Annotated in this window: 115 protein-coding genes and 1 tRNA gene (2 of these 116 running past the window's edge); 49 read left to right on the top strand and 67 right to left on the bottom strand. The window is 69.9% G+C overall.

Annotation, left to right across the window (positions count from 1 at the left end; genetic code table 11):
* Positions 1-61: the 3' portion of a polysaccharide deacetylase family protein gene (locus BAY60_RS16805; protein ID WP_112281852.1), read on the top strand. Its footprint begins 611 nt before the window's first position; only the last 61 of its 672 coding nucleotides appear in the window; the start codon falls outside the window, past its left edge; the stop codon is at positions 59-61.
* Between the two features lie 38 nt (positions 62-99).
* Complete coding sequence (locus BAY60_RS16800; protein WP_211330346.1) at positions 100-627, top strand: GNAT family N-acetyltransferase; 528 nt, start codon at positions 100-102, stop codon at positions 625-627.
* A 62-nt stretch (positions 628-689) separates the two neighbouring features.
* Here the strand turns inward: BAY60_RS16800 and BAY60_RS16795 are convergent, their stop codons facing one another.
* From BAY60_RS16795 to BAY60_RS16785, 3 genes are all read right to left on the bottom strand, one after another.
* Complete coding sequence (locus BAY60_RS16795; protein WP_112282430.1) at positions 690-1,268, bottom strand: dihydrofolate reductase family protein; 579 nt, start codon at positions 1,266-1,268, stop codon at positions 690-692.
* A gap of 35 nt (positions 1,269-1,303) precedes the next feature.
* Positions 1,304-1,825, bottom strand: a complete 522-nt coding sequence (locus BAY60_RS16790) for an SRPBCC family protein (protein WP_112281851.1) — start codon at positions 1,823-1,825, stop codon at positions 1,304-1,306.
* A gap of 141 nt (positions 1,826-1,966) precedes the next feature.
* Positions 1,967-2,281 (bottom strand): hypothetical protein, encoded by a 315-nt coding sequence (locus BAY60_RS16785; RefSeq protein ID WP_112281850.1) that lies wholly within the window; start codon positions 2,279-2,281, stop codon positions 1,967-1,969.
* Positions 2,282-2,423: 142 nt separating this feature from the next.
* On the opposite strand from BAY60_RS16785, the gene BAY60_RS16780 reads away from it, so the two are divergent.
* Together BAY60_RS16780 and BAY60_RS16775 are read left to right on the top strand one after the other, a co-directional pair.
* On the top strand, positions 2,424-3,665 hold the full coding sequence (locus BAY60_RS16780; protein WP_245992548.1) for a lipase family protein: 1,242 nt from the start codon (positions 2,424-2,426) through the stop codon (positions 3,663-3,665).
* A gap of 44 nt (positions 3,666-3,709) precedes the next feature.
* Positions 3,710-4,270: a TetR/AcrR family transcriptional regulator gene (locus BAY60_RS16775; protein ID WP_245992546.1), complete on the top strand. Its 561-nt coding sequence runs from the start codon at positions 3,710-3,712 to the stop codon at positions 4,268-4,270.
* A 19-nt stretch (positions 4,271-4,289) separates the two neighbouring features.
* Here BAY60_RS16775 and BAY60_RS16770 read toward each other — a convergent pair whose 3' ends face one another.
* The 4 genes from BAY60_RS16770 to BAY60_RS16755 are packed head-to-tail and all read right to left on the bottom strand — an operon-like array spanning position 4,290 to position 8,665.
* Positions 4,290-5,663: an Nramp family divalent metal transporter gene (locus BAY60_RS16770; RefSeq protein WP_112281848.1), complete on the bottom strand. Its 1,374-nt coding sequence runs from the start codon at positions 5,661-5,663 to the stop codon at positions 4,290-4,292.
* 58 nt (positions 5,664-5,721) lie between these two features.
* Positions 5,722-6,867, bottom strand: a complete 1,146-nt coding sequence (locus tag BAY60_RS16765; RefSeq protein ID WP_112281847.1) for a sialidase family protein — start codon at positions 6,865-6,867, stop codon at positions 5,722-5,724.
* The gene (locus tag BAY60_RS16760; protein WP_112281846.1) at positions 6,864-7,631 is read right to left on the bottom strand and encodes an HpcH/HpaI aldolase family protein; all 768 of its coding nucleotides are present in this window, start codon (positions 7,629-7,631) and stop codon (positions 6,864-6,866) included. Before BAY60_RS16760 ends, BAY60_RS16765 begins: the two co-directional genes overlap by 4 nt.
* Positions 7,632-7,657: 26 nt before the next feature.
* A complete protein-coding gene (locus BAY60_RS16755) occupies positions 7,658-8,665 on the bottom strand; it encodes an aldo/keto reductase (RefSeq protein ID WP_245992544.1) in 1,008 nt (335 codons plus the stop codon).
* A 217-nt stretch (positions 8,666-8,882) separates the two neighbouring features.
* Between BAY60_RS16755 and BAY60_RS16750 the strand changes: the two genes are divergently transcribed.
* From BAY60_RS16750 to BAY60_RS16735, 4 genes are read left to right on the top strand one after another with little or no spacing between them, the layout of a single operon-like run.
* On the top strand, positions 8,883-10,154 hold the full coding sequence (locus tag BAY60_RS16750) for a four-carbon acid sugar kinase family protein (RefSeq protein ID WP_112281844.1): 1,272 nt from the start codon (positions 8,883-8,885) through the stop codon (positions 10,152-10,154).
* Entirely contained in the window at positions 10,151-11,224 is a 1,074-nt protein-coding gene (gene pdxA, locus BAY60_RS16745) for a 4-hydroxythreonine-4-phosphate dehydrogenase PdxA (protein ID WP_112281843.1), read from the top strand. The genes BAY60_RS16750 and pdxA overlap by 4 nt, the downstream gene beginning before the upstream one ends.
* Complete coding sequence (locus BAY60_RS16740) at positions 11,214-12,002, top strand: DeoR/GlpR family DNA-binding transcription regulator (RefSeq protein WP_112281842.1); 789 nt, start codon at positions 11,214-11,216, stop codon at positions 12,000-12,002. Before pdxA ends, BAY60_RS16740 begins: the two co-directional genes overlap by 11 nt.
* Positions 12,003-12,060: 58 nt before the next feature.
* Positions 12,061-12,459 (top strand): nitroreductase family deazaflavin-dependent oxidoreductase, encoded by a 399-nt coding sequence (locus BAY60_RS16735; RefSeq protein WP_112281841.1) that lies wholly within the window; start codon positions 12,061-12,063, stop codon positions 12,457-12,459.
* A gap of 60 nt (positions 12,460-12,519) precedes the next feature.
* Here BAY60_RS16735 and BAY60_RS16730 read toward each other — a convergent pair whose 3' ends face one another.
* Positions 12,520-13,380 carry an SDR family oxidoreductase gene (locus tag BAY60_RS16730; protein WP_112282428.1) on the bottom strand — a complete coding sequence of 287 codons (861 nt, stop codon included), beginning with the start codon at positions 13,378-13,380 and terminating at the stop codon, positions 12,520-12,522.
* A 193-nt stretch (positions 13,381-13,573) separates the two neighbouring features.
* Here BAY60_RS16730 and BAY60_RS16725 point away from each other — a divergent pair, with 193 nt between their 5' ends.
* On the top strand, positions 13,574-14,446 hold the full coding sequence (locus tag BAY60_RS16725; protein ID WP_112281840.1) for a helix-turn-helix transcriptional regulator: 873 nt from the start codon (positions 13,574-13,576) through the stop codon (positions 14,444-14,446).
* Between the two features lie 15 nt (positions 14,447-14,461).
* Here the strand turns inward: BAY60_RS16725 and BAY60_RS16720 are convergent, their stop codons facing one another.
* Positions 14,462-15,670 carry an MFS transporter gene (locus tag BAY60_RS16720; protein WP_170160431.1) on the bottom strand — a complete coding sequence of 403 codons (1,209 nt, stop codon included), beginning with the start codon at positions 15,668-15,670 and terminating at the stop codon, positions 14,462-14,464.
* A 103-nt stretch (positions 15,671-15,773) separates the two neighbouring features.
* Between BAY60_RS16720 and BAY60_RS16715 the strand changes: the two genes are divergently transcribed.
* Complete coding sequence (locus BAY60_RS16715; protein ID WP_112281838.1) at positions 15,774-16,358, top strand: TetR/AcrR family transcriptional regulator; 585 nt, start codon at positions 15,774-15,776, stop codon at positions 16,356-16,358.
* A 61-nt stretch (positions 16,359-16,419) separates the two neighbouring features.
* Here the strand turns inward: BAY60_RS16715 and BAY60_RS16710 are convergent, their stop codons facing one another.
* Entirely contained in the window at positions 16,420-16,998 is a 579-nt protein-coding gene (locus BAY60_RS16710; protein ID WP_112281837.1) for a TetR family transcriptional regulator, read from the bottom strand.
* Between the two features lie 104 nt (positions 16,999-17,102).
* Here BAY60_RS16710 and BAY60_RS16705 point away from each other — a divergent pair, with 104 nt between their 5' ends.
* Positions 17,103-17,996 carry an SDR family oxidoreductase gene (locus BAY60_RS16705; RefSeq protein WP_112281836.1) on the top strand — a complete coding sequence of 298 codons (894 nt, stop codon included), beginning with the start codon at positions 17,103-17,105 and terminating at the stop codon, positions 17,994-17,996.
* 30 nt (positions 17,997-18,026) lie between these two features.
* On the opposite strand, the gene BAY60_RS16700 is transcribed toward BAY60_RS16705, so the two are convergent.
* On the bottom strand, positions 18,027-18,881 hold the full coding sequence (locus tag BAY60_RS16700) for a helix-turn-helix transcriptional regulator (RefSeq protein WP_112281835.1): 855 nt from the start codon (positions 18,879-18,881) through the stop codon (positions 18,027-18,029).
* Positions 18,882-18,981: 100 nt separating this feature from the next.
* Here BAY60_RS16700 and BAY60_RS16695 point away from each other — a divergent pair, with 100 nt between their 5' ends.
* Both BAY60_RS16695 and BAY60_RS16690 read left to right on the top strand, forming a co-directional pair.
* Complete coding sequence (locus tag BAY60_RS16695) at positions 18,982-19,740, top strand: SDR family oxidoreductase (RefSeq protein WP_112281834.1); 759 nt, start codon at positions 18,982-18,984, stop codon at positions 19,738-19,740.
* A 32-nt stretch (positions 19,741-19,772) separates the two neighbouring features.
* Entirely contained in the window at positions 19,773-19,979 is a 207-nt protein-coding gene (locus BAY60_RS16690) for a tautomerase family protein (protein WP_112281833.1), read from the top strand.
* A gap of 88 nt (positions 19,980-20,067) precedes the next feature.
* Here BAY60_RS16690 and BAY60_RS16685 read toward each other — a convergent pair whose 3' ends face one another.
* From BAY60_RS16685 to BAY60_RS16595, 19 genes are all read right to left on the bottom strand, one after another.
* Positions 20,068-20,550: an SRPBCC family protein gene (locus tag BAY60_RS16685; protein ID WP_112281832.1), complete on the bottom strand. Its 483-nt coding sequence runs from the start codon at positions 20,548-20,550 to the stop codon at positions 20,068-20,070.
* A gap of 5 nt (positions 20,551-20,555) precedes the next feature.
* Entirely contained in the window at positions 20,556-20,867 is a 312-nt protein-coding gene (locus BAY60_RS16680) for an ArsR/SmtB family transcription factor (protein ID WP_112281831.1), read from the bottom strand.
* A gap of 72 nt (positions 20,868-20,939) precedes the next feature.
* Positions 20,940-21,323, bottom strand: coding sequence for a PPOX class F420-dependent oxidoreductase (locus BAY60_RS16675; protein ID WP_112281830.1), 384 nt, complete (start codon positions 21,321-21,323; stop codon positions 20,940-20,942).
* 13 nt (positions 21,324-21,336) lie between these two features.
* Complete coding sequence (locus BAY60_RS16670; RefSeq protein ID WP_112281829.1) at positions 21,337-22,257, bottom strand: NAD-dependent epimerase/dehydratase family protein; 921 nt, start codon at positions 22,255-22,257, stop codon at positions 21,337-21,339.
* A complete protein-coding gene (locus BAY60_RS16665) occupies positions 22,254-22,859 on the bottom strand; it encodes a dihydrofolate reductase family protein (protein WP_112281828.1) in 606 nt (201 codons plus the stop codon). Before BAY60_RS16665 ends, BAY60_RS16670 begins: the two co-directional genes overlap by 4 nt.
* 15 nt (positions 22,860-22,874) lie before the next feature.
* Positions 22,875-24,197, bottom strand: coding sequence for an FAD-binding oxidoreductase (locus BAY60_RS16660; RefSeq protein WP_112282427.1), 1,323 nt, complete (start codon positions 24,195-24,197; stop codon positions 22,875-22,877).
* 10 nt (positions 24,198-24,207) lie between these two features.
* Complete coding sequence (locus tag BAY60_RS16655; protein WP_112281827.1) at positions 24,208-25,095, bottom strand: helix-turn-helix domain-containing protein; 888 nt, start codon at positions 25,093-25,095, stop codon at positions 24,208-24,210.
* 67 nt (positions 25,096-25,162) lie between these two features.
* Positions 25,163-26,017 (bottom strand): HAD-IIA family hydrolase, encoded by an 855-nt coding sequence (locus BAY60_RS16650; protein WP_112281826.1) that lies wholly within the window; start codon positions 26,015-26,017, stop codon positions 25,163-25,165.
* A complete protein-coding gene (locus tag BAY60_RS16645) occupies positions 26,010-27,491 on the bottom strand; it encodes a biotin carboxyl carrier protein (protein ID WP_112281825.1) in 1,482 nt (493 codons plus the stop codon). The genes BAY60_RS16650 and BAY60_RS16645 overlap by 8 nt, the downstream gene beginning before the upstream one ends.
* Positions 27,491-28,852 (bottom strand): acetyl-CoA carboxylase biotin carboxylase subunit, encoded by a 1,362-nt coding sequence (locus BAY60_RS16640; protein WP_112281824.1) that lies wholly within the window; start codon positions 28,850-28,852, stop codon positions 27,491-27,493. Before BAY60_RS16640 ends, BAY60_RS16645 begins: the two co-directional genes overlap by 1 nt.
* Positions 28,849-29,373 carry an acetyl-CoA carboxylase biotin carboxyl carrier protein gene (locus tag BAY60_RS16635; RefSeq protein WP_112281823.1) on the bottom strand — a complete coding sequence of 175 codons (525 nt, stop codon included), beginning with the start codon at positions 29,371-29,373 and terminating at the stop codon, positions 28,849-28,851. The genes BAY60_RS16640 and BAY60_RS16635 overlap by 4 nt, the downstream gene beginning before the upstream one ends.
* Entirely contained in the window at positions 29,370-30,458 is a 1,089-nt protein-coding gene (locus tag BAY60_RS16630) for a PEP/pyruvate-binding domain-containing protein (protein ID WP_112281822.1), read from the bottom strand. Before BAY60_RS16630 ends, BAY60_RS16635 begins: the two co-directional genes overlap by 4 nt.
* An 11-nt stretch (positions 30,459-30,469) precedes the next feature.
* A complete protein-coding gene (locus BAY60_RS16625; protein ID WP_112281821.1) occupies positions 30,470-32,290 on the bottom strand; it encodes a PEP-utilizing enzyme in 1,821 nt (606 codons plus the stop codon).
* A gap of 26 nt (positions 32,291-32,316) precedes the next feature.
* Positions 32,317-34,332: an acetoacetate--CoA ligase gene (locus BAY60_RS16620; protein WP_112282426.1), complete on the bottom strand. Its 2,016-nt coding sequence runs from the start codon at positions 34,330-34,332 to the stop codon at positions 32,317-32,319.
* Positions 34,333-34,381: 49 nt separating this feature from the next.
* Positions 34,382-35,191, bottom strand: a complete 810-nt coding sequence (locus BAY60_RS16615; RefSeq protein WP_146771026.1) for an IclR family transcriptional regulator — start codon at positions 35,189-35,191, stop codon at positions 34,382-34,384.
* A 171-nt stretch (positions 35,192-35,362) separates the two neighbouring features.
* Positions 35,363-36,400, bottom strand: coding sequence for a LysR family transcriptional regulator (locus BAY60_RS16610; RefSeq protein ID WP_112281819.1), 1,038 nt, complete (start codon positions 36,398-36,400; stop codon positions 35,363-35,365).
* Positions 36,401-36,432: 32 nt separating this feature from the next.
* Positions 36,433-37,563: a CaiB/BaiF CoA transferase family protein gene (locus BAY60_RS16605; RefSeq protein ID WP_112281818.1), complete on the bottom strand. Its 1,131-nt coding sequence runs from the start codon at positions 37,561-37,563 to the stop codon at positions 36,433-36,435.
* Positions 37,564-37,571: 8 nt separating this feature from the next.
* A complete protein-coding gene (locus BAY60_RS16600; RefSeq protein ID WP_112281817.1) occupies positions 37,572-38,399 on the bottom strand; it encodes an enoyl-CoA hydratase/isomerase family protein in 828 nt (275 codons plus the stop codon).
* Complete coding sequence (locus BAY60_RS16595) at positions 38,396-39,598, bottom strand: acyl-CoA dehydrogenase family protein (RefSeq protein WP_170160430.1); 1,203 nt, start codon at positions 39,596-39,598, stop codon at positions 38,396-38,398. The genes BAY60_RS16600 and BAY60_RS16595 overlap by 4 nt, the downstream gene beginning before the upstream one ends.
* A 229-nt stretch (positions 39,599-39,827) precedes the next feature.
* Here BAY60_RS16595 and BAY60_RS16590 point away from each other — a divergent pair, with 229 nt between their 5' ends.
* From BAY60_RS16590 to BAY60_RS16565, 6 genes are all read left to right on the top strand, one after another.
* Entirely contained in the window at positions 39,828-40,952 is a 1,125-nt protein-coding gene (locus BAY60_RS16590) for an acyl-CoA dehydrogenase family protein (RefSeq protein WP_112281815.1), read from the top strand.
* The gene (locus tag BAY60_RS16585) at positions 40,949-41,932 is read left to right on the top strand and encodes a tripartite tricarboxylate transporter substrate binding protein (RefSeq protein WP_112281814.1); all 984 of its coding nucleotides are present in this window, start codon (positions 40,949-40,951) and stop codon (positions 41,930-41,932) included. Before BAY60_RS16590 ends, BAY60_RS16585 begins: the two co-directional genes overlap by 4 nt.
* Positions 41,933-41,937: 5 nt before the next feature.
* On the top strand, positions 41,938-42,432 hold the full coding sequence (locus BAY60_RS16580) for a tripartite tricarboxylate transporter TctB family protein (protein WP_112281813.1): 495 nt from the start codon (positions 41,938-41,940) through the stop codon (positions 42,430-42,432).
* 37 nt (positions 42,433-42,469) lie between these two features.
* On the top strand, positions 42,470-43,996 hold the full coding sequence (locus BAY60_RS16575) for a tripartite tricarboxylate transporter permease (protein WP_112281812.1): 1,527 nt from the start codon (positions 42,470-42,472) through the stop codon (positions 43,994-43,996).
* A 129-nt stretch (positions 43,997-44,125) separates the two neighbouring features.
* Positions 44,126-45,784: a carboxylesterase/lipase family protein gene (locus BAY60_RS16570; protein WP_112281811.1), complete on the top strand. Its 1,659-nt coding sequence runs from the start codon at positions 44,126-44,128 to the stop codon at positions 45,782-45,784.
* 53 nt (positions 45,785-45,837) lie between these two features.
* Positions 45,838-46,515 carry a TetR/AcrR family transcriptional regulator gene (locus tag BAY60_RS16565; protein WP_112281810.1) on the top strand — a complete coding sequence of 226 codons (678 nt, stop codon included), beginning with the start codon at positions 45,838-45,840 and terminating at the stop codon, positions 46,513-46,515.
* Between the two features lie 22 nt (positions 46,516-46,537).
* On the opposite strand, the gene BAY60_RS16560 is transcribed toward BAY60_RS16565, so the two are convergent.
* Genes BAY60_RS16560 through BAY60_RS16550 form a run of 3 tightly spaced genes read right to left on the bottom strand, consistent with a single transcriptional unit; the run spans position 46,538 to position 50,151 of the window.
* A complete protein-coding gene (locus tag BAY60_RS16560; RefSeq protein WP_112281809.1) occupies positions 46,538-48,184 on the bottom strand; it encodes a long-chain fatty acid--CoA ligase in 1,647 nt (548 codons plus the stop codon).
* Positions 48,185-48,227: 43 nt separating this feature from the next.
* Positions 48,228-49,121 (bottom strand): SMP-30/gluconolactonase/LRE family protein, encoded by an 894-nt coding sequence (locus BAY60_RS16555; protein WP_112281808.1) that lies wholly within the window; start codon positions 49,119-49,121, stop codon positions 48,228-48,230.
* Positions 49,122-49,164: 43 nt separating this feature from the next.
* Positions 49,165-50,151 carry an LLM class flavin-dependent oxidoreductase gene (locus tag BAY60_RS16550; protein WP_112281807.1) on the bottom strand — a complete coding sequence of 329 codons (987 nt, stop codon included), beginning with the start codon at positions 50,149-50,151 and terminating at the stop codon, positions 49,165-49,167.
* A 186-nt stretch (positions 50,152-50,337) separates the two neighbouring features.
* Between BAY60_RS16550 and BAY60_RS16545 the strand changes: the two genes are divergently transcribed.
* A complete protein-coding gene (locus tag BAY60_RS16545; protein WP_112281806.1) occupies positions 50,338-51,015 on the top strand; it encodes a TetR/AcrR family transcriptional regulator in 678 nt (225 codons plus the stop codon).
* A gap of 14 nt (positions 51,016-51,029) precedes the next feature.
* Here the strand turns inward: BAY60_RS16545 and BAY60_RS16540 are convergent, their stop codons facing one another.
* Positions 51,030-51,434 (bottom strand): hypothetical protein, encoded by a 405-nt coding sequence (locus BAY60_RS16540; protein ID WP_112281805.1) that lies wholly within the window; start codon positions 51,432-51,434, stop codon positions 51,030-51,032.
* Positions 51,435-51,488: 54 nt separating this feature from the next.
* On the bottom strand, positions 51,489-52,973 hold the full coding sequence (locus tag BAY60_RS16535; RefSeq protein WP_112281804.1) for a sodium:solute symporter family protein: 1,485 nt from the start codon (positions 52,971-52,973) through the stop codon (positions 51,489-51,491).
* Between the two features lie 286 nt (positions 52,974-53,259).
* On the opposite strand from BAY60_RS16535, the gene BAY60_RS16530 reads away from it, so the two are divergent.
* Positions 53,260-53,913 (top strand): TetR/AcrR family transcriptional regulator, encoded by a 654-nt coding sequence (locus BAY60_RS16530; protein ID WP_245992542.1) that lies wholly within the window; start codon positions 53,260-53,262, stop codon positions 53,911-53,913.
* Here the strand turns inward: BAY60_RS16530 and BAY60_RS16525 are convergent, their stop codons facing one another.
* Entirely contained in the window at positions 53,914-55,242 is a 1,329-nt protein-coding gene (locus tag BAY60_RS16525) for an SLC13 family permease (RefSeq protein WP_112281802.1), read from the bottom strand.
* Between the two features lie 17 nt (positions 55,243-55,259).
* On the bottom strand, positions 55,260-56,447 hold the full coding sequence (locus tag BAY60_RS16520; protein WP_170160429.1) for a CaiB/BaiF CoA transferase family protein: 1,188 nt from the start codon (positions 56,445-56,447) through the stop codon (positions 55,260-55,262).
* A gap of 134 nt (positions 56,448-56,581) precedes the next feature.
* Here BAY60_RS16520 and BAY60_RS16515 point away from each other — a divergent pair, with 134 nt between their 5' ends.
* Positions 56,582-57,517, top strand: coding sequence for a LysR family transcriptional regulator (locus BAY60_RS16515; RefSeq protein ID WP_170160428.1), 936 nt, complete (start codon positions 56,582-56,584; stop codon positions 57,515-57,517).
* On the opposite strand, the gene BAY60_RS16510 is transcribed toward BAY60_RS16515, so the two are convergent.
* Entirely contained in the window at positions 57,478-58,356 is an 879-nt protein-coding gene (locus tag BAY60_RS16510) for a proline dehydrogenase family protein (protein WP_112282425.1), read from the bottom strand. The genes BAY60_RS16515 and BAY60_RS16510 overlap by 40 nt on opposite strands.
* Positions 58,357-58,502: 146 nt before the next feature.
* Between BAY60_RS16510 and BAY60_RS16505 the strand changes: the two genes are divergently transcribed.
* The 3 genes from BAY60_RS16505 (at position 58,503) to BAY60_RS16495 (ending at position 60,751) form a co-directional block, all read left to right on the top strand.
* Positions 58,503-59,462 (top strand): AraC-like ligand-binding domain-containing protein, encoded by a 960-nt coding sequence (locus tag BAY60_RS16505; RefSeq protein WP_170160427.1) that lies wholly within the window; start codon positions 58,503-58,505, stop codon positions 59,460-59,462.
* 105 nt (positions 59,463-59,567) lie between these two features.
* Positions 59,568-59,960 (top strand): VOC family protein, encoded by a 393-nt coding sequence (locus tag BAY60_RS16500; RefSeq protein WP_112281798.1) that lies wholly within the window; start codon positions 59,568-59,570, stop codon positions 59,958-59,960.
* Positions 59,957-60,751: an alpha/beta fold hydrolase gene (locus BAY60_RS16495; RefSeq protein ID WP_211330344.1), complete on the top strand. Its 795-nt coding sequence runs from the start codon at positions 59,957-59,959 to the stop codon at positions 60,749-60,751. The genes BAY60_RS16500 and BAY60_RS16495 overlap by 4 nt, the downstream gene beginning before the upstream one ends.
* Positions 60,752-60,796: 45 nt before the next feature.
* Here the strand turns inward: BAY60_RS16495 and BAY60_RS16490 are convergent, their stop codons facing one another.
* The 5 genes from BAY60_RS16490 to BAY60_RS16470 form a co-directional block, all read right to left on the bottom strand.
* Positions 60,797-62,236 (bottom strand): FAD-binding oxidoreductase, encoded by a 1,440-nt coding sequence (locus BAY60_RS16490; RefSeq protein ID WP_112282424.1) that lies wholly within the window; start codon positions 62,234-62,236, stop codon positions 60,797-60,799.
* Positions 62,237-62,280: 44 nt separating this feature from the next.
* Positions 62,281-62,976 carry a Crp/Fnr family transcriptional regulator gene (locus BAY60_RS16485; protein ID WP_170160426.1) on the bottom strand — a complete coding sequence of 232 codons (696 nt, stop codon included), beginning with the start codon at positions 62,974-62,976 and terminating at the stop codon, positions 62,281-62,283.
* A gap of 70 nt (positions 62,977-63,046) precedes the next feature.
* Positions 63,047-63,820: a cyclase family protein gene (locus BAY60_RS16480; protein ID WP_112281795.1), complete on the bottom strand. Its 774-nt coding sequence runs from the start codon at positions 63,818-63,820 to the stop codon at positions 63,047-63,049.
* 21 nt (positions 63,821-63,841) lie between these two features.
* A complete protein-coding gene (locus tag BAY60_RS16475) occupies positions 63,842-64,783 on the bottom strand; it encodes a fumarylacetoacetate hydrolase family protein (RefSeq protein WP_112281794.1) in 942 nt (313 codons plus the stop codon).
* Positions 64,780-66,243: an amidohydrolase family protein gene (locus BAY60_RS16470; RefSeq protein ID WP_112282423.1), complete on the bottom strand. Its 1,464-nt coding sequence runs from the start codon at positions 66,241-66,243 to the stop codon at positions 64,780-64,782. Before BAY60_RS16470 ends, BAY60_RS16475 begins: the two co-directional genes overlap by 4 nt.
* Before the next feature lie 134 nt (positions 66,244-66,377).
* Here BAY60_RS16470 and BAY60_RS16465 point away from each other — a divergent pair, with 134 nt between their 5' ends.
* The gene (locus BAY60_RS16465) at positions 66,378-67,256 is read left to right on the top strand and encodes a LysR family transcriptional regulator (protein ID WP_112281793.1); all 879 of its coding nucleotides are present in this window, start codon (positions 66,378-66,380) and stop codon (positions 67,254-67,256) included.
* Positions 67,257-67,318: 62 nt separating this feature from the next.
* Positions 67,319-68,065 (top strand): DUF429 domain-containing protein, encoded by a 747-nt coding sequence (locus tag BAY60_RS16460; protein ID WP_112281792.1) that lies wholly within the window; start codon positions 67,319-67,321, stop codon positions 68,063-68,065.
* A 37-nt stretch (positions 68,066-68,102) separates the two neighbouring features.
* Here the strand turns inward: BAY60_RS16460 and BAY60_RS16455 are convergent, their stop codons facing one another.
* The 3 genes from BAY60_RS16455 to BAY60_RS16445 all read right to left on the bottom strand — a co-directional run bounded on the left by BAY60_RS16455 (position 68,103) and on the right by BAY60_RS16445 (position 70,112).
* Positions 68,103-68,495 carry a type II toxin-antitoxin system VapC family toxin gene (locus BAY60_RS16455; protein WP_245992540.1) on the bottom strand — a complete coding sequence of 131 codons (393 nt, stop codon included), beginning with the start codon at positions 68,493-68,495 and terminating at the stop codon, positions 68,103-68,105.
* Positions 68,492-68,728, bottom strand: coding sequence for a FitA-like ribbon-helix-helix domain-containing protein (locus tag BAY60_RS16450; RefSeq protein WP_112281791.1), 237 nt, complete (start codon positions 68,726-68,728; stop codon positions 68,492-68,494). The genes BAY60_RS16455 and BAY60_RS16450 overlap by 4 nt, the downstream gene beginning before the upstream one ends.
* Positions 68,729-68,936: 208 nt before the next feature.
* The gene (locus tag BAY60_RS16445) at positions 68,937-70,112 is read right to left on the bottom strand and encodes an epoxide hydrolase family protein (protein WP_112281790.1); all 1,176 of its coding nucleotides are present in this window, start codon (positions 70,110-70,112) and stop codon (positions 68,937-68,939) included.
* A 100-nt stretch (positions 70,113-70,212) separates the two neighbouring features.
* On the opposite strand from BAY60_RS16445, the gene BAY60_RS16440 reads away from it, so the two are divergent.
* Positions 70,213-70,788: a CGNR zinc finger domain-containing protein gene (locus BAY60_RS16440; RefSeq protein WP_112281789.1), complete on the top strand. Its 576-nt coding sequence runs from the start codon at positions 70,213-70,215 to the stop codon at positions 70,786-70,788.
* 64 nt (positions 70,789-70,852) lie between these two features.
* Here BAY60_RS16440 and BAY60_RS16435 read toward each other — a convergent pair whose 3' ends face one another.
* The gene (locus BAY60_RS16435) at positions 70,853-71,812 is read right to left on the bottom strand and encodes a quinone oxidoreductase family protein (protein WP_112281788.1); all 960 of its coding nucleotides are present in this window, start codon (positions 71,810-71,812) and stop codon (positions 70,853-70,855) included.
* A gap of 132 nt (positions 71,813-71,944) precedes the next feature.
* On the opposite strand from BAY60_RS16435, the gene BAY60_RS16430 reads away from it, so the two are divergent.
* On the top strand, positions 71,945-72,565 hold the full coding sequence (locus tag BAY60_RS16430) for a TetR/AcrR family transcriptional regulator (RefSeq protein ID WP_112281787.1): 621 nt from the start codon (positions 71,945-71,947) through the stop codon (positions 72,563-72,565).
* Positions 72,566-72,652: 87 nt separating this feature from the next.
* Here BAY60_RS16430 and BAY60_RS16425 read toward each other — a convergent pair whose 3' ends face one another.
* From BAY60_RS16425 to BAY60_RS38505, 3 genes are all read right to left on the bottom strand, one after another.
* Positions 72,653-73,279 carry an IMPACT family protein gene (locus BAY60_RS16425; protein WP_112281786.1) on the bottom strand — a complete coding sequence of 209 codons (627 nt, stop codon included), beginning with the start codon at positions 73,277-73,279 and terminating at the stop codon, positions 72,653-72,655.
* A gap of 192 nt (positions 73,280-73,471) precedes the next feature.
* The gene (locus BAY60_RS16420; RefSeq protein ID WP_245992537.1) at positions 73,472-73,606 is read right to left on the bottom strand and encodes an SDR family oxidoreductase; all 135 of its coding nucleotides are present in this window, start codon (positions 73,604-73,606) and stop codon (positions 73,472-73,474) included.
* A 63-nt stretch (positions 73,607-73,669) separates the two neighbouring features.
* Positions 73,670-74,017: an NAD(P)-binding domain-containing protein gene (locus BAY60_RS38505; protein WP_342769772.1), complete on the bottom strand. Its 348-nt coding sequence runs from the start codon at positions 74,015-74,017 to the stop codon at positions 73,670-73,672.
* 257 nt (positions 74,018-74,274) lie between these two features.
* Between BAY60_RS38505 and BAY60_RS37920 the strand changes: the two genes are divergently transcribed.
* The 6 genes from BAY60_RS37920 to BAY60_RS36775 all read left to right on the top strand — a co-directional run bounded on the left by BAY60_RS37920 (position 74,275) and on the right by BAY60_RS36775 (position 81,920).
* Positions 74,275-74,610, top strand: coding sequence for a hypothetical protein (locus BAY60_RS37920; RefSeq protein WP_245992534.1), 336 nt, complete (start codon positions 74,275-74,277; stop codon positions 74,608-74,610).
* A 252-nt stretch (positions 74,611-74,862) separates the two neighbouring features.
* Positions 74,863-75,117, top strand: coding sequence for a type II toxin-antitoxin system Phd/YefM family antitoxin (locus tag BAY60_RS16405; RefSeq protein ID WP_112281785.1), 255 nt, complete (start codon positions 74,863-74,865; stop codon positions 75,115-75,117).
* A complete protein-coding gene (locus BAY60_RS16400) occupies positions 75,114-75,539 on the top strand; it encodes a type II toxin-antitoxin system VapC family toxin (protein ID WP_112281784.1) in 426 nt (141 codons plus the stop codon). The genes BAY60_RS16405 and BAY60_RS16400 overlap by 4 nt, the downstream gene beginning before the upstream one ends.
* Positions 75,540-75,544: 5 nt before the next feature.
* Positions 75,545-76,051: a hypothetical protein gene (locus BAY60_RS16395; protein WP_146771025.1), complete on the top strand. Its 507-nt coding sequence runs from the start codon at positions 75,545-75,547 to the stop codon at positions 76,049-76,051.
* Positions 76,052-77,094: 1,043 nt separating this feature from the next.
* Positions 77,095-80,781: an NACHT domain-containing protein gene (locus BAY60_RS16390; RefSeq protein WP_146771024.1), complete on the top strand. Its 3,687-nt coding sequence runs from the start codon at positions 77,095-77,097 to the stop codon at positions 80,779-80,781.
* Positions 80,778-81,920, top strand: coding sequence for a hypothetical protein (locus tag BAY60_RS36775; protein ID WP_146771023.1), 1,143 nt, complete (start codon positions 80,778-80,780; stop codon positions 81,918-81,920). The genes BAY60_RS16390 and BAY60_RS36775 overlap by 4 nt, the downstream gene beginning before the upstream one ends.
* A 223-nt stretch (positions 81,921-82,143) precedes the next feature.
* Here BAY60_RS36775 and BAY60_RS16375 read toward each other — a convergent pair whose 3' ends face one another.
* Complete coding sequence (locus BAY60_RS16375) at positions 82,144-83,298, bottom strand: NsdA family TPR-like regulatory protein (RefSeq protein ID WP_112281779.1); 1,155 nt, start codon at positions 83,296-83,298, stop codon at positions 82,144-82,146.
* Between the two features lie 707 nt (positions 83,299-84,005).
* Here BAY60_RS16375 and BAY60_RS36770 point away from each other — a divergent pair.
* The 3 genes from BAY60_RS36770 to BAY60_RS37910 are packed head-to-tail and all read left to right on the top strand — an operon-like array spanning position 84,006 to position 84,918.
* The gene (locus tag BAY60_RS36770; protein ID WP_146771022.1) at positions 84,006-84,242 is read left to right on the top strand and encodes a hypothetical protein; all 237 of its coding nucleotides are present in this window, start codon (positions 84,006-84,008) and stop codon (positions 84,240-84,242) included.
* Complete coding sequence (locus BAY60_RS16365) at positions 84,239-84,655, top strand: hypothetical protein (protein ID WP_146771021.1); 417 nt, start codon at positions 84,239-84,241, stop codon at positions 84,653-84,655. Before BAY60_RS36770 ends, BAY60_RS16365 begins: the two co-directional genes overlap by 4 nt.
* A complete protein-coding gene (locus BAY60_RS37910) occupies positions 84,652-84,918 on the top strand; it encodes a winged helix-turn-helix domain-containing protein (protein WP_112281777.1) in 267 nt (88 codons plus the stop codon). The genes BAY60_RS16365 and BAY60_RS37910 overlap by 4 nt, the downstream gene beginning before the upstream one ends.
* 205 nt (positions 84,919-85,123) lie before the next feature.
* On the opposite strand, the gene BAY60_RS16355 is transcribed toward BAY60_RS37910, so the two are convergent.
* Genes BAY60_RS16355 through BAY60_RS16335 form a run of 5 tightly spaced genes read right to left on the bottom strand, consistent with a single transcriptional unit; the run spans position 85,124 to position 89,043 of the window.
* Entirely contained in the window at positions 85,124-87,298 is a 2,175-nt protein-coding gene (locus BAY60_RS16355; protein ID WP_112281776.1) for a cell division protein FtsK, read from the bottom strand.
* Entirely contained in the window at positions 87,295-88,092 is a 798-nt protein-coding gene (locus tag BAY60_RS16350) for a hypothetical protein (RefSeq protein ID WP_112281775.1), read from the bottom strand. The genes BAY60_RS16355 and BAY60_RS16350 overlap by 4 nt, the downstream gene beginning before the upstream one ends.
* Complete coding sequence (locus tag BAY60_RS16345) at positions 88,089-88,418, bottom strand: hypothetical protein (protein WP_112267873.1); 330 nt, start codon at positions 88,416-88,418, stop codon at positions 88,089-88,091. The genes BAY60_RS16350 and BAY60_RS16345 overlap by 4 nt, the downstream gene beginning before the upstream one ends.
* The gene (locus BAY60_RS16340) at positions 88,415-88,765 is read right to left on the bottom strand and encodes a WhiB family transcriptional regulator (RefSeq protein WP_112281774.1); all 351 of its coding nucleotides are present in this window, start codon (positions 88,763-88,765) and stop codon (positions 88,415-88,417) included. The genes BAY60_RS16345 and BAY60_RS16340 overlap by 4 nt, the downstream gene beginning before the upstream one ends.
* On the bottom strand, positions 88,762-89,043 hold the full coding sequence (locus BAY60_RS16335; RefSeq protein WP_112281773.1) for a helix-turn-helix domain-containing protein: 282 nt from the start codon (positions 89,041-89,043) through the stop codon (positions 88,762-88,764). Before BAY60_RS16335 ends, BAY60_RS16340 begins: the two co-directional genes overlap by 4 nt.
* 147 nt (positions 89,044-89,190) lie before the next feature.
* Between BAY60_RS16335 and BAY60_RS16330 the strand changes: the two genes are divergently transcribed.
* Positions 89,191-89,580 carry an XRE family transcriptional regulator gene (locus BAY60_RS16330; RefSeq protein ID WP_112281772.1) on the top strand — a complete coding sequence of 130 codons (390 nt, stop codon included), beginning with the start codon at positions 89,191-89,193 and terminating at the stop codon, positions 89,578-89,580.
* A 144-nt stretch (positions 89,581-89,724) separates the two neighbouring features.
* A complete protein-coding gene (locus BAY60_RS16325) occupies positions 89,725-90,861 on the top strand; it encodes an NsdA family TPR-like regulatory protein (protein ID WP_112281771.1) in 1,137 nt (378 codons plus the stop codon).
* On the opposite strand, the gene BAY60_RS16320 is transcribed toward BAY60_RS16325, so the two are convergent.
* The gene (locus BAY60_RS16320) at positions 90,847-91,395 is read right to left on the bottom strand and encodes an NUDIX domain-containing protein (protein ID WP_112282420.1); all 549 of its coding nucleotides are present in this window, start codon (positions 91,393-91,395) and stop codon (positions 90,847-90,849) included. The two genes, BAY60_RS16325 and BAY60_RS16320, sit on opposite strands and share 15 nt — an antisense overlap.
* 1,302 nt (positions 91,396-92,697) lie before the next feature.
* Between BAY60_RS16320 and BAY60_RS36765 the strand changes: the two genes are divergently transcribed.
* Positions 92,698-94,266 carry a hypothetical protein gene (locus tag BAY60_RS36765; protein ID WP_146771020.1) on the top strand — a complete coding sequence of 523 codons (1,569 nt, stop codon included), beginning with the start codon at positions 92,698-92,700 and terminating at the stop codon, positions 94,264-94,266.
* Between the two features lie 110 nt (positions 94,267-94,376).
* The gene (locus BAY60_RS36760; RefSeq protein ID WP_146771019.1) at positions 94,377-95,204 is read left to right on the top strand and encodes a hypothetical protein; all 828 of its coding nucleotides are present in this window, start codon (positions 94,377-94,379) and stop codon (positions 95,202-95,204) included.
* Positions 95,205-95,243: 39 nt separating this feature from the next.
* Here the strand turns inward: BAY60_RS36760 and BAY60_RS16310 are convergent, their stop codons facing one another.
* The 4 genes from BAY60_RS16310 to BAY60_RS16295 form a co-directional block, all read right to left on the bottom strand.
* Positions 95,244-96,515: a site-specific integrase gene (locus BAY60_RS16310; RefSeq protein WP_112281769.1), complete on the bottom strand. Its 1,272-nt coding sequence runs from the start codon at positions 96,513-96,515 to the stop codon at positions 95,244-95,246.
* 114 nt (positions 96,516-96,629) lie between these two features.
* A tRNA-Ile gene (locus tag BAY60_RS16305) sits at positions 96,630-96,703 on the bottom strand.
* A gap of 174 nt (positions 96,704-96,877) precedes the next feature.
* Positions 96,878-98,218: an MFS transporter gene (locus BAY60_RS16300; protein WP_112281768.1), complete on the bottom strand. Its 1,341-nt coding sequence runs from the start codon at positions 98,216-98,218 to the stop codon at positions 96,878-96,880.
* A gap of 18 nt (positions 98,219-98,236) precedes the next feature.
* Positions 98,237-99,247: an MBL fold metallo-hydrolase gene (locus BAY60_RS16295; RefSeq protein ID WP_112281767.1), complete on the bottom strand. Its 1,011-nt coding sequence runs from the start codon at positions 99,245-99,247 to the stop codon at positions 98,237-98,239.
* A 121-nt stretch (positions 99,248-99,368) separates the two neighbouring features.
* Here BAY60_RS16295 and BAY60_RS16290 point away from each other — a divergent pair, with 121 nt between their 5' ends.
* The 7 genes from BAY60_RS16290 (at position 99,369) to BAY60_RS16260 (ending at position 106,292) form a co-directional block, all read left to right on the top strand.
* Positions 99,369-100,259: a LysR family transcriptional regulator gene (locus BAY60_RS16290; protein ID WP_170160425.1), complete on the top strand. Its 891-nt coding sequence runs from the start codon at positions 99,369-99,371 to the stop codon at positions 100,257-100,259.
* A 30-nt stretch (positions 100,260-100,289) separates the two neighbouring features.
* Positions 100,290-101,153 (top strand): hypothetical protein, encoded by an 864-nt coding sequence (locus BAY60_RS16285; RefSeq protein ID WP_112281765.1) that lies wholly within the window; start codon positions 100,290-100,292, stop codon positions 101,151-101,153.
* A 150-nt stretch (positions 101,154-101,303) separates the two neighbouring features.
* Positions 101,304-102,263 (top strand): bile acid:sodium symporter family protein, encoded by a 960-nt coding sequence (locus BAY60_RS16280; RefSeq protein ID WP_112281764.1) that lies wholly within the window; start codon positions 101,304-101,306, stop codon positions 102,261-102,263.
* A complete protein-coding gene (locus BAY60_RS16275; protein ID WP_112281763.1) occupies positions 102,260-103,045 on the top strand; it encodes a sulfite exporter TauE/SafE family protein in 786 nt (261 codons plus the stop codon). The genes BAY60_RS16280 and BAY60_RS16275 overlap by 4 nt, the downstream gene beginning before the upstream one ends.
* Before the next feature lie 76 nt (positions 103,046-103,121).
* On the top strand, positions 103,122-103,724 hold the full coding sequence (locus BAY60_RS16270) for a LemA family protein (RefSeq protein ID WP_245992533.1): 603 nt from the start codon (positions 103,122-103,124) through the stop codon (positions 103,722-103,724).
* 6 nt (positions 103,725-103,730) lie between these two features.
* The gene (locus BAY60_RS16265; protein ID WP_112281762.1) at positions 103,731-105,656 is read left to right on the top strand and encodes a M48 family metallopeptidase; all 1,926 of its coding nucleotides are present in this window, start codon (positions 103,731-103,733) and stop codon (positions 105,654-105,656) included.
* Between the two features lie 66 nt (positions 105,657-105,722).
* Positions 105,723-106,292, top strand: a complete 570-nt coding sequence (locus BAY60_RS16260) for a hemerythrin domain-containing protein (protein WP_112281761.1) — start codon at positions 105,723-105,725, stop codon at positions 106,290-106,292.
* Positions 106,293-106,401: 109 nt separating this feature from the next.
* On the opposite strand, the gene BAY60_RS16255 is transcribed toward BAY60_RS16260, so the two are convergent.
* The 6 genes from BAY60_RS16255 to BAY60_RS16230 form a co-directional block, all read right to left on the bottom strand.
* The gene (locus tag BAY60_RS16255) at positions 106,402-107,817 is read right to left on the bottom strand and encodes an MFS transporter (RefSeq protein WP_245992532.1); all 1,416 of its coding nucleotides are present in this window, start codon (positions 107,815-107,817) and stop codon (positions 106,402-106,404) included.
* A 26-nt stretch (positions 107,818-107,843) separates the two neighbouring features.
* Positions 107,844-108,338: an SRPBCC family protein gene (locus BAY60_RS16250; protein ID WP_112281759.1), complete on the bottom strand. Its 495-nt coding sequence runs from the start codon at positions 108,336-108,338 to the stop codon at positions 107,844-107,846.
* A 113-nt stretch (positions 108,339-108,451) separates the two neighbouring features.
* Positions 108,452-109,672, bottom strand: a complete 1,221-nt coding sequence (locus BAY60_RS16245) for an RNA polymerase sigma factor (protein ID WP_112281758.1) — start codon at positions 109,670-109,672, stop codon at positions 108,452-108,454.
* A complete protein-coding gene (locus BAY60_RS16240) occupies positions 109,669-110,004 on the bottom strand; it encodes a YciI family protein (protein ID WP_112281757.1) in 336 nt (111 codons plus the stop codon). The genes BAY60_RS16245 and BAY60_RS16240 overlap by 4 nt, the downstream gene beginning before the upstream one ends.
* A gap of 86 nt (positions 110,005-110,090) precedes the next feature.
* A complete protein-coding gene (locus tag BAY60_RS16235) occupies positions 110,091-110,300 on the bottom strand; it encodes a hypothetical protein (protein ID WP_146771018.1) in 210 nt (69 codons plus the stop codon).
* A 39-nt stretch (positions 110,301-110,339) separates the two neighbouring features.
* Positions 110,340-111,502 carry the 3' portion of an IS110 family RNA-guided transposase gene (locus tag BAY60_RS16230; RefSeq protein WP_112281755.1) on the bottom strand. It continues 64 nt past the right edge of the window, so the window shows 1,163 of its 1,227 coding nt (coding positions 65-1,227); the start codon falls outside the window, past its right edge; its stop codon occupies positions 110,340-110,342.

Here is a 111,502-nt window from a genome sequence, read left to right as displayed (position 1 = left end):
CATCGCGCTGCCCGAGCTGCGCACCGAGGGCTACCGGCTCCGGCCGGTCCCCGGCTGCTGACCGCGGGCTCGCGGCGAACTCCGTTGCCGGTGTGCCCGATGACGGGACATCCTTCCTGGCAGAGGGAGGTGCTGCCGGTGGCGGAGATCGTCGTGGACGTGTCGGTGCGAGATCTGACGCGGGAGGATCTGCGGTGGTGCTCGTGGGCCGGTTCGGAGCTGCATCTGCGGCAGGTCGCCCGCGAGGTCGAGCGCGCGCGGACGGAAGCCGTGGACTACCTGGCCGTCTGCCCGCCTTCGGACCTTCCCGTGGGCATCGTCGGGATCGACTACGAGGCGAACCCCGGCGCGGGGACGCTGTGGCAGCTGGCGGTGCATCCGGTGCTGCAGTCGTGCGGCATCGGCACGCTGCTGATCCATGCGGCCGAGCAGCGCATCCTCGGCAGGGGGCTGCGCCGGGCCGAGCTGAGCGTCGAGGAGAGCAACCCTCGCGCCCGCGCCCTGTACGAGCGGCTCGGCTACGTCGGCTACGAGCGCAGGCCGGAGGCGTGGGACGTGGCGGGACCGGACGGGACCGTCGAACGCTACGAGACGCTCTGCACGGTCATGCGGAAGCCGTTGGCGTGACGGCCCTTCCGGTTCCGCGAGGCGCCCGCCCGTCACCGGCGGTCACCGTGACTGCGCCCGGCTCAGCGATGCAGGGTGGGCCGGTAGACGAGCTCCTGGGTGTGGCCGTCGAGCGTCCGGCTCTCGATCAGTTCCAGGTCGACGTCGGGCGCGCCGCCGAAGACCGGGTCCGTTCCGGTCTGACCGGTGATCACGGGGAAGAGGGTCACCTGCACGAGGTCGACCAGACCGGCGGCCAGCAGTGCCCGGTTCAGCGACAGGCTTCCGTGGGAGCGCAGCGGCACCTCGGACTCCTCCTTGAGCCGGGCGACGATGTCCACGGCATCGCCGCTCACGACCGTCGCGTCCGGCCAGTCGAGCGGCCCGCGCAGCGTGGCCGACACGACCGTTGCCGGCAGGTTCCTCATCCGGGTCACCCAGGCGTCCCGCACCTCGGACTCCTCCGTGCTCGAGGCCAGCATCCGCGCGTGGGCGCGGTACGTGTTGGCCCCGAAGACCATCCGCTGGTCCGTGGCGTACACCGCGAGGCGGTGCTCCAGCAGCTCCGGGCCCTGCTTGCCCCAGTAACCGCCCCAGTCGCCGCGGTGGGCACCGAAGCCGTCGAGGCTGGCAAAGACATCGAAAGTGTAGGTGGCGGCCATCATGCTCCTCCTCGGCTACGCGCAGGTCGGCGCGGTCAGCGTGCGGCCAGCTGGGCCAGGTGGCGCAGCGAGTTGGGCAGGTGCTCAGGGCCGAACGGCGGGAACTGGCCGACGCGCTCGCGCACGGACGGCGGCACGGCCGACCAGTCGTAGCTGAGCGTGACCCTGGTCGCCGACGGGCCGAGCGGTACCAGGTCGTAACGCCAGATCCAGCCGCCGAACTCCAGGTCGCCGTCGTCCTTCTGGTATCCCGTCAGCCAGCCGATGGTGTGCGGCGCGTCGAACACCGCGACCTTGTTGACCACCTGGTAGTCGCCGTTCGGATGGCGGGAGTGGTGCATGTCCATCCGGAAGAGCTGTCCCGCCTCGGTCAGCGGTGCCTGGTCGGCGGGTTCCTGCACCCAGCCGGTGCCGTCGATCGCGGCGTGGGTCGTCGGATCCGCCAGCACGGCGAACACCGTCGCCACGGGCGCGGCGATCGTGCGGGTGGTGCTGACGGTCTCGGGGTCCGCCACGGACCGGCTGGTCGCGTTCGCGGAATCGGTGGTGCTGGGCATCGTGGCCTCCGGTGGTGACGACCGGCCCGGTGCCGGTCTCTCACCCTGGCTACGAACGGGCCCGGCGCCGTCCGACACCCAGCGCGAGAAAAATCGGACCGGTGCCGGGCGGCCGAGCGCAGGCGCGCGGCGCACCCTTCGTCAGCGACGAGCGGCCCCGGCTGCGTCGCGGCCGGCGAGGCGGTGGCGGACGCGCCGCCCGGTGACCACGGCGAGCGCGACCACGGCACCGGCGCCGAGTGTCCCGGCGACGAGCGCCGCCGTCTCGTCCTGGCCCGCCATCACCGACAGGGCCAGCAGGACCACCGTGCCGTAGCCCACGACCAGGACACCACCCAGGGCTACTGCCGTTCCGGCCAGCACGCCGCCGACGGCCGGGGACGGCCGGGCGACCACCGGTGCCAGCGCGAAACCGATCGCCACGCAGGCCACGACACACGACAGGATCGGAATCATGCGCCCAGCATGATCGGCACGCCGTGGCCGGACGAGCGGGAAACTACTCAACTCCAGGCCACACCCGCGCCGCTTGACGTGACGGCCGCCACACTCGATACTCTCCGGTATTCAATACCGGCCGGTATCGAAGGAGCTGCCGATGTCGAAGCCGCGCAGGATGTTGGTCGTGCTCGTCGCCGCGCTCGCGTCGCTGGCCGTGGCGGCGCCACCCGCCGCCGCCGCACCACGCGCGGCCGGCGCCGCGCCGCAGGCCGTCCCGCCACAGGACGACGCGTTCTACACGCCACCGGACCCGATCCCCGACGTGCCGGCGGGGACGGTGCTGCGCTCGCGGCCGGTGAGCGTGACGGCCTACGGGTTGCCGGTGCCCGTCCGGGCCTGGCAGGTCCTCTACCGCTCGACGTCGGCGACGGGCGAGCCCAACGCCGTCTCCGGCACGGTGCTGGTGCCCGACACCCCGTGGCCCGGCACCGGCACGCGGCCGCTCGTGTCGTACGCCGTCGGCACCCACGGCCTCGGCCCCGAATGCGCACCGTCGTACAAGCTCGCCCGTGGCACTGAGCAGGAACTCCCCCTGATCGGCCAGGCCCTGCGGCGGGGCTGGGCGGTCGCGGTGACCGACTACGAGGGGCTCGGCACGCCCGGCCCGCACACCTACGTCGCGGGTCCCTCGCTCGGGCACGCGATGCTCGACGCGGCGCGCGCCGCGCAGCACCTGCCCGGCAGCGGCCTGTCGCCGTCGTCGCCGGTCGGACTGTGGGGCTACTCCGAGGGCGGGTTCGCCTCCGGCTGGGCCGCGCAGCTCGAGGCGTCCTACGCGCCCGAACTCGACATCAGGGGCGCGGCCGTCGGGGCGCCGCCCACCGACCCGGAGTCCCTGGCCGAGGTCCACGACGGCGGCCCGTTCAGCGGTCTCGTCATCGCGGCGGCACTGGGACTGGCCACGGCCTACCCCGACGCCCCGTTCGAGGAGATCCTCACCGCCGAGGGCAGGCGCGCGATGGCCGCGCTCGCCACCATGTGCGTCGAGGAGTTCAGCACGCGCTTCGCCTTGCGGACCGTCGGCAGCTACACCACCGTGGACGATCCCATGGCCCTGCCGCGATGGCAGGACGTGCTCGACGCCGTGCGGCTCGGCGGCACCGCTCCGTCGTCGCCCACCATGATCTACCACTCGCCCACCGACGAGCTGGTGCTGTTCGACCAGGGCGTCCAGCTCCACAGCGCGTGGTGTCGCGGTGGTGCGACCGTGCGGTTCCAGCCCGCCGTCGCGGGCGAGCACGTCCTCGGAGCCGTCACGGGCGCACCGCTGGCCGTCGACTACCTCGCGGGCCGCTTCGCCGGGCGGCCGGCACCCGACACGTGCCGGGTCACCGGTTGACGCCGGCGCGACGGCGGCCCACGAGACCCGAGACGCGGAGCAAGGTGCTGGCCGCCGCACAGCGGGTGTTCGCCGAACGGGGCATCGACGCCGCGTCGGTGGACGAGGTCGCGGCGGCCGCCGGGCTCACCAAGGGCGCGGTGTACTCCAGCTTCCGCAGCAAGAACGAGCTCGTCCTCGCGCTCATGGAGGAGTACGTCGCCGACCGGCTGCAGGAGAGCGTCGACGCGCTCGACGCCCGCCACGACGCGGGCGAAGGACTGCTGGCCGTCGGCGCCCGGCTCGTCGCGGCCATGCGCACCGACCCCACCTGGCAGCGGCTGCTCATCGCCTACGCCGTGCGCGCCGACCGCGACCCGGAGCTGCGCGCGGCCCTGCGGGACCGGCGCAGGCGGCTGCGCGCGGCGCTGGCCTCCGCGATCGACCGCGTGGCGCGGCACCACGCGCTGGAACTGCCGTTCGGTCCCGACGAGGCCGCGATGGTGGTGCTGGCGCTGTCCAACGGATTCGCCGTCGAGGACGCCCTCGACCCCGGCGCCGTCCCGCCCGACCTCTTCGGCCGGGTCCTCGCCGCACTCGCCACCAGGCCGGACCCGCCGGGCTGACTCGCCCCGGTCACGCCGGTCAGATCTGGGCCACCAGCTGGACCACGGCGATCACCAGCTCGTACGTGGCCCACAGTCCGACCGCGCCGATCGCGGCCAGCACCACGCTCTCCCACCACCGGTTGGCGTAGCCGGGCAGCATCAGGTCCTTGCGCATCGTGATGACCAGCAGCCCGGCGATCAGGGCCGGGACGGTCAGGACACTGAGCCCGTTGCCGAGCAACGTGAGCACGATCAGGTCCGGCGCGAAGGGGAACGAGAACACGATGGGCACGACCATGATGAACAGCAGCACCGACTTGAACAGGATGTCGGTGTGGTGCAGCTGGTCGGGAGCCGTCGACGGCGACGCCGCCTGCAGCCGGTCGAGCCGGGCGGGCCGCGACTTGTACACCGATTCCGCCAGCATCTGCACGAAGACGCGCGGCTGGGTCACGATGTTGTCGAAGACGACGAAGAAGATGGCCAGCCACATCAGTGTCGGGCCCGCCGGGCCGACGGCGCGCTCCATCATGAGCACCAGACCCTGCTCGGAGTCCACACTCGCGCCCGTTCCGTGCAGCGTCTCGGCGGCGACCACCCACACGGCGAGCACCAGGCCGAACATCACCAGCGTTCCGGTGAGCAGGTCGTACTTCTGGAGCCGGCGGAACTCCACGCCGCGCCAGCCCTTCTCGTGCATGAGGTAGGGATACAGCAGGTTCGCGGCCGACCCGCCGACCGCGCCGATGAGCGCCACCGCCGTGGTGACGGCCGTGATGTACCCGCTCTCCCCCGGCGGAAGGTCGAACGCCAGGCCCCGGACGAGCGCGGGCACGTCGATCCCGGTACCGATGAGCGCGATGAGGAAGCACACCACGAGCGCAGCCATGGTCACCTGCGCCAGGATCTCCAGCCCGCGGTAGTGCTTGCGCTTGAGAAACGCCAGCCAGGTCGCCGCGCCGCCCGCGACGGCCGCCCAGACCGGCGTGCCCCAGGCGCCGAGCGGCACCAGCCCGCCGACGAGGTTGTTCAGCGCCGTGCCGGCCGCGACGAGCAGGAAGGAGACGTAGACGAAGCCGAGGATGGTGGTGGTGATGCCGAGGTAGAGGGGAAAGCCCCGCCACAGCCTGCGGTAGCCGTCGAGGATGGTTCCGTCCCCCACGGCGTTGCACAGCTGGTACTTCGACATGGCCGACACGATGAAGTACCGCGATCCCACGGCCAGGATCAGCGTCCAGATCAGCGCGTAGCCGTACGTCGAGCCGGACACGGCCGAGCTGATGAAGTCGCCGGTGCCCAGCCAGGAGAGCACGACCACGATGCCGGGGCCCATGCCCTTGAGGAAGCCCAGGAACGTGGTCGGCGGAACGGGTGTGCGGGAGACGTGCTGTCCCGAGGTTTCTTGGCGCATCGTTGCGTCACTTTCGACGGTGAGGGGCGGGGACGGTGTGGGTCGAGGCGAAGCGGGGCTAGGCGTCGAGCCACGCGGGGTGCAGGCGCACGTGCGCGATCGCCTGCCGGAAGCGGGTGTAGGCGAGGTGCAGCAGGCCGTCCGGGGTCTGCACCAGCGAGGGGTAGGACAGTTCGCGGTTGAGTCCCTCGCGGGAGTTGTTGGTGAGGCAGTAGCCGTCGCCCTCCTCGACGTTCCTGCGCACCGGCCAGGTGCGGCCGCCGTCGGACGACACGGCCAGCGTGAGCGGCGCGCGCGGCGCGCCCCAGAAGGCGAGCCCCGGCCTCGCCGCCGTGTCCTCATCGGACAGATCGGGCTGGCCGGGGTCCTCGATCTCGTCGTAGAGCGAGGACCGACGTTCGACCGCGTCCGCGGCGCTGCTGTGGTTGTAGGCGACGACGACGCGGCCGTCGTGGACCACGATCGCCTGGATCGACGAGTTGTTGTTGGGCAGTTCGGTGGGCACCGGCGCGCTCCAGGTGACGCCGTCGGGCGAGTGGCTGCGGTGGATGGCGTCGGCCTGCCTGCGGCGGAAGAGGGCCAGGAACGAGCCGCCGGGAAGCCGCAGCACGTTCATGTGCACGCAGCCCGTGCTCGCGGGGACGTCCCGTGCCGTCCACGTCGAGCCGCCGTCGGACGAGACGAGCACGCCGCTGTAGTCGTCGTCGCCGACCCAGCGGCCGCTGTCCGGCCGGGGGCAGAAGAACGCCGGCAGGACCAGCCTGCCGTCGTCGAGCGCCACCGGGGGCTGCCGGATGAAGACGCCCACCCCGGGCCTGGCGGGCACGTCCGTCCGCCCCGGCTCCCACGACCGGCCGCCGTCGTGCGAGACCGCCAGCCGTACCTCTGCCGTGTCCTGCCGTCCTGCGCTCTGCGCGGTGTAGAACAGGCGCAGCTCGCCCGGTCCGGCGACGAAGAGCACCGGGTTCTGCTCCGAACGCGCCGGGTCGTCGCTGACCTGCACGGGCGGCGTCCAGGACCCGTCCGGCGCGAGGCGGGAGAACCAGATCGCGATGTCGGAAAGGCCCTCCTGCGTACCGCCGAACCACGCGCAGCCGAGCGCGCCGTCCGGCAGCAGCACGAGGTTCGCGGCGTGACACTGCACCGTCGGCGCGGGCAGGACGTCGTGGGACGGCGCCGCCGGCGTGCCCGGCAGGCTGTTCATGCGTTCCTCCGCGCCGTCTCGAGGTGGCTCAGGGCCGCCTGTTGCAGGTGGACCAGATCGGAGGCGACGGTCGCGAACGTGTAGCCCTGCGCCAGGCGCCGGGCCGCGGTGGCACCGTCCGGCGTGTGGATGCCCGCCGCGACACCGCCGGCACGGGCGACCTCGGCGATGTGGCGGACGGCGTCTTCGAAGACCTCGTCGACGGCGGGGTCGGTCGAGGTGCTGCCGCCGACGGCCAGCCGCAGGTCCGATGGCCCGACGTAGACGCCGTCGAGGCCGTCGACCGCGCAGATCCGTTCGACGTTGCGCAGGCCTTCGGGTGTCTCGATCATCGCAAGGCACACCACGGCCTCATCCGCCTCCGCGGGGGCCGGGCCGACGCGCAACTGTGCCCTCATCGGCCCGTACGAGCGCCTGCCGCGGGGTGGGTAGCGCGTGGCGGCGACGGCTCGCTCGGCTCCCTCCACGTCGTCGACGAGCGGCACGATCACGCCGGTGGCGCCCGCGTCGAGAACCCGGCCGATGGCGAACGGGTCGTTCTGCTCGACGCGGACGACCGCGGCGGCCTGGTTTCCCGCGTCGATGGCGAGGATGCCGTTGCGGACCCCCTCGTAGCCGAGCAGGCCGTGCTGGGCGTCGATGGCGACGTAGTCGTAGCCGAGGCGGGCCAGCCGCTCCGTGGCGACCGGGTCGTCCAGCACGACCCAGTAGCCGATGGTCCGCTGCCTGCCGCGCAGACGCCGGGCGAACTCGAGTGCAGTCATGGGAAGCTCCGGAAAAGGGTCGCCGGTCAGCGGTGGTAGGCGGGCATGGGTCCGCGCAACCGGGCGCCGACCTGGTCGCAGGCCTCGACCACGTCGGCCGCCAGCGGGCCGCGCGCCAGGCACGCGATGTTGGACTCCAGGTGGGCGGGGCGCGAGCCACCCAGCAGGACGGCGTCGGTGGTCGGCCGGGACAGCAGCCACCTCAGCGCCAGCTCGACGAGCGGCATCCCCGCCTGTCCGGCGATCCGTGTCAGCTCGGCGACGGCGTCGAAGAGCTGCTCGTTCCAGTACCGGCGCCGGTACATCTCGGCCAGCCGGGAGTCGCCGAAGCGGCCTTCGCGCGGGTGCTCGTCGAACCGGTGCCCGCCGGCGAGCAGCCCTCCGCCCAGGGGGTTGTAGACCATGGTCCGCAGGCCGCTGGACAGGGCCATCTCGGCGTACTCCTCCTCGAGCCTGCGCGCGAGCAGGTTATGCAGCTGCTGCGCCACGGCGGGCCGGGGAGCGCCGACCTCGTCGGCGACCGTGCCGAGCCGCACGATCTGCCAGGCCGCGTAGTTGGAAACGCCGAGTGCGCCGACCTTGCCCTCCGCGACGAGCGCCGCCACCTCGGTCAAGGTCTCGTGCAGCGTCGCCGCGCGGTCGGGCTGATGCAGGTACAGCAGGTCCAGGTGGTCGACACCGAGGCGGCGCAGGCTGCCCTCGACCGCCGCGCGCAGCCCCGCGGCCGACAGCGGCGACGCCTCACCCGCGTCCGGGTGCGGCATTCCCGCCTTGCTCGCGAGCACGATGCGGTCGCGCCTGCCCGCGAGCAGCGGGCGCAGGATCTCCTCGGTCCGCCCGCCTGCGTAGCCGTTGGCGGTGTCGACCGCGGTGATGCCCGCATCCAGTGCCACGTCGAGCATGCGCTGCGCGCCGTCGGCGTCCACGGTGTCGCCGAACGTCATCGTGCCGAGCACCAGGCCCGAGACCGGCACGTCGACGCCCGGAACCCGGAAGCCCGGCAACGGGGCGGTGCTCGTACTGGTAGCGCTCATCGGGGTCCCTTCGGTGTCCGGGCCGTGTGGCAACGGTCACGCACTCTCTCATCAATGCGTGAATCGCGCAAGACGTCTCGCGTGTTTTGCGCATAGGAGCTAGGGTGAGGGACACGTGGCTCGCGACGCGTGACGCGCCAGGAGGACCCGGAGGGAGTGAGCCGAGATCGCGACTACCCAGCTGGGCGCCACGCCCGCAGGCGAACGCGCCCTGATCGTGGTCGGGGACGACCTGAGCGGTACCAGCGAGGCGCTGGCCGCCGCGCTGAGCGGGCACACGGAGGCGTGGGTTCATCTCACCGTCGACAGCTTCCGTGCGCGTTTCGCGCAACACGAGGCGTCCCCCGCGGCCCGGCGCTGGGACACTCTCGATCTCGACGTCCGCCACCTCCCGCGGGACACCGCACGCGCCCGCTACGAGGCGGCTGCCGGGCGCGCGCTGCGCGACGGCCACCCCGGCGTCCTGCTGCTCAAGATCGACTCGCTGTTGCGCGGCAACGTCGCCGCCGCCCTCGCGGCCGTCTCCCCCGCGCCCGGACGGCCGGTCGTCCTCGCGCCCGCGCTGCCCGCGCAGGGGCGGCACACCGTCGGGGGCAGGGTGCGGCTCGCCGAGGCGACGGGGCCGCTGCCCGGTTCGCTGGAGGGGGCACGCACCGACGTCGCCGCCGCGGCGGAGCGCCCGGCCGCGCTGGTCGGCCTGGGCGTCGTGCGCGCGGGCCCGCACGCGCTCGGCACCCGCCTCGCGCGGCTGGCCCGCGACGGCATGGTCGCGGTGTGCGACGCCGAGACCGACGAGGACCTCGACGCGATCGCGGCCGCGGCGGTGCGACACCGGCATCCGGTCGTGGTGGGCGCGGGCGGCATCGCCGCCGCGCTGGGCCGCGTGCTCCGCGGTGAGCGCACCGGCCCGGACGGGCCGTCCCCCGCCTGCTGTTCCGGACCGGACACCCCCGACGGCCCCGTGCTCGTCGTCGCGGGCACCGCCGAACCCTCCTCGCACGCGCAGATCGCGCGGCTGGAGCGGGCCGGGGCCCGCGTCGAGACCCTGGATCCCGCACAGCGCCGGGCCGCGGCGGAGGCCGCCCACGGAGTCGAAACGGCGCTGCGCGACGGGTGCGCCGTGCTGCGGGTGGCGCCCTGCCCGATGGAGCCCAGCCGGTCCGGGCAGGTGCTCGCGAGCCTGGCGAGCGCGGCGGCCACCGTGCTCGAACGGGATCCGCGCATCCGCGCGGTGCTCACCGGTGGTGCCACGGCACGCGCCGTGCTCACCCGGCTGGGAGCCGGCGCACTGCGCCTGCGGTGCCAGGTGCACCCCGGCGCCGTGCACCTCGGCACCGGCGACGGCCGCGAGATCGTGACCCGGCCCGGCAGCCACGGAGGGCCCGACAGCCTCACCCTGCTCGCCCGCCACCTCGGCGCGGCGCTCGCCCCGCCACCACGAACCCCAGCCCCGACAGCCGCGCACCACTCGACGGAAGGTCAGTCATGAACAGTCTCCACGCTCCCGCGACGCGTCCGGCCGGGGAGCACGCGCCCATCGTGGCCGTCACCATGGGGGACGGAGCCGGTGTCGGACCCGAGGTGGTGGTCGGCGCCCTCGCCGACGCCGCCACCACGCGCCGGTGCCGGCCGGTGGTCATCGGCGACGCGGCCCGGTTGCGCCTCGCGGCGTCGATCCTGCACCTGGACACGGAGATCCACCCGGTGACCTCGATCGGCGAGGCGCGTTTCGCACCCGGCGTCGTCGACGTGATCGATCTGGCGCTGCTGCCGCCCGACCTGCCGTGGGGCACGGTGTCGGCGGTCGCGGGCGACGCCGCCTACCACTACGTTCGCGTGGCGTGTGAGCTCGCGGTGCGCGGTGACGTCCAGGCGATCTGCACGGCACCGCTCAACAAGGAGGCGCTGCACGCCGGCGGGCACGCCTTTCCCGGCCACACCGAACTGCTCGCACACCTCACCGGCACCGAAGAGGTGTCGATGATGCTGTCGTCGTCCCGGCTCAAGGTCATTCACGTGACCACCCACATCGGGCTCATCGACGCCGTGCGCCGGATCGAGCCCGGCCTGGTCGAACGCACCGTGCGGCGGGGCCACGCCGCGGTCGTCGCCTCCGGGGTGGCCGAGCCCGTCATCGGCGTCCTCGGCATCAACCCGCACGCGGGCGAGAACGGCCTCTTCGGCTATGGCGAGGAAGAGGAGAAGATCGTTCCCGCGCTGCAGCGGCTGCGCGCCGACGGCATCGACGCGCGTGGCCCACTGCCCGCCGACACGGCGTTCTTCCTGGCGGGCCGCGGCGACTACGACCTGATCGTGGCGATGTACCACGACCAGGGCCACGGCCCGGTCAAGGTCCTCGGCATCGACGCGGGGGTGAACATCACCGTGGGGCTGCCCGTCATCCGCACCTCGGTGGACCACGGAACCGCGTTCGACATCGCCGGAACGGGCAAGGCCGAGGCCGGTAGCATGATCGAGGCCCTGCGGCAGGCGGCCGAGCTGGCGCCCGTCCCGGGTGCGCGCCGACCCGGTCTCGAGGAGGTTCCCGGTGCGTCGTGACAACCACGCGCGACGTCAGGCCATTGTGGAGCTCGCCTCGACCAGCGGACTGGCCAGTGTGGACGAGCTCTCCCAGCGGTTCGGGGTCACCGCGTCGACCATCCGCCGCGACCTGGCTCAGCTCGAGCAGTCCGGGCAGCTCGCCCGCACCTACGGCGGTGCGCGGGCGATCCTCGCCCACCCCGAGGCCGACCTCCGGCAGCGGCTCGGCGAGGCGCACGAGGCCAAGCGTGCTATCGGCCACTGGGCCGCCGCACAGGTGAGGCCCGGCGAGACGATCCTCCTCGACGCAGGCACGACCACCGCCGCCGTGGCGCACGAGCTGCGGGACCGCGAGGGCCTGACCGTGGTCACGCCGGGAATGACCGTCCTCAACGAACTCGCCTCGGCGGACGGCGTCGAGGTCGAGTGCCTCGGCGGCACGCTGCGGCAGTTGAGTCAGGCCTTCCTCGGCCCGGCGACCGAGGCGGCGCTGGAACGCCGCACCTTCGACCGGGTCTTCCTCGGAGCCGACAGCGTCACCGCCGACCGCGGCATCTGCGAGGCCGACGTCCGCCAGACCCGGCTCAAGGAACTCATGACCCGGCAGGGCAAGCAGGTGTACCTGCTCGTGCATGCCGCCAAGATCGGCAGGGCGCCCTTTCACGCCTGGGCACCCATGCCCCGGCACTGGACCCTCGTCACGGATCAGAGCGTCGAGGAGGCCGCGCTCGAGCCGTTCCGCGCGCGCGGTGTCGGCATCGCCGTCGTCGGCCTGCAGGGCGAGCGGGTTCGGTAGTCGCCGCAGTTCTTCAACGGATGTGGAATTTCTGCGCGGATCCGGGCATAGTCGGGCTATGAGCACCGACAACCGCCAGGCCCCCCGGGCCGCACAGCAGTTCAACAAGGCCGCGCGCAAGGTCGCCGGCCGCCGGTTCATGCCCCTCTGGGCGCTCGTGGAGCACCGCGGCCGCAAGTCCGGCAGGTCCTACACGACACCGATCGCCATCGTCGGCTTCACCCCGCAGAGCGTGTACATCGCGCTGCCGTGGGGCCGCGGCACCGACTGGGTCCGCAACCTCCAGGCCGCGGGCGAGGGCACGCTGGTGTGGAAGGGAAGGACCTTCACCGTCTCCGAACCCGGGTTCGCCGACAAGGCCGAGACCCTGGCCGCGGCGCCGGGACTGCGGCGCAGGATCGCCGGTCGCTGGCTGCCCGAGGACTGCCTGCGGCTGCGCCTGGCACCGAGCGCCTGACCGGCCGGGTCCGCGCGGCCTCGCTTCCTCCCGCACGTGACCCGGCCCGGTGCGTGCCCGTCAGGCGGCGGGGTAGTCGGTGACGGGTGCGCTGTCCCGCGTCCGGTCGAGGTTGTCCTGGAGCGCGGCCACCTTCGCCGTGGCGTAGGCGTGCGCGTCCGAGCCCAGCACCTGGCGCAGCGGCGTGGTGGTGCCGGCGGTGACGCGGGCGATGATCTGCTCGACGGCCCTCACCGGGTCCCCGGGCTGGTTTCCCTGGAGCTCCAGGTGGTTGGCCACCATCTCGCGCAACGCCGGGTAGGCGTCGACGGTGCTCTCGGGCAGCGCGAGGGAATCCCGGGTCAGGAACGACGTGCGGAAGTAACCCGGCTCGACGAGCGTGACACCGACACCGAAGTCGGCGACCTCCCCGGCGAGCGCCTCCGTGAGCCCCTCGAGAGCGAACTTGCCGGCGCTGTAGAGGCCCCAGCCCGGCACCGCGGTCATGCCCAGGACCGACGAGACGTTGACGACGTGACCGCCGTTCTGCTTGCGCAGAACCGGAAGCACGGCGCGCAGCACGTTCCAGACGCCGAAGACCTGGACGTCGAACATCGCCCGCACGTCGCGGTCGGTGGTCTCCTCGACGGCCGCCAGGAAGCCGTAGCCCGCGTTGTTGACCACGACGTCCAGTGAGCCGAAGCGGTCGGTGGTCTGCTCCACCGCTGCCGCGACGGCCTGCTCGTCGCCCAGGTCCAGCTCGAGCGCCAGCAGCCGCGACGTGTCGAGGTCGCCGAGCGCGGCGAGCAGGCGCTGCGCCGAACGGGTGGTCGCCGCGACGTTGTCCCCGCGCCGCAGCAGCTGGGTCACCAGTTCCAGTCCCAGCCCCCGGGAGGTGCCGGTGACCAGCCATGTCGCGGGACGCTGTGTCGGGTAGTTCATCATGATCTCGCTTCCTTGCCGCGTATCCGTGGTCGCCGCCGCGTGCCGGCGACGTCGAGGACCAGCCTGGCTCCGCGAACCCGGGCACGGGACGTCATCTCCGGCCCTGCGAGACCGCGCACTCGCGTGACGAGGACTGCCAGTCCTAGGTAAGGCGTGGCCGAACCGGCAACGCGGCACGCACAATGAGCGCATGCCGGACAAGAACACCGAGCTCGCCGACTTCCTGCGCCGCGCACGCAGCCAGTGCGACCCCGCCCGCGCCGGGCTGCCCGCCGATGGCCGCATCCGGCGGGTGCCCGGGCTGCGCCGCGAGGAGGTCGCGCTGCTCGCGGGTGTGTCGACCGACTACTACGCCCGCCTCGAACAGGGCAGGCGCATCATTCCCTCACCGGCCGTGGTGGACGCCATCGGCAGGGCCCTCGGCCTCGACGCCGCCGGGCGCGCCCACCTGGCCGCGCTGATCGGCTCGGGTTCCTCCCCCGGCACGCTGCGGGCCCGCCCCGTGCAGCGTGTCCGGCCAGGGCTCTACCAGCTGCTGGACGCGCTCGACGGCGAACCGGCCCTCATCCTGGGCCGCCGCGCCGACGTGCTGGCCCAGAACCGCATGGCCAAGGCGCTGTTCACCGACTTCGAGCGCTTCCCGGCCACCGAACGCAACTACGCCCGATGGATGCTGCTCGACGACGAGTCGCGGTCCCTCTTCCTCGACTGGGAGACCCACGCGCGCGCCGCCGTCGAGAACCTGCGCCTGGAATCCGGCGCCGACCCCGACGACAGGGCCACCGCCGAACTGATCGCCGAGCTGCGCGAGCGCAGCCCGGAGTTCAGCACCTGGTGGGACGAACACCGCGTCTACCAGCGCACCCACGGCTCCAAGCGGTTGCGTCACCCCATCGTCGGTGACCTCACCGTCGAGTACGAGACCCTCACCCTGCCCGGCGACCCCGACACCACACTGTTCGTCTACACCACCGAGCCCGACTCGCCCTCCCGGCGGGCCATGAGCCTGCTCGCCAGCTGGTCACTGACCGCCAAGCCCGCCGACCACACCGGACAGCGGTAGGGCTCTCCGCCGGGCTCAGGCCCGGGCCGGGCGGGACACGGCGAACGCAAAGGCGGGGACGAGCAGGATCGCGGCCAGCACCCCGCAGGTCAGGGCGAACCCGCCCCCGGCAAGGGCTCCGGCCAGCAGCGGCCCGAGGCTCGCACCGGCTCCGACCAGGAAGGCGTACCCGGCCATGCCGGCACCGCGCGCGGGACCGCTCGCCAGGCCGACGAGAGTGACCGCGGCGGGAACGGCGACGGCGAGCCCGGCGACGAACACGGCGCTGCCGGCCAGGGTGACCCACAGCGGGCCGCCTGCCGCCTCGATGCCGAGACCGGCGGCGGCCGTCAGGAACGCGCCGGCACCGGTCCAGTGTGGACCCCAGCGACGGATGAACACGCCTCCGAACAGGCCCACCACGATCCCCGGAAGTCCGGGCAGGCGCAGCAGCAGACTGGTCACCGGATCGTCCGCGCCGAGTTCGGTGCCGGAAGCCTGCAGGGCGACGTACATGCCGACGAACGCCAGCAGGAAGGTGAACGCCGCGGTGTAGGCGGCCAGCATTCGCGGACGGCGCACCATCCGCGCGAGAGTGCCGAACACCGCGGGCAACGATCCCGGCGCGGTCGGCCGTGGAGCCGCGGGCAGCATCGGGATCAGAGCCGCGACGGCGAGCAGCAGCGGCACCAGGCCCCAGAACGCCCAGCGCCAGCCGAAGGCGGAGCCGATCGACAGCGACCACGCCTGGCCCAGGATCCCGGACAGCAGGAAGCAACTCGACAGCACCGCCAGCGCGGTCCCCCGGAACCGCTCGGGCAGGACGCGGGGCAGGTAGGCCAGCGCCACGGGCGGCACCGCCGGTGCGACGAACCCCTGGACGACTCTGGCGCCGACCAGGACCGGCAGGTTCGGGGCCAGGCCAGCGACGACTCCGGCGACGGCGACGGCGCCGAGGCCTGCCGCCATGACGTGCCGAGGGTCGACGTAGTCCGAGATCGTCGGGAACACCAGGTTGCCCACGGCGAACGCGAAGCCGAAGCCGCTGCCGATCCAGGCGGCGGCCGTCACGGCCGTGGCGTAGCCGTCCGCGACGGCGGAGACGAGCGGAATGGTCACGTAGATGTGCGAGACGGCGAGCAACGCGGCGGCGACGAGAACGCCGACGACGCCGGCGGGGCTCCCGATCCGGCCACCCGGCGGCGCGGTCGTCCGGGCGGGACCGGTCAGGGATGACGTGGTCACAGAGGTGCCTCCAGGCAGGGAGCGAATCATTTCCAACGAATTCGTTGGTATCAACCCTGCCACGCCCGAACTCCAACGCGCAAGTTGGAATTATGCTGAGCCCATGGCCTGGGACACCGCCGCGACGAAGCAGAAGATCCTCGACGCCGCGCTGGAGGAGTTCGCCGAACACGGACCCGCGGGCACCACCGTCGACCGGATCGCCGGTCGCGCCGGCGTCAACAAGGAGCGCATCTACAACTACTTCGGCAACAAGCGTGCCCTGTTCACCAGGGTGCTGGCGGCCGAGAGCGAACGCATCGCCGGTTCCGTCGTGTTCGACCCGGCACACGACGATCCCGTCGGCGACTACGCGGGCCGGATCTTCGACTACCACACGGCCCACCCGGAGCTCGTCCGGTTGTTGCTCTGGGAGGGCCTGACCACGCCCGACGAGGTCGTCGACGAGGCCGCGCGCGCGGAGTACTACCGGGCGAAGGTCGAGCGGTTCGCCGAGGCGCAGGCCAACGGCGTCCTGCGCGACGACCTCACCCCCGGGGTCCTGCTGTTCTCGATCATGGCGCTCGCTGCCTGGTGGCACGCCGCGCCGCACATCGCGCGCATGGCCACCGGGACCGGCCGCGCGGACACCGCGCAGCGCCGGGCGGCGGTGATGACCGCCGCCCGGCACCTCGCCACCGAGACGTGACCCGCCGGCCCGCGCGGCCGGCGCTCCACCGCCGTCGCCGCTCTCGTCCGCACCGTGACCGCTACCCAGCCTCGACCGGAGTCAGCTCGCTGACCGCGGCGAGGCCGTCACGTTGCAGCTCGACCAGGTCGCGGGTCTCGCCGGGAGCGACCCACCTGGCGAAGGCCGCGCCGAACACGGACACGACGAGATCGCCCGCCAGGCGCGCGGGCACCTGCCCCGCTCCGCGGGCGACAAGAGCGGCGGTCACAGCACGGGAGAGTTTCGCCAGCTTGAGCAGCTCGCGCTCCTGGAGCTGCTCGTTCGCGGTGATGATGTCGTTGCGTGCCCGGGCGAAGTCGCGACCCCGCAGGTCCTGCAACACCCTTCCTCCCGCATCGAGCGCCGCGACGAGCAGGCCATTCAGGGACGTGCCCTCCGGCGCGGCGGCGATCGCGTCCACGAAGACCCCCTCGAACTCCTCCTCCCCCGCGAACAGCACCTCGCGCTTGTCCGTGAAGTAGCGGAAGAACGTCCGCTCGGTCACCCCGGCCCGCTCGGCGATCGCGGCCACGGTCGTCGCCTCGAAGCCGTCCTCGGCGAACAGCTCCATCGCCGCCCGCTGGAGCCGATCCGATGCCCCCGGTGCCCACCGTGCCATGCCCGCATCGTAGCCGGGCCGAACCAGGTGATGACAGAGACTGACATCAGCGCTATCCTCGGTGATGTCAGCCTCTGACATCACCGAGGGAGTGAAGAGCACTCATGCACGTCTTCGTCACCGGAGCATCCGGTTTCATCGGCCGCGCCGTCGTCGCCGAACTCCTCGCCGCCGGGCACGAGGTGACCGGCCTGGCGCGCTCCGAGGCATCAGCGTCCGTCGTCACCGATCTCGGGGCGTCCGTCCGTCGTGGCGACCTCGACGATCTCGACGAGATCCGCCAGGCCGCGGCGGCGGCCGACGGCGTGATCCACCTCGCGAACAAGCACGACTGGACCCGCCCCGACGTGTCCAACCACGCCGAGCGGGCCGCGGTCCAGACCATCAGCGACACCCTCGCGGGTTCCGGCCGGCCCTTCGTGCTCGCCTCCGGCGTCGCGCTGCCCGGACTGGGACGCCCGGCAACAGAGCGGGATCTCAATCCGGCTGTCGGCCCGGACGCACCACGCGGCGGCGCCGAGAACCTCGCCCTGAGCTACGCCGAGCAGGGCGTCCGCGTCGTTCCCGCCCGCTTCCCCATCGTCCACGGCGAAGGCGACCACGGCTTCATCTCCATCATCGCCCAAGCCGCCCGGCGACGCGGAGCATCGGTCTACCCCGGCGAGGGAGGCAATCGCTGGCCCGCCGTGCACCAGTCCGACGCCGCACGCCTGGTCCGTCTCGGACTCGAGAATGCCCCCGCGGGCACGATCCTGCACGCCGTCGCCGAAGAGGGGGTCTCCATCCGGCAGATCACCGAAGCACTCGCCGATCGCCTCGGTGTGCCGGCGAAATCCGCGCCTGCGGAGCAGATCGCCGACGAGATCCCCTTCGTCGGCCGGTTCCTGGCCGCCGACATCCCCGCCAGCAGCGAGATCACCCGAGACCTGCTCGGCTGGCGCCCCACCGGTCCCACCCTGCTGGACGACATCGCCGCCGGCCACTACGACCAGCCGTGACCTCGCGGGGCCGGGCCCGGCGTGGCGCCCCTACCGATCGCCCACCGGCTCCGCGAAGTCCTCGTGGCCCAGCACGGCCAGCAGGCGGATCTTGTCCTCGGCCTCGCTGCCCGGCGCGGGCGTCAGCACCAGCAGCGCCTGGGACTGGTCCTCGGTGAACAGCACCTGGCAGTCGACCTCGATCGACCCCACTTCGGGATGCACCAGCACCTTGTGGTCGGCGAAGCGCTGGGCCACCTCGTGCCGCTCCCACAGCTCGCGGAACTCCTCCGACTCCGCGAGCAGCACGCGCACCAGCTCGCCCGCGCGGGAACGGGCTCCCGACGCGCCGTAGGCGGCGCGCAGCGAGGCGACCATGCTGCGCCCCTGGCGGTCGTGGTCGTCGGGCGGATAGACCGCCCGCGCCGCCGGGTCGGTGAACCAGCGGTACACGTCGCTGCGCGCCCAGCCGGTGCGCCCGGAGTGATCGCCGAAGATCGCCGTCGCCAGCCGGTTGGCCACGAGGACCTCGCCGAGCGCCGAGAGGATCAGTGCCGGGCTGTCCTCCAGCCGGTCCAGGACCCGGAGCAGCGCGGGCGCCACGTGGGTGTCGGCCAGCGTGCGGCGTGGCACGTTGTGCCCCGCCAGGCGGTACAGGTAGTCGCGCTCGTCCGCGGTCAGGCGCAGCGCGCGCACGAGCGAGGCGAGCATCTGCTCCGAGGGCTGCGGGCCGCGCTGTTGCTCCAGGCGCGCGTAGTAGTCCACCGACATCCCGGTCAGCGTCGCCACCTCCTCGCGCCGCAGTCCGGGGGTCCGGCGGCGCGGTCCGGGTACCAGACCGACGTCGGACGGGCGCAGCCCCTCGCGGCGGCGGCGCAGGAAGTCTGCGAGTGCGGCACGGTTCATGCCTCCATGATGCGTGCGCCCGATGCGCCCAGCCAGGGATCGCCGATCCCCCGATCGTCAGGCCTCTCCACCCTGCCCGGCGCGCACCCAGAGTGGACGCATGAACATCACCGGAAACACGATCTTCATCCCGGGCGCCACGTCCGGCATCGGGCTCGCCCTCGCACTGCGGTTGCAGGCGAAGGGCAACACCGTCGTCGTCGGCGGGCGGCGGACCGAACTGCTGGAGAAGCTGGCCGCCGAGCACGGCTTCGCCACGGTGCGGATCGACACCGCCGACCCCGCGTCGGTCACCGCCGCCGTCCGGGAGGTCCTGGACCGCCACCCGGACCTGAACGTGCTCATCGCCATGGCCGGCATCATGCGCGTCGAGGACTGGCGCACACCCGGGTTCCTGGCCGACGCCGAGGAGATCGTCACCACCAACCTGCTCGGCCCGATCCGGCTGATCGCCGCCCTCACCGAGCACCTGAGCACCCGGCCCGGTGCGGCGATCGTGACGGTCTCGTCCGGCCTGGCCCATGCTCCACTGCGCGTCACGCCCAGCTACAACGCGACGAAGGCCGCGATCCACATGCTCAGCGAGACGCTGCGCCTGCAACTCGCGGACACCGGTGTCCAGGTGATCGAACTGGTGCCACCAGCCGTCCGCACCGCGCTGTTGCCGGGACAGGAGACCTCCGACTTCGCCATGCCGCTCGACGAGTTCGCCGACGAGGTGATGGCCCTGCTGGAGACCGACCCCGGCGCGCCCGAGGTTCTCGTCGAGCGCGTGAAGTTCCTGCGTTTCGGCGAGGTACGCGGCGACTACGACAAGGTCGTCGCCACGCTCAACGCCGCGGACCCGCACACCCACTGACCGAGACCGCCAGCCATCGGAAAGGATCCACCATGCCCTTCGCCAACCTCAAGGTTCCCGCGGACACCCTCACCCCCGAGTCGAAGAAGGCGCTGCAGGACGCCGTCACCGACGCGTTCGCCGACGTGTACGGCGAACGCGCGCGGGCGACAACGCTGGTGATCCTGGAGGAGGTCGCCGACGGCGGATGGAGCCTGGGCGGCACCATCCTCAACGAGCAGGTCCTCGGCCGCAGCTGATGCCGCACCGGCACGTCGTCGCCCCGAGCCCAAGGGCCCCTTCGGTACACACCGTGTACCCACGGGGCCCTTGGGCTCGTCACCGGGCTCAGTCGGTGGCAGCCACGTCGGCGAACCGCCGCAGGTAGAGCGGCCAGCCGCCGTCTCCGGCCACACCGTCCCGCGCGCCCTGCCAGCCGTCGCCGTGGCGGTCCAGGTGCCGGTGTTCCAGTTCGACGCGGGTCCGATCCGGCCCCGCCGGCACGAACCGCACCTCGACCTCGCTGCACCGGTCGGGGTCGGTCTCGATCTCCCAGCGCGGCGAGATGTCCCAGCTGATGACGAACCGGTGCGGCGGCTCGAAGGCGAGCACCCTGGCCCAGCGGCACACCGATCCGTCCTCGCCACGGTCGTAGACGGCACCGTCCACATGCGTCTCGAAGACGGTCTCGGCGATCGGCACCGCCAGCATGTTGTGCTCGCGGGGCTTGATCCGGTCGAACTGCTCGGTGAAGACGGTGAACGCTCGCTCGATCGGGACGGCAACCTCGATCTCGCGGCGTACGGACGTCTCCGTGGAGGTGGTGGTCATGCGCGCTACTCCGTTTCCTGTTCCGCGATCCGCTTGAAGTTCTGCAGGGCCTTGCCCCAGAACCCGTCCAGCTCCTCGCGCAACGCCGCCAGGGCTTCCGGGTCGACCTGGTAGATGCGCCGGGTGCCCTCCGACCGGACCTGCACCAGACACGCCTGCCTGAGCACCCGCAGATGCTGGGAGACCGCGGGCCTGCTGATCGGCAGAACCCGCGCGATCTCGGTCACCGACTGGGGCCGCTCGGCGAGCAACTCCACGATGCGCCGCCTGCTCGGGTCACCGAGTGCGGTCCACGCATCGACTGCGTAAGTGGACACTTACGTAAGTTACGGCTTACCGATATCGCGGGTCAAGGGGCAGCGCAACCCCGTGCGCCGGCGCGGAGCTGCTCAGCGGACCCCCACTGTCTGCCGTTCCGGCTCGATCACCCCCACGACACGCTCCTGTTCCCGGGGATAGGGCGCACCGATGTACTTCGCGGACAGCCGGTCGATGATCTCCCACGCGAGCTCGCCGTCGAGCCACTCGACGACCCGCCCGCGAACGATGACGGGCTCGAACGGGTTGTCCGCGGGCGCGATCGACAGCGCCAGCCGGGGATCGCGGCGCAGGTTCCGCGCCTTGCGCGTCCCCGGCCCGGTGAGGAAGACGATCCGGTCGCCGTGGACGCCGACCCAGACGGGAGCGGCATGCGGCGAGCCGTCCGGGAGGACGGTGGCGAGGTGCGCGATGGAGGTGCCCTCGAGTACGCGTCGCACGTCGGGTTCCAGCATGCGTGTGCTCCCTTCAGCGTGGGTTGTCGGCGCGCCACGCGACGTAGTCGGCGACCGCCGCGGCGACGTCGAAAGCCGGCACGAAACCGGTGTCGTGGGTGAGCCGGGTGATGTCGAGGTAGGGGTCCTCGCCGGGGCCGCCCTGCCGCCCCGGCAGGAGATCCAGCCGCAGTCCGGGGGTGATCGCCTGCACGGCGTTCGCGAGCTCGCGGTTGGTGAACGGACGGCCGCTGGAGACGTTGTACGTGGTGTGCCGCAGGGTGTCCGCGGTCGTCAGCAGCGCGATCGCTCGCCCGGCGTCGGGTGCGTAGCAGCTGTCCCCGCCGTCGTCGGCGTGCAGCGGCCGCGGCCGCTCACCCCGGAGTACGGCGCTGAGGTAGGGCGGGATGTGGTTGAACGGCGAGTCCGGATCCATCAGCGGGCCCCAGATGCTCCCGATCCGGAGCACGATCGGCTCGACCCCGCTGCCGGCCAGGCTGTGCGTGGTGAGTGGCTCGACGGCCTTCTTGAAGGCGATGATCAGGTGGGGCAGCTGCGCCGTGGGCAGCGCGAGGTCCTCGTGCCAGGGGATCTCGGTCCGCCCGAGGTACACGCCGAGGCTGCTGGCGACGGCGAACCTGCGGACGCGCCACGTGCGGGCGGCCTCCAGCGCGCCCAGCAGGCCGATCGTGTCCGTGCGGAAGAAGCCGACCGGGTCGTCCCCGGGGATGGTGCCGGCGAGGTGGACGATGTCGCTGATGGCGTGGCGGTCGCCGAGCGCGAGAAAGGCGTCCCGGTCGGTGACGTCGAGGGGTTCCACGGTGACCTTGCCTGCGAGGAACGACGGGACCTCGGTCCTGCGGTGCGCGGTCACGAGCACCTCGTGTCCGAGGTCGGCCAGTGCGCGGGCGGTGTGGGCGCCGATCATGCCCAGTCCTCCGGTGACGAGGATCATCGGAGCACCTCGTAGTGCAGGTGGGTCACGCCGGGCGCCGGGACGGCCTGCAGCAGCCGGAGGCGCACGTGTTTCGGAAGCTGCTGGAAGAAGCGGCGCCCCGCACCCAGCAGGATGGGCACCTGGTGCAGGACCAGCTCGTCGACGAGACCCTCCTCCAGTGCGGAGGTCAGCGCACCGCCACCCATCAGGCCGACGTCCTTGCCGCCTGCGGCCGCGCGGGCCGCGGCGATGGCGTCCCCGATGCCGGTGGTGACCAGCGTCTGCGCCTCGCCGATCCCGGGCACGGGCCGGTGGCTGACGACGACGAGCGGTGCCGCCGGATGCGGGCTACCGCCTCCGAACCGGCTCGAGTGCTCGTAGGTGACGCGTCCCGCGACGACCGCCCCCAGCCGGGCCGCCAGGGCGTCGAACAACCGGGCGCTGGGCTCACTGAGCCGGAACCCGTCGAACACCCGGCTCGGCGTGTCCCCGTCGAAGTACCAGTCGAAGAGCATCGGCGCGTCACCGAGACCGCGTCCGAACTCCTCGTCCCCGTCGGGCGTGCGGCCACTGATGTAGCCGTCGACCGAGACGGCGTGGCCGCTGATGACCTTGCTCATGATCCTCCTCGTCGATCAGATGGCTTGCGGAAAGTCGAAGAGCCGGTGCGGGTCGTAGGTGTTCTTGACCGCGGCCAGCCGGGGATGGTTGCCCGCGTGGTAGGCCGCGGCCCAGTCGTCCAGGGCGGGATCGGGAAAGTTGGGGTAGACGTGTCCCGACCCGCCGGAGTGGGCGGTCGTCCACGACGCGTCGAGCCACGGATCGTCCACATCGGCGCAGTGCTCGAGCAGGAACCGTTCCCCGCGATGAGCGAACGCCGTGGCATCGGCGGCGATCTTGTTGTAGGCGCCGCCCATCGCGGTGAAGGTGAGCTGCCGCCTGCCCCGCGTCCGCGGTCCGGTGAGCTGGGCGAGCAGCGAGGCGAGAGTGCCGGGGGCCAGCGGGTGGGTGAAGAACTCCGACCTGATCCTCCGTGCGCGTTCGGACACCTCCCGGGGGTCGGCGAAGCTGCCCTTGAGCCGGTGGTAGGGCAGGCCGGCACGGACCGCGATCGCGGGGGCCACGCCCGCCCGGCCGAGGAACTCCCGCAGCAGCTCCCTGGTCGACCGCTCCGCGAGCGTCGACGCTCCGGACAGGATGGCCTCGACAGGTGCTCCCGGCTCGGACACCACGCTGAGGTTGACGGTGAGTTGCTCCGGGGCGTCCGGTGCCCAGGCCTGCCAGGCCGAGACCAGCCGTTCGAGGGCGATTCCGGACCACCGTCCTTCGATGCGGCTGGTCGCCGGTTCCCTGATGGTGTCGAAGCGCAGCGCGGTGACCACACCGAACTGGCCGCCGCCCGCGCCACGCAGGGCCCAGAACAGGTCGGGCTCGTGGTCGTGGTCGCAGTCCACGACGCTGCCGTCCGCGAGCACGACCTGGGCACCGACGAGACGGTCGCAGGTCAGCCCGTACTCGCGCCCCAGCAGGCCGATGCCTCCGCCCAGGGCGAGGCCGGTGATGCCGACGCCCGCGCCGCAGCCGGCGGGCAGGGTGCGGCCGGAGGCGTGCAGCGCCGCGTACACCTGGCGCAGGCGGGCGCCGGCGTGGATCGTGGCGACCCCTCCGGCCGCCACGGAGATCCCGTCGAGCGCGGAGAGTTCGAGCACGATCCCGCCGCTCGACGACCGGCCCGCGAAACAGTGTCCCCCGCCGCGCGGGGTGATGCGGTTGCCCGTGGCCGTCGCGTACCGGACGGCGCGCGTGACGTCCGCGACCGAGCGGCACAGCACCACCAGCTGCGGACGCACCTCGCGGTAGGCGGCATTGGCCGGGCGGCGCAGGGCGTCGTAGCCCGGCGAGTCGGGGTGGAACAACTCGCCGTCGAGGGAATCGCCGAACTCGGCCAGGTCGAGCACGAGATCGACGCTAGCGGCGGCGCGGCGACGGTTCTTGAACGAATCGCGCAGGGTCACCACGCGCCAGCGGCGGCCTGCTGCGCGTGGCCAGGAACGGCCGGTAGGAGGCGGAGTGCTCGTGGCCGCAGGCGCAGCGGTCCAGATCGCCGCCGAGCAGCCTGCGCGGGCTGAGCCCCGTCAGGCGCAGGCACTCCCGGCTCAGGTGTGCCTGGTCGGCATAGCCCACGTCCACCGCCAGACCCGCCATGCCGTCCCCGCCGCGCCTGCCCGAGGCGACAGCGCCGGCCTGGGCCAGCGCGAGGAACCCCTGAAATCGCAGCGTCCGCTGCAGGACCTTGGGACTCATCCCCACGGCGTGCAGGCAGCGGCGGCGCAACTGGCTCGCGGACAGCGCCAGGTGAGCGGCCAGGGTGTCGATGTCGACCGGGTTCCACGGCATGAGCGCCCGGACCGCTTCGCGCACCAGCGGATCGACGCCGGGCGCACTCCGGAGCTCCCGCACCAGATGGTGCTGCACCACCCGAAGCGCCTGCTCGGGCGTTTCGGCCAGGGCCGTCTCCTCCGCGAGACGCTCCGCGGCGCTGCCCCACAGCTGCCCCAGGCCCACACACTGGTCAGCCAGGTCGTCGAGCGCCGCCGGGAATGGCGGCGCGGCTCCTGGCTGGAAACGCACACCGACGAGGGTGGTGTGCGCCGGGATGAGCTCGATCCGCGGACCGGTCAGTGGCCCGGCCAGGCGGGGACGGCCACCGATCGGGCAGTGGAGCTCGACCCCGCCCGTGGGCAGGTGCCGTTGCACGTAGGCGGCCTCACCGGTGCGCTGGATCCAGACCGTCCGCACCACACCGGCCAGCTCCGGCAGCGGCGGGCGCTCGACGTAGGACTCCACGCCGGTCATCTTCCCACCGAAACCACTCCCGCGAGGCGAACAACGAGGCGTCGTCCCAGCCGGATCACGACGCGCGTCAGCCGGAACCGGCGAGCAGCCTCGCGAGAACACCCACGTCGGCCACGTCCAGGTGAGGGCGGGCGTCGTCGGGCAGGCCGGTGAACGACTGCGCGTGGCCGATGCCGGTGTGCACGGCGACGGCCATCGCACCGCCCCGGTGCGCCATCGGCACCTCGAGGTCCGGGTCGTCGCCGACGACCGCCAGCTCGGCGGCCGGGATGCCGAGCAGGCTTTCCGCCGCCCGCAGGGCAGGCAGGGCAGGCTTGCCGACGACGGTCACCTCGGTGCGGGTGACGTCACGCACGACGGCACTGATCGCCCGCGAGGTGCCGAGCGTGGGCCCTTCGGAGGTGGCGAAGAACAGCGACTCCGAGGCGCTGTAGAAGGCGGCTCCCTCGAACACCGCGAAACAGGCCGCCTCCAGCGACTCGAACGTGAGCTCGTGGCGATACCAGCCCGCGAACACGGCATCGACGCTCGTACCCCGCAGCGGGGGCAGGGTGTCGATGCCGGCTGCCTCCAGTGGTTCGGTGATGCCCTTGCCACCGAGGACCATGACCCTTCGATGCCCCCGCTGGCGGAAGACCTGAGCCGCGGAGATCGCCGGCGTGAGGACCGCCTCTTCGGCCATCGGGAACCCCGCGTCCCGCAGCGCGTCCGCACACTGCCGCGGTGTCTTCACCGTGCCGTTGGTGAACACGCAGAACGGCAGGCCCCTCTCGAGCAGCAGGTGCACCAGATCCAGGGCCCCCGGCAGCGGGCGCAGGCCCCGGTTGTCGCGGTCGCCCATCACCAGGGTTCCGTCCAGGTCGAGGACGAAGCCACGTACGTGGCCCAGGCGGTCCAGGGCCGCGGGGTCAGAGTCAGGCACGGGTGGTTCCTTCCGCATGACGCCGCACGGTCAGGCGCAGCCCGGGTTTGTCCACCGTGAGGTCGTGGATCGTCCTGCGCTGCCCGAGCCCGTCGAGCAGGGCGAGCACCGGCGTCACGGCGGGGTTGTAGTGCCTGCTCGGCGGCCCGGCGGCGATCATCGCGTCGACCTGCTCGGCAGGCATGTGGGCCCGGAGGAGGAGTTCCTCGTCGCTGATCGCCGGACCGAACCGGCGGCGCAGCTCGGCAGGGGACGGAGGCGGAGGCTCCGCGCGCAGCTCCCGCGCACGCGGCCGGTCGAGGATGCGGTCGAGCACATCCGCGTCGATCGGCGCCGTCGGGCGGCCGAAACTGCCCAGTGCGTACCGGATCACCTGGTCCGGGACGTTGGAGTAGCGCTGCCCGATCACGTTGAACAGTGCCTGGGAGACGACCATCTGCGGGAACGGGGTCACCATGATCGGATGTCCCAGCTCCGCGCGAACGCGGCCGACCTCCTCGATGAGCGCGCCGAAGCGGTCCTCCATGCCGATCTCGCGGAGCTGCCGCCTGGTCGTCGTCAGCACTCCGCCCGCGGTCTGGTGATGCAGGAACGCGGCGTCGAACTCCTGCGGCTGTCCCGCGGGAAGCTCCTCCGCGCCGGCCAGCCGCGTGACGAAGTCGCACGCCAGGCCGAGAGCCCGGTCGTCGATGTCCACCCGGTGGCCCATCTCGCGCAGGTTGGCGACCGTCCGCCGCGCCTCCGGCAACGACGAGCCGTTACCCAGCGCGCCACAGGCCGTTTGCACGACCTCGACGCCGAGCTCCGGTGCGATCGAGTAGGTCAGCGCCGACAGGCCGATCGTGGCGTGCGAGTGCAGTTCGAGCGGGGTGTCACCGAGTTGTTTCCTGACCGCGGGCAGCAGAGTGCGGGCCCGCTCGGCGGTCAGGATGCCCGCCGGGTCCTTGACGTAGGCGCGATCCACGTCAGGGCACTCGCGCAGCTGCCGGGCGAGGTCGGCGTAGAAGGCGTCGTCGTGGACAGCGCTGATCGTGAACGTCAGCGCGCCGACCACCTCGTCGACCCCGGCCTTCTTGAGCCTGCGGGCCGTTGCTCGGACGGCCTCCATGTCGTGCATCGGGTCGAGTACGACGACCCGGTCGATCCCGCAGGCGACCAGCCGGTCGTAGACCAGCTGCATGGTGTCCGGATGCGAGTTCTGCCAGGAGATGAACCGGAACCCGGTGCCGATGAACTGCAGCTTGGTCGTCGGCATCACCGCCCTGGTGCGCCGGATCAGGTCCCATGGGTTCTCTCGGTGTACCCGCACGAGCATCCCCATGGCGGTGCTCGAACTGTAGTCGAGCGCGCGGAACCCGACACGTTCCAGCAGCGGTGCCAGCTGCAGGACGTGCCCGGTGCGCAGGCCCGCCGCGCCCCACAGGCTCTGGTTGCCGTCCCGCAGTGACACGTCGACCAGCCCGACCTCGGCCATCACGACACCTCCAGAAGGCGGGTCTTGCCGGCGAACCGGTCGAAGAACGTGCTGTCCACTCCCCCGGCGGTGAACTCGGGGTCGGCCAGCAGCGCCTCGTGCATCGGCGCCGTCGTGTCCACGCCGTCGATCGACAGCAGCCCCAGAGCGGCGCGGGCCCGGGCGAGCGCGTCGGCACGGTCCGTCCCGTGCACGATCAGCTTGGCCAGCAACGAGTCGTAGTGCGGCGGCACGACGGAGCCGCCCTGCACGTGGGTGTCGACGCGGATGCCGTCACCGGCGGGCAGCACGACCCGGTCGACCCGCCCCGGGGACGGCCGGAAGCCTCGCGTCCAGTCCTCGGCGTTGATCCGGCACTCGACCGCGTGTCCGGAAAGGACGACGTCCTCCTGGCGAAGCTGCAGCGGCAATCCCTCGGCGACCCGCAGTTGCTCCGCCACCAGATCCAGCCCCGTGACCATCTCGGTGACGGGGTGCTCGACCTGGATCCGGGCGTTCATCTCCAGGAAGTAGAACGTCCGCAGCTGCCTGTCGTAGAGCAGTTCGACGGTGCCGAGCCCGCGATAACGAAGGTGGGTCGCCAGGGCGAGGGCCGCTCGTGCCATCGCGGTGTGCGTCTGTTCGGCGAGCAGCGGCGCCGGCGCTTCCTCGACCAGCTTCTGGTAGCGGCGTTGCACCGAGCAGTCGCGATCCCCGAGAGCCACCGCCCTGCTGCCGTCTCCGAGGACCTGCACCTCGACGTGCCTGCCGGAGGCGACGAAGCGTTCCAGATACACCCGCGGGTCGCCGAAGGCGGCCGCGGCCTCGGAGATCGCGAGATCGAGCGTCCGCGACAGCTCGCCCGCGGAGCGCACGAGCTTCATGCCCCGGCCGCCGCCACCGCCGACCGCCTTGACGAGAAGCGGATATCCGATCGCCTCGGCCAGTGCGCGCGCCTCCGCCAGGTCGGTGGCCTGCCCGCCGGGTATCACGTCGAGCCCGGCGGCGACGGCATGCCGGCGGGCGGAGAGCTTGTCGCCGACCGCTTCCAGGGAATCCGGTGCCGGGCCGACGAAGACGACGTCCGCGGCGGCGCACGCGCGCGCCAGCGCCGCGTTCTCCGACAGAAAGCCGTATCCGGGGTGCACCGCATCGGCACTCACCGACCGCGCCGCCGCGACGACCGCGTCGATGTCCAGATAGGACTCCGAAGCGGGCGCGGGACCGAGCCGGACGACCCGGTCGGCCAGGCGTGCGGGCAGACCGTCCAGATCCGCGTCGGAGGCGGCGAGCACCGACTCGATCCCGAGCCGCCGGCACGTGCGGATCACCCGCACGGCGATCTCGCCGCGGTTGGCGATGAGCAGGCGGCGGATCCTCATCGGCCCGCCCCATCGCCGTCGCCGCCGGTGCCGTCCTCACCGGACGAGCCGGGCGCGGGCTCCACGAGAAGCAGCACCGCCTCGGTGTCGGCGAGCTCGCCGTTGTCCGTGCGGAACTCCACGACCGTTCCCCGGACACCGGCGTGCACCGGTGTCATCATCTTCATCGTCTCGACGATGCCGACGACGGTGTCCTCGTCGACGTCGTCGCCGACGTCCACGAACGGTGGCGCACCCGGTTGCGGCGCCCGGTAGAAGGTGCCCGGCAGCGGCGGCCGCACCGCCACGGCCCCGTCGTGGTCCGCTGCGCGGTGCCGCGGCCGCTCAGCGGCCCCCGCCGGCGCGGTGGTGGCCTGCTCGACCGAGGGTGTGCGCAGCACCTGCTGCTCGGCGGTCCAGCCACTCGTGCCGTGCCGCCGCACGGTGAGCGTGAAGTCGCTCAGCTCGAGATGGAGCTCGTCGAGGCCGCTGGAATCCAGCGCCCGCAGCACGTCGCGGACGTCGTCGGGGCTCAGCGTCATGGCCGCCGTCCCCCGGCGCGGGTACCGCGCAGCAGGTTGAAGACGTGGTCGAAGGCGCGCGCCGTGGGCACGGCGGCCTTGGGCCGGTCCGCGGTCGCGTCTCGTCCGCTCCACACCGTCTCGGGGCGGCTCTGCAGCACGACGACGTTCTCGCCGGGCGGTGCCGTTCTCGGCACGGCCCATTCGATGTCCTGCGGGCACCCGTAGTGGTCCTCCACTCTCCGCGCGAGCGCGACCAGCTCGGCGATCTCGTCGTCCGACAGCGACGGCGCGGCCTGCAGGTGCTCCGGAACGTCACCGTCCACCGTGCCGTCGCCGCCGGGGCCGGGCTGGTGCCAGCGTGTCTTGACCGACACCGTCCGGCGAACGATGTCGCCGGTCACCTTGCTGACCACGAACGAGTCGGGGGTGACGTCCCCGCTGACCACGGCCGACCCGAGACCCCAGCTGGCGTCGATGGCGACCACCGAACGGTCGCCGGTGAGCGGGCTGCGGGTGAACATGACGCCGGAGGTGCGTGCGGCGACCATCCGCTGGACGACGACAGCCATGGCCAGCTCGTCCTCGGCAACACCGCGGCGCAACCGGTACGTCACCGACTCGGCGCTGTACAGACTCGCCCAGCAGCGCCGGACATGGTCGAGGACCTGGTCCTCGCCGCGGATCCACAGGTAGGTGTCCTGCAGCCCCGCGAAGCTGGCCTCGGCGGAGTCCTCGCTGGTGGCGCTGGAGCGAACGGCCACCGGCAGGTACCGGTCACCGCAACCGGCGGCGAACTCGGTGTAGGCGCCCAGAACGGCCTCGGCGACGTCGGAGGGCAGCGGCGCCGACTCGACGACCGACCGCAGCTCGGCGCACGTCGCGGCGAGGCCGTCGGCGTCGGCGGGGTCGAGCGCCGCGACGCGGGATCCGAGGTCCAGTGCCGTGACCGCCGACCGGAACGCCGCGGTGGTCACGACGAAGCCGTCGGGCACGCGGATGCCCGCGCGCAGCAGTTCCCCGAGGCTGGCACCCTTGCCGCCCGCGACCCCGGCATCGTCCCGGCCGAGCTCGGTGAAGTGCAGGATCGGTGGCGTGGTGTTCATGGGCACTCCTCTCAGCCGACGACCGTGACGATGCCACGGTCACCGTCGACGCGGACGCGGTCGCCGGTCTTGATGACGCTCGTGGCCTTGCCGGTACCGACGACGGCGGGCATGCCGTACTCGCGGGCGACGATCGCCGCGTGCGACATCGTGCCGCCGATGTCGGAGACGGCCGCGGCGATCTTGCCGAACACCGGGCCCCAACTGGGGGCGGTGACCGGACAGACGAGAATCTCGCCTTCGCGGATGCGGCCGATCTCGTTGACGTTCATCAGGACCCGGGCGGTGCCCTCCACGACGCCGGGCGAGGCCGCGTTCCCGCGAACGGTGTGTTCGTCGAGTTCCTGGTCGCCGAGCCAGGTCTCGATCGTCTCGTCGGTGACGCCCCAGAGCATCCGCACCGCGGGGTCGTTGAGCGCCTCGGGCACCGGGCCGAGCGCGGGCGGAGGTGACCACTGAGCCAGTGCGTCGACGATCTGCTTGCGGCGGGCGACGATCGGCTGCCAGTGCCGTGCGCCGAGCTCCCTCCCGCCGGAGGCCCAGGCGAGCATCACGTCGGCGAGCGCGTCCTCGACCTCGACGTGCCGGAGGTGGAAGACGTCGTCGGCCTGCTCGAGGACACCGCGCTCGGCGAGCAGCTGACCGAACGCGCGGATCTTCTGGAAGAAGCGGGTCGTGAACCAGTGCTCGCAGTAGAACTTGTGGGACTCGATGTAGGGAAACACCTGCCTGCAGAGTCCGAGCATCTGGTCGAAGGCTGCCTTCTCCTCCTCCGATTGCAGCAGGGCGCGGTACTCCGCGGCGATCCGGTCCCGCTCCTCGGCCAGCCGGCCGGTCGGCCTCCTGAGGTCCTCGCCGTTGGCGACCTGCTCGACGTAGCCGGACAGCGCCGAGAACGGCACGCTGAGGTCGTCGGCCCAGGACAGGTGGTGATGGTAGAAGCCGTCACCGACCGAGACGTTGAACCACGGGTTCTTCGCCGCCTCCAGCGCCTCCAGCCACCTCGCGCCCGCGTCACCGCGCTCACGCAGCGAGCTCAGCACGGTGCCCGGGTGGCCGCCCTCGGCGAACAGGTCCCCGAGGCCGAGTTCCACGGCCAAGGCCGCCAGCTTCTTGAGCTCGTCGTCCGGCCGGTACATCGTGACGTCCATGCCGGCGACCATGCGCGCCACGGTCTGGTCACCGATCTCCGGGAACGCCGTGGTGCAGAACTCGAAGAACACGACGTAGGCGCCGTACCCGAGCATCAGGAACTCGGTGTGGTGGTGCCACATCTTGGAGTAGAGGTCGATGCAGCGGTGGAAGTTCTCCCGCAGGAAGTGGTTCGAGGCGACGCCGCGAGCCTCGGTGATGACCGCGAGGTCCTCGAGCTCACCGAGCCGCGGGACCTCGATGGCCTCGATCTCGGCGATCAGCGCGTCGATCCGCTGCTGCCACTCGGCGTAGAGCCGGTCCCAGTGGGAGTAGTAGTGCCCCGCCCGCTCCTGGAAGTGCTCCAGCCGCTCGGCCTGTTCCGCCTCGTCGACGACAGGGTTCGCGGTGATGTAGACGCGGCCGTTGACGATCCGGTACTCGATGCCCATCGTCGTCGGGAACGAGAACAGCCGGGCGGTGTTCGCGCCGATCGCGGTGTACGGGATCTCGGAGGTGATGCTGTCGAACGCCGGGACCGCCTCGGGAAAGTGCATCGAGTTGTAGAACCAGAACCGATGGTCGTCCTCGGGCTGGAAGCGGCTGAAGTAGGGATACATCTCCTGCCAGCCCTCCGCGCCGGGGACCGTGGGAACCTGGGACGGCAGCGGGAACGATCGCTCGCCGGGTGGCTGGGACATCGTTGTCTCCTCTTCGTGCGGACGGATCAGGCGAGGGCAAAGTCCCGCTGGTGGCGGGCGTACTCGACGAAGTCGGCCAGCGCCCCGGGGTCGGCCATGGCGGCGGGGTCGGCGACCGAGCCGGCCTCGGCGCCCAGCAGGAGCCTGCGAACGGGCACCTCCATCTTCTTGCCACTGCGGGTCAGCGGGATCGTGCGCACGCCGATGATCCGATCGGGGACGTGTCGCGGCGAGTACTCCTCGCGCAGCCGCCTGCGCAGGCGCGCGCGCACCGTGTCGTCCAGTTCGGACCCGGGGGCGAGCTCGACGAACAGTGGCATGAAGAACCCTCCGTCCGGCAGGTCCAGATTGACCACCAGCGACGACGACACCGCCGGATCGTCCTCGACGACCCGGTAGATCTCGGCGGTGCCGATGCGGACGCCGTGCCGGTTGAGCACGGCATCGGAACGCGCGCGCACGAAGCAGCCACCCCGCTCGTTGATCTCCAGGACATCGCCGTGCCGCCAGACCCCCGGGAAGACGTCGAAGTAGCTGGCCCGGTACCGCTCACCGTCCTCGTCGCCCCAGAGGTACAGCGGCATGGAAGGCATTGGCCGGGTGACGACCAGCTCGCCGGGCTTGCCGATGACGGCGTTTCCCGCGTCGTCCCACGCCTCGGCGGCGACGCCGAGCGACCGGCCCTGGATCTCTCCCGCACGCACCGGCAGCGTGGGTACCCCTCCGACCAGACCGGTGCAGACGTCGGTTCCCCCGCTGCCGGTGGCGACCCACAGCTCGTCCTTGACGTTCTCGTAGAACCAGGCGGTGATCGCCGGCGAGACCGGGGAACCTGCCGGCATCACCGTCCGCAGGCTGGAGAGGTCGAAGCGTTCCCGGGGAACCACCCCGTTCTTGCGCATCAGTTCCACGAACGTGGGACTCGCACCGAACAGGCTCGCGCGGCTGTCCTGCGCGATCCGCCAGAGCTCGTCCACGCCGGGGTGCGTCGGGTTGCCGTCGTAGAGGACGGGAACGCTGCCGGACAGCAGGGTGCCGACCAGGAAGTTCCACATCATCCATCCCGTGGTGGTGAAGAAGAACGCCCGGTCGCCGGGGCGGAGGTCCGCGTGGAAGGCCTGTGTCTTGAGCTGCTCCAGCAGGATGCCGCCGTGGCCCTGCACGATCGGCTTGGGCAGGCCGGTGGTTCCCGAGGTGAACAGCACCCACAGCGGGTGGTCGAAGGGCACCTGCTCGCAGGCGAACTCGCCGGCGGCGACCGCGCGGGTGTCCACGACGTCGTTCCACGTCGTGCCGGGTACGTCGAGTCCCAGCACCGGCACCCGCACGATCTCGCGCAGCGTGGGCAGCCCCGCCACCAGGTCGGCCACCTCGCCGCGCCGGTCGAACTCCCGTCCGCCGTAGCGGTAGCCGTCGGCGGCGAACAGCACCCTCGGGCTGAGCTGGGCGAGCCGGTCGAGCGCGCCGCGCGCGCCGAAGTCCGGGGAGACGCATGCCCACACGGCACCGACGCAGGCAGTCGCGACCATCGCGACCATCGCCTCCGGCACGTTGGGCAGGTAGGCCACCACCCGGTCGCCTGGACCGACCCCCCTCGACCGCAGCTGGGTCGCCAGTGCTCGCACCTGGCCGGCGAAGTCCGTCCGCGACAGCTCGTGCACGGGCCCGGCTTCGGCGGCGTACACCAGGGCAGGCCCGTCCTGGTGTTCCCTGCGCAGGATGTGCTCGGCGAAGTTGAGGCGGGCGCCGGGAAACCACCGCGCGCCGGGCATCGCCGGCTCGGTCAGCACCGCCGTGTGCGGTGCCGAGGAGCGAATGTCGAAGAAGTCCCAGACCAGCTGCCAGAACTCGGCCGGCTCGGTGGTCGACCAGCGCCACAGCGCCGCGTAGTCGGCGAAGGTGCGGCCCGTGCGTTGCTCGGCGAAGCGGGTGAAGGCGGTGAGCGCCGTGCTCTCGGCGCGCTCGGGCGGCGGCGTCCACAGCAGGTCGCCCTCGTGGACCGGGCCCCGGCCTGCTCGCTGGTGCGTCACCGTGCTGGACATGCGCCAGATGGTCACCGAGCACGGGCCGCGGGACAACAAGACCCTTTCACTATCCGGAAGCGTTTCGCGATCCGTCCGCGCCGGAGGACGCGACGGCGAGCCCGCTGCGCAGGAAGTCGGCGCTGACGGAGGCCGACGCGGCACGCAGATGCGGCAGCGCGTCGGCGAGGCGGGGCGCCCGCAGGGGCGCCAGCAGGCCGAGCGCGGCCACGACGCCGTCGTGCCCGTGCACGGGTACGGCGAGTGACGACACCCCGAGCCGGTGCTCCTGCGCGCTGCGGGCCAGCCCGGTTCTGCGGATCTCGTCCAGCTGCCGGTGCAGCACGGCCGGGCTGGTGATGGTGTAGGCCGTGTGCGGGCTGAGCTCGCCCGCGACCCTGTCGATCAGCGCGGGGTCGGCATACGCCAGCAGGGCCTTGCCGACGGCGGTGCAGTACAGCGGAACGTCGTCGCCGGGGCTGTGCCGTGTCGGGACGGTCTTCGTGCCGGCCAGCCGCTCGATCACGAGCGCACGGGTACCTTCCAGCACCGCGAGATGCACCGTGTGGCCCGTGGTGACGACGACGTCCTGCAGATGGGGCAGGGCGAGCTCACGAAGCTCGGTGGGTGGCGCGAGCCGGCCCAGCCGCCACAACAGCGCCCCGATCTCGTAGCGGCCGTCCAGCCTGCGGACCAGCAGCCTGCTTTCCACCAGATCGGCGGCCAGCCGGTGCACGGTGGCCAGTGGCAGTCCACTGCGACGGGACAGCTGGGACAGGTTCAGGGCCCGATGCTCGGTGTCGAACGCGTTCAGTAGCGACGTCGCCCGGACCGTGACCGACCGACGACCGTCTCCGCCCGTCCCGCCCTCCTTGGCCACACCGCCCAGCGTAGCCGACCGACGGCGCCGGGCCCGGAGCACGACGGCGGGCGACGCCCAGCCCGCACCGCGCCATCCGGACGCGTGCGGGTTTCCGCTACACGGAAAGTGTGTGCCGAGTCGCGCACGCGGCGCGCCGCCGGCGGTCTGCAGGGGTCACCGTCCGCGGGCTCAGAGCGGGCTGAACCGGTCGCCGGTTTCCGGGTGGCCGGCCGGTTCACTCGGCCGCTCCCCCAGGCGCTGGTAGGCGGCCTCGATCACGTTGTCGGCTTCGACGGCGGCCTCCAGCAGGCTGCGCCCCTCATCGGTGCGCCGCGCGACGGCTCGCCGCCACCGCTCCAGGTTCTCCTTGCTGAGTTCCAGGAACTTGCGGGCCGGAACCGAGAGCGGCGTGGCAGGCATGATGGCGTAGATCGGCCGGAAGGTGAGCGGGTCGAGCAGGCGCAGGTTCGCTCCCCGCCGCCGCGCATCGAGGGCCTGGCGCATCGGCAGGAACGCGGCACCGGCTCCCGCGACGATCAGGGGAACCAGGCCCGCGGACTCGGAGACGTCGACGACCACGGCGGGCTCGACCCCGCTGGCGTCACGAATCGACTGCAGGTACGACCGCCCGAACCCCCGATCGATGATCATGGGCAGGCCGTCGAGCATCGCGATGGGGACCGGGTCGGGAAACTCGGTGCGCCAGCCGGGCGGCAGCGCCAGCACGACCTCCCCGTCACCGACGTGGATGCACTCGATCCCGTGCCGCGACACGGGCGTCACGGTGTAGGCGAGCTCGGCCTCCCCCGATCTGATCAGGCCGACGATGTCCTCGGTGTCGCCGTAGTGCTGCATCAGACGGACGGTGAGGCCCGGATGCTTGCGGCGGAAATGGCCCACCCACGCGGCCAGGAAGTTCGACGTCAGCGAGGCGGAGATCGCGAGGTCGACCCTGCCGCGCTCCAGCCCGCGGTACTCGTCGGCGACCTGGCGAGCGTGCTGGAGGTCGCGAATCACCTGCCGCGCCGGGCCGACGAGCGCCTCACCCGCTGGAGTGAGCACCAGCCCGCGCCCCACCCGGCGGAACAGCTCGACGCTGAGCTCCGCTTCCAGCCTGCGGATGATCTGCGACAGGGAAGGCTGGGCCAGGTAGAGGGCCGACGCGGCCCGGGTGATGCTGCCGTGATCGACGACGGCGAGGAAGCACTCCAGTTCGTGGACCTTCATCGTGTGATCCAAAGCCCGCCTCGCCTTGGCGGTCAAGGCTGGTGCCTCGGGAGGGTGCCGGTGTCCGCGCCCGCCTTTGGCACCGCCCGGTCCGGTGCGGGATCGACGCCGTCGAGCGTGAACGGCAGCGAAGGGATGGCGTAGCGCTCGCCGTCGGGGCTCACCCCGGTGGTCAGGATCCCGCTGGAGCGCGTGTCGGGCGCCGCGGCCACCTCCCGGTACGTGCGTACCGCCGCCGCGACGAGACCGCGCTCGCCCAGCGCGGCAAGGCACTCGTCGGTGCCGAGGGTGCCGAACGCCTCGGAGATCTCGGCCAGCAGGACGTCCCGGTTCGCCACCCGGGACGGGTTGTCGGCGAAGCGCGGGTCCTCGAGCATCCACGTCTTGCCCATGAGTTCACACAGCCGGGCGAAGTGCTCGGCGGTGTAGGCCGACAGCACGATGGCTCCGTCGGCGGTGTGGATCAGATCCGCCGCCGGGGCCACCGTCGCCTGACCGTTGCCCTTGCGCCGCGGCTCGTGGCCGGAGGCGTGCCACTCACCCCACATCGCGGACTGCATGTGGATCATCGCGTCAACCAGCGACACCTCCACGACACCGCCCCGGCCGGTGCGTTCCCGGCGCAGCAGCGCGGCGAGCACACCCTGCACGACCGCGTAGCTGGCGGCGACGTCGGCGATCGGGAACCCGACGCGCAGCGGGTCGCCGTCCTGCTCCCCGTTGATCGACATCAGGCCGCTTTCCGCCTGCGCGGCGATGTCCAGGCCCGCCCGCGAGGCCGAGGGTCCCTTGGAGCTGAATCCGCTGACCGAGACGTGGACGAGCCGGGGGTGTTCCGGCAGGAGATCCTCGGCACCGAGGCCGAGGCGGGCCAGCGTTCCGGCGCGGAGGTTCTGGACGACCACGTCCGCCTCGGCGATCAGCTGCCGCGCCGCGCGCTTGTCGTCGGCTCGCTTGAGGTCGAGCACGACCGACCTCTTGCCGCGGTTGAACGCCAGCACGATGCCCTCGCCGTACGCGCCGATGGTGCGGGCCTGGTCGCCGGCCGGAGGCTCGACCTTGACGACGTCGGCGCCGAGATCGGCCAGCAGCTGGGTCGCCGCCGGTGCCGCGATGTAGTGACCGAACTCGACGACCCGGACGCCCGCCAGTGGGGTGGTCATTCCCGCTCCTACTCTCCGGTGAACACCGGTCGGCGTTTCTCCACGAAGGCGCGTGCCGCCTGGCGCGCGTCGTCGCTGCGTGCGCAGTCCACCATGCGCGGCACCTCGCGTTGCAGGTAGTCGGCCAACGTGTACCGCCCGGCGTCGGCCAGGTTCTCCTTCGCGTACCGCATCGCCTTCGGCGCCTGGCCCGCGAGCTTGCCCGCCAGCTCGCCGACCCGGGCGGGCAGATCCGCCGCGACCTCGGTGACGAGCCCGGCATCCAGCGCCTCCGCCGCCGTCAGCTTGCGAGGGTCGAGCAGCAGCGTCCGCGCGCGGGCACTGCCGACCACGCGCGTGAGCAGCCAGGCGCTGCCCAGGTCGCCGGACACGCCCGCGCTCACGAACGCCGTGTTGAACACCGCCGCGGGGGCGGCGAGCCGGAAGTCGGTGGCCAGTGCCAGCGACAGCCCGGCACCGGCACAGGCACCGTCGACGGCGGCGATCGTCGGCATGGGAAATGACACGATCGACTCCACCACCGTCGACGCCACGGCCAGCCGCGCGCGGTCGTCGGCCACGGAGCGCCCTCGCAGCGTGCGCGTCTCCTGGTCCTGCGCGTGCCGCGAGCCGACCCTGGCCAGGTCGGCACCGACACAGAAGTCACCGCCCGCTCCGGTGAGGACGAGAACGCGCAGTCCCTCGGCGGCCCTGGCCCGCTCCAGAGCGGCGAGCAGGTCCTCGACGAGCTGCCACGAGATGGCGTTGCGGCGCTGCGGCCGGTTCAGGGTCACCGTGCCGACGTCGCCGCCGAGCGCGAACAGCGCGGTTCCGGAGCCGATCGCGGTGCCGCTCATCGGGGCAGCCCCAGCAGGTCACGCGCGACCAGCGTGCGCTGGATCTGGGCGGTGCCGCCCGCGATGCGCTGACCCCGCACCTGCAGGTGCCGCCAGCGCAGGTGGCCTGCCCGCTCGCCCGCGGGCGCCGAGCTGCGCTGGCCGTCCACACCCAGCACGTCGGCACCGAGGTCGGCGATCGCCAGGCGCGTCCGCGACCACAGCAGCTTGGTGACCGAGGCCTCGCTGCCCGGATCCTCGCCCCGGCCGAGCCGGGTCATCGTGTCGTAGGCGCGCACGCGCAGCAGTTCGAGATCGGCCCTGCAGCGGGCGATCCGCGCCCGGATCGACGGGTGCTCGATGGCGGGGCGACCATCCTTGGCCGTGCGGCGGGCCGCGGCGATCACGTCGTCCAGCTCGTGCAGGAACTCCACGTACTGGCCGATCGGCGAGGCCTGCCGTTCGACCGAGAGCAGGTACCTGGCCACCTCCCACCCTCCGTCGATCTCGCCGACCACGTTGCCCTCGATCGGTACGCGCACGGCGTCGAGGAACTCGTGCCCCAAATCGCACGATCCGGACAGCTGGCGGATCGGCCGCACCTCGACGCCGGGCAACGTCAGGTCGATCAGCAGGAACGTGATGCCGCGGTGGCGTGAGTCCGGCGGCCCGGTGCGCACCAGGGCGAACATCGCGTCGCCGTAGCGGGCCATGGAGGTCCAGATCTTCTGACCGGTGACCACCAGCGCGTCACCGTCGCGCACGGCGGTGGTCCTCAGGCCGGCGAGGTCGCTGCCGCTCTCCGGTTCGGAGAATCCCTGGCACCAGATCGTGTCACCGGAGAGGATGCCCGGCAGCCTGCGCTTCTGCTCGGCGGTCCCGTACCGCAGCAGCGTCGGCCCGAGCAGGGTCGTGCCGAGGTAGGTCAGGCCGAGGTAGGGACCGATCGGGGCCCGTGCTCGCGCCATCTCCTCGTCGTGCACCGCGCGCGTCTCGTGGCCCGCCCCGCGCCCGCCGAGCTCGACCGGCCAGTCGACCCCGGCGAACCCGTTGTCGAAGCGGTCCCGTTCCCACCGCCGCCGCAGGTCGAGCGACTCGGTGGTGCCGTCGCGCTCGAGCCAGAACCCGGGCACGCGCCACGCAGGGGGGACCGACTCGTCCAGCCAGCGCCGGATCTCCTTCCGGAACCGTTCGGCCTCCGGTGAGTAGCGCAGATCCATGCCGTGGTCACTCCCCTGCTGTGGGCTCCGGTCGTGGCGTCGCCGGCCACGCGACCCCATCCTCGGGAGACCCGACGTAGCACGTCAAAGAGCAAAATCGAACGCGACCCATTGTGTGGCGCAATACCTCACTCATTGCGTTACACAATGGATCGCTTTGAATTCACGTCTTTGACGTACTGAGTCGTGCGTTGTGGACTGTGTGACACCTCGACGGAGTGGACGGGTCATGGACTTTCGGCTCAGTGACGAGCAGCTCGCGATGGGCAGCGCTGTGCGGCAGTGGATGCAGCGCAGGGCGGACCTGACGGCCGGACGGGAGCACGCCGGTGCGCCGGCCGTGGACCCCGCGCTGTACCGGGCGGCGGCCGGCCTCGGCTGGCTGGGTGTGACCGCGCCGGAGGCGGCGGGGGGACTCGGCCTCGGCCTGCTCGACCTCAGTGTCGTCGCCGAGGCACTCGGCGCGACGCTGGCGCCCGCCGGTGTCGGGACGAGGATGGCCGCCGCCGACGTCCTCGCGCAGTCCGCGGACCCGGAACAACTCGGCCGCTGGCTCGCGCCGGTGGTCTCCGGCGACCTCGCCGCGGCGACGGCCCTGCGCGCCCCGGGCGGCGCGTGGGACCGCCGTGGCGTCGGCGTCACGGCCACGGCCGGTGGCGTGCTGGACGGCGACGCGGGACTGGCCGACCACGCCGCCGACGCGGGCATTCTCGTGGTCGCCGCCACCGCCGCCGACGGGGTGGGCCTGTATGTGGTGGAGACGGGCCATCCCGGTGTGTCGATCGACGCGGCCGACCCCGTCGACAGGACGCTGCGTTCGGCGAGGGTGCGCCTCGCGGGCGTGGCGGCGGAGCGGCTGCGCCACGCGGACGACGGGCTCTTCGAGCGGATCGTGCGGCGGCTGACCGTGCTGGTGTCCGCGGACCTCGTGGGCGCGGCGGGGACCGCGCTGCGGCTCACCGTCGACCATCTCCGGCAGCGCAGGCAGTTCGGGCGGGCGGTCGGCAGCTTCCAGGCCGTCCAGCACGAACTCGCGGAGCTGTATCTCGAGTGGACGATCCTCACGCACGCGGTGTGGTACGCCGCCCACAGCCAGGACGCGGGCCTGGACGATGCCGCGTTCATGACGTCCGTGGTGAAGAGCCGCGCCGCCGAGCTGGCTCTGCGGATGTCCGCGGCGACGGTCCAGTTCCACGGTGCCGCCGGCCTCGCCTGGGAGCACCGGGCGGGTCTGCTCTTCGCCCGGCTTCACCGGGACGCCTACGACTTCGGCGATGCCGACTGGCACGACCCGATCATCACGGCGGCCGCCATCGGGGCGGGCGCCACCTCGCACACGGGAGTTGCACCATGAGTATTCGTCAGGTCCGGATGCGCCGCCGTGCCGCGATGCCCGCGATCCTCGCGGCGGGTGTCCTCGCCGCGGCGGCCTGCGGCGGGCCGCCCGGTCAGGCGGCCTACCCGGCACGCGACGTCCAGATCGTCGTCCCCTACCCGGCGGGCAGCAGCATCGACACGACGACAAGGGCGCTGGCCGAGGTCATCAACGACCAGGGCAAGCTCGGCAAACGCGTCCAGGTGGTGAACAGGGAGGGCGGCGCCGGATCGGTCGGCACCACCGCCACACTCAACGCCAAGCCGGACGGCTACACCGTCGGCATCCTGCCGGACGGCCCCCTCACCCTGGTCCCCCACACCGAAGAGGTCTCGTACGATCCCCGCAACGTCTCGGTGCTCAGCGAGGTCACCATCTCGCCGGTGCTGTTCGTGGTGCCCGCGGACTCTCCGTACCGGGACCTGCGCGATCTGATCGACGCGGCGAAAGCCCGGCCCGGCTCGATCACGCTCGGCGAAGGCCCGCTGAACTACGCGGTGCCCGCCGAGAAGTTCGAGCAGCTGACGAACACCCGGTTCAGGCACGTGTCGTTCGACGGCGACCAGGCGACGACGACGGCACTGCTGGGCGAGAACCTCGACGTCGGCGTCATGCAACTGGCCGGCGCCTTCGCGCAGCTGGAGTCCGGCAAGGTCCGCGCGCTGGGGATCGCGTCCGCGGAGCGGATCGACCTCGCCCCGGACGTTCCCACGTTCGCCGAGCAGGGTGTCGACCTCGAGTGGGAGGCGTACAACGTCGTGGTCGCGCCGCCGGGGCTGCCCGACGCCATCAGCACGAAGCTGTCCGAGGTGTTCGCTTCGGCCGTCACGAGCGCGCCGTTCAGGCAGGCGGCGAAGAAGCTGGGACTGGTCGTGAGCGGCGCCGACGGTGCGGCGGCCGCGAAACGCCTTACCGACAAGTCCGCCGCGGCGGCGGATCTGCTGGCTCCGTCGAGGTGAGGACGATGAGCGTGGGGCGGATACGCGTCAACGCCGACCTGATCGCGGCCGCGACGCTGCTGGGGATGGGCCTGCTGTACGGCTTCCTGGCCCTGAACGAGGGGCTCGGCACGATGGCGGACACCGGCGCCGGCTTCTTCCCGTTCGTCGTGGCGCTCGTGCTCGTCGCCTCCAGCATCACCGTCGGAGTGCGCGACCGCCGCGCCGAGCCCGACTCCGGCGCACCCGCCGACGACGACGGGGAGGACTTCGCGGGCACCGTGCACTGGTGGCGGGTGGTCGGCGTCGTGCTCGTCGCCCTGCTCGTCCCGCTGTTCGGCACCACCGTCGGCATGATCGTGACGCTGTCGGTCTCACTCGTGCTGATCGCCAAGATCATGGGCCTGGCCCGGTGGAGCAGCGCGCTCATCCTCGGTGTCGCGTTCGGCGCCGCGACCTGGCTGATCTTCGTGCGCTGGCTGTACGTGCCGTTGCCCGCCGGGACGCTCGGGCTCGTCTGAGCGAGCGGCCGAGGAGCACCGACCGGAAAGGACAGACGTGCTCGACAACCTCTGGGCGGGTTTCGGCGCCTTCGCCGACCCGACGTTCCTGCTCCTCGCGGTGGCCGGGGTGGTGCTCGGCACGCTGGTCGGCGTGCTGCCCGGCATCGGGCCCATCGGCGCGATGTCGGTCCTGCTCGGGATGACCACGCAACTGGGGCCGGCGGGCTCGCTCATCCTGTTCGCCGGCATCTACTTCGGCTCCACCTACGGGGGCTCGACGACGTCGATCCTGCTCAACGTGCCCGGCGAGGCCTCCTCCGTGGTCACCGCTCTGGACGGGCACGCGATGACGAAGCGGGGCAGGGCGGGGCCCGCGCTGACGATCGCGGCGGTCTCGTCGTTCGTGGCCGGGACCGTGGCGATCTTCGGGCTCATGATGTTCGCTCCGTGGCTGAGCGGGGTGGCCGTCCTGCTGGGGCCGCCGGAGTACGCGGCGCTCTGCGTCGCCGGTCTGCTGCTGCTGGCGGCGCTGTCCAGCGGGTCCACCGCCAAGGCCGTCGTCATGATCTGCGCCGGGCTGGCGATCGGCACGGTGGGCATCGATCCGGCGGCCGGCGATCTGAGGTTCACGTTCGGTTCGGACGCGCTCGCGGAGGGGTTCAGCTTCATCGCGCTCGTCATGGGCGTCTTCGGCGTGGCGGAGGCGTTGACGCTGGCTGGCAGGCGGTGGCGACCGGAGCCCGTCCGGGCGCCGAGGCTGCGGGAGTTGCTGCCCTCGCGGCAGGAGTCGCGGGACGCGGCGCCCGCGGCGCTGCGCGGCTCGACGATCGGGTTCCTGCTCGGCTTGGTGCCGGGTCCGGCGGCGGTGCTGTCGACGTTCGCCTCCTACGTCACCGAACGCAAGATCTCGAAACGTCCCGAGAAGTTCGGCGCCGGGGCCGTGCAGGGAGTGGCGGGCCCGGAGGCGGCGAACAACGCCGCGGCCGGCGCGGCGTTCATCCCGTTGCTGGTGCTCGGCATCCCGTTCGCGCCGACCATGGCGCTCGTGCTCGCGGCGCTGCTGCTCAACGGCATCGTTCCCGGCCCGACGTTCGTCGACGACCAGCCGGAGCTGTTCTGGACCGTGATCGCCGCGATGTACATCGCGAACTTCATGCTGCTGGTGCTCAACCTGCCGCTGGTCGGCCTGTTCACCCGGCTGCTGGCCATCCCGCCGCAGGCGCTGATGCCCTTCGTGATCGGATTGTGCATCGTCGGCGTCTACGCCGAGGGCAACTCGATGTTCGACGTGGTGGTCATGCTCGTCGCGGGCCTGCTCGGGTTCCTGCTCCGCAGATCGGGCTTCAGCATGGCCCCGTTCGTGCTGGCGGTCGTCCTCCAGCCCACCCTGGAGGTCTCGCTGCGCCAGACCATGGCCTACTCCGCGGGCGACCCCGGCTATCTGCTGGGACGGCCCGTCGCGATGGCGATCCTCGCACTGGTGGTCGTGGCGATCGTGCTGTCCACGCGCCGGGCACTGGGCTCGCGACGGCGGGCGCGTCTCGCAGCCCGGCGCGAGGCTCGCGACGAGTCCCGTTCCTGACCGAGCACGGGGACACGGCCGGGCCTTGTCCCGGAACACCAGGTGTGCCACAGTCGATGGCACCGAGTGACACCTATTTGTCATTCAGTGCCACATAGTCGATCTCTCGGCGGCAAACAAGGAGTGAGCATGCGCAGCCGCTTCGTCACCATTCTGCTCGAGGTCGTTCTGCTGGCCGGCGTGCTGAGCGCGATCGCGCCCGCGCACGCACATGACGACCAGACCATCCGCAGCACCAGCCTCGGGCTCGTCCGGGGCGTCGACCAGAGCCGGTCCACCGGAACCCTCGCGTGGCTGGGCATCCCCTATGCCGAGCCGCCGACCGGGGAGCTGCGCTGGCGCGCCCCCGTACCACACCGGCCGTGGCAGGGAGTCCGTGACGCCCGCGAGTTCGGGGACGGGTGCATCCAAGAAGGACGGATGTTCAGCCCGGCACCGAGCGGGCCGCACTACGGGCTGGACATCCGCGACGGTCTCAAGAAGCCCGTCGGCGCGGAGGACTGCCTGACGCTCAACGTCTTCCGCCCGTCGACACGGGAGCGCGACCTGCCGGTCATCGTCTTCATCCACGGCGGAAGCAACATGGTCGGCTACTCCGCGGATCCCATGTACGACGGGCGAGCGCTGGCCCGCAAGGCCAACGCGGTCGTGGTCACGGTCAACTACCGGCTCGGCGTCTTCGGGTGGCTCGACCTGCCCGGGCTCAAGACCGGCGACCCGCACAACGACTCCGGCAACTTCGGCACGCTGGACCAGGTCGAGTCCCTGCGCTTCGTCAACCGGAACGCACGGGCCTTCGGCGGCGATCCTTCGAACGTCACCGTGATGGGCGAGTCGGCGGGCGCGGTCAACGTCTGGGCGCTCATGGTCTCCCCGCTGAGCAAGGGACTCATCGACAAGGCGATCCCGCTCAGCGGCGGCCTGCAGTTCTCGGCGCCGTCGGCGGCACGAACCTATGCCGAGGCCTTCGCCGACGAGGCGGCCGGCTCGGACGGCGACGCAGCCGACACCGTGCGCCGCCTCAGGTCGATGCCCGCCGAGGAGATCATCCGCGCCCAGGTCCGGCGTGGCGCGGCGGCGGGAGACCCGCCCAGGGTCATCGCGGACGGCGTGGTGCTGCCCGAGGACTACCATGCCGCCATCGCGGCGGGCGACTACCGCGACATCCCCGTGCTGGCCGGAAACACCCTGGAGGAGGGCAAGCTCTTCGGGTCGGCGATCGGGGCCTTCCGCCCGACCGACTACGAGCGCTTCACCGTGCAGTACCAGTTCGACCCCAACCGGCGCTCCCGGCTGACGGTGCGCGACTTCATCGTCGACCGCTACCTGCCTGCCACCCGGCCCGGCGGGTGGAACGACGCGGCAGACGAACTGACCGACAGCATCTTCACGGGCCTGATCCACGACTCGATGAACTCGGTGCGGGCCGCCGGAAGCGACAAGCTTTTCTACTACCAGTTCGGCTGGAACCAGCAACCCGCGCCGTTCGACACCGTCTACGGCGCCGTGCACGCCATCGACCTGCCGTTCCTCTTCCACACCTTCGACGACGGGTTCTTCTCGTTCTCGTTCAGCCACCGCAACGAACCCGGACGGCTGCGGCTGTCCGACCTGATGATCGACAGCGTGCGCACCTTCGTCCGTACCGGCACACCGCAGCACGCCGGACTCGGCGCGACGTGGGAGCAGTGGCCCCGTAGCATGATGTTCGACGCCGGGGACCGCAAGGCGACGGCCCGCCCGGGCTCGGTCGAACGGCAGGCACCCTCGGCGGCACACGGCGGATGACGAGCCGGCGCGATCGCCGCATCCGCTCCCCCGACGTCGGAGAGTGAGGGACCTTGGCTGTCGATCGGGCACTGGAGACCAAGTACCGCATCGCGGAGACGGCCATGGCGCTGTTTCTGGAGCGGGGCTACGACAGCGTCACCGTGGAGGCGGTCGCCGACGCGGCACAGGTGTCCCGGCGGACGGTGTTCCGCCACTTCGACGGCAAGGACGAGCTGGCCTTCCCCGACCACTCCGCGCGCCTGGACCTGCTGGCGCGCAACCTGGTGAGTCCGACCAGCGGCAGGCAGGCTGTGGACGTCGTCATCGCCGCCACCGAGGCGGTGATGCTCGACTTCCTCAGCCGGCCCGAGCTGGTTCTCCGGCGCTACAAGCTGACGCGGCTCGTGCCCGAGCTGCGCAGCCGCGAAGTCCTCGAGCACGAGCGTTACCTCGCCCTGACCACCGCCTACCTCCGCAGGCACCTGCCCGCGGACGGTCCGTCGTTCCTGCCGGTGGCCCTGGCCGCCCTGATCGACGCGATGCACCGCTCGGCGCTCGGGGACTTCGCGCGCAGCGACGGCACCGTGGACGCCTATGCCGAACTGAAGGACGGCATGGAGTGGATCCGGCGCATGCTGGCCACGGATCAGGACCAGCACAATCCCCTGCTCCTGGCCGTGCTGCCCGACACCGCCGCCGTGCGCCGGTCCCTGGCCGCGCTGCGCGACCAGGCGCGCGACCTGCTCTGACCGGCACCGGCCGGACGGGGCGTCAGTCGTGGTGCCCGACTCGGCGAACGTCGAGACCGTGCTCCTCGTAGCGTGCCCGCAGCCGCTTCTTGTCGAACTTGCCGACACTGGTCTTCGGGACCTCGTCCACGAAGGACCAGTTCTCGGGCAGCTGCCAGCGGGCGAGCGTGCCTGCCAGGAAGTCCCGTAGCTCCGCGGCGGTGACGGACTCGCCGTCCCTGAGCACCACGGCGACCAGCGGTCGCTCCTGCCATCGCTCGTCGGGCACCGCGATGGCGGCCGCCTCGGCGACCGCGGGGTGCGCCATGACGGCGTTCTCCAGCTCCACCGAGGAGATCCACTCGCCACCGGACTTGATGACGTCCTTCGTGCGATCGGTGAGGGTGAGGAAGCCGTCGGGCGAGATGCGGCCGACGTCGCCGGTTCGCAGCCAGCCGTCGTGGAAGCTCTCGGGTGCCGCGGCCGGACCCTGCGGGGTGTAGTACGCGCCCGCGATCCACGGCCCGGACACCTCCAGCTCACCGACGCTCGTGCCGTCCCACGGCACCTCGGCACCGTCGGCGTCGATCAGCCTGGCCCGCACGGAGGCCGGGAACCGGCCCTGCGTCATCCGGTAGGCCATCGCCTCGTCACCGGCCGCGGAGGCCGGGGGCCGGGCCACGCTGCCCAGCGGTGACATCTCGGTCATGCCCCAGGTGTGCAGGAGGGGCACCCCGTGGTTCTCCGAGAACGCCCGCATCAGCGACGGCGGGCATGCCGACCCGCCCACGACCGCTTCGCGCAGGTGCGAGATGTCCTGCGGGTGAGCCTCCAGGTGCTGGAGCAGGCCCTGCCAGATCGTCGGCACCGCCGCGGCGAACGTCGGCTTCTCCGCGGCGAGGATCTCCGCGATCGGGCCCGGCTGCAGGAAACGGTCGGGCAGGACCAGCGAGGCCCCGACCATCATCGCCGCATACGGCAGGCCCCACGCCATGGCGTGGAACATCGGCACGATCGCCAGTGCCGAGTCCTGCTGGGCCAGCCGCATGCCGTCGGTCATGCACAGCTGCATGGAGTGCAGCCAGATCGACCGGTGCGAGTACGCCACGCCCTTGGGTGCACCGGTCGTTCCCGACGTGTAGCACATCGCGGCCGCGCGCCGCTCGTCGACGACCGGCCAGCCGAACTCGCCAGGCTGCCCGCCGAGCAGGTCCTCGTACGAGTGCACCCGCACACCGGGGGGCACGTCCAGCGCCTCCGCCGCACCGTTGGCGACGAGCACGTGCCGCACCGTCTCCAGCAGCGGCAGCACCCGGTTGAACTGGGGCACCAGGTGACCGTCCACGATCACCACCCGGTCGGCGGCGTGGTTGACGACGAAGGCCACCTGCTCGGGCGACAGCCGGATGTTCAGCGTGTGGAGCACCGCGCCCATGGCGGGGACCGCCAGATACGCCTGGAGGTGCTCGCTGTTGTTCCACAGGAACGTGCCGACCCGCTCGTCGCGGGTCACCCCCAGTGCCCGCAAGGCGTGGGCGAGCTGGGCGGCACGGTGCCCGGTCGTGCGGTAGGTGTCGGCTCGTGATCCCGACCCCGTCCAGGTCGTCACGGTCCGGTCGCCGTGCACGGTGCTGCCGTGCCGCAGCAGCTGGGCGATCGACAGGTCGCTGTCCTGCATCGTGCTCAGCACGCTCGGGCTCCTCTACCTCCGGTCGTCGGCGGCCAGGACAGGGTCAGGGCCTGCCCGCGTGCGGCACCTCGACGCGGGTGGTCAGCAGGCGTGCCTCCCGGGCGTTCCTGCGCGCCTCCTCGTGGAAATCGGGTGCGGCGCACAGGAACAGGGTGCGGCCGTCGGCACCGCCGAGCATGCAGGCGAAGACACCGGTCCCGGTGGGAATCTCCTCGCTGATCTCGCCCCCTTCGTGCACCCGCAGGACCCGCCCGCCCACGGCATCGGCGATCCACAGTGAACCTTCGGCGTCGAGGCAGCACCCGTCGGCGGCGATCACGAGCTGGCGCAGCGCCACGTTGAGGTCCTTGTCCGTGGGCAGGGGGCCGAACTCGGCCCAGGTGCGGCGGTTGACGAGGGCACCGTCGTCGGCGATGTCGAACGCGGTCACGCGGTTGCCGAAGGTCTCGCAGACCAGGAGCACGCCATCGTCGGTGATCACGCTGCCGTTGGGAAACCAGAGCTCGTCCGCGACCGTGGTGACGGCGCCGTCGGGGTCGACACGCAGCAGGACGGCCGGCTCCACCGGCGCTCCGCCCATCAGGTCGAAGCCGAACTCGCCGACGAACGCCCTGCCGCGGGCGTCGACGACCATGTCGTTCGGGTGACCTTTGACCTTGCCGGACAGGTCGGCATGGGTCACCAGGGAACCGTCGGGCTCGCGGCGCAGCACCCTGGCGTCCCGCATCGAGACCACCAGGAGCCGGTTGTCCGGCAGCCAGCCCAGTCCGGACGGCTGCTGGGCGATGTCGGCCTCGACCCGGAGGTCGCCGCCGTCCTCGGCGGCCGAGTACACCCGGTAGGTGTAGAAGTCGGCGAACCAGATCCGCCCTTCGTGCCAGCGAGGACATTCCAGGTACGCGAGTCCTTCGATGGCGGTGCTGATGTCACGGCTCATGATCTCCCCATCGGACGATGTGCTGTGCGATGCCGGCGGTTCGTCAGGCGCAGGCCTCGAGGAACCGCTCCAGCTCGGCTTCGATGTCGGGGCCGCAGGGCTGGAAGACGATCTCGGTGACGCCGCGGGAACGGTAGTCGTCGATCCTGCGCCGGACCTGCTCGCGTGTCCCGCTCAGCGTGACGTTGCCGAGCGTGCTGCTTCCGCCCGCACGCCAGGCCGCCTCGTCCGCGGCGTTGAGCGCGACGCAGTGGCCGGAGTGGACGGCGAGGTGCCGGTGCTCCTGCGGCGAGGCCTCCACCACCTTGAGCCATTCCTGCCCTCCCGGAAGCGCCCGCACGGCGTCCGGCCCGCCGAACTCGTAGGCCCCGTGCAACGACAGGGCCCAGCCCGGACCGGCCGTCACGCGGGCGCGCTCCGAGCCGTGGTCCTCGCCGTCGTCGAGCACGGTGCCCCACTCGAGGTAGGCGACCCAGGAGTGCTCGGTCATGAACTCCGGTGGCTGCAACGTGGCGAACAGTCCGTCGGCGAGCTCCCGCGCGACCCTGTTGCCTTTCGGTCCCAGGGCGCCGACGAGGATCGGGACGTCGATCGGGCGTTGCGGGGCGTGACCGTCGGGGTGCAGCATGCGCATCTGCGCGCCTTCCCATTCCACGATCTCGCCACGCAGCAGACCCCGGTAGGCGCGGATGTAGGACTCCATGTAGGACCACCGGATGGCTCCGTAGCCCATGGCCCTGCGCCCCGTGAACCCGGTGCCGAACGCGACCGCCACGCGCCCCGGCGCGAGTGCGGCGAGTGTGGCCGTCGCGGCCGCGTTGACCATCGGATGGCGGAGGCTGGGGACCAGCACACCCGGGCCGAGCCCGATGCGCTCGGTGCGCTCGGCGGCGAGCGCCAGCGTCATCCACACGTCCGGGCTCTGCTGGGGGGTGTCGTAGACCCACGCGCGGTGATAGCCCAGCCGTTCGGCCAGCGCGATGTTGTCCGGGGAGTCCAGAGCGGTGGGAAAAGCGCAAGACACATCCATTGTGTCCTCCTCCCGATCGAGGCCGATCGCTCCTTCGCGTCCGCCTGGCCAGCGGAAATGACTAAGCGCATAGTCACCAAGCGGTCTGTGTGGCACAGTACACAGATCACCTTCGCGGAGCAAGACCAAACGGGGCGCCGCCGGTGCGTTACCCCTTTTCGGGGCGATGAATGGAAGGAGACGGCGATGGGCGCCAAGCATTCCCTGCTTCCCGAACTGGTGGACGACTCGCCTCAGCTGTGGGACGCCGGGTTCGGGGAGGTCGCCAGGAAGCTGCTGACGGCGGGAGTGCGGTGCTTCGCCAGGAACGGTTTCCACGCCACGACCACCCGGCACATCACCACGGCCGCGGGCCTGTCCCCCGCGGCGCTGTACGTGCATTTCACCTCGAAGGAAGAGGTGCTGTTCGAGATCACCCGTGCCGCGCACCGGAGTTCGCTCGCGGTGCTGCGTGAGACGCAGTCCGCCGGGGACCCGGCGGCCCACCTGAAGGCACTCGTCGCGCGGTTCGTCGCCTGGCACGCTCGCCACCACGTCGCGGGCCGCGTCAGCCAGTACGAGCTGTCCGCGCTGACGGCGCAGCACTACGAGGTGATCGTCGGGCTGCGCCAGCAGGCCACGGCGGTGTTCCACGACGCCGTCGTCCGGAGCGTCCACGAAGGAGCGTTCGGCACGGTCGACGCGCACCGCGTCGTGCGCGCCGTCCTCTCTCTGGGCGTCGACCTCGTCCGCTGGTACCGCCTCGACGGGCCGGACTCCCCCGAACAGCTCGGCGACTTCTACGCCGAGCTCGCCTGGGGGATGGTGACCACGGCGAGCTCTGTCGCCCGGCATCCGGCGCCGAACGGCACGTCGCCCGCATGACCGTCCACACGCGACTACGCTGCGGACTCGGGCTCGGCGTCCTCGACGTCGTGGCGGAGCCACGTGTGGTACACCCAGGCGTACAGCAGCGGCGCCGCCACGGTGGTGACGGGCCAGACCGCGTACAGGAACACCGCGGTGGCCGCGGGTAGCCCGCCGATCCAGCCGTCGGTGTGCAGCAGGACGTTTCCGGCCACGAACAATGCGAGCAGCACGCCGCCGAACGCGGCGACGCCGGCGAGAACCGGCGTGGACCAGGCGTCCCGCCTGTCGAGCGCGGCCATGAACAGAAACAGTGCCGTCAGCACCGGAATGGCGTAGTAGACGAGCTGCCAGTAGTCGAAGACCATGCCGACGACGGCGACGGCCGTGGCGACGAAACAGAGCAGGACCAGCCGGTCAACGCGATCGACACGCATACCCTCACCCTTCGATCGACTTCGGTTGCGATGTGTGCTCGGCGACGCGCGCGCCTACACCAGGTTCATGTCCTTGCCCTCGCGCGGCCGGTTCATGTCGGCGAACCGGTCGAACGACTCCCGTGACGGCACGGCGACCGACACGACGATGAAGACCACGATCCCGAGGCACGTGATGAGGCCGCCGGTCTGGATGTAGGCAGGCAGGGTGATCACTTCCTGAGCCGTGAGGATGGTCGCGGCCAGGTTCGACACGATGCCGAACGCGATGGCCACCGTGGTCGCCAGCGCCGTTCCGCGCCGCCAGTACAGCCCCAGGACGAGCGGCCCGAAGATGGCCGCCGCGAACGCCGCCCAGCCGATGGCTCCCAGCAGGAACACGACCTGCGACAGGTACAGGGCGAAGACCAGGGCACAGACGACGACGAAGACGCTCGCCAGCCGTGCCCACCGGACCTCGTTGCGCACCGTGATGCCCAGCGCGCTCGTCAGGTCCCGCATCAACGACGACGCCCCCACCGCGATGAACGAGTTGGCGCTCGACATGATGGCCGCGAGCAGGCCCGCGAGAACGAACCCTGCGAAGACCGGCGACACCATGTTGTCGAAGAACCAGGTCGTGGTGTTGTCGATGTTGGCGAGCTCGGGCGCCCGGCCCTCGATGGTGAGCGCCCGCATCGACAGGCCGACGCTGAGGGCGAACAGTGTCGTGATCCCGTAGGCGACCGAGGCGACCAGCGCTCCCCACTTCAGCTCCGACGACGAGCGCAACATCAGGAACTTGGTGATCAGCTGGGGCTGCGCCACGGTTCCCAGCACCGCCATGACGATGAACGTGTAGACGTAGGTCAGCGGCTGTGACGCGTCCAGGCGAAGGAAGTCGACGTCGTGGCTGGCGATCGTCTCGAGCATGGTGCTCCAGCCGCCGACCGTGCTGGTCGCCACGAAGAACGTCCCGATGGACATGACGACCATCAGCAGTCCCTGCAGGAAGTCGGTCCAGGCACCGGCCAGCATGCCGCCCGCGACGGTGTAGAGCGCGACCACGGCGGACCCGATGATGGCACCGGTGGTGACCGACGTGCCGAAGATGAGGCTCATGATGACGCCGGTCGCGGTGACCTGTGCGGTCATGTACGCCACCGAGCCCACGAACATGGCCACCGACATCGAAAGGTGCGCCGCCCGGCCGGGATACCTGATGCGGATGACGTCGGGGATGGAGTACACGTCGTACTTCCGCGCCAGCCGGTACAGCCGGGACCCGAGCAGGAACCACGAGACGGCGAAGGCCAACGGGACCAGGAACGCCGCCGCCACCACGGCCTGCACGCCCCAGGAGTAGGTGTTGGCCGTGTGGCCGATCATGCCGAATCCACTCTGGATCGACGAGAACGTGCCGATGGCCATCACGAAGAAGCCCAGCGTCTGGCCCGCGACCAGGAAGTCCCGTGACGACTTCATCCGGGACTTCGCCCAGTAGCCGACCGCGAACATGATGGCGAAGTAGACCAGCACGATGACGACGACAGGTGTCATGCTCAATCCCTTGCGACGGAGTACGAGAGACGAACGGCGGATCTGGCACGCCGCTACCGAGCCGGACCGCTCCGTCCGCATCTCCCGTCAGCAGTTCCCTGCCACGGGCGGTCGGGGCCGGCGACGGTGCCAGACGAGTTCGCACACACAGCGGAAAGGCCTCTCATCAGCGATACTACCCGGTATTATGTGAGCGCGGACACGCGAAGTCAACCGTTCGCCGGGACCGGCACGGGCCCTGCGGCGGTGCCATGATGGTGCGGCACCCTGATCGATGGAGGCACAGTTGAGTACAGGTCCCGGTGCGGACACCGGCGCCAGGGAGCGCATTCTGGACGCCGCGGCGGAGGCGTTCCAGGTCCAGGGTTTCGGCAGCACCACGATCGACGACGTCGCCGAACAGGTCAGCGCGACCAAGGGCCTGATCTACTACCACTTCCGATCGAAGTTCGATCTTTTCCTCGCCGTGTACGAGGAAGGCATGCGGCGGGTCAGGGCCAAGGTCGAGCCGCACGCTCGCGGTGAGGGGACCGGCTGCGAGCGGCTGGTCGCGATGTCGGTGGCCCACGTGACGAACCTGATGACCGATCTCGCCTATCACAACGTCGTGCACGAGGGGGTGCGCGCTCAGTCGTCGACGGCGCTGAAAGAGCGGCAACGTGACGCGCTGAAGGCACTCAACAAACTCAGGCGCGACTACGAGCAGATGTTCCACCAGGTGGTGTCCGAGGGCATCGCCGACGGCTCGCTGCGCACCGTCGACGCCGCACTGGCCACCCGCACCCTGCTCAGCAGCCTCAACGCCGTGGACATGTGGTACCGCAAGATCGACGACCAGCCTGCCGAGGCCGTCGGCAGCCTGGCAGGCCGGATCGTCGATCTGCTCATCGGCGGCATCGCCACGCGGCCGGGCCGTTCCGGGGACACCGCGGCCGGCTGATCACCACGAGCCGAAGGCCGCCCAGGCCACCAGCGGCGCAACGGCGACCGAGACCAGACCGTAGGTGAGCAGCTGGCGGAACAGCCGTGCCCTCACCGACGGTTCGGCGGCGCCGAGAATCAGCCCTCCGGTGATGCCGAGCGGGTTGATGTCGACGAGCACGGAGGCCACAGCGAGGGCGAGCACCCCGCCGACCGGGGAGATCCCGGCCTCCACCAAGGGCGGCAGCAGGGGCATGACGGTGACGAACACCGCGATCGAGCTGGCGGCGAACGAGGTGACACCGGCGATGTAGCAGAGCACCAGCAGACTCAGCATGGGCGATCCGTCGACCTGGAGCAGCTCGCTGATGCGCTCGAAGGCGCCCAGGTGCTGCATCAGCCCGACATAGGTGAGCAGACCGCCGATCAGCAACACCACTGTCCACGGGATCCTCGACACGATCTGGCTGGGTTCCAGCCGGAACACCACCTGCTGGATCAGCGCCGCCGTCAGGCCGAGGTAGCCGACGTTCAGGTCGAACCCGACCGAGAGCACGACGACGGCGAGCAGGCACAACACCGTGACCGTACGGGCTTTCCGTTCCCCGCCGGTGACCGCGGGCGCGGTGGCGACGGCTGTCGCGGCCGGCGCCTGTGCCGCGACGCCGGGCCCGGAAACGGTGTCCTGCGGTGGAGTGGCGGTGCGTGCGGGTGTGCCGCGGGGGACGCGCCCGCGTGGCACGGCACCGATCCGCAGCCCGACCAGCAGGCACGCCCCGCACACCACGAGTCCGGCGAGCAGCCCGCCGAGCAGGAACGTCACCGGCGCCGACGCGGGCAGCGCGAGGCCGAGGTTGTCGCTCAGTTCCCTGGCCGTGACGCCGTAGACGGCCAGCGGCGAGAGCAGTCCGCCGATGATGCCGGTGATGCCGAGCACCGCCGCCACGAGCGGCGATGTCCCGTGGCGCGCGGCGAGGCCGAGCGCGATCGGGGCGACGATCGCGGTGGCGGCGGCCGGCAGCGTGCCGATGGCGGTCAACACGGCCCCGACGACGAACGGGACCAGGGCGACCAGCACCACGCGGCCACGCACGAGCCGCAGGAGCAGGTCGAGCAGCCAGTCCAGGGTTCCGTTGAGCTGGGCCGTGGCGAACAGGGCCGTCACACCGACGATCAGCACGAAGAAGTCGGCCGGGAAGAACCCCGTCACCTCCTCGGCCGGGACTCCGGCGGCGATCCCGAGCAGGAACGCCGCGGACAGGGTGGCCAGTCCGAGGTCGAAGGCGGGCAGCAGGGTCGCCGCGAACAGGACGACCAGGACGATGATGGATACGTAGGCCATCGTCATTGATGGGTCCTTTCTGGTCAGACCACGCCGCGGCGGCGCAGGTCGTCGATCTCCGCACCGTGGAGCCCGGCAAGTTCCCGCAGCACCTCGGTGGTGTGTTCGCCGAGGACGGGCGCCGGGCGGCTGATCGAGCCGTCGAAGCCGGAGAACCGGCCCGCGGGCGCCTGCATGAGATACGAGCGTCCCGCCCTGTCGTCGGCCACCTCCACCACCGACCCGCGGGCCCGGATGTGCGGGTCGGCGCAGATGTCCGCCGCCGAGTTCACCGGACCGGCGGCGATGCCGGCCTCGAGAAGCCGGGACATCAGCGGTTCCAGGTCGTGGGCGGCCACGAAGTCCGCGACCCGGGACTCGATCTCCTCACGGTGCTCCAGCCGTGCGGTCATCGAGTCGTGGACGGCGAGGTCGGCGGCGTCCATGACCTTCACCAGCCGCCACCACATCTGCTCGGTCGAGGCGGGCAGGGCGAGCCAGCGCCCGTCCCGGGTGCGGTACAGATTGTTGGGGCTGATGTGCGGGTTGCGGTTGCCCTGCCGCTCGCGGCTCTCGCCGGTGACGCTGTAGTCGACGATGAAGTCCTCCATCATCCGCAGCAACGGTTCGTAGAGGGCGATGTCGGCGAGCTGGGCCTGGCCGGTGCGATCACGCTGGCGGAGTGCGAGCAGGGCCGCGAAGGCGGCATAGATGCCGGTGACCCCGTCGGCGACGGGATAGCCCGCGAAGACCGGGGGGCGGCCGGGCTCGCCCGTCCGGTAGGTCAGCCCGGCGAAGGCCTCCGCCACGCGAGCGAACCCGGGGCGATCGGCGTAGGGACCGGTGCGGCCGTAGGCGCTGACGTGCACCATCACCAGGTCCGGCCGGTGGCCCCGGAGATCGTCGAAGTCGATCCGGAAGCGGCGCAACGTGGCCGGGCGGAAGTTGGTGACCACCACGTCGGTGTGCGCGGCCAGCCTGCCGACGAGCCCGGCGGCGTCCGGGTGGTGCAGGTCGATCGTCACGCTGCGCTTGTTGCGGCCGAGCCTGGCCCAGCCTGCCGACACGCCGCCGTCGAGCGGCGGGTAGTGGCGAGCGGGGTCGCCCTCGGCGGGATGCTCGACCTTGATCACCTCGGCGCCGAACTCACCGAGCAGCGAGGACGCCAGCGGACCGGCGAGGATGGTCGACACATCCAGCACCCGCACCCCGCTCAATGGACCGTCGGTCACCACACATTTTCCTTTCACGAAGGGAGTCACCGCACGAGCCGCGACGACGCCCGATCACCGTGCCCTGCGGCGCAGCCCGCGGGAAGACGGCGGAACAGCTCATCGGTGAAAGGTTTTTCCTTTATGGTTGGCCAGTGCGGGTAGAACGAGCGCGGTACCTCCTGGCCGCCGTCGAGACGGGGTCACTGCGGTCGGCGGCGGAGCGGTGCGGGGTCAGCCAGCCCGCCCTCGGCCAGCAGCTCACGCTGCTCGAGGAGGACCTCGACGTCGTCCTGCTGATCCGCAGCCGCCACGGCGTGCGGCCGACGGCGGCCGGTCAGGCCCTGCTCGACCCACTTCACCGGCTGGTCGAGGCGGAGGATGCCGTCCGGGAGGCGGCCATGGAGTCGAGCGGCGCCTACCGGGGGCGGGTCCACATCGGCGGAGTCTCGGTCACTGCCGAGATCATCATCGCGCCGGTCGTGGGACGGCTGCGCGAACACCATCCCGGCCTGCGGTTCACCGTCCGCGAAGGTTCGTCGACCGACATCGAGGCCGCCGTGCTGGCGGGCGAGCTGGACTTCGGGGTGATCACCATGCCGACGGGCCCGGCGCCGGAGGGACTGCAGCGCGTGCCCCTGGTCACGGCTCCGCTCGGCGTGTACCTGCGCCTCGATCACCCGCTCTCGGGCAGGGACCACGTCCACTGGCGCGACCTCGCCACCTGGCCGCTCGTCACCATGCGCGGCGGGACGGTGATGTGGGAGATCCTGCATCAGCACGTGCCCAGTCCGGACGTCGTGGTCCAGGCCATGTCGGCCCGGACCGTCAAGGTCATGGTCGGCCAGGGAGTCGGGCTGGGGATTCTCGCCCGGCTCGACACCTCCGCGGACATCACCGGCCTGACCTGGATCCCTCTGCGCGACGCGGACCCGATCCACCTGTGCCTGACCCAGCGCCAGGACAGCCAGCCCTCCCGGCCTGCCCGCATCGTCCGGCAACTCGTCCGCGACACGGCGCGGGAACTGCGCACCGCGTCCCGGGAAGACGCTCAGGAGCCGCGTGACTCGGCGACCCGGCGCATCCAGTAGCGGAACCAGTCGTGGCCGAAGGGCACGTACACGCGCACGGGCACGTCACGGGCGACGAGCTCGGTCACCACGTCCGGCCGCACGCCCAGCAGTTGCTCGACCGGTACCGGACCGTGCGCGGCGATCAGTGCCTCACGGAGGACACCGTCGTGCGTGGCCAGCGCGAACGGTGCCCTGGCCTCGGCCAGCTGGTGCGCCAGGCGCAGGAAGGCGACGTCGGTGGGCTCGCCGTAGGGCAGAGCCACACCGGATGGCTCGACGTAGGCCCCTTTGACCAGCCGGATGTGCACACCGGCGGCCAGCAGCCGCCGCAGGTCGTCGGGTGTGCGGCGGAGGTTCGCCTGCACGGTGGCGCCGAGCCGGCCCGCCAGTCCCCTGCCCGCGACGGTGAGCACACAGGACAGGACAGCGTCGGCGCGCGCGTGATCCTCGGCGCCGACCTGGATGCGCCGCCCCTCCGGCAGCGCGTGCGCGATCGCGGCCAGCGCGTCGGCGCAGCGCGCCGGATCGACGTCGAGGCCGAGGTGGGACAGGTCGATCGCCAGCCACGCATCGTCCGGCAGCTGCGCGAGTTCGCCTGCCAGGCCCACGTAGTCGTCCGCGACGCGCCGCGCGAGCGCCGGATCGCCGACCAGCTCGCCGAACTGGTCGATGCTCGCGGCCACCCCCTGTTCCTGGAACCGCCGGACCAGCCGGACGGCGTCGGCGACCGACGTGCCCGCCACGTAGCGCGACGCCGCCCGCCATGCCAGATCCTCCCCGCGCGGCACGGACCGCACGGCCCGTTCCAGGCGAGTGCTGGTGGCCAACCGGAACAGGACGGTGCGATCGATCGACATGGCCACATCCTGGCAGAACCGGCGGCGCTGCTCCGGTCTGTCCGCGCCCGGTGCCGTCGGCGTGGCAGGTAACGAGGGCGCCGGTCTTGCCGACTGAACGGGCACGGGCAGCGGGCTCCGGCAGCGGCGGGACGGAGGGGTGGGGCGTGGCGGTCTTGATACGCACGCGCGACGTGCCCGCGGCACGGCGGCACGACGCGTGGCGCGGCGTTGTCTGCGACACCCTCGGCCCGCTGGACCTGCGGATCGACCGGGATGCCCCGCTGCGGGGGCAGATCGATGCGGGCCTGCTCGGCCCGCTCGGCGTCGGCCGGGTGCGCACGTCGACGCCGCACAGCGTCCACCGCACCCGCGGGCTGATCCGCCGGGAGAGCCCCGAGCTCTACCGCGTGGTACTGGCGATGTCGGGCAGCCTCCTCGTCGCCCAGGACGGCCGGTCGGCGCGGCTGCGGCAGGGCGAGTTCGTGATCTACGACTTCTGCAGGCCCTACGAGCTTCGCTACGACGCGCCCGTGCACCTCGCGGTGTTCAGCCTGCCGCGATCCTCGATCGCGGTCCCCGCGGGCACGGTGGCGCACCTGACCGCCACCCCGGTCGCCACCGACACCGGGGCGGGCTCGCTCACCGTTCCGCTGCTGCGCCGCGTCACCGCCGACCTCGACGACTACCGGCCCGCCAGCGCGGCGCGGCTGGCGACCGTGGTGACCGATCTGATCAGCACGACCATCGCCGAACGGGCGGAGCGGCTCGACGTGATCCCCGAGGACGCGCGCGACCGGACCCTGCTGCTGCGGATCCACGCCTTCGTCGAGCAGCACCTCGGCGACCCCGCGCTGACGCCATCGACGCTCGCCGCCGCGCATCACGTGTCGCTGCGGCAGCTGCACCGCCTGTTCGAGCCCGAGAACATGACGGTGGCCGCGTGGATCCGGCATCGGCGGCTCGAACGCTGCAGGCGCGAGCTGGGCGACCCGTCGGCGCGCAACACCCCGGTGAGCGTCGTCTGTGCACGGTGGGGATTCGCGAACCTCGCCCACTTCAGCAGGCTGTTCAGCCGTACCTACGGCGTCTCGCCCGCCGAGTACCGGCGCGACGCCGTCGGCTGACGGGCTGGCACGGACGGTCAACCGCCCGGCGCGCGCGGGCAACCCGCGGGCCCTGGGAACCGGCAGACTCCGTGGCACACAAGCCACCTCGAAAGGAGCACTCCGATGCCCGCACTGTTCGTCAACCTGCCGGTCAAGGATCTGGACCGAGCCAAGAAGTTCTTCGGCGACCTCGGCTTCGACTTCTTCGGCATGACCGACGACATGGCCTCCGTCGTGATCAGCCAGGACGCCCAGGTGATGCTGCTGACCGAGCCCACCTTCGCCGGCTACGCGAGAACGAGGGTCGCCGATCCCGCCGAGACCACGCAGTTGATCCTCGTCCTCGGCATGGGCGACCCCGCCGAGGTCGACGAGCTCATGGAGAAGGCGCTGGCGGCGGGCGCGACCGAGATCGGCGAGCCGGCCCGCGCGCACGGCCGGTACCAGCGCGGCTTCGCCGACCTCGACGGCCATCAGTGGTCGGTGCTGTGCCTGCTGCCGCCGGAGGAGTCGTGACCGGCACGGTGACGTCGGCCGACGGAACGGTCCTCACCGTCGACCGTTCCGGGTCCGGCCCGGCCGTCGTGCTGGTGCACGGCGCCTTCACCGACCGCACCCACCCGATCCTGCGCGAGGTCGCGGAGGCACTCGCCCCGTGGTTCACCGTCCACAACTATGACCGCCGCGGGCGCGGCGGCAGCGGCGACACCGCGCCCTACGCGGTGGACCGCGAGGTGGACGACCTCGCGGCGATCATCGAGGCGGCAGGCGGCTCGGCCATGGTGTTCGGCGGCTCCTCGGGAGCCGCGCTGGCGCTGACGGCGGCCGCCCGGCTGCCGGCGATCACGAAGCTGGCGCTGTGGGAACCGCCGTACCACGTCGACGACAGCGCCCCCTTCCTGCCGGACGACTTCGCGGACCGCCTCACGACGCTCGTGGCCGATGGCCGCCGGGGCGAGGCTGTGGAACGGTTCCTGGTCCAGGCGGCGGAGGTCCCCGCGGACATCGTGGCGGCGATGCGAGCGGGGCCGGTGTGGGCGCAGGCCGAGGCCCTCGCCCACACCCTCGCCTACGAGGCCGCTGTCCTGGGCGCGGGCAACGCCCTGCCCACCGGGCTGCTCGCCGCCGTGACCCAGCCGACGCTCGTCATGGCCGGTGACCACAGCCCCGGCTGGCTGCCTGCCGCCGCCCGTGCGGTCGCCGGCGGCCTGCCCCGCGCCCGGTACCGGACGCTCCCGGGCCAGACGCACGCGGTCGCCTCCGAGTCGCTGGCCCCGGAGCTGCTCGAGTTCTTCGTCACCGGGTGACCGGCGGCAGGCTCGTCGAGTAGGCACGGCGAGCCCGTCCCATCCTCAGTGGAGCCGGCCGTGGTCCAGCCGCATGCTGGAAGGGCGCACGTTCTGGTTCATCCGGAAGACGTTGTCCGGGTCGTAGCGGTCCTTGAGCGCGACCAGGCGCCGGTACTTCCCGTCGCCGAACGCGCTTCGCACCCGGTCGCGGTCGACATCGCTGAAGAAGTTGAGCGCCATACCGGAGCGGGCCCATGGGCGCAGCGCCGCCGTGGTGGCCTTGACCCACCCGATGTGGCGCTCGTCGTCGCGGTCGGTCCAGATGCCGTAGCAGTGGTAGAACCAGGGTGCCGACCGGCCGCCGATGGGGACGGCGTCCTCGGGCACCTCGGCGACCGCGCCGCCGTAGGGGGCGACGATCGTCACGCTCGCCGGCGACGTCGCCGCGTTGGCGCGTTCGACGAGCGCCGCGATCGCCTCGTCCGGCAGGCCGGTGAGCAGGTCCGAGGTCCAGTAGTTGCGCCGTCCCGGCGGGTTGCCCGCATCGGTGATGGCCTGCAGGTCCAGGTACGGCATCGGGCCGACGAGGTCGACTGGCGGGTCGCCGAACGCGCGCAGCGGCGCGAGGACCTCCGCGCCCTCGCCGCTGTCACCGAAGTAGGCCGCGAGCACGCTGACCGCCTGCTGTCCGCGGAGCTCGGGCGGAACGAACGGCGCGGGCGGGGCGGTCATCAGGATCGCACCGCCCGCGACTTCCCTGGGCGCGCTGTGCATGAAGTCGCGGAAGAACCGCAACACTTCGGATGCCCGCTCACGGGGATGGATCAGCATTCCCCCGTAGATGGTCGGCCCGACCGGGTGGAGGCGGAGCTCGAACTCGGTGACGACGCCGAAGTTCCCGCCGCCGCCCCGCAGGCCCCAGAAGAGGTCCGGGTTCTCCGTCTCGTTTGCGGTCAGGATCCGGCCGTCCGCGGTGATCACGCGTGCGGAGGCGAGATTGTCGCAGGCGAACCCGTGCAGGCGCTCGAGCCAGCCACTGCCGCTGCCGAGGACGAAGCCGGCGACGCCGGTGGTGGTCATTCGGCCGCCGGTGGTGGCGAGGCCGTGCTCCTGGGTGGCTCGATCGAGCTCGCCCCAGGTGACGCCCGGTCCGACACGTGCGCGGCGGGCGAGCGGGTCGACCTGGATCTGCTTCATCGGCCGCAGGTCGAGCAGCACGCCGCCGTCGATGGCCGAATAGCCGGCGACCGAATGGCCTCCGGCGCGGATGGCGATCGGCAGCCGCGCCGACTGGGCGAACAGCAGGGCCGCGACGACGTCGCCGTCGCAGGTGGCGCGGGCGATGACGGCCGGGCGGCGGTCGAACATCGCGTTGAAGACCGTACGGGCGTCGTCGTAGCGCTCGCCGTCGGCGGGTGTGAGGATCTCGCCGGAGAACCCGGCGCGGAGCCGGCCGAGATCGGGAACTGGCTCGGCGTCCAGTGGGGACGTTGTCTGGGTCATGCGGGCAGCGTGCACCGGGTTGCGGTGGGCGGCAGTGCCGCACGTCACAGATCGGCGGCTCGTGCGGCCTGCTCGAGCGCCGCCCGGTCGTGAATGTAGAAGTGGCCTCCGCGTTGGCTGACGACGCCGGCGCCCACGAGGGCCGCGAGGGCGCGGTTGACGTTCTCCCTGCTGGCCGCCACGTGTTTGGCGAGCTCGCTCTGCGACAGCCGCAGGCGCAGCCGGATGCCGTCCGGTGTCTGCTCGCCGTACTCCTCGACCAGGGAGACCAGCAGGTCGGCGACCCGGTGGCCGATGTCGCCGAAGGCCACGCCACTGAACGAGTACGCGGCGTGCACGGCCGCGATGCTCAGATGCTCCAGCATCCGCTGCATGGCGGCGGGATGCCGTCCCAGGAAGGCCAGCAGGGGCGCTCGGCGGATCATCAGGCACGTACTGGCGGTCATCGCGCTCAGGCTGAGCCAGCGCGCGCCTCGCGGGTGGAACAGTCCGACTTCGCCGGTGATCCCGACCGCGGGATAGACCCTGAGAATCACCTCTCTGCCGTCCAGGTTCACGCGGTGTGCCTTGAGCTGTCCCTCCGCGACGACGACGAGTTCGTCGGCCGGGTCACCTTCGATCCAGATGGTCTGGCCGCGGCCGAAGGACCGCTGCCGCACGTCGGGCAGCAGTTCCTCGACGTCCTGCACCGACAGGTCCCGGAAGATCGGGGTCTGGAGCAGGATCCCCGCCGTGTCCACTCTCGACAGGCTAGCGCCTTCCGGACAGCCACGGGGGGTTCGCACAGGTCGTCAGGAGCGTCCCTGCCGATCAGGAGTCGATGATCGCGACGGCCCTGGTCCAGCCTGCCGAGGCGGCGTGGACCTTCACCGGGAAGCAGGCGATCTGGAAGCCCCTGTCGGGGAGCCGTTCCAGGGCGTGCAGCTTCTCGAGGTGGCAGTAGCCGATCTCGCGGCCCGCCCGGTGGCCCTCCCAGATGATCGACGGATCGCGCTCGGCGGCGTACCGGGCGGCGGTGTGGACGAACGGCGCGTCCCAGCTCCAGGCATCGGTACCGGTCAGCCGGACACCCTGTTCGAGCAGGTAGAGGGTCGCGTCACGGCCCATGCCACAGCCGGAGGACACGTAGTCGTCCTCGCCGTAGCGGGCTCCCGCGGCGGTGTTGACCACGACGATCTCCAGCGGGGAGAGCTCGTGACCGAGGCGATCGAGCTCGGCCCGTACGTCGGTCGCGGTCGCGACGTAGCCGTCCGGGAGGTGGCGGAAGTCGAGCTTCACGGCAGGCTGCAGGCACCAGTCCAGGGGAACCTCGTCGATCGTGATCGCCCGCGCGCCGCCGTCCATCGTGGCGGAGTAGTGGTAGGGCGCGTCGAGGTGCGTGCCGTTGTGCGTGGTGATGCGCACCCATTCGTGTGCCCAGCCTTCCCGGTCCGGGAGGTCGTCGACGGTCGCGCCGGGAAAGAAGGCCAGCAGGTCGGCGGCGGTCTGCTCGTGGGTGTAGTAGTCGATCTCCGGCCGGAAGCCGGGCGGATCGGAGGCGATTCCGGCCTGCAGCGGCACGGAGATGTCGATGATCCTGCGCACCGGTGTGCTCCTTTCGTTGGCTCAGAACCCCGAGGACAGCGGGAGGACATCGCTGCCGGGGACGACGGTCTGCCGGGTCTCGCCGAGCCCCTGCCCGCGCAGGGTGACGACGTCACCGGGCCGCAGCCAGCGGGCGTCCGCCAGGTCGGGAGTGTCGACGTGTTCGAGCAGGCAACCACCGGGGACGGTGCCCGATCCGATCACCTCTCCCGGCGACAACTCGACGCCCCGGGAGACGAAGGCCACGAGTTCCCCGAACGTCCAGTCCATCCGGTCGAGGGAGCCGCGGGTGAGCTCCTCGCCGTTGACGGTGGCGGAGAGCTCGATGGCGAGCCGGCCGTCGCGGCGATGCTCCTCCAGCTCGTCGGCGGTGACCAGCGCCGGACCGAGCGTGACGGCACTGTCCTTGCTCTTGCCCATCCCGAGGCCCAATGCCAGGTCGCGGAGCTGATGGTCGCGCGCGGTCCAGTCGTTGAAGAGCGTGTAGCCGACGATGTGCCGCTCGGCGGTGGCGGGGGCCAGGTCGCTGCCGCCTCGCCCGATCACCGCGCCGACCTCCAGCTCGAAGTCGAACATGCGGCTGCCTGGGGCGACCGGCACGTCGTCGTGAGGCCCCACGACGGCCCCGGCGTTCGTGAAGTAGAACGCCGGGACCTCCGACCAGGCGGGGTGCAGCTGCTCGCTGCGTCCGAGCGCGCGGTAGGAGCCGCGCAGGTGGTCAAGGAAGCACAGGCCGTCCCGGACCGAGGGCGGGCGCGGGAGGGGAGCCAGCAGCCGGACCTCGGTGAGGGGACGGATCTCGTCCGGGGCGCGGCGGGCGTCGATTCCTGCCTCAGCGAGGGCATGCTCGCCGGCCTCGAGGAGCGACAGCAGGCTGACGCCGGCGCGGAGGCCGCGGACGTGCTGCCCGTCGAGGATCCCGGTACGCCTGCCTGTGCCTGCCTCGTAGGTCACCCACTTCACGGGCGCGCCCCTTCGGCGGTGCGGCGTCCGGCGTCGGCGGCCTGGCGCTGATATTCCCGTGCCGTCGGCTCGATCGCGGCCCAAGCGCCCTCCGGTGTGCCGGGCAGCGCACGTCCGGCGTCCCGCACCCGGCCGAGGATGCGGTCCGCGGCCGCGTCGGCGTCGGCGGTGAGGGCGGTCAGGTCGGTCGAGGTCAGCACCCCGTCGCGCTTGAGGATCCGCCCGTCGACCAGCACGGTGCGGACATCCGCCGCGGTGGCCTGGAAGACGAGGGTGGCGTACGGGTCGATCCGCGGGTGCTGCTCGATCGCGGGACCGCCGACGAGCAGGAGGTCGGCGCGCTTGCCCGGGGTCAGTGACCCGATCCGGTCGCCGAGGCCGAGTGCCTCGGCGCCGTTGCTGGTGCTCCACCGCAGTGCCTCGCGCGCCCGGATCTGGACGCTGTCGGGCATCGCGCCCGCACGGTTGATGGGCCCCAGGACGTCCTCCCGGGCGCAGGCAAGTCCGAACCGCATCTCGTGCCACAGGTCGCCACTGTTGAGCGAGACCACGTCGGCGGACAGGGTCGGGGCGACGCCGTGCCGCCGGCAGCGTTCGAAGACCGGGCGCCCGAAGCCCATGTTGAGCTCGGTCTCGACCGAGATCGAGACCTTGCCCCCGCTCTGCGCGACGGCAGTCCACTCGGCGTCGCCGAAGGTGTTGCAGTGCACGTGGACCATGTCCGGCCCGAGCAGGCCCAGCGCGTCCATCTCGGTGATCCCCGTGCACAGCACACTGCCGAACACGCACCCCGCGTGGTTGACGAGCAGGGCGTTCCGCTCGCGGGCGGCGGCGAGTTCGGCGACGGTGTGCTCCCACGGCAGGCCGAACAGCTCCGACAGCGACACTCCGAGCGTGAGCAGGCCGTCCGAGGCGAAGTACGTGTCGGCGATGCGGTGGAAGTCCGCGACGCGGGCGGCGTGGTCACCGAAGCGGGTCTGCTCGGGAGAGCTTTCGAAGAAGCCGTAGCAGAACGCGGCCCGGATCCCGGCTTCCTGAAGGCCACGCACCGCGGCGTCGGCGTGGTCGGGGGTGTTGTTGCAGTGGGAGAAGTCCAGCACGGTGGTGACGCCGGAGTTGAGCGCGTCCACGGCTCCGTACAGGTTCCCCAGGCGGACGTCGTCCGGGGTGTAGGCCGGGGAGATGCCGAGGCGGATGCCGAAGTAGTAGTCCGCCAGCGTCCAGTCCGCGCAGATTCCGCGGACCAGGGACTGCCAGGTGTGCCGGTGTGTGTCGACCATGCCCGGCAGCACGAGGTGCCCGGTCGCGTCGAGGACCTCGGCGTCGGCCACGGGCAGGGACGGTCCCACGGCCGTGATGACCCCGTCCTCGATCAGCACGTCGCCGGTGGGAAAGTCCCCGAGGTCGGGGTCCATCGTCAGCACGTGACCGTTGCGTACCAGGGTGCGGTGTGAGCTCATCGTCGACCTCCGAAGCATCGTTGCTCCGGCCAGCGTCACCGAACCGAGGGCCGCGATCATGAGCCGAATCAGTTGCGATCGGAAACGTCGTCGCGGGTTACAATCCGGCCGCCGCCTGGAAGAGGTGATGGGCCATGGATGTCCGATCGTTGCGCTATGCCCTCACTCTGGCCGAGGAACTGCACTTCGGCCGCGCCGCACGGGCGCACTTCATCGCGGCCCAGCCGTTCGGCCGCCGGATTCAGGAGCTGGAGCGTGAGCTCGGGACGCGGCTGTTCGAGCGCACCAGCCGCCGCGTCTCGCTCACCGAAGCAGGCGAACGGTTCCTGCCGCGCGCACGCCGCGTGCTGGCGCAGCTGGACGCTCTCCTGGAGACGGCCGAGGGCGAACGCGCCGAGCCGGTGCTCCGGGTCGGTGTGCTGGGTTTCGGGCTGGCCGATCGCTGGCCCGCGGCTCGTTCCATCCTCAGCCGGTGCCGCCCCGATCTCGTGCTCACCTACGTCGAACTGGATTGGCCCAACCAGTACGACGCCGTCCGGACCGGCGAGGTCGACATCGCGATCGTGCACGACGTCGGCGGGGCCGACGACCTCGTCGTCGAGTCGGTCATGGACACGCGCCGCTACGCGGTGGTCCCGGCGGAATCGGAGCTCGCCGACGCCGACCACCTGACCGAGTCCGACGCCGTCGATCGCCCGTGGGTCGTGCCGGTCGGGCAGCCCGGGCTCGCGAACTGGGCAGGCGGGCACGCCTTCAGGAACCAGGTGCAGGTGCGCTCGCCGACCCACATCCCGGTCGCGGTGGCGACCTCCGGCCATCTCGGCGTGCACGCCGAGCCCGCGGCACGTTTTCTCCCGCATCCGGGTGTCCGCTACCTGCCCCTGGACGGACCACACGCGACCGTCGCCATCGCGTCCCGGAGACGGGAGCGCCGCGGCACCGTCGCAGCGTTCCGGGCCGCGGTACACGCCAGCGCCACCGTCCAGCGGCTCGCCCACGACACCACCCCGTGATCGTCGCCGCCGCGCGGCCCGACCGGCCACGGGGGCGATCGTGGCGGGCAGAATGGGGCGCCATGCGGACCGTCGGCGTCGATCTCGCGACGGAGCCACCGTCCACCGCGGTGGCCGTGCTCGAATGGGACTCGTCCGGCGCGCGGATCGTCGCCACCGAGTTCCCCGCTGACGACGACGCGGTGCTGCGCCATGCGGCGCGCGCCGGCAAGACCGGCATCGACTGCCCGCTCGGCTGGCCGGACACCTTCGTCGACTTCCTCCGCGCCCAGAGGGAGAACGTGGCCCGGCTCGCGAGCGAGCCGCCGGGCGCGGCGTGGCGCCGGTCGCTGGCTTACCGCCACACCGACGAGAGAGTGCGGGCACTGACCGGCCTGGTGCCGCTCAGCGTGGCAACGGACCGGATCGGCCTCACCGCGATGCGCGCAGTGCGACTGTTGTCCCTGCTGGCCGAGCGCGGACACACTGTCGATCGAGCCGGGAGTGGAACCGTCGTCGAGGTCTACCCCGCCGCCGGCCTCCACCACTGGCACCTCCCCCACCGCCGCTACAAGGGCGGCAAACACCTCGCGGCCTTGGCAAGCCTCGTCACCGCACTCCAGGAGGCGGCCCCCTGGCTCGACCTGTCCGAACACGAGCACCTGTGCCGGCGGCACGACCATGTGCTGGACGCGGTGATCGCGGCGCTGATCGCCCGCGCCGCCGCCCTGGGGCTCACCCTTACACCCACCGAGACCGAGCGATCGAGGGCCCGGACGGAGGGCTGGATCGCGATCCCGGCCTGCACGCTCGACCAGCTCGTGTCGTGATCGGGACCCGGCGGTGGACGAGCGCCGGTCCTCGCTGCTACCGGAGATCGCGAATGACGCACTTCACGCCGGGGACCCGCTGGAACTTGCCGTCGACCGTCACCAGCTCGACATCCAGAAGCTCGGCCAGAGCCACATACGCAGCGTCGTACGGCCACATGTTGTGCCGCAGCTCCCAGATGCGCGGCAGCAGGGGTACATGATCGAAACGCCTGACGCTGACGACGCGCCACAGGTTCAGCGCCCGGTACGCCTCATCAGCGGCCAGCTTGTCCCCGCGCACCAGCCCGTGCAGTGCCGAGGCGCATTCGAGATCAGCGGCGTACGGCGCCGCCCACCGCTCGCCCGCGGTGACAGCGCGCACGTTCTCCGCCACGGCGTCCCGGCCGACGAGGAACTCGACCAGCGCCGACGTGTCCAGAACGATCACTCGCGCGCCTCACGCGCCTGTTCGATGGCGGCCACCACGTCATCCGCGGTGACCGCCGACCGCTGCGCGATCTCTCGCGCGCGGTCGACCGCCTCGTCCGGAGTGAGCGTCTCCGCCTCGGCCTCCAGGAGCCCACGCACATACGCCTGCAGCGACTGCCCGTTCCGGGCGGCGCGCACCCGCAGCGTGGTGACGGTCTCCTCCGAGACCTCGCGTACATGAATGGTCGACATGCAAGCATTCTAGTCCCGCTGCAAGCACAACGCTATCACCGCGACGCGGGCCCTCGCCGCTACTCCTTCGATCATGGTGCTCGCGAGGCCGTCGACGACAGCAGCGGCGGCCACCGGACAACCGGCGCGAGAGCCTCGTCTGGTGAGTTCCGTCGACGTGCTTCGCGGTCGCGGACACGTCCGCAGATGTACTGGCGCCCGGCCGTACTCACCGATGGGCGGCCAGCACCGCCGCGAGGCCCTCCCGAAGGTCCCTGACGAAGAGCTCGGGAACCTCCAGCGACGGAAAGTGTCCGCCGACGTCGGGCGACCTCCAGCGGACGATCTGCCGGTACCGCTCCTGCGCCCAGGGGCGGGGACACTTCTCGATGTCGCGGGGATAGATGGTGATGGCCGACGGGACGTCGACCCGGAGTTCGGGATCGAGTGCGTTGTGGCTTTCGTAGTAGATGCGGGCCGCGGATGCGCCGGTCCGCGTCAGCCAATACAGGGTGACGTCGTCAAGGATCCTGTCCCGGGACATCGTCTCGAATGGACTGTCTTCGGTGTCCGACCACTCGGCGAACTTGTCGAGGATCCAGGCCAGAAGCCCGACGGGTGAGTCGACGAGCGAGTAACCGATGGTCTGCGGCCGGGCCGCCTGCTGCTTCGCGTACGCCCCGCGGGGGCCCTCGTAGAAGTCGCGGGTTTCCTCGGTCCATCTGCGCTCGACCGCCGTCAACCCGTCCGTGGCCAACCCGGGCGGCCCCTCCGCGAACGTGGTGTGGATGCCGAGGACGTGGGCCGGGAACCTGCCGCCCAGCACCGTGGTGATATTGCCGCCCCAGTCACCGCCGTGGGCCACGAATGTGCGGTAGCCGAGCCGTCCCATCAGTTCCACCCATGCGGCCGCGGTCTTCTCGGTCCCCCACCCGGTGGTGGCCGGCCTGTCGCTGTAGCCGAAGCCCGGCAGCGAGGGAACCACGACGTGAAACGCCGGCGCGTCCGCGTCTTCCGGATCCGCCAGCTCGTCGACGACGTCGACGAACTCGGCAATGCTGCCTGGCCAGCCGTGCGTCAGGATCAGCGGAGTGGCCTCCGCGCGCGCGGATCGACGGTGCAGGAAATGGATTCCCAGACCGTCGATGGTCGTGCGGAACTGGCCGATCCGGTTCAGGCGCTCTTCGAACGACCGCCAGTCATACCCGGTGCGCCAGTAGTTCACGAGATCGACGAGGTCGGCGAGCGGCACGCCCTGGTCCCATCGGCGGGGGTCGGGCACGGGGCGGTAGACGGTCTCCGCCTCCGGCAGCCGCACTGCGGCCAGTCGCGCGCGCAGATCGTCGAGGTCGGCGTCGGATGCGTGCGCTTCGAATGCCTGTACGTCGCTGGTCGGACCGGACATGGGACCTCCTGGCCTCCGCGGAACCGGCCACCTCGTCGCGAACCGGCTAAGACGGTTCTAGCACGGGTGATGCCTACTGGCAACCTGCTAAGGTGGTTCCATGCGTGCCGAGTTCCCTGACTTCCGCCTCGGCAACGTGCTGGCCACCAGCTTCACGGCGACTCTGACGGAGCGCCGTGGCGAGGCCGTCGAGCGCATTCCCACGCCCCAGCGTCTCGCCGACTGGCTGGCGGTGAACGGCCTCGCCGTCGACTCCTGCACCACCGCCCAGCTCGAACGTGCACGGGAACTGAGGGAAGCGATTCACGCCGCCGCGACAGCGGCGGCGATCCACGACACTCTCCCCGCGCGTGCTCTCCACGTCATCAACGACTGCAGCGCTCAGGGCCGGGCGGCGGCTGTCCTGACGCCCGAGGGCAACCGGCAATGGCGGCTAGGCTCGCCTTCCCGCGTGGAGGACGCCCTCGGCGTGATCGCCGCCGACGCGATCGACATCATCGCGGGCGAACGCGACGGAAGACTGGCCTTGTGCGCGTCGCCAACCTGCCGGGCCGCCTTCTTCGACACCAGCCAGAGCCGCACCCGCAGATGGTGTGACATGAACACGTGCGGGAATCGTCAGAAGAAGGCACGTTTCAAGGCCAACCGGCGCCAGAGCGTCGCCTCAGCGGAGTGATCGTCAGCTCGGCACGTCCCTGCCGCACCACCAGCGATGTCCATGGCGACCCGGCGCGCGTGGGTCACAGGACGATGACGGCGCGCTCGCCGGGTGCATCCTGGTGGGCCCACGCCTGCTCGACCTTCTCGAGCGGGAACGGGTGCGGGCGCACGGCCATGCCGCCCGCGGCGATCGCGGCGACGAGTTCGGTGAACTCCCGCAGCATGACCTGCATGTCCACCGAGCCGAAGCCGCTGCCCAGGATGCGGAACGCGTTGGAGCGCAACGCGTGCCCGGACAGGGTGATCTCGTCTCCGCCCATGCCGCCGATCTGCACCCAGTCGAGCAGGCGGGTGTGCTCGGTACGCGCCCCGAGGACGGCACGCATGGCGAGTTCGGTCGGCGGCCCCCACACGTAGTCCAAGACCACGTCGACGTTCGCGGCGGCCTCGGCGAGCGCAGCCGCGGTGGCGTCCTGGTCGTGGGTGAGCGCCACGATGTCGTCCGCGCCCTCGGCCGTGAGTTCCTCGAGGCGGGAGCGGTTGCGTCCGGCGGCAATCACTCGCCCGGCGCCGAGGTGCTTGGCGACCTTGACAGCCATCGACCCGGCGTTGCCGGTGGCGCCGTGCACGAGGATCGACTGCCCGGCCTGGAAAGGCACGCGGGTGCGCAGTGCGCCCCAGGAGGACAGGGCGGGGTTCATGGTCGCGGCCAGGACCGCGGGATCGGCTCCGTCCGGGACCGGGATCGTGGCGGCCGGATCGATGACGATGCGCTCGGCCAGGGTGCCGGCGCCCAGCATCATCACGTAGGCGAGACTGCCGTCCGCCCTGCGGACGACAGCGTCCGCTCCGGCCAGTGCGGGCAGCGTCGTGGGGCTCGTGTAGTGCTTGCCCGCGGCGATGCCTCGCGTAGCGGGGTGGACGCCGACGGTGAGAACGTCCACCACCTCCTGGCCGGGGGCGGCCTCGGGCGCGGGAATGGACCGAAAGTGCGGCGGCTCGTCGAAGGACTCCACCAACGCAGCGTTGACCATGGACATGTGTGCATTCCTTACGTCGTGTGCGACTGTCATAAGATACTCGTGCGTATCTTATGATCCGAGCGTACGCCGACGAGTTAAGATACGCAAGCGACTCTAATTGTCGGGAAGACGGCACCTCAGGAGGTAGTGATGAGCCAGCGACGTTCGGAGACCACTCCGACCCGGCGCCGGGGTGCCGCCCTGGAGAACGCGATCATCGATGCCGCCTGGGAGGTGCTGATCGAGCAGGGCTACAACGGCCTCACCTTCGAGGCCGTCGCGGCGCGCGCCGGAACCAGCAAACCGGTGCTCTACCGGCGCTGGCCGCGCCGCGAGGACCTGCTGCTCGCCACAATCGCCCGGCACTGGCGTCCACTCGACATCCCCGACACCGGCAGCCTGCGCCAGGACGCGCTCACGTTCCTGCGCGCGGTCAACGCCGAGCGAGCCCGCACGCTGATACTCCTGCGCATCCAGCTTGCGGACTACTTCCGCGAGACCGGCACCACGTTCAGCGACCTGCGCCGCCGCCTCCGCTCCGCGGATCAGACGCCCCCCTTGGCGACGCTCGTCGCTCGCGCGATCGAGCGCGGCGAGCTTGCGGATGTGCCACGATCCGAACGCGTGGTGAATCTGCCCTTCGACCTGGTGCGCCACGACATGCTGATGAGCATGGAAGCGGTGCCCGACGAGACGATCGTCGAGATCGTGGACACGGTGTGGCTGCCCCTGCTCGGCTTGTCTCCCCACGGCGCGCAGGCAGGACACTGAGCCCCACAACAGCGACCGGCGCCTTGCGAGCCCATGGCCCGCAAGGCGCCCGCGGCCTCCAGCGGGAGCGCTGGGCCCCGGTGCGGGTCATGGCAGGTAGAGGTCGAGTGGTCCCGTGTCCACCGCCTCCGCCTCGCCGCCGCAACGTTCGGCCACCCAGTGTTCGAAGGCGTCCACGTCGGCGTCGGCGACGGCCACGGTGAACGTGACGTCCGCACCGTACTCGACCTCGCGCAGCAGGTACGGCGAGTTGCGCAGGTCGTGCCCGAGCCGCCCTGCACGGTCGTGCGGCACGGTGACCAGCAGCTCGCGATGGCGGACGCGTCGCAACTGGCCGACGAGGTCCAGTGTCTCGGCCAGCGCTCCGGAGTAGGCCCGGACGAGACCGCCCGCACCGAGCTTGATGCCACCGAACCAGCGCGACACGACGGCGACCACGTCGGTCAGCTCGCGCCGGGCCAGCACCTCGAGCATGGGGACGCCCGCGGTCCCGCCGGGCTCACCGTCGTCGTTGCTGCGCGCAATGAGCATGCCCGAGTCCGGATCGCCGATCCGCAGCGCGGTGCAGTGATGGTGGGCGCCGGGCCCCGCCTTGCGGACGCGAGCGATCGTCGCGGACGCTGCCTCGAGGTCGCCGATCCGTGCCACGACGCACCGGAACCGCGACCGGTGGATCTCGATCTCGTGCTCACCGTCCCGAGCGATCACGCGCATGGCGGCATCCCGGCTGTCCAGCGCACGCACACGGAAGTGAGTCTAGCCTTCGGCCGTGATCACCGGCTGGTGCCGCGGCCCGGGAACGGCGAGGTCTGAGGCCCACAAGCCGTTGCTCAGTTTCGTCGATCAGCATGAACTCATGGTGGGTGGCGCCCGACAGTAATGCGTTGTGGCTCGCAGCGGTGGGCGTCAGGCGGTGAAGCCGCCATCGATGTTCCGGCCGGAGCCGGTGATGTAGTCGGCGTGGGGCCCGGCGAGGTAGCACACGAAGGCGCCGATCTCGGCTGCGGTGCCGTAGCGTTCGCTCGCCATGACGCCGAGCATCGCTGGCGCGACCGGCCCGTCAGCGGGGTTGGCATCGGTGTCGATCGACCCCGGGTCAGGTGGTCAGGGACGTGCGTGGGCGACGAACCGGGCGCTGCGGAGATTGCGGGCCAGCTTGGCGCGGTCCTGCTGGGCGTGGCGGTTCCAGGCGGGTTGACCTGGCGTGGTGCGCCAGGACTCACGCAGCGGACTGTTGTCCACGGTGTCGAAGCCGAACTCGTCGTAGAGCCGGGTCACGAGCGCGACGGCATCGGGAAAATCGCTCGAGACCGACAGCGCCAGCCGGTCGGGGTCACCGGCCGTTCGCCCGGCGGTGAGCAAGGCCGACGCCTGGATGTGGGTGAAGGCCTTGGCGATCCTGGAGGCGAGGAGACAATCCTCGACCGCGCCGTCGAGGTCTTCTGGCGGCACGGCTACGAAGGAACGTCGATGACCCACCTCACCGACGCCATGGGCATCAACCGGCCCAGCCTGTATGCGACGTTCGGCAGCAAGAAGCAGCTGTTCCAACGCGCCTTCGACCGTTACCGCAAGACTAAAGTGGCCTACACCGGCGACGCCGTGGAACAGCCGACCGCGTACGCCGTCATCGAAAGCTTCCTGCGCGGCAGCGTCGACGCCCTGACTGCCGACGATCACCCCGCGGCTGCCTCTCCATCCAGGGTGGCTTGGCCTGCTCACCGGAGAACGCCGGCGTCTCGGAGATCCTCGCCGCCGGCCGGGCCGCCACGGAACGCGCGCTCGCAGAGCGCCTGTCGCGAGCAGTGCAGGACGGTGACCTCCCGGACGAGGTCGACACCCGGGCACTGGCGCGGTTCGTCATGGTGCTCAGCGAGGGCTTCGCGGTCCACGCCGCGGCCGGCGCCGAGCGCGACGAACTCCACGCCTCGGTCGACATCGCGCTGCAGACCGTCACGGCGCTCTGCGCGCGCGATGATCCCGGTAGCACACAACCCGTGGGTTGCGGCAAGTCCGCCAGCCACGCCGCGTCAACGGACAGGTGATGATCACGGGGAGCCCGCGAGGCTTTGCCTGGTCGCAAGGGTGGGCCGGCGGGGCACGAACCCGCGGCCAAGGGGTTATGAGTGCTCACACGATCAACGTTGTGCTGGGCAGCGAGAACGCATGTCACGACGAGCTTGAGTGCCCCGATCCCTTGCTGTTCGAGCCAGCCTGCTTGACGGCGTGTTGCCACGTTGACTCCCACCGCATTTGTGGCTACATTGAAGATAGGAATTGTGACCACAGGAGTAGTTATGCGCATCGGTGTCCGTGAACTACGGGACGGGCTGAGCCGCCACCTTGCGGAGGTCCGGAAAGGGCACACAGTGACCGTCACCGACCACGGCACCGTCATCGCGCGCATCGTGCCCGTCGACCAGCCGAATGCGCTCGAACGGCTCATCGCAGAAGGCCGCGTCCAACCTGCCACACGCCGGAAGCGTCGGGCTCCCAAGCCGATCAAGGCCACCGGATCCGTGAGCGACCTCGTCGCCGAGCAGCGCCGGTGATCACCTACTTCGGCACCTCGGCATTCGTGCCACTACTCGTCGACGAACCGAGCAGCCCCTTCTGCCGCCGCCTCTGGGACGACGCCGACTCCGTGGTCACCTCACGCCTGCTCTACGTCGAAGCAGCCGCCGCACTCGCCCAGGCATTGCGGCTTGGGCGGCTCACCAACGCGCAGCACACATCCGCGTTGCGGCTGCACAATCAGCTTTGGCAGGAGTTCGACATCGTCGAAGTGAGCGAAAGCACCATCCACCGCGCCGCCGACCTCGCCCACACACTCGCCCTACGCGGCTACGACGCCGTACACGCCGCATCCGCAGAGCAACTCAACGATCACGACCTCATCGTAGCCAGCGGCGACCACAAACTCCTCGAAGGTTGCGCCACGCTCGGCATGGCCACCGCCAACACCACCACCTGAACGACGTGCGGACGACGCATTCCACCACCACGCCGGCGCCAGCGGGTGTACCCCCGCAACAAAAGACGCTCGGGGTCGACTACCGCGTTACTTGCCTGCTGGTGGGCCTGACGTGGAATGCGGCCTGGCATCCGGTTGACGTCGCCGCCCGAGCGCAAATACTGGAGCCGGACATCACTCTCACCTGGCGAATCGTCGCGGCCCTGACCGAGGATGCACCCGCCGAGAATGGCTGGGCGGCGTACTCGGCAGTGGCCGCGACGTACTGGAACCGGCTAGACGACGAGTTTGGAAAACTGGCGCCACCACAGCTTGAGGCCGCGCGTGTCCTTGCACGTGATCGGCTAATCACATTGGCGAGCGCGCTGCCCTCGTCGCAGCGGCCGCTGCCGTTGCCGCAGGCCGCCAGCCTGAAGGTACTACGCCAGCGGTACACGCAGCTCAAAGAGCTTCTCCAGGACATGGTGCCGCAAATGGATCGGCTCTTGTTCACCCTGCCAGGCGCATACTAGGTACGCCGCGATCTCACGACGAACCGTCGTCCAGCAGCGACATGCGCAGCAAGGCGAGAAGAGTACGCCGCCGCATCGCCGAAGCAGCAGCTCGGCCGGAACATCGCACATGCACGCCCTTGCCAGAGCGGTTCGCACAGTAAAAACTGCTGTGCGTGAACGCCCAGGTCACAGGCTTCGTGGGCCGGGCGGGGCTCGAACCCGCGGCCAAGGGATTATGAGGCCGCAAAATCACCCGTCAGGAGTAGAAACCGCAGGCAGAGCGGCCAACGATTGGCCGAGCAACCGCATCAGAGGCGTCGATCGGAGCCAGTTCATGGACAACACCATGGACAACATTTGCTCCGCGTTGGTTCACGAGTTGCTCTGGAGAGCAAGTCCGCTGCCGCGCCCGCAGGTGTCGTTTGCGTGTATTGGAATGCTTCCGGCAGAGCGGGCAAAGCACATAAGGACCAAACCACCGTTCTCGCTCAGCGCTCCGCATGCCTACCCTCGGTCCACCTTCCCCGAATCGTCTAGTAGAGGCGAGCGACAGCCTCCTCATCCCCCCAGTGTCAGCAGCAGCACGGGACCCCCAGCAACCGTCGATACATGCATGCTGCTCCAATCAGCTGAAACCTCGCGAAGTGTTGAGGACGCCTGTAACCATTTGTGCAACACAACCGACTACCTGTATAGCTACATTCAGACTGATCTTAGGGGAAGCGCACATGCACAATGTCGGCGAGAAGCCAGGCGTGGGGAAGTACTGCTGTACTAACTGTTCGTGGTCAGTACGTCTTGACGACAACACCGACAGACTTCCACCATGCGGTAAATGTGGCAAGGGCCAAAATACCACATATAGACGTTGTTGACCGCATGAGGTTGAGACCTCCGCTAGTGCCAGGCGTTTTCGGCACCGCGCAATCTGACTGTGGTCGCCGCGCGTTTACAGCACGACACCGTTACGGGTGGCAACGGCTTGCTACAAAGCTGACCCGGTATCGTCATCGTGTGGCAAAACTTTTCGGTGACTGTGCTGCCCTTGGGATGAGTGCGCTGTGACGTCAGCCGCGTCTGCCGGTGGCGCAGCCGGTGCGTCAGGAGTCGGCTTCCAGAACCGGGTGTTTGCGTGGGCGGCGAGTTACCTTGTCGCCGAGGAGCCGCTCCAGATCCCGTTGGCTCCTGGCATTGTGGCTCAGGTCGGTGCGCAGAACGGTTTCGAGGTTGATGACGTCGCAGTTCTGACCGACGTCGGGAATGGCGTGTTCGTCCAGGCGAAGGTCGGCTTGGGGCTGGGCACAGCCAAGGACTCCCCGCTCGCGAAGGCATTCGAGCAGGCGGTGCTCCAGTACCTCGATGGCACTGTCCCCGAAGTGGGCTCACGCGGGCGGCCACTTGATCCTACCCGCGACGTTATTGTGTTGTGCACGGATTACTCCGCTTCCGCCACTGTTCGAAACGACCTGGCTCATGCACTCAAGCGCGTTGCCTCTCAACCGGCCGGAACAGCTTTCGGGAAAGAACTAACTGCGAAGCAGGATGCCGCGCTGACGGTCGCGCTCGACCACACCCGCCGCCTGTGGGCGGCTGCACGCGGCACCGAACCGTCAGACGAAGACCTGCGCACCTTCTTCAAGAGCCTCCGAGTCCTCACACTCGACCTGGAAGATGGTCGAAAGGACCAGCAGTCCGCCGTCAGCACACTTCAACGTGGGCTCACGGACCTCTCTCAGGGGTCGGTGGCTTGGACGGTTCTCGTCGCTGAGGGGCAGGCTTCTTCAACGGCTCGAGAGTGGCGGGACCGTGCAGCACTCGTCCGTGCGTTGTCCCACCACGGTGTCGGCACGACATTGCCCGCGAGGTACGCCTCAGATATCGAGGTTGTTCGCCAACGGTCCGCAGCGAATCTCCAAGCGTTGCAGGCAGAAGCTCGACTGCCCGTCGCCGGGGGTCTGTATATCTCCCGTTCTGTGGCACAAAAACTTCGTGAAACAGCCGGTCGAGAACACATACTCGTTGTCGGTGATGCCGGGTCCGGGAAGTCGGCGGTCGTTCAGGAACTTGCATCCGCACGCCTGGACGCCGAGGAGGTCATCGTCCTTCGCGCTGCTGATGTCGCGGGCACGAACCGTCTCGGCACGAACGCACCGCTGCAGGAAGTCCTCCGGGCATGGGCCGGCCCACCTGGGCTCGTTGTGATTGACGGGGTGGACGCGCTGCGTGGCTCCGAGGACCGTGAAACGCTGAGTACCATTGTCTTGGCTTTGGCGGGTACGCGGTGGCAGGTGGTCGCGACTGCTCGTTCTTTCGACACTCGCAACAGCCAGCCTTTGCAGCGAACGTTCGCTGGCCAGCCGTTGTCGACAGACGCCAGTATGGTCGACTCGCGACTCGCCGGTGTGCGCCACCTGCTGGTGGGTGACCTGAGCGACGAAGACCTGGACCGGGCGATTATTGCACCGATGCCACTCGCATCGGTGCTCGCACAGGCTTCCTCTGATCTGCGAAAGCTGCTGCGAAACCCGTTCAATCTGCGGTTGACGGCCGAACTTACCAGTAAGCTCACGGGTGTCCAGCATGCCCAGCTTCTCCAGGTGCGGAGCCGGGTCGAATTGCTGGGCCGCTACTGGGACTGGCGAATCCGCAACGCCGACAAGCCTGCGCGTGAGGCGCTTTTGAAGCGCCTGGCGTCCAGCATGCTTGAGGGGCGTCGTTTGCAGGTCGTCGAAGAGGAACCGACCGTTCTCGGAACCGACAGCGCGGCACTCGAAAGTCTTCTCAGCCAAGGGGTACTCAGCGCCTTGGACGGACCGATACCAGGTGTCGGGCGAGTCTTGGCGTTCTCCCACAACATCCTATTCGACTACGCCACCGCCATTTACGTTCTCTATCACCCGCTTGACCCGAAGGGCCTGGTGAAACGGCTCGACGCCGACCCGACCTTGCCACTGGTTGCTCGACCGAGCTTCGACCTTCTCGTGGACATGCTGTGGCAGGCCCGTGCAAGCGATGGGTTCTGGCCGACCGCGCTGTCTGTCGCCGGCAGCGAACATGTCCTTGCATCCCTTGCGGTCGCATCGCGCGTCGTGAACCTTGCACACGAGCCCGATGACCTGCTCGAGCTCGCTACAAGCAGCGAGGAGGCGACTGTCTCTGGTGACCTTTCCCCCCGAGAACGTTTGACCAGCCAGGCTATTGGCGCCTTCCGTGCACGCGCAGTCCTTCCCGACCCTTCGAACGCCGTGCTCCCGCTCGCGGTACTCGCGAACCGTCTCGCCGACAGTGCCGTGACATCGTACAAGGTTGCGGCACTGGCAACTGACCTAGTTCGTGCACTGCAGAGCCGCGCACCTGTGGCCGACAACCCGACCGCTGCGGGTACCGCCGAACGTGCCGCGACCATCGCTGCGCTACTCGACGCCGCTCGCTCAGACGCAGCTAGAATGGAAAACCTCGCCGGCGCCCTCGTCGGGCAGCTTGAACACGTCATCGGCGTCAGCGCCGAGGTCCGCGGTGCTGTCGAGCGGCTCCTTGACGACGATGCTGCGCTCGCCCAGTGGGGCGGGACCGTTTTGACATGGCTCCCAGACGCTATCCTCCCTGTGCTGGCGCAAGACCCACACCTCGCCCGGAGGCTTGCGGCTGCCTCGATGACTTTCGAGGAGACCCGGGACGAAGACGTTGCCTTCGGAGGCAGCGCCATCATGCCCCTTCGTGAATCTCGGAAGCAGCAAGCGCAACACGCTGCGTATCAGCTCGGTGTAATCTATCCGCAGATCTGCGCCAACGACATCATCACTGCTGCCGAAATCATTTGCGACGTATTCGGAGGCGCTGACTCGGCGAACGAGACCGATATGTGGCCGATGGTGGCCGACGGCACGACGGGTTGGCTCGAACATGGCTATGGCTTTGGTTTCAGCCCTTACAGGAACGACGACGAACAGAAGATGCTGGCGTCCCTGGCCGAGGCCCTTCCGGAGCAGCAGGAAAGCGCAGCACAAACGGCCGTGGGCCTACTGGTAAGCAAGGTGCACGATGGCTGGGTGTGGGCTGCCTTGATGCATGAACCAAAACATCCCGCCAGGCTGTGCCGCGTTCTTCTCCCAGCCTTCGAGTCCGGCACCCTGCTAGCACATCCCGACACGTTCTCCCAGGCTGCGAACTTGTTGAAAGCCCTTGCTCAGGAAGGAACCATCCTCCATCAGCAACTCGAGGCCGCCGTCCGGAATGCAATCAACCTAGTCGACCAGAACGGCCGAAGCGAGCACATCAAAGATGTGCTTGTTGGATGCCTGGACGCTGACACGATCTCGGATGATGCGATCTCTGCGCACCGTGAACGCCTGGGCAACGTACCCCCTGACATTCCCCCGCCGCCGTTGGTGATCGCTGAGACACGACCGTGGTCACCAATTGACCATATGCTCGAGCAAGGCGTTACCTTAAGCCCGGAGATAGAGGAGGCCGCCCGAAAGCTGAACAAGTTGCTGAACGAAACGCGCGATGACAAGTCAGTAGAGTCGCAGGCCATCGCCCGACTGTCTGACGCATTCGTGGATACCAGCGACGTATTCGCGTCAGCAGACACAATTCCCGTTCAACTTCACTACTTACTGGTGGATGTGGCCAGCAGGCTCGCACGCGCGGAGGCCACCAGCCCCGGCAGTTCTCACGCCCCGCTCGTCCTGAGCGTGCTTACCGAAGCAGCTGCCAGTCCCGATGCTGGGAGGTTTCTCTCGTGACGGCATGGAGTCCCGGAAGGCGCGACAAAGCTATCGAAGGTTTGGTGAGTCTCGCATGCCGAGAGGTCTGGCGCTCGTCGGAGCATGGCGAATTAATCGTCAGCCGGATCAAGGCCGCTATCGCAGACGAGAACCCCGTGGTTCGGATGACCGCTACTCGCGCATTCCGCGCCGTCTTCGCTGGCGACAGCGCGCCGAGTCGCATCCGCATTCTCGGCAAACTCCTCAGAAGCGAGCCGAACTCCAACGTGAGAAACGTTCTTCTGCGCATCCTCGGTTCGGAGGCTCACGGGTCGCCACAGGAGGTCGACGAGGTACTGCGCGAACTCGCCAACGAACCCAACAGAGCCACAGACGAAGCCGAGGGCGAAGCGAATGAGGACGAGGGCGTTGACCCCACCGTCGATATCCTGATGTTCTTGGCTATGAACCACCACACGCCCTTCGCGACCGACTCGGTGCGTAGGTGGGTCACCACTGCACCTCAATCAGGAGAGGCGCTACGCGCAATCCACGTAGTCCGCAACTACCTAGCGCCGACAGCTGACCCCACCGTGCAAGACCGCGCGTTCGACATGGTGGCGACGGCTGCTTGCACATCTCTCGCACGCTGGAATCGCAACCCAGATGAACATGTTCCCAACGCCGACCTGCCGAGAACCAACCTGAATGAGCTCCAGCACGCACTCAAGGTCATGGAGAGCAGCGCAAGCCAAATCTACTTTGCCAGCGGCGCATTCGACGGCAAGCGCAGCGACTTTGTCCCGGCTCCCGACGCAAGCCACGAACGGTTTGCAGTCCTGGCATTGCCTGTCCTCCTCACCTGTGCGCGAACGAAAGTGGCGCCCATCGTCCACCACGTGGTGGAGACACTCGTCTTCCTAGCTCCACTGAATGAACGGCGGGCGCTTCTCGCTATCGCAGAGGCGATCGCAGCCGACGGTGTCTACGCATATGACCCGCTCTCGAGCAATGTGGTCATCCCGTATCTGAAGCGCCGTCTCGCCGAGCATCGACAACTCGTGCTATTAGATGAAGGTGGCGTCGCCGCTTTTCGGAAGATTCTGGCAGCGTTCGCGTCTGCCGGCAACGAATCTGCTCTCGAGCTTGCATTCACCTTCGCTGATGTCTTCCGGTAGGCTGACGCCGCAGCACCGCTAGGCAGTGATCAAATTGCAAAAAGGAAAGCCCGTCACATGGCAGCAGTGACGCGGACACCATTGACTCATTCGGTAGCCCCTGAATGTCCGGGACTTCTCGGTCGGCCTGACAGGATCTTACGTGCGACGCGTTGCCCCAGACACGCGGTCCCCGAGTCGCTCGCAGCCGATGGAGACGCGTTCAGCCATATGAGCTGCAGATTCAAGTAAGCCGCGATAGGCGCCTCTGTTGACGTGCCGAGCCGATTTCTACCGCGAGCGCTCGCGCGTGTTCAGCATGATGGTGTGCCTGTTCGGGCTCACCGTACGCAATGAACGCTGACGCGAGATCGATCCTCAGGCTGGTCTCAGCGCGGGCAAACGTGGGGTCCAAACGATCCAGGGCTGAGGTCAGCACCTCGATCGCTTCGAGTTCACCGACGCGGGCGAGCGCGTGGCCGCGCCAGCGAGCCAAGTGCACGGCGTCCAGCGCGACGTACGGACGGTCTGCGTCTGCGCTGCTCGCCGGTAGCAGCGCAGCCGACGAGTCGAACGCGCGTAGGCTCTGCGTCCTCCGACCGTCCGCAGCGAGCGCCTCCCCGTACGCTGCGGCGAGCCAGGCCTGAAGGATTCGCGGTGTGCTCGCCCGCGCCTGCTCCCGAGCTGAACAGAGCAGCTCTACGGCCTGCGCGGTCTCGCCGAGATCGATCAGCACGAACGCTTGCTCAGCAGCCGCGTGGACCTCGAACAGCTCGTTTCCAGACTCGTGCGCCGCGGTCCGAGCGTTCTCGTAGAACCGCCAGGCTGTCGATACCTGTCCGGCATCGAGCGCTTGCCAACCGGCAAGGGTGCAGACCTCCGACAGAAGCGCTGCCAGTTGTTCGCGTTGCGCGGGCATGAGACTGTGCCGCAACAGCCGGGCGACTTGGCTAGCCTTCATGGTCGTCTCCCCGTGGGCTACGACCGCCCCGAGCTGCCGGTCCAGTCGCCGGATGCCTCTGAGCTGCTCGTACAGGAGATTGATCACTTGCCCATCTACACGAGCGGCGGTCCGCAGACCTGCGCGCAGCTCAAGCTCGCCGTCGTCCGGGGTGGCGTGGCTCGTCGGTGGTGACAGCAGCTCGCTCACAGGCATACCGAAGATGCGCTCCAGCAGCCGGGCGGTCGCTGGCCTGAGATTTCCGAGGGGCCTGCCGTTCGGACCTCGCCCCGCCACGAGACGCTCCAGGTGGCGGAGGCTGAGCGTGCCCGGCTCGCCGTGCTGCCGGGCGAACCGCTCGGCGTAGTCCGCGAACTCCTGGAGCGTCTGCCTTCGCACCTCGCGTATCTCGTGCTCAAGGACGGTGCGTGCCTGCCGCCCGTTGTCGCTGGTCCCCATAAGTCGGCCTCGTGTCGGGTCCATGTCGTGTTCTCGTCGTACCGCTGATCGCAAGCTGGTTTCAGTCTTACATACGACGTTGTCACTGGTAATGGCGATTACTCAGCTTGGGGAGATTGGCTGTGAAACACGGGAGGTGGCTCGATGTGGTCTGGCATCGCTGCGAGCGAGATGGTCTGGAGCATGCCGTGACCGATCACGAGTTCGCGCGCGGTCCGCGGAAGCACCAGGGACTCTATGCCGCCGTGTGCGGTCACACGGTCCGTCCTGGCTCGATGCTGCTACCGCCCGCGCGGCCGTGCTCACGCTGCCTCGCCCGCGTCGACGTACTCAGACCAGTCCCAGTGAGTGAGAACCGCCCTGGCAAGCACCGTGCCCTCAAGGCTCCGGCCGTTCCGTCGAACCTCGACGCTTCCCCCGAGCGGAACGGCCGGAGTCGACGCCTCGCGGCACCTCACCGTTGGGGCAAGGCTTCATGAGCACGCCCATTTTCCTAGCTCGCTCGCTGCCGGGCATCGTGGGCGAGACGCGACGAATGTGCCACGTCTTCCCGGTACCGGACGCTGAGCAACCGCCGCCCATGTTGACCGCCCTTTGTGGCGCGACGTTCGGCCGAGACCAGCTCGAACTACTCGACGGCCCGCGAGGTATGCCATGCGAGCTATGCCTACGCGCGGTGTCCGGACCGGCTCAACTTGGTGGCACCGATGACCGAGCCTGACGACCTCGATGCACCCATCGCCAGGATTGAACGGCAGTTGGACGACCTGAGCCGGGCCGTAGATTCGCTGGCCGATCTGCTGATCTCGCTGCGTAACAGCCTGGTCGAATGCGACAGGAAACCTGCTGCTCAGCCGCCACGCAGGACCGTCGTGACGGATGGGACTGATGGTGGCGTCACAGCGATCGCCGACGGTGTTTCCCCTGGATTGGAGGAACGGTGATGTACCGGTCGTTTGATGCCGGCGGGCATTACGCGGCGTTGGACTCGGCTCAGTGGCTGACGATCAAGGCTGCGCTGGAGGGCGACGAGGCGCAGCGGGACGCGGCTCTGGACGTGCTCGGCGGGTTGGTGACCGATGAGTGGCTGGACCCGGAACCGGAGCCGGACATGGTGGGTCGTCACCCGAAGCAGATTCGTGCAATGCGTGCGGCGCGTCAGGCACACGAGGACCGGTGGGTGCGGGAGCGGTGCGAGCTTGGTATCAGCATTCTCCAGCTTCAGCGTGACCAGGACCGGCCCTATGACCCGCAGCAGCTCAATTCGGCCGGGCGGAACCTGCTCATGATCGCTACCGAGTTCCTGCACCTTGCTCGGGACCGGGAGGAAGATCGTGAAGTGGAGGTCGATCCGTGACCCCTGACGCTCACACATCGCGGCCACGCCGGGCGCCCAGCTCTCAGGTCGACCCGGAGAAACCAGAGTACGTCTGGCAGCAAGTGCTTGACCACCTCGTGGAACGAATCGAGGCGGGGCAATTCGGGTGTCGCCTACCCAACCGCGAGGTGCTCGCCTCCGAGTACGGGGTATCACCGCACAGCGTGGCCCGCGCCATCCGGGCGCTTGTCGAGCGCGGTCTCGTGGTCACGTTGCGGGGCAAGGGAACATACCTGACGTAAACGTATTCCGTGACGTGTGACGGGCTTCCCAGGCCCCTGCCGATGACCGGCGCGCCCAGCGCTCGGGGCCTCGTGAACGACGGGTATGCCTGCCCGCGTCACACCCGTCACGACGGTTATCCACGCAGGTCAGAGAGCCACTGAACCCGTCACGCCGGGTGTGACGGCGTGACGGGTCTGTGGGCGAGGTGTGACGGGTGAAGGTTCAGCTTCCGTCAGCCCGCTCCGTGCCAACAGCACGCTCGTCGCGATACGCCGCGATGGCTGCGCGCAGATCGGCCGTGTGGTAGCCGCGCACCTGCCGCACGGTGCCGTCCTCGCCTGCGACGCGGCCACGGTCCGAACGACAGCCCAGCTCGTTCATCTGCCGCCCGAACGCGTTCGGCTCGACGTCCAGCGCGTCGACAAGCTCGGCAGTCGGCACGAACTCACGCCCCTGGCCGTGCTCGCCGAGGTAGTCGACCACCGCCGACAGCGGGTCCGGCAGCGCGGCCTGTGCCGAATCGTGCGCAGGTGTCGCACTGATCGCCTTGGCGGCCGCCGCCGAGTCGAGCAATAGCTCCGCATCTTGTCCCGCAGCGTGCCCGGTCAGCGTCCCGGCGGCCTCGCGCAGGCCACGGCCACGACGGCAGATCTCCTGCCAGTCCTCCCCCGGCATGTAGTAGGTGCGCACCGTCATTGCGAGTACATCCGAACCGGCTTCCGTCTCGCCGTCCGGCCGCAGGATGCCGACGCCCTTGTGTGATGGGAGCAGGCGACTACTGTCGTAACCTCGGGTGTTCATCTGCTCTCCCAACACGATATTGCTGTCCCGCCAATCCATGACCCGCAACGCGAACCGTGAGCCGAGCACGGCGCGCAGTCCGGACGGGATGGTCTTCGAGTCCGGGCGTTGGGTAGCCAGCACGAGCACGATCCCCGCCGCGGGCGCCTTCTTCGCCAGCCACGTCAACAGATCGCCGATGTACTCCCCTGCGGTGAGCTTCTTTCCTTGTACCTCGACGGGCGTCCGGTCCTCCAGCGGCACTTGCACCTCATCGATGAAGATCGCCGTCACGGGCATGTTGAGCGACATGTCCCGCGAGATAGCGGGCGTGATCTTCGATTCCGGGCAGATCTCGTCATCGAGTTCGCGCATCCTCCGGTACCTGCTCTGCACCTCGGAGACCAGCTCGACGAGCCAGTCTTTCAAGGCGAGCACGTGCTCGGTGTCGTCGCCGGAGAGGAAACGGTGTGCGACCTGCTCGGCTGCTATCCAGTCCTTTCCGGCCTTGAAGTCCGCGACGTACAACCGGGTGTGCGGGTCGAGGATCAGCCCAGCTGCCGCGAGGCGTGTTGCGAACGTCTTGCCCTGCCTCGGAATCGCGCCAACCAGCAACGAAGTCCACACCAATGGCAAGTCGATCCGCCGATCGCGCGCGTCTCGCCCGAACGGCACCGGTCGCCACGCGTCCCACTGCCGAACTCCGAGTAGAGGCGTCCGCAACGGTGGTGTCGCATACGGGTCCTCGTCAGCAACCCACATCGCCACTCGGCCCGCGTGACCACCGTTGCCGCGAACCCGCTCGACGATGAGCTGGATTTCATCCACTGCCAGCGCTGACGCCAAGGCCTCCCGATTCTTGACAACGTCAGCTGCCTTCCGGGTCGCCGGAAGGTCCACAGTGACCGCCCAGCCGTCGCCGACGCGAGTCGCGCGCTCGACCAGCCGGAGCGTCTCATCCTTGCCGACGAGCTTCGCGTCGCGGAACGCGTCTACGAGCACCTGCGGGTCCATCGTCCACGTCAACGTTCGCGGTCCCGCGAGTGACGGCTTTCTGCCGGGACTTCCGTCCTTGCGCCTCCCGAGCACGGCCAGTGCCACGGATGCCACGGCTCCGGCTATCCACAAGGGACGCTCCCCGTAAAGAACGCGGACGAGGACGCCCACCAGGGCGAGAGCCGCGAGCACTGCGGCCGTCACCTTCCACCGGAACAACGTCAGCTCGCGGATGTCACCGAACTTGTCGGCCAACTTCTGCGACTCCTCGGCTGCCTCACGGTAATCGCGCACGGCGACCCACCGCCTCCACAGCCGGGCACCGGTGACGACCCCGCGCACGACGGCCCCGAGGAAACGCCACGGCGAGCGCAGCAGCACCACCGTCCAATCCTTCGCGGCCTGTTTCGCCTGAGCCTGCGTCTTGAGGCTCCGAGGCACTCGGGGCGAAGACTGCCACCAGCGCTTGATCCGGCGGCGCCACGGTATCCGCACGGCGGCGAACGGCTGGTCTTCGACCAACTCGCCGTCGAGCACCGGGTCCACCTCGGCGAGACCTCGTGAACGGTCCCTGGCAACCGCGGAGCCGTGGCCGTTCACAAATCCCGGACGCCCGTTCATGTGCGGTCACCTCCGGAAGCGACCTCAGCACCGAGCACCTCGGCGAGGCGCGACGACAGGCCCCGCGAACACCCGGTCACCTCACGGACCCACGCAGGCGAGATCACAACGTCGGACGACCACGCCTGACGTGCCTCGTCCAAGTAGTCGTGGAACAGTTTGCGTCGGGCGGGGGTGGGCTGTTTGTGTGTCGACTGGGCCGGCCGTTCACGGCCGCGCGATGCCGCTTCCATGAACGCGGCGTGCACGGTCTCGGTGAGCTTGTCTCGTAGGTCCGTCACGGCCTCGGCCGCCACGAACACCAGCAACGGCGGGACCGAGTGCAGCAGGATTCCGGACAACGAGCCAGCCACGTACGACTCCCAGGTGTTCATCACGTACGTGGCCGCCAGCGTGAACCACTTCGCTCGTCGCACCCATGGTCCGGTCGCGACCTGATAGCGCGCGGTCACCTGTTCGGCTCGCAGGATTGCCAGCAGCACGAGCGACACTGTCGGGTCGAGCAACCACGCCGCGAGCCACGGCAGCGACCACGCCACCGCGCTCCCTGCCGCGAACGCTTGGACATTGGCCATGGTGAACGCCAAGCCGAGCACGATCCCAGCCCAGCAGAGGCGGTCAACTTGCGTCCGGATGCGCTCGACACGAAGCGCCACAACGTCGGGCGCGGTCTGATGCCAACGCAGCTCCGCTGCCTCGGCGGCCTCCCGGGCAAGCTGCTCCGCGCTGCGGGCCGGGCCGGGTGGCCGCCCGGAGGCGGCCACCCGTTCCCTGTTCTGTCGTTGCGGACTCATCGACGGTCACCCCGCCGCTTCGTCGTGTCCATCGACGTGACCGTCAGCGTCCTGGTGAGGACGTACGCAGCGAGAAGGTCGGGCAGCGCGAGCACCACGATCAGCAGCGTGGTGTTTCCCGGGTTCGCGATGACCAGCCACTGGACACCGACGAACGCTGCGGCCATGAACACAACGCGTCCGGCGAGCGAGACCACACGTGCACTTGCCCGCGCCACCTCGGCGGCCTTGCGCGCCCGCCGGGTGCCCATACGCCAGACCAGCACGAGCGCGAACAGCGCTCCGGCAGCGGCTAAGACCTGCTCGGGAGTGAGGTCGATCGTCATTCCGGCTCATCTCCCCTTGCGCGCCGGTTGACGTGCCGCCACTTCCACACACGGTGCACCTCGCGGCGGTCGTCCTCGGCAAGCGCGCCCCAGATCCCGACCGTGTGGGCTCCGGCAGCACGCAACTCCAGTTCCAAGCACTCCCGGATCACCGAGCAGCCCGCGCACGCGGCGGCCGCGAGCGCACGGTCCGGGTCCACTTCGCCGGAGAGGTCGGGCATGGTGTCCCGGTCGAAGGCCCAGAAGCACAGGCCGTCCCGTGTCACCACCTCGCAGAGCACGTCATCGGGCACGGGCGCGAGGTAGTCGATCCCCTCGGCGATCTCGTCGTAGTCGTCGCGGTTCATCGCGCATCACCGCCTGCAAGCCGGGCGATGTCCCGGGCGACACGGCGCTCGGCGAGCATCCTCGCCGGATCGACGCACTGTCCCGACTCGGCTGCCTCGGTGATCAGCCGGTCCAACGCCGCGGCCGGAATGACATAGCGGTAGCGGATACGGACCGCGGGGAAGGCCGCTTCCCTGATGGCCCTGTAGAGGGTGGACGGGTCGACGCGGAGCACCCGCGCCGCCTCTCGGACGGTGTAGAAGACCGGCGCACCGGAATTTGGCATGGGGGTATCCATGAATGAATTCCTTCGTAGAATTTCAGCGTGAATTTGAGCTGATTTCAGCTTGAATAGAGACATAATGTGGCCCGTTCGCGCGAGCCGAGCCCGCGGAATGGCAACGAAGCGCTAATCTCGGCGCGGAGGCGGACCACGGAGGAATTGGTGACCGAGGATTGGGCTGCGGTCGCGCGCGCGATCAACGAGCGCATGAACGAGCTCGGACTGCGTCAGCGGGAGCTCGCCGAGCGCTCGCATGTCTCGCAGGCGATCGTGCGCGAACTCCAACACCGCACCGTCGAGCGCCGTCGTAGCGCTCGCACGCTCGAGGCGCTGTCGCTTGCCCTGGAATGGCATCCCGATCACCTGGCGGCCGTGCTGGCAGGGCGAAAACCCTTGAGGCCGGGCGAAACCGGCAACACGACGATGGATGAGGTGCTCGCGCGCCTGACCGCGATCGAGGGCCGACTGGAAGAGATCACGAGGCGGCTCGACACCATGGCGGAGCGCGTCGCACCCGTCGTCAACCCGGCCGCGCAACGCCGTCCGCGGTAGCTGTGGCGTTCCTTTGAGGTCTTTGTTCATGACCCCAGGAAACGGCAGAAGAAGCCTTTTTCGCAGGTGGCGGAAGTTAACCGACGAACCATTAACCGCAATTAACTCCGCAGGTCAGAGCGGTTATCGTGGCGGCGATATCTGATGCCCTCAGCGACGAAGTTGCAGAAGGTCCGGAAGGACGAACTCGGTTACAAGGCCGCTGAAGTCATCAATCTTCTGGTGCGCCGGGCAGACGCTCTCGGCATTACCGTGATGGACGCGAGCAGCCTCAAGACGAAGCTCTCGCGCTGGGAGAACGGCCATGATCAGGTCAACGAGCCGTACCGGCGGCTGTTCAGGGACGTATACGGGCGTACCAACAGCGAACTCGGCTTCCCTGAGGAGGACGAAGACGACGAGGTCAGCGAACTGCGCTCACGGCTCGCGCTCGCGCGCAGCGTCGACGCAGGCGCTGTCGAGGCCTTCCGCCAGCAGGTGGACAGCGCGCGTCGCTCGGACCGCCAGTTCGGTGGGATCGTCCTACTCGACCAGCTACGACACCTGATCGAGCAGCTCGAAGGCCTGCTGAGCCACAGCACAGCGCGCGGGCAGCGAGAGGCCTTGGCGAGCGTGCTCGTCGAGGCGTCAACGCTCGCGGGCTGGGTGGCTCTCGACCGGAACGCAATCGGCCAGGCGTGGGGGCACTACGAGCGCGCCAAGGCGGCCGCCCGGGAGGCTGGCTCGGCGACGATGCTCGCTCACGCGCTCGCGGAGCAGGCGTTCGTGCTGATCGACATCGATGAGACGCAGCACGCGGCCGAGCAACTCGAACACGCGCGCTCACTCGCCGAGCGCGAGGCGTCGCCGCTGTTGCGAGCCTGGTTGGCCGCCGCCAGCGGCGAGGGTTTCGCGGCGACCGGACAGCAAGCGGACGCACTGCGAGCCTTCGACACCGCCGACGCGCTGTTGCCAGCCGACCCGCGAGACCCAAGGCTGCCGTTCCTGTTCTTGGGTGACTCGCACCTCGACCGCTGGCGAGGCAACGCGCTCGCCAAACTCGGCGAACCGGACGCCGTGGAACAGCTTACGAACGCGCTCCCCCGTCTGCCTGCGGCCTTCGTCCGCGCCCGAGTCGGCATGCTGGTCGACCTCGCCTACGCCCACGCGGCTGCAGGCGACCGCGACGAAGCCCAGCGCTACGCACGGCAGGCCCGGCAACTCGGCAAGCAGATCCGCTCCGACCGCCACCTACGGCGACTCAGCGGCTTGGTCCTGCCGACCGGGTCACGCCGTCCGTGAGTTCAGGTAGTAGAGCAACGCGACGAGGGTGCCGGAGCCGAGAAGTTCCTGCCGCTGGGCGAGTTCGTTCACCCTCGACAACGGCACCCACTCGACACGCCCGACTTCTTCCGTGTCAGTCGGCTCACCGATGCGCTCAGCGCCCCGCCACAGGTAGATGTCCATCGGGGCCGTGACCTGACCGGGCAGGGGCTCGAAGCTCACGAGGTGCTCGCCGTCCCCGGTAGGCTGCCATCCGCTTTCCTCTGCGGCCTCCCGTGCGGCCGTCGCCGCCGAGTCCTCGCCATCGTCCACCAGCCCGCCGAGCAGCTCATACCCCCACTGCTGAGTTGCGAACCGATACCGCCACAGCATCAGCGCCTCGTCACGCTCGTTGACGATCAGCGCGATCGCGATGCGCGCGAGGTGCACGACGTGGTACTCCCAACGCCGCCCGTTCGGGGCCTGGACGTCGGTCAAGCCAAGCTTGACCCAACGGTTGTCATAGATCAGCCGCTCACCGAAGGTCTGCCATGCACCACGTTCATCAGCCACGGCCACAGGCTACGCGGTCGTGCAAGCCAACTCTGATCACGGATCGCCTCCACACGGCACCACAGCCTCGACGTACGTGATGAACGCCTACCCGCGTTGGGACCGCGAAGCGGGCGGAGGCCAATCTCCCGACCTCGAATGAACTGAAGGTCCGTCGTCATACACTCACCATCGCTGCTTCAAGATTGCGCGTCGAAAGGTCTAACCGTGGGGTTGCCAACTAGCATGTTCCGCTGGCGGACTCGGGCTCTGTCCACGCCGAGGTACTGGCGCACACGGACGCGCCTGGTACGCGTAAGGGCAAGGACAGCGTTCGTCTTCGCGCAGTCTGCTGCGTACTTAAGCGAATCACGATCAATGGCGTGGCTGTTTGTAAAATCGATTGGACGCGTCGCCGTTGCCGTTGCCGTTGCCGTTATTCTTGTCGCTGCCACTCAAAGATTCGGAACATATCTGACAGATGCAGTCGCCCACTGGACATGGCCGCCCACATGGCTATCCGGAATAGCCTCGTGGCTGGGCCAGGAACCGCCGCCAGGCTTGAACTACCAAGCAATTGTGACAGCCGCTCTTGCCGTCACAGGAACGCTTGCCGGTGTATACTTTGCCACCGTTGCATTCGTAGTCTCAACAACGTATAAGGACGCCACATCGAGGGTACGTGATCTCGTCACACGATTGCCGGGCGGCAAACTATATGCATACGTGTACGTGCAGGCAGTCCTATTCGGACTTGTGATCCTGGCGTTGCCCTTGGCTGAAAGCCAGCCTAACCGGTTGTCACTATGTGTTGTGACAATCCTAGGTGCCTTCGTGCTGTTGTCGTTCGGCCGATTACGAACTCAACTTTACGGCCTGCTCGAGCCAGTTGGACTACTACCCATGGTGCAACGAGATCTCACCCGATGGACCACTCAGGCTTCGCGGTTGACTGGACGCGATCCGACCGGATTACGCACTCGTCTATGTCGAGCGCGAACTACCCAGTCTCTTCTCGTCCTGCGCGATCTCTGTCATTTGATTCGCGAACGTGAACGGACAGTAGCCAATGTTACCGCTGAATACGCCGGAACGGATCCAAGAACGCAGACAGCAGCACGATTCACATTAGCCATCTGGCTGCAATATGCTAAGCGGAAAGGGACGCTGATCGAACTTCCTGGCTGGTGTTCTCAAAGGATTAGGCACAAAGATTGGCTCCTTACAGATCACCACGAGGTCGGGATCGCGTTAGCGACAGCCACCACGCTGCAAGCAACGACAGTCGCCGATGCGCTGTGGGTTGAGCGTCATCTCGCCCAGGTGCTCAGCGAGCTAATCGGCGGGCGCGAGTTGCCTCAGCTCGCGTCAATTCTTGGCGAGATTGACGACCCAACCCGGTGGCTGATGTCGCGAGGCTTCTTCGGCGAGTCCCGGCTCTGGTTTGAGACGGTCGTTGCCCCGGCTAGGGTCGCGACGACGCAGCAGTCCGCCAACACGAATGCAGATGAGGCGTCAGAAACGAACTCCGGTGAGGATAGCGTCGTCAGTACGACGGCGTCTGATGGCCACCTATACAATTTGGTAGACTTCGTCGCTCTTGCCTATACACAAGCGGTGTTAGGTCTATACGACTACACGCACGCACTTACCGTGGACTTCCCGAATTGGATAGTTACCCAGGCATACGATCACAACGTTCGTAACCTTGGCCCTGTTCCGGCCGAACTGCTTCGAAATCTCCGCGATGGGCTTCGCTTCGAGGAGACTGTGGAAGGACATCGAGTCACCTCCGTAGCGAATATCAACCAGTTACTTGCCCGCGCTATCGCCACCGAGTCCATCGACGAGGCGGTGTCACTGATGGACACGTTTGAACGCGAGTTCTGGCCGTGGGCTCGGGATGTAAGCAGCGGCAGAACGTTAGCCGCTGGCGCAGCATTGAGTCGGCTCGACGAGGCCCTACACAAATGGGCCTCGCCTTTGTCCTCGCTGTCAACACTCTTCGAACAATGTGAGGCCGTACATAGAGACGTTGACGACCAATGGCCGAACCTCAGCCTGGACAGACTCACAGCGAGAAGGGCTGCGTTGCAGGAAAAGCTCCGAGCCCCCATCGCGAGAGTCGCGACACGCGTTGAGACAGATATGGATCGCGACCGACCTGACGTGTTTGGCTGGGCGTTTTACCGAGCCCACCAAGACCTCCTCGAAGATGTTCTCGAGGACCAGGTACCTATCAGAGCGAGCCTCGAGCCGTGCTTGCGTGGGCTGGTCATCGCAACTGAACGTGCGAGAGCGCGGCTACTCTCAACGGTACAACGACTTCACCAGCACGTCCTTGGTTCGCTGTGGTCTGAGCCGGTATTAATGCTGTTGCAACTTTCTGGTGCGGCTCTTGTGGCCGGGCTTGCTCGCCAGCGATCCGACTTACTCGACGTTTTCGAGAGAGTTTGGCGTGAACTACTAGACAAGGACCCACAGAAGATACTGGACGCAGCTATCTCGGCATTATACATGGACCACGCTCTTTTCGGTCTCTCAGCCGGAAAGATCAACCGCTCGAATCGGCATCAACAGGTGATGGAATCACTCAATCAGTTTGGAATATCCTACGATGATATCGCATACGGCAATCTAGAGGAGTCCCATCCTAATTTGGACACGAAGCTCGCAACCATGTTCAAGTGGATCGGCCACTGTGAATTCGAAGACGTGTTCGTGGCAGCCTGGCTGGTTCCAGAAGGACGAGATAGAGGAGCCGTGTTACGTAGCGATATCCTAACTCCTCGCTTGAGCGAGATGATAGATGAATTCTCCAAGATAATCGAAGGAGAAGCCAACACACAGGACGGGCCCGGAGTCCAAGAAGACGAGGCAGACAACTGCTAATGAATACTCCATTGCGGGCTCGTGCATCGACTCATCACCGAGCTCTGCTCATTGCGCCTGAGACATCCGCTTTGCATAAGTCTAACACAAATCGGAATCTGTACTTATTCATGCTGGAGGAAGACTTGCACCACCAGCATTACGCATACAAAGCGGGCATTGGATATGAGGGCATAGAACATACTCGTGGCGACGACATCATTAGCAGTCTCCTGCATGAACTCGACTATCACCGTGGCCGCGACGGTTTCCGCCTGTTCACCCAACTGGTATCCACCGTGGCATGCGACCATTTGACGCATGGCAAATGCATTTTTGAGCTATTCAGCGAAGACGAAGGGGGAGACTCCACACCACGCCTCGGAATTCTTCCTGGCTGGTCCTTAAGGAAACACTGGAGGAAAACGCTTCAAGTTGGGTCCAATTCAGGCAAGCTTACATGGCAGGAAATTCCCGAATCCGCCCTGGTTGAGTTTCACATACCCGACAGGCTAGAAAAAGCACTGCGTCGCACAAAAGAACGCCTGCAAGTCATCGACAAATACCGACCCGGAGATTTCAATATGTTGACGTCTACGAGTTCCACAGGGTACGAGTTCAGCGCCCATAAGAGGACGTTGGACGAAATATCCGCACAAGCGACCAAGGAAATCGGATGGGACGGAAGGGGGCTCTTTTTAAGTCGTGCAACAGATAGCTATCGAACTTACCGGCGGCTTCGATTCCTACACACTTGGTTAACTATCGTTTCCGCGACAACATCGACCCTAAACAGAATTTTCGCCAATCCCACCGTGAATGGTGGAACGCCATTCACGGTACACACGACCGGATTGCCGACGATCGAACAGGTAGAACACGATATGGCCGCGGTAACAGCCGGCACCAAGCCATTGGGAGACATATTTAATAGGACGCTGCAACCAAGGTATCGATAGCAAAAGATAGGTTCACGATTTGAATGTAACGCCCGTCAATCAGCCTGACGAGCGGCGTTTAGGCATACGCGAACCGAGAACTTCGGCAGCCTTTCGATCGGCCGCCGCTACCCACGCGGCGTAGACCCGTAGTGTTGTCGCTCCACCGCCACCATGACCGAGACGACCGGCAACGGTACGGAGGTCTATGCCAGCCGTTAGCAGCTCGGTTGCTGAGTAGTGCCGCAGCGCGTGAAGGTGTGTCTTGATGCCGAGTCTGGTCGCCATTTTCTTGTAGCGGTTCGACACAGCATCCGGCGGATACGGCTTGTCGAGGTCGCCACGCATGCCGACGAAGACGTACGAGTCCTCGCTCCAGTCCGCGCCCAGCTCCGCGTACGTCTCCTGGCAGCGTTTCTTGTGCTCGCGCAGCAGCACGGTCGTCTCCGTGTCGAGCGCGATGCGGCGCATCTGGTGGGTCTTCGTGTCCTTCTCGCGGCCTACGCCACGCAGCGTCGTGTAGCTGCTGCGCACCTCAACAATGCCCTCGTCCAGGTCGACGCGCGACCACCGCAGGGCGCAGACCTCTCCGCGGCGCATTCCGGTCGTCATCACGAGCCACACCAGCGTGCCCCACGCCTCGTCCAGCTCGAACGCCTTCTCGACCAGCTTCGCCGCCTGCGCTGGTGAGGGCGGATCGGGCTGCGGAGGTACCTGACGTGGCCGCTGCGCGACCTTCGCCGGGTTCGAGCTGATCCAGTCCCAGCGGGTCGCAGCGCCCAGTACACCGCTGATGATCGAGTGAACCTGCCGCACTGACGACTGTGCCATTGGCTTGCACTCGTGCGGCCTGCACTTCGCCTTCTCGCAGTCGTGCTCGCCTTCGGCCTTGTGGTCGATGAACGGCATGCCGTCGCAGCGCACGCGGCAGCGGCGCAGTTCGCCGTAGAGCGTTTCGAGGTTGCGCGCGCTGAGCTTGCTCACTGGAACATCGCCAAGTGCGGGCCGGATCGTGCGGTCGATGTAGCCGACGTAGCCGTGTCTTGTCGTCGGCTCGATGTCCGCCGTCCGTAGCCACTCATCGATGGCATACGAGAACGTCACGGCCGTGCTCGGCGAGCGCTGCTTGTCTACCTGTGCTTGTAGCTTCGTCATCACCTTGTCGGCGCGCCGATACGCGGCCTTGTCGGTGCCCTTGACGGTCTCCGACAGGTAGATCTCCTTGCCGGTCACCGGGTCGACGCCCGAGTACACGCGCACCTGCAACGAGCCGCCACGTCGGCGGATGTTGCCCCGCCCGCGACGGTCGCCGCCCTCTGCTGCCCTGGTCATACAAACAGCGTCCGGTCTGCACGGCAGGCCCGTCAACGCGCAGCCCATGGACACAACCATGGACAAGTGATCTTGAAGGAGAGTTTCGCGAACGATTCTGCCTGGTCAGAAGGGTGGGCCGGGCGGGGCTCGAACCCGCGGCCAAGGGATTATGAGTCCCCTGCTCTGACCAACTGAGCTACCGGCCCCAAACCGTGGGATCTGCCGTCCCCGGACCGGCCCGACCGCAGCCTGGCGGCTGGCATCGAGCCTGGTGAGTCGACACTATAGCCGGTCGCATGGGCCGTCGAGGCACCGGTGGACCGGCGTTGCGGCCGGTCCACCACTCCGGCTCCCGCTAGGGGCCAACACACGGGAGCCGGTCAGCGCACCGCGCGGGTGGCCGGAGTGCCCGCGGGGTCGCCCGCGAGGTCGACGTGCCTGGTCTCGCGGATGAGCCACACCGCCACGGCCGTCGCGACGCTGGCGCCCATGAGGAACAGCGCCACGTAGGTGGTCTCGCCCCCGCCTGCGGCGAGCAGGCTGGCGGCGATGAGCGGGGCGAAACCGCCGCCGATCATGGACGACAGCTGGTAGCCGAGCGAGGCACCCGTGTAGCGGTTCTCGGTGCCGAAGCTCTCCGCCATCACCGCGGGCCACGGCGCGTACGTCAGCGGCTGGAGCACGCTGCGGCCCAGCACGAGCGCCACCATCAGCCACACCCCGGAACCCGAGTCGATCATCCAGAACAGCGGGAAGGCCATGGCGATGGTGGCCAGCGCCCCGGCGAGCATGGTGGGCCTGCGGCCGACCCGGTCGCTCACCGCGGCGACGGCAGGCAGCGCGAACAGCTGCAATGCCGAGCCCACCGCCAGGCCGAGCAGCACGAACGACTCGGCGTGCCCGGCCCGCACCGCGTAGGTGATGAGGAAGGTGCTCCACAGCGCCTGGATGACGAGCGGGCCGAGCCCGATGCCGGTGGTGAGGACGAGGTTGCGGGGCCGGCGCAGGATCTCCACCAGCGGGATCCGGCGCCGGGCCGGCTTGTCCGCGCTCTGCCGCATCGCCTGCGCGAACACCGGGCTCTCCGCCACCCGCAGCCGCACGAACATGCCGACGCCGAGCAGCACGATGCTGAAGAGGAACGGCACTCGCCAGCCCCACGCGAGGAAGTCGTCCTCGGGCAGCGCCACCACGACCATCACCACCACGGTGGACAGCAGCGAGCCCAGCGGTGCGCCCATGACGGTGAAGCTGCTCCAGAAACCCCGCCTGCGGGTCCCGGAATGCTCGGCCGTCATCAGCACCGCACCGCCCCACTCGCCGCCGATCGCGATCCCCTGCACGGTTCGCAGCACCGTCAGCAGGATCGGCGCCCACACGCCGATCGTCGCGTAGGTCGGCAGGAGTCCGATGAGGAAGCTGGCCGTGCCCATCATCGTCATGGTGAGCAGCAGCATCGACTTCCTCCCCATCCGGTCACCGAAGTGTCCGAAGAGGATTCCGCCGAGCGGGCGGGCGAGGTAGCCAGCCGTGAACGTCCCGAAGGCGGCGATCGTGCCGACGATCGGGCTCAGGTCGGGGAAGAACAGCTTGTCGAAGACGAGCGCGGCGAGCGTGCCGTAGAGCAGGAAGTCGTAGAACTCGAGCGTGGTGCCGAGCAGGCCGGAGATCGCGACCTTGCGAACCTCCCGTGTGGATGATGCGGTTCCTGACTGCTGCATGGGAGCCTCCGCGGGGAGTCAGTGGGAAACCGGGATGCGGTCGAGGTCGGCACCGACGATCAGGGTGCCGCCGAAGTGCTCGGCGGCCTCGTGCCAGCGCGGCCGCTCGCTCACCCCGGGCACGAGGTGGTTCAGCACGAGCGTGCCGACACCCGCCTTGCGCGCGACGCGGCCGGCGTCGGGAATCGACGTGTGCGCGGTGGTGTGATGGGCGATCATGGCGCGAGCCACCGGGTCGGAGTCGTCCGGGTACTGCCGGTGCACCCACTGCTCGTCGATCGCCTCGTGCACGAGCACGTCCGCGCCGGTCGCGAGCGTCACCATGTTGTCGCACACCCCGGTGTCGCCGGAGAACACCACCGACCCGTGCGCGGTGTCGAACCGGAACGCGTACGCCGGCGTCATCGGCGCGTGCTGCACGAGAATGGCCGACACCCGCACCCGCTCGTCCTCGTGGACGACGAACGGCTCCATCGGCGGCGCGGGCGCCGAGTCGGCGTCGAACGCCACGCCGTGCGGCAGCGCGATGTCGTGCACGGCCAGCAGCCGATCCGGGTGGCTGCGCCCGTTGTCCCGGATCCGGTCGTTGGCGTCCGTGGCGAACGCCTGCCAGAGATGGCGCATCGTCGCGGCCAGGCCGGGCACCGGGTCGTCCGGGCCGACCAGGCCGGGCTCCGGCATCCCGGCGGCGACCGCGGCCGCCCTCCCCCGGGTGCCCGGCCCGTAGAGCCGCACCGGCTCGGCGATCCCCTCCAGCCCGTCGTACCAGCCGTACAGCAGCAGGTTCGCCAGATCGGCGACGTGATCGGAATGCAGGTGCGTCACGAATCCCGCCCGCAACGCGGCCAGGCCGAGCCCGGCGAACTTGAGCTGCCGCAGCGCGCCGTACCCGAAGTCCACCAGGTAGAGCGCGCCGTCGACCACCACCGCCGAGGCGATCCCCGCCCGGTCGGTGCGGACCCGCGGCCCGCCCGCCGTGCCGAGCAGCACCACCTCGGTACCGGCACCGGCCGTTTCCGTCGTCTGCATCCGCCGACCGCCCTTCCTCGTCGAAGCGTGTCTCGATTGCACCGCCCGGCTTGCCATACGACAAATACTTCTTACGCTGGGTCAGCCATCGAAACTGTTTATGGCAAGGCAGAGGTGGGCCATGGAACGGCGTCAGATCGAGTACTTCCTCGCCGTCGTCGACCACGGCGGCTTCACGGCCGCGGCGACGGCACTGCACATCTCGCAGCCCGCGTTGTCGCATGCGATCAAGGTGCTCGAACACGACCTCGGCACCGCCCTCTTCCACCGGCTGCCCCGCGGCACGCGGCTCACCTCGGCCGGGGAGACCTTCACCGACTCGGCCCGCCGGATCATGCGCGAGCTGGAGACGGCACGGGCGCGGGTGGGCGAGGTGGCCGGACTCGTGGCCGGACGCCTCGACGTCGTGTCGCTGCCCGGCCTGCTGCTGGACCCGCTCGCCGAGGTCGTCGGCCGGTTCCGGGCGACCTATCCGGCCGTGCGGCTGCGGATCGTGCAGGCCGAGACACCGGACGACGTCCGCGACGCCGTCCTCTCCGGTGCGGCGGAGCTGGCACTGGCCGACGAGCGGCGGCCCACCGACCGCGACCTCGTGGCGGACACGCTGGCCGACCAGGAACTGGTGGCCGTGCTCCCGCCCGGCGTCCCCGCCCCGGACGGTGCCGCTCTCCCGCTCGCGGCACTACTGGAGATGGATCTGGTCACCGGGCCACCGGGCACGGTGGTGCACGGCATCCTCGCCCGCGAGGCGGCGCGGCTGGACCGGGCCTTCGAGCCCGTCGTGGAGGTCGGGCTGCGCGGCTCGGCCCTCTACCTGGCACTGGCCGGAGCCGGCGTGGCGGTGCTCCCGCGGCCGCTGGCCGAGCTCGGCCGGAACGCGGGCGTGGCCATCGTGTCGCTGGAACCGCGCCAGTGGCGGCACGCCTGCCTGCTGCGCCGGTCGGCGCCGCTCTCGCCCGCCGCCCGGGCCCTGCGGGAGCTCCTGCTGCCCACCGGCACACCCTCCCGCTGAACTGTCAGCCCCTCTCACTACGTTCACCCCGTGCCCTCACACCTGCACGAAGCGTTACTGGAGCTGTTCCGCAACCGACCGTCACTCGCGGCCGAACTCCTCGCGGGACCGCTCGGTGTGCGCCTGCCCCCTTTCGACTACGCACGGCTGGACTCCGGCGACCTGCCCGACCTCAACCCCACCGAATACCGGGCCGACGCCGTCGTCGTCCTCACCACCGCGGACACCCCAGCGCTGGCCGTCGTGGTCGAAGCACAACTGGGCCGCGACCGCGGCAAGCGCTGGAGCTGGCCGGTCTACCTGGCGACGCTGCGCGCGCGCCTGCGTTGTCCCGCCGTGCTGCTGGTGGTGTGCGCCGACATCGCCACCGCTGCCTGGTGCTCCACGCCGATCGAACTCGGCCATCCCGGCTGGACGCTGGCACCCGTGGTGCTGGGCCCCGATCGCGTTCCCGTCGTCACCGACGTCGGCGACGCCGCCCGCGCTCCGGAGCTCGCCGTGCTGTCGGCCATGGCGCACGGGACCCACCCGGACCGCGACAAGGTGTTCCACGCCCTGCTCACGGCCCTGCGAACCGTCGATGCCCAGCGCACCACCCTGTACCATGACCTTGTGCTCGCGGCGCTCCCGGAAGCTGCCCGGCATCACCTGGAGGCACTGATGAAGCTCGGCACCCACGAGTACGAGTACCAGAGCGAGTTCGTCCGCAGGAACGTCGTCCAAGGCCGGGCCGAGGGCGAGGCCACCGCACTGCTCGCCGTGCTCGCCGCTCGGGGCATCGAGGTTCCCGACGACATCCGCCGCCGCATCACCGGCTGCACCGACCTGCAGCAGCTGGAGACGTGGATCCGCCGGGCGGCCACCGCGACGTCGGTGGAGCAGCTGTTCGGCTGAACGCCTGCACACACGGCGCGCCAGCACGACGACGCAGGTGGCCAACACAGCCACCGGCCGTCCCACCCTGCGGACTGGTACTCCCATTCGGGTGAATCCTTGTCCTAGAGTGTGTCGGCCCGGTTGATCAGCGACGATGTGGGGGTTGCCATGCCGACACAGCGAGGACCGCTCCGCGCACTCGCGGACTTCGCCGGACGCTGGTTCGCGCTGCTGGTCCTGCTGGCCGGCGTGCTGGGGCTGGTGATCCCCGACCAGGCCGCCGCACTCACCGACTACGTGCCGCTGCTGCTCGGCATCATCATGTTCGGCATGGGGCTCACCCTGCGGGCCTCCGACTTCGCGCTCGTGCTGCGCCGCCCGCACGCCGTGCTGCTCGGGCTGCTCGCGCAGTTCGTCGTCATGCCGCTCACCGCATGGGGCATCGGCACCGCGCTGGGCCTGTCGGGGGCCCTGCTGGTCGGCATGGTGCTCGTCGGCTCCGCGCCCGGCGGCACCGCCTCCAACGTCATCGTCTACCTGGGCCGCGGCGACGTCGCCCTGTCGGTCACGCTCACCTCGGTCGCCACGCTGCTCGCTCCCCTGCTCACCCCCGCGCTGGTGCTGTGGCTCGCCGGGTCCGACCTGCCCGTCGGGTTCGGCGCCCTGTTCGAGTCGATCGTGCAGGTGGTGCTGCTGCCGATCGTCGCGGGCGTGGTGATCCGCGCCCTCGCGGGCCGCTTTGTCGACGCGGTACTGCCCTACCTGCCGCTGGTGTCGGTGGCCGGCATCATGACCGTGGTCATGGCGGTCATCGGCGCCAACGCCGACGTGCTCACCTCCAGCGGCCTGCTGCTGGTGCTCGCGGTGATCCTGCACAACGGCGCCGGGCTGGCGCTCGGCTACCTCGCCGCCGGCGCGGCCCGCCTCGACGCCTCGGCCCGGCGCGCCGTCAGCATCGAGGTCGGCATGCAGAACTCCGGCCTCGCCGCGAGCCTCGCCACCGCGCACTTCGCCCCGCTCACGGCACTGCCCGCCGCGCTGTTCTCCGTGTGGCACAACGTCTCCGGTGCCCTGCTCGCCACGATCTGGGCCCGCAAGGCGGAGGCCGCCGAACCGGCGCGGCGGTGACAAGGCCGCGCGGCCGGCCACTCGCCGGGGTCGGGCTCGCGGGCGGCGTCATGGGCGCGCTGCTCGGCGGCGGTGCGGGCTCGGTCACGGTGCCCGCGCTGGACCGGCTCACCGACCTCTCCCGCGCGACCATCCACGGCACCTCCACCGTCACCAACATCGCCATCGCGATCGTGGGTGTGGCCGTCTACTGGGCCCGCGGCGGCGCGATCGACACCTCCACCGGGCTGCCGCTGATGCTCGGCGGGGTCGCGGGCGCCGTGCTCGGCGCGCGGCTCGTCACGCGTGCGCCCGAGCGGGCGCTGCGGATCCTGTTCAGCGCCGTCCTGCTCGCCTCCGGCACGAGCCTGCTGCTCGAGGCCGCGGGGATCACGGTCACCGCGGGCGCCGGTGCACTGCCGGAGGATCCGGCCATCGTGGTGCCGGTCGCGCTCGCGCTCGGCACACTCGTCGGCGCCTGGTCCGCCGCCATGGGACTGGGTGGCGGCCTACTGACCGTCCCGGCGCTGGTGCTGCTGTTCGGCGTCGACCCGCACACCGCTGTCGGCACCTCCCTGCTGGTGATGCTGCCCAACTCCGTGGCGGGCGCGGCCGCGCATCTGCGCCAGGGCACGGCGTCGGTGCCGATCGGGGCGCGGCTCGCCGCCGGGGCCGCCGTGGGCGCGGCAGGCGGCGCGCTACTGGCCCTCGCCCTCGACGAACGGGTGCTGAGCACGATCCTCGGCAGCTACATGTACTTCACGGCCACGCGCGAGCTGCTGCGGATCCGCCGGGGCCGGTGAATCTCGCGCGAGTCGGCCGACGACCCGCCCGCCGCACCCTATGCTGGGCCCGACATCGAGCCAGGGAGGCGAGGACGTGGGCACCGGAGCCGTCGTGACGATCGTGATCGTGGTCGTCGTCGTGCTGCTACTGGCGATCGGGGTGATCGCCACCTACAACGGACTGGTCAAGCGCCGCAACGCCTACCGCAACGCGTTCGCGCAGATCGACGTGCAGCTCACCCGCAGGCACGACCTGATCCCGAACCTCGTCGAGACCGCGAAGGGCTACCTGCAGCACGAGCGGCAGACCCTGGAGGCCGTGATCGCCGCCCGCACCGGCGCCGTCACCGCCCAGCAGACCGCCAGAGGCAACCCCGGCGAGCCGCAGGCCATGCGGCAGCTGTCCGGCGCCGAGTCCGCGCTGACCCAGACCCTCGGCAGGCTGTTCGCCCTCTCGGAGTCCTATCCGGACCTCAAGGCCAACCAGAACATGATGCAGCTGTCCGAGGAACTGACCTCCACCGAGAACCGCATCGCGTTCGCCAGGCAGGCTTACAACGACTCCGTCATGGCCTACAACAACAAGCGGGAGGTGTTCCCCGCCAACCTCGTCGCGGGCATGTTCGGCTTCGCTCCCGCGGCACTGCTCGAAGTGGACTCGCCCGACACGCGCGACGTGCCCCGGATCTCCTTCTGACGCCTCATGAACTTCTTCGAACGGCAGCACGAGGTGCGCAGGGCATCGGCACGGCTGGTCTGGCTGTTCGCGCTGGCCGTGGTGCTCATCGTCGCGGTGGTGGATGTCGCCGTGTGGCTGGCGTTCGGGCTGTCGCGGCTGCCGTTCTCGGTGGCGGCACAGTCGCTGGCCATCGCCTCCGCGATCGTGGTCGTGCTCATCGGCGTGACGTCGTGGATCCGCACCCTGCTGCTGCGCAGGGGCGGCGGCGGCAAGGTCGCGGCGAGCCTCGGCGGGGTCGCCGTGCCGGAGAACACCACCGATCCGAACCTGCGCAGGCTGCGCAACGTCGTGGAGGAGATCGCGATCGCCTCCGCGATGCCGGTGCCCGAACTGTACGTGCTGCCGCACGAACCCGGCATCAACGCCTTCGCCGCGGGCTGGACACCCGGTGACGCCGCCGTCGCCGTCACCCAGGGCGCGCTCGACCGGCTCAACCGCGATGAGCTCCAGGGCGTCATCGCGCACGAGTTCAGCCACATCGTCAACGGCGACATGCGGCTCAACATCCGGTTGATCGGCGTGCTCGCGGGCATCGTCGGCCTGGCAGTGGTCGGCAGGATGATGCTCGGCGGCGGCCGCGGCGCCCGCAGGAACAACGGCGGCGCCCCGCTGGTCGTCGTCGCGCTCGCCGTGCTGGTCATCGGCTACCTCGGGGTGCTGGCGGGCAGGCTCATCAAGGCCGCGGTGTCGCGGCAGCGGGAGTACCTCGCCGACGCCTCCGCGGTGCAGTTCACCCGGCAGACCGCGGGCCTGGCCGGCGCGCTGAAGAAGATCGGCGGGCTGCAGGCGGGGTCGAGCCTGCGCAGCGCCAAGGCCGAGGACGTCAGCCACATGCTCTTCGGCGAGGGCAGGCGGCTGTCGGCGATGTTCGCCACCCACCCGCCGCTCGCCCGGCGCATCCAGCTGCTCGACCCGGCGTTCGACCCCGCCGAGCTGGACCGGCTCCGCACGCAGTGGGCTGCCGAGCCACCGGCGGGCCTGCGCGAGGACGAGGCACTCGGCCTCACCTCCCGGCAGCCGGCGCAGATCAGGCAGGCCACCACGCTGCCCGCCCATCCCGGCGCCGTGGCCGCCACGGTCGGCGAACCCTCCGCCGGATCGTTCGCCCACGCGGGCGGGCTGCTGCGCGACATCCCCGACGCCGTGCAGGCGAAGGCCCGCCACCCCGGCACGGTGGTGCCCGTGGTGCTCGGGCTGCTGTTCTCGCCACGGGCCGACGTGCGCGCGCACCAGCACCGGCTGCTCGCCGCGCGCGGCGGGCAAACGCTTGCGGACGCCGCCTGGCAGGAGGGCGCCGCGCTGGCTCAGCTCGATCCCGCGCTGCGGCTGCCGCTGACGGAGGTCGCCTTCCCCGCGCTGCGGCACCGCCCGCCGCAGGAGCTGCAGGCCCTGCTGGCCGCGATCACCGAGCTGACCCGGGCCGACGGGCACGTCGGCGTCTTCGAGTACTGCCTGTCCACGCTGCTGCACCGCGACCTGTTCGAGGCGATGCACCGCCGCCCGCCGTGGACGACGTCGCGCACCACGCTGCGCCGCAGCGCACCGGCCGTGGCCACCGTGCTCGCCGTGCTGGCCGCCGCGGGCACCGCGGACCCGCGGGCCGCCGAGGCCGCGTTCCGCGCCGGGCTGGCGCGGGCACTGCCCGGCGCGGCGCTGCCGTTCCAGCCGCCACCGCAGGGGCCGGTGGCGCTCGACCCGGTGTGGCCTGCCCTCGACGGCCTCGCGGGTCCCGAGAAGGCCGTGCTGGTGGAGGCGCTGGCGACGGTCGCGGGTCACAACGGGGTGCTGACGGTCGAGGAGAGCGAGCTGCTGCGGACGGTGTGCGCGCTGCTGCACTGCCCACTGCCGCCGCTGGCCGGAACCGTGTCCTCGGACGCGCGCTCGGTGTGACGGGACGGCGGACCGGGTAGCCCCCGGTGACGTTCCTGAACATTTCCCGACCCCAGGGAGACATCGATGGATGCCATCGAGTTGCTGCGCAAGGACCACCAGAACGTGCTGGCGATGCTCGACCGGCTGGAGACGGGCCCGACGGCCGCCTCCGGCGCCGACAACGACGTGCTCGACGCCCGCAAGCAGCTGGTGACCGAGCTGGTCATCGCGGAGTCACAGCACGAGGCGATCGAGGAGCAGTTCTTCTGGCCGATGGTGCGCGACTCCGTGCCGGGCGGCCAGGAGCTGGCCGCCCAGGCGACCGAGCAGGAGGCCGAGGCGAAGAAGCTGCTCGACGCGCTGGACAAGGCCGCGCCGACGCAGCCGGAGTTCGAGCAGCTGCTGGGACGGGTCATCGCCGACGGCCGCGAACACATCGAGTACGAGCAGACGCAGGTCTGGCCGAAGGTGCAGCAGTCCGTCGAGGCCGACCGGCTCGCCCAGCTCGGTGACAAGATGGCCAAGGCCAAGCAGACCGCGCCGACACGGCCGCACCCGGCGACGCCGTCCAGCCCCGCCGCGCAGAAGACCGCGGGCCCGCTGGCGGCCATGCTCGACAAGGCCCGCGACATGCTCTCGGGCCGCCGCAAGTAGGCGCGCACGCCGCCTTTCCCCGTGGGAGGCCACCGCCGGTGGTGCCGGGTCGGCCCGGCACCACCGGCGGTGACACCTGTCCGCGGGACACCCCCGTGCTGCCGTGGCGTCAGGAATCGCGGCGAAATCCCGTGGCGGCGACGACAACTCCGAGGCCGGCGAGGACTCCGGCAGCGGCGAAGGCGGTGTGGAAGCCGTCAAGGCCGGTTCCGGCCACGAGGACGGTCGCGATGACGGCGACGCCTGCTGCCGCGCCGATCTCCCGCGTCGTTTCGATCAACCCCGAGGCAAGGCCGGACTCCGATTCGGCGACACCGGACAGCGCGCCGATCTGCAGCGAGGGCCCGCAGAGCCCGAAGCCGAGCCCGGCGAGCAGGAACGCCGGTAGCAGGTCGGCGAGATAGCCGGCATCGGCCGGGAGCCGCGCGAGCCACACCATCACGGCGGTCAACAGTGTCAGTCCGCTGACCAGCAGGCGCCGGACGCCCACGACGGTCGCGATGCGGCCCGCGACCGACGCCGTCGCGAACTCGGTCACCGTCGTGGCCAGCCACGCCAGGCCCGTGTGCGTCGCCGAGTAGCCGAGCTCCTGCTGCATCAGCAGCGAGCCGAGGAAGATGAACGAGAAGAACGCGCCGAACGAGAGCAGTGCCGTGAGGTTCGCCGCGACGAGTGGGCGGTTGCGCAGCGCGCTGGCCGGCACGAGCGGGGCTGGTGAACGCCTCTCCCACAGCACGAACGCGGCGATCAGCACGCAGGCCGCGACGAACCACGCCAGCGTGGCAGCGGAGGTCCATCCGTGGGTCGAGCCATGGTGGAGTGCGTAGACGACGGTCAGCAGTCCGCCGGTCACCATGCTCGCCCCCACGACATCGAGCCGCCCGGAACGGCCCCGGCGCGCATCGGCCGCGAGGCCGGTGACGGCGAGCGTGACGAGCACGAGGCCGACGGGGACGTTGATGAAGAATGCCCACCGCCAGCCCGGACCCGCGGCGATGACACCGCTCGCGACGACGCCGACCGTTCCGGCCAGCCCGCCGACGGCTCCGAAGATGCCGAGGGCCCGGTTGCGTTCGTGACCCTCGCGGAAGGTGACGGCCAGCAGCGACAACGCCGCCGGTGCGATGAGCGCGCCACCCAGACCCTGCAGCCCGCGGGCCGCGATCAGGACGCCGCCGTGCTGCGCGATGCCCGCCACCAGTGACGCGGCGGTGAACAAGCCGAGTCCGGCGAGCAGGATGCGGCGCCGACCCAGCAGGTCGGTGATCCGGCCACCGACGAGGAGGAATCCGCCGAGTACGAGACCGTAGGCGACGATGACCCATTGCAGACTGCCCTGGCTGACGCCGAGGTCCCGCTGGATCGAGGGCAGGGCCACGTTCACGATGGCGATGTCGAGGCCCACCATCGCCATGGCGGCACACGCGAGTGCCAGCACGAGTCCTTGCCTGGGGCCTGTCTTGTTCCGGCGGGTGGAGGTCGGCGGAGTGGCGGGGTGGTCCATGGGGCTTTCGAGGACAGACATGGGTGGTCCTTTCCGCTCGCGGCGGTTCAGCGGCGGTAGCTGGGAATGGGCTGGCCGGCGCCGGTGGTGACCAGCTGCGGCAGGCTCGTGGTGATGTAGAAGGTCCAGCCGCGCGAGCACGCCTCGAAGCAGGCGGACTCCCCCGCGGTGAGGCCCTCGTGCGTGAAGTGCACGGTCGTGCCCTGCGAGCCGCCGGTGATCTCGAAGACGACGTCGGTGCCGGTCCACTCGTCGCGGTCGTCGATGAAGGTGAGTTCGGAGTCCACGACGTGCCAGCGCACCCGTCGGCCGGGCACGACCTCGGTGACCTGGAACCGGGCGAACCGGATGCCGTCCCCGGATCGCGCGGCCTCACCGGGGTACTCGCCGTCGTCGGTGAAGACGAACTCGTCGTGCAGCGCGGCCGAGTCGCCGATGAGATTCTCGCTCCACCACCCGCGGACGTTGGTGATGGCCAGGAAAACCTCGTCCGGCGTCCGGTCGACGGTCATGGTGGCGGTCAGGTACTCGGTGTTCGACATCGGTCTCGCCTCTCTCTGGTGGGTTTCGCCCCACCGACGAAGGAGACGGCCCGGGATCGACAGCCACGGGGAAGAAACCGTCCAAAACTCTGCCGTGGCGACCTTTGCGCTGGTCAGAGCTCGGAAAGACGACGCAGCAGATAGCGGCGTTCGGCCTCGGTCGGCGCCAGTCTCAGCGCCTCCTCGTAGCAGGTGGCGGCCTCGGCGAAGCGGCCGTCCCGGCGGAGAAGATCGGCCCGCGTCGCGGGCAGCAGGTGATAGCCATCGAGCGTGCCGGACTCGGCGAGGTCGTCGACGAGCGCCAGCCCGGCGGAGATGCCCTCGGCCATCGCGACCGCCACGGCGCGGTTGAGGTCCACCACGGGAGAGGGCGCGAACCGCGCGAGCTGGGTGTAGAGCGCGGCGATCTGTGGCCAGTCGGTGGCCGCGGCGTCGCGCGCGGTGGCGTGACAGGCGGCGATCGCGGCCTGCACCTGGTACGGCCCGGAACGCCGCAGGGCCAGCGCCTCGTCGAGCGTCGCAACACCTTCGGCGATCAGCGCGTGATCCCACTGGGATCGGTCCTGGTCCTCCAAGGTGACCAGGACACCGTCGTCGGTGCGCTGCGCGCGGCGCGCCTCGAGCAGCAACATCAGCGCCAGCAGGCCGCGTGCCTCGGGCTCGGCCGGCAGCAGACGGACCAGCGTCCGGGCGAGGTGAATGCCCTCGGCCGCCAGCGCCCTGTGCCCGTCTTCCTCGTCGTAGCCCTGGTTGAAGACCAGGTACAGCACCGCGAGAACAGCGCTCAGCCGCTGCGGAAGCAGCTCCGCCGGTGGAACCCGGTACGGTATCCCGGCCTCGACGATCTTGCGCTTGGCGCGCACCAGGCGCTGGGCCATCGTCGGCTCGGAGGTCAGGAACGCCTTGGCGATCTCACCCGTGGTCAGCCCGGCCAACGTCCGGAGTGTCAGGGCCACCCGGGCGGGGAACGGCAACGCGGGATGGCAGCACGTGAAGATCAGCCGCAACCGCTCGTCCGGAATCTCCGCGCGGTCGTCCCACTCGAGCGGAGCCCGCTCCAGCACGGCGAGCTGCCGCAGCTTCGCCGCGCCCGTCGCGTCGCGCCGCAGGCGGTCGGTCGCCCGGTGACGTGCCGTCGTCGTGAGCCAGGCACCCGGACGGGCCGGAACTCCGTCGCGCGCCCACGTCGCCAGCGCGGCGGCGAACGCGTCCTGCGCGCAGTCCTCCGCCAGATCCCAGTCCCCGGTCAGCCCGATCAGTGTGGCGACCACCTGGCCCCACTCGTCCCGATACGCCGCGGCGACAGCGGCACGCACCTCGTCCGGCGCGGTCATTCCCACACGGGGCGGACCTCGACACAACCCCGGCGCGCGTAGGGGTGCCGAGCTGCGAGCGCGATCGCCTCGTCGAGGTCGGCGCACTCGACGATGTCGATACCGCCGATGAAGTCCTTGGTCTCCGCGAACGGGCCGTCCGACACCAGCGTCTCGTCGTCACGGACGCGGACGGTCGTGGCATTCGCCACCGGGCGCAGCCGCGCGCCACCGAGACTGGCGCCCCGCCGCTGCACCTCGGCGTCATACGCGTGAAACGCCGGGTCCGCCGCGATCTCCTCCATCGACGGCGACACCGTTTCATCGTCACAGATCAGGAAGACGTACTTCATGACCCCACCATGCCCGACCTGCCCGAACACCAACACCAAGGACCTGCGGCAACACCCGATGTGACCCTACAACCAACCGCAGGGGCTCACCAGCGTGACAGGTCGATCGTGCTCGGGGCTGCGGCCACGGAGTCGCGGCCCAGCCCGGCGGCGCAGGACGTGATCACGACGACATCGGTGACGCCGCGTGGTGGCCGCCGCACCGACAGCGCGTCCGGCAGGCCGCCGACCAGCACCGACGGCCCGGATTTCGGCCGACCGGTCTCCGGCCGGGCCGCGGCGGGCATTACCGTCATGGCGTCCCCTCCCCGAAAGACATCCCAGGAGCTGAAATGTCAAGCGGCAACGTTCTCGACGTGATGCGACCAGGCGGTCGTCTCGTCGTAGAGGGTGGCGCTCTTCAGGCAGCCGTGCAGGATGCCCACCAGTCGGTTGGCCAGCTGACGCAGCGCCGGGTTGTGGCCGACACCGCGGGCGCGTTGGCGGTCGTAGTAGGCCCGGGCACCGGGCGAGGCTTTCAGTGCGGCGAACGCCTGGGTCATCAATGCGTCGATGAGCCGGTCGTTGTGAATGAACCGGGCCAGGGCCACCTTTCTCTTGCCGGATGCCTTGGTGATCGGGCTGGTGCCGGCGTAGTTCTTGCGGGCCTTGGCGGTGGTGTAGCGGTGTGGGTCGTCCCCGAACTCTGCGAGCACCCGGGCACCGAGCACCGCTCCCATACCGGGCTGGGAGGCGATGATCTCAGCGGCCGGGTGCTGCCCAAAATGGGCCTCCACCTGCCCTTGCAGGGTCTTGACCTGATCGGTGAGCACGCTGATGACCGCGATCAGGGACTGGATGGAGGCGGCGTAGGCGGCAGCCACGATCTCGGGCTGGCCCAGGTGCTCGGTGCGCAGCGCCGCCTGGATCGCCGCCGCCTTCTCGGCGACGTTACGACGGCGAGCGCGCTTGAGCGCGGCGCTGATCTGCGTGATCGTCAAGCGGGCGGCCTGCGCCGAGGTCGGAGCTTTCGCCAGCAACTCCAGGGCCTCGGCGGCGTCGAGGCCCTCGAACGCCTCCAGCGCGGCGGGAAAGTAGTCCCGCAGCGCGTGCCGCAGCCGCTGGGTGTGGCGGGTGCGTTCCCAGATCAGCGTCTTGTGGGTGCGGGCCACCACCTTGACCGCCTCGGCCCGCGCGCTGTCCCCCGCGACCGGGCGCAGCTCGTGGGAATGGGTGCGGACCATGTCGGCCAGCACGTGGGCGTCACCGGCGTCGCTTTTGGCCCCCGAGACCCCCAGCCGACGCCGGAACTCCGCTGCCTGCAAAGGATTGACCGCCATGACCGTATAGCCGGCCGCGACCAACGCAGCCACCCACGGCCCACGGTCGGTCTCGATCCCGATCACCACCTCCGCGTCCTCGTCGTCGGTCTCGCCGAGCTGATGGCCGATCATCATGTGCAGCCGAGCCATCCCGGCCACACCCTCCGGAAGCCGGGCTTTCGCCAGCCGGCGACCCG

It is taken from the genome of Prauserella muralis (assembly GCF_003202285.1).
GTDB classification, from domain to species: Bacteria; Actinomycetota; Actinomycetes; order Mycobacteriales; family Pseudonocardiaceae; genus Prauserella_B; species Prauserella_B muralis.
The sequence above is the reverse complement of the archived record's forward strand: the minus strand, read 5'-3'. Positions and strand labels throughout refer to the sequence as shown.

Bases quoted from the DNA above. Each gene is read 5' to 3' on its own strand.
- BAY60_RS16800 (WP_211330346.1), top strand. From the start codon at position 100: ATGACGGGACATCCTTCCTGGCAGAGGGAGGTGCTGCCGGTGGCGGAG.
- BAY60_RS16795 (WP_112282430.1), bottom strand. From the start codon at position 1,268: ATGGCCGCCACCTACACTTTCGATGTCTTTGCCAGCCTCGACGGCTTC.
- BAY60_RS16790 (WP_112281851.1), bottom strand. From the start codon at position 1,825: ATGCCCAGCACCACCGATTCCGCGAACGCGACCAGCCGGTCCGTGGCG.
- BAY60_RS16785 (WP_112281850.1), bottom strand. From the start codon at position 2,281: ATGATTCCGATCCTGTCGTGTGTCGTGGCCTGCGTGGCGATCGGTTTC.
- BAY60_RS16780 (WP_245992548.1), top strand. From the start codon at position 2,424: ATGTCGAAGCCGCGCAGGATGTTGGTCGTGCTCGTCGCCGCGCTCGCG.
- BAY60_RS16770 (WP_112281848.1), bottom strand. From the start codon at position 5,663: ATGCGCCAAGAAACCTCGGGACAGCACGTCTCCCGCACACCCGTTCCG.
- BAY60_RS16765 (WP_112281847.1), bottom strand. From the start codon at position 6,867: ATGAACAGCCTGCCGGGCACGCCGGCGGCGCCGTCCCACGACGTCCTG.
- BAY60_RS16760 (WP_112281846.1), bottom strand. From the start codon at position 7,631: ATGACTGCACTCGAGTTCGCCCGGCGTCTGCGCGGCAGGCAGCGGACC.
- BAY60_RS16755 (WP_245992544.1), bottom strand. From the start codon at position 8,665: ATGAGCGCTACCAGTACGAGCACCGCCCCGTTGCCGGGCTTCCGGGTT.
- pdxA (WP_112281843.1), top strand. From the start codon at position 10,151: ATGAACAGTCTCCACGCTCCCGCGACGCGTCCGGCCGGGGAGCACGCG.
- BAY60_RS16735 (WP_112281841.1), top strand. From the start codon at position 12,061: ATGAGCACCGACAACCGCCAGGCCCCCCGGGCCGCACAGCAGTTCAAC.
- BAY60_RS16730 (WP_112282428.1), bottom strand. From the start codon at position 13,380: ATGAACTACCCGACACAGCGTCCCGCGACATGGCTGGTCACCGGCACC.
- BAY60_RS16725 (WP_112281840.1), top strand. From the start codon at position 13,574: ATGCCGGACAAGAACACCGAGCTCGCCGACTTCCTGCGCCGCGCACGC.
- BAY60_RS16715 (WP_112281838.1), top strand. From the start codon at position 15,774: ATGGCCTGGGACACCGCCGCGACGAAGCAGAAGATCCTCGACGCCGCG.
- BAY60_RS16710 (WP_112281837.1), bottom strand. From the start codon at position 16,998: ATGGCACGGTGGGCACCGGGGGCATCGGATCGGCTCCAGCGGGCGGCG.
- BAY60_RS16705 (WP_112281836.1), top strand. From the start codon at position 17,103: ATGCACGTCTTCGTCACCGGAGCATCCGGTTTCATCGGCCGCGCCGTC.
- BAY60_RS16700 (WP_112281835.1), bottom strand. From the start codon at position 18,881: ATGAACCGTGCCGCACTCGCAGACTTCCTGCGCCGCCGCCGCGAGGGG.
- BAY60_RS16695 (WP_112281834.1), top strand. From the start codon at position 18,982: ATGAACATCACCGGAAACACGATCTTCATCCCGGGCGCCACGTCCGGC.
- BAY60_RS16690 (WP_112281833.1), top strand. From the start codon at position 19,773: ATGCCCTTCGCCAACCTCAAGGTTCCCGCGGACACCCTCACCCCCGAG.
- BAY60_RS16685 (WP_112281832.1), bottom strand. From the start codon at position 20,550: ATGACCACCACCTCCACGGAGACGTCCGTACGCCGCGAGATCGAGGTT.
- BAY60_RS16675 (WP_112281830.1), bottom strand. From the start codon at position 21,323: ATGCTGGAACCCGACGTGCGACGCGTACTCGAGGGCACCTCCATCGCG.
- BAY60_RS16670 (WP_112281829.1), bottom strand. From the start codon at position 22,257: ATGATCCTCGTCACCGGAGGACTGGGCATGATCGGCGCCCACACCGCC.
- BAY60_RS16665 (WP_112281828.1), bottom strand. From the start codon at position 22,859: ATGAGCAAGGTCATCAGCGGCCACGCCGTCTCGGTCGACGGCTACATC.
- BAY60_RS16655 (WP_112281827.1), bottom strand. From the start codon at position 25,095: ATGACCGGCGTGGAGTCCTACGTCGAGCGCCCGCCGCTGCCGGAGCTG.
- BAY60_RS16645 (WP_112281825.1), bottom strand. From the start codon at position 27,491: ATGGCCGAGGTCGGGCTGGTCGACGTGTCACTGCGGGACGGCAACCAG.
- BAY60_RS16640 (WP_112281824.1), bottom strand. From the start codon at position 28,852: ATGAGGATCCGCCGCCTGCTCATCGCCAACCGCGGCGAGATCGCCGTG.
- BAY60_RS16635 (WP_112281823.1), bottom strand. From the start codon at position 29,373: ATGACGCTGAGCCCCGACGACGTCCGCGACGTGCTGCGGGCGCTGGAT.
- BAY60_RS16630 (WP_112281822.1), bottom strand. From the start codon at position 30,458: ATGAACACCACGCCACCGATCCTGCACTTCACCGAGCTCGGCCGGGAC.
- BAY60_RS16625 (WP_112281821.1), bottom strand. From the start codon at position 32,290: ATGTCCCAGCCACCCGGCGAGCGATCGTTCCCGCTGCCGTCCCAGGTT.
- BAY60_RS16620 (WP_112282426.1), bottom strand. From the start codon at position 34,332: ATGTCCAGCACGGTGACGCACCAGCGAGCAGGCCGGGGCCCGGTCCAC.
- BAY60_RS16610 (WP_112281819.1), bottom strand. From the start codon at position 36,400: ATGAAGGTCCACGAACTGGAGTGCTTCCTCGCCGTCGTCGATCACGGC.
- BAY60_RS16605 (WP_112281818.1), bottom strand. From the start codon at position 37,563: ATGACCACCCCACTGGCGGGCGTCCGGGTCGTCGAGTTCGGTCACTAC.
- BAY60_RS16600 (WP_112281817.1), bottom strand. From the start codon at position 38,399: ATGAGCGGCACCGCGATCGGCTCCGGAACCGCGCTGTTCGCGCTCGGC.
- BAY60_RS16595 (WP_170160430.1), bottom strand. From the start codon at position 39,598: ATGGATCTGCGCTACTCACCGGAGGCCGAACGGTTCCGGAAGGAGATC.
- BAY60_RS16590 (WP_112281815.1), top strand. From the start codon at position 39,828: ATGGACTTTCGGCTCAGTGACGAGCAGCTCGCGATGGGCAGCGCTGTG.
- BAY60_RS16585 (WP_112281814.1), top strand. From the start codon at position 40,949: ATGAGTATTCGTCAGGTCCGGATGCGCCGCCGTGCCGCGATGCCCGCG.
- BAY60_RS16580 (WP_112281813.1), top strand. From the start codon at position 41,938: ATGAGCGTGGGGCGGATACGCGTCAACGCCGACCTGATCGCGGCCGCG.
- BAY60_RS16570 (WP_112281811.1), top strand. From the start codon at position 44,126: ATGCGCAGCCGCTTCGTCACCATTCTGCTCGAGGTCGTTCTGCTGGCC.
- BAY60_RS16555 (WP_112281808.1), bottom strand. From the start codon at position 49,121: ATGAGCCGTGACATCAGCACCGCCATCGAAGGACTCGCGTACCTGGAA.
- BAY60_RS16550 (WP_112281807.1), bottom strand. From the start codon at position 50,151: ATGGATGTGTCTTGCGCTTTTCCCACCGCTCTGGACTCCCCGGACAAC.
- BAY60_RS16545 (WP_112281806.1), top strand. From the start codon at position 50,338: ATGGGCGCCAAGCATTCCCTGCTTCCCGAACTGGTGGACGACTCGCCT.
- BAY60_RS16540 (WP_112281805.1), bottom strand. From the start codon at position 51,434: ATGCGTGTCGATCGCGTTGACCGGCTGGTCCTGCTCTGTTTCGTCGCC.
- BAY60_RS16535 (WP_112281804.1), bottom strand. From the start codon at position 52,973: ATGACACCTGTCGTCGTCATCGTGCTGGTCTACTTCGCCATCATGTTC.
- BAY60_RS16525 (WP_112281802.1), bottom strand. From the start codon at position 55,242: ATGACGATGGCCTACGTATCCATCATCGTCCTGGTCGTCCTGTTCGCG.
- BAY60_RS16510 (WP_112282425.1), bottom strand. From the start codon at position 58,356: ATGTCGATCGATCGCACCGTCCTGTTCCGGTTGGCCACCAGCACTCGC.
- BAY60_RS16500 (WP_112281798.1), top strand. From the start codon at position 59,568: ATGCCCGCACTGTTCGTCAACCTGCCGGTCAAGGATCTGGACCGAGCC.
- BAY60_RS16490 (WP_112282424.1), bottom strand. From the start codon at position 62,236: ATGACCCAGACAACGTCCCCACTGGACGCCGAGCCAGTTCCCGATCTC.
- BAY60_RS16470 (WP_112282423.1), bottom strand. From the start codon at position 66,243: ATGAGCTCACACCGCACCCTGGTACGCAACGGTCACGTGCTGACGATG.
- BAY60_RS16465 (WP_112281793.1), top strand. From the start codon at position 66,378: ATGGATGTCCGATCGTTGCGCTATGCCCTCACTCTGGCCGAGGAACTG.
- BAY60_RS16460 (WP_112281792.1), top strand. From the start codon at position 67,319: ATGCGGACCGTCGGCGTCGATCTCGCGACGGAGCCACCGTCCACCGCG.
- BAY60_RS16450 (WP_112281791.1), bottom strand. From the start codon at position 68,728: ATGTCGACCATTCATGTACGCGAGGTCTCGGAGGAGACCGTCACCACG.
- BAY60_RS16445 (WP_112281790.1), bottom strand. From the start codon at position 70,112: ATGTCCGGTCCGACCAGCGACGTACAGGCATTCGAAGCGCACGCATCC.
- BAY60_RS16440 (WP_112281789.1), top strand. From the start codon at position 70,213: ATGCGTGCCGAGTTCCCTGACTTCCGCCTCGGCAACGTGCTGGCCACC.
- BAY60_RS16435 (WP_112281788.1), bottom strand. From the start codon at position 71,812: ATGTCCATGGTCAACGCTGCGTTGGTGGAGTCCTTCGACGAGCCGCCG.
- BAY60_RS16430 (WP_112281787.1), top strand. From the start codon at position 71,945: ATGAGCCAGCGACGTTCGGAGACCACTCCGACCCGGCGCCGGGGTGCC.
- BAY60_RS16425 (WP_112281786.1), bottom strand. From the start codon at position 73,279: ATGCGCGTGATCGCTCGGGACGGTGAGCACGAGATCGAGATCCACCGG.
- BAY60_RS16420 (WP_245992537.1), bottom strand. From the start codon at position 73,606: ATGCTCGGCGTCATGGCGAGCGAACGCTACGGCACCGCAGCCGAGATC.
- BAY60_RS16405 (WP_112281785.1), top strand. From the start codon at position 74,863: ATGCGCATCGGTGTCCGTGAACTACGGGACGGGCTGAGCCGCCACCTT.
- BAY60_RS16375 (WP_112281779.1), bottom strand. From the start codon at position 83,298: ATGGGGACCAGCGACAACGGGCGGCAGGCACGCACCGTCCTTGAGCAC.
- BAY60_RS36770 (WP_146771022.1), top strand. From the start codon at position 84,006: ATGACCGAGCCTGACGACCTCGATGCACCCATCGCCAGGATTGAACGG.
- BAY60_RS16355 (WP_112281776.1), bottom strand. From the start codon at position 87,298: ATGAACGGGCGTCCGGGATTTGTGAACGGCCACGGCTCCGCGGTTGCC.
- BAY60_RS16350 (WP_112281775.1), bottom strand. From the start codon at position 88,092: ATGAGTCCGCAACGACAGAACAGGGAACGGGTGGCCGCCTCCGGGCGG.
- BAY60_RS16345 (WP_112267873.1), bottom strand. From the start codon at position 88,418: ATGACGATCGACCTCACTCCCGAGCAGGTCTTAGCCGCTGCCGGAGCG.
- BAY60_RS16340 (WP_112281774.1), bottom strand. From the start codon at position 88,765: ATGAACCGCGACGACTACGACGAGATCGCCGAGGGGATCGACTACCTC.
- BAY60_RS16335 (WP_112281773.1), bottom strand. From the start codon at position 89,043: ATGGATACCCCCATGCCAAATTCCGGTGCGCCGGTCTTCTACACCGTC.
- BAY60_RS16325 (WP_112281771.1), top strand. From the start codon at position 89,725: ATGCCCTCAGCGACGAAGTTGCAGAAGGTCCGGAAGGACGAACTCGGT.
- BAY60_RS36760 (WP_146771019.1), top strand. From the start codon at position 94,377: ATGCTGGAGGAAGACTTGCACCACCAGCATTACGCATACAAAGCGGGC.
- BAY60_RS16310 (WP_112281769.1), bottom strand. From the start codon at position 96,515: ATGACCAGGGCAGCAGAGGGCGGCGACCGTCGCGGGCGGGGCAACATC.
- BAY60_RS16300 (WP_112281768.1), bottom strand. From the start codon at position 98,218: ATGCAGCAGTCAGGAACCGCATCATCCACACGGGAGGTTCGCAAGGTC.
- BAY60_RS16295 (WP_112281767.1), bottom strand. From the start codon at position 99,247: ATGCAGACGACGGAAACGGCCGGTGCCGGTACCGAGGTGGTGCTGCTC.
- BAY60_RS16290 (WP_170160425.1), top strand. From the start codon at position 99,369: ATGGAACGGCGTCAGATCGAGTACTTCCTCGCCGTCGTCGACCACGGC.
- BAY60_RS16280 (WP_112281764.1), top strand. From the start codon at position 101,304: ATGCCGACACAGCGAGGACCGCTCCGCGCACTCGCGGACTTCGCCGGA.
- BAY60_RS16265 (WP_112281762.1), top strand. From the start codon at position 103,731: ATGAACTTCTTCGAACGGCAGCACGAGGTGCGCAGGGCATCGGCACGG.
- BAY60_RS16260 (WP_112281761.1), top strand. From the start codon at position 105,723: ATGGATGCCATCGAGTTGCTGCGCAAGGACCACCAGAACGTGCTGGCG.
- BAY60_RS16255 (WP_245992532.1), bottom strand. From the start codon at position 107,817: ATGTCTGTCCTCGAAAGCCCCATGGACCACCCCGCCACTCCGCCGACC.
- BAY60_RS16250 (WP_112281759.1), bottom strand. From the start codon at position 108,338: ATGTCGAACACCGAGTACCTGACCGCCACCATGACCGTCGACCGGACG.
- BAY60_RS16245 (WP_112281758.1), bottom strand. From the start codon at position 109,672: ATGACCGCGCCGGACGAGGTGCGTGCCGCTGTCGCCGCGGCGTATCGG.
- BAY60_RS16240 (WP_112281757.1), bottom strand. From the start codon at position 110,004: ATGAAGTACGTCTTCCTGATCTGTGACGATGAAACGGTGTCGCCGTCG.
- BAY60_RS16235 (WP_146771018.1), bottom strand. From the start codon at position 110,300: ATGACGGTAATGCCCGCCGCGGCCCGGCCGGAGACCGGTCGGCCGAAA.